Origin of the sequence: Microbulbifer sp. ALW1, from assembly GCF_009903625.1 — a bacterium.
Classification (GTDB): domain Bacteria; phylum Pseudomonadota; class Gammaproteobacteria; order Pseudomonadales; family Cellvibrionaceae; genus Microbulbifer.
Genome location: NZ_CP047569.1, coordinates 4,262,501 through 4,377,843, shown reverse-complemented (window position 1 = coordinate 4,377,843; position 115,343 = coordinate 4,262,501). Strand labels below are relative to the sequence as shown.

Here is a 115,343-nt window from a genome sequence, read left to right as displayed (position 1 = left end):
GCGACCGAGTCCTTCCTGTCTGCGGCCTCCTTCCAGGAGACCACCCGGGTACTGACCGAAGCGGCGGTAACCGGCAAGGAAGACAGCCTGCGCGGCCTGAAGGAAAACGTGGTAGTGGGACGTCTGATCCCGGCCGGTACCGGCCTGGCGTACCACACCGAGCGCAAGCGCAAGCGCAGCCTGCAAATGAGCCAGGGCGGTTACGCCGACGGCCCGTCTGCAGAGGAAGTGGAAGCAGCGCTGACCGAAGCCCTGAAATCTTCCGGGGACTGAGGTCGATAGAACGGAGTGGTCTGATCAGGAGGTTGACTGAAAAGTCGTTCCTCCTGGTTAGTTCCGGATAGCAATCATAAGCCGGAGTTAGTGTTTACTTCGGCAGGTGATTGACTAGGGGTGCCGTCGCTTATAGAATGCGGCCCCCGCTAATGGGGTAAGGCTGTTTTTTGTCCTCGGGCGAAAGGCGGTCATGCACTGACGATAGGCCCTCACTGCTGTAGATGGTGGGGGCGTTTTATTTTGGAGTGATTTTTAATGGCAACGATCAACCAGTTGGTTCGTAAGCCGAGAAAACGCAAAGTTGAAAAAAGCGACGTACCTGCACTGCAAGCCAGCCCGCAGCGTCGTGGAGTTTGCACTCGTGTGTACACCACTACACCGAAGAAACCAAACTCTGCGCTGCGTAAAGTTTGTCGTGTGCGCCTGACCAACGGTTACGAAGTAACTTCGTACATCGGCGGTGAAGGCCACAACCTGCAGGAGCACAGCGTGGTGCTGATTCGCGGCGGTCGTGTAAAAGACCTGCCGGGTGTGCGCTACCACACTGTACGCGGTGCACTTGACTGTGCCGGCGTAAACGATCGCAAGCAGGGCCGTTCTAAGTACGGTGCCAAGCGTCCTAAGGGTTAATCCCTAAGGTCAATTTGCGTTTCGGTTTAACGAATAACCGGAGTAAGGCTGAGCTCGCCGAGTTGTAATTACTATTTGTTAGTTAATACGGCGGCGTCTCGGAGTAACCCTGAAGAGAGGCAATCCCATGCCAAGAAGACGTGTAGTCGCCAAGCGCGAAGTACTGCCCGATCCCAAGTTTGGGAACGTGACCCTGGCCAAGTTCATGAACCATGTCATGATCTCTGGTAAGAAGTCCGTGGCAGAGAGCATCGTTTACGGTGCACTGGATCTGGTTTCAGAAAAGCTGAACAAAGATCCGATTGAAATTTTTGAAGAGTCCCTGGAAAACATCGCCCCGATGGTGGAAGTAAAATCCCGTCGCGTTGGTGGTGCTACTTACCAGGTGCCGGTAGAAGTGCGTCCCGCACGTCGTACCGCGCTGGCAATGCGCTGGCTGGTAGATTTCTCCCGTAAGCGCGGCGAGAAGTCCATGGCCCAGCGTCTGGCCAATGAAATGATCGATGCTTCCCAGAACAAGGGCGGCGCGGTCAAGAAGCGTGAAGACGTGCACCGTATGGCGGAAGCCAACAAAGCGTTCTCTCACTATCGTTTCTAAGATAGTGACGCTTCTAAGTCTGATGATTATTTCCATCGGAAATTAAAACCGAAAGGCAGCAAGGAAGGTAAAACTCCGCGCTGCCTTTTGCCGTTATATCGAGGATACAACTGTGGCACGTAAAACGCCTATCGAACGCTATCGCAATATCGGTATCTGCGCCCACGTAGACGCCGGTAAAACCACTACCACCGAGCGCGTACTCTTCTACACTGGTCTGTCCCACAAAATCGGTGAGGTGCACGAAGGCGCCGCAACCATGGACTGGATGGAGCAGGAGCAGGAGCGTGGTATTACCATTACTTCCGCAGCGACCACCTGTTTCTGGGCTGGTATGCAGCAGCAGTTCCCGCAGCACCGTGTAAACATCATCGACACCCCCGGACACGTTGACTTCACCATTGAAGTAGAACGCTCCCTGCGTGTTCTCGACGGTGCCGTGGTCGTACTGTGTGGTTCTTCCGGCGTACAGCCGCAGACCGAAACCGTATGGCGCCAGGCCAACAAGTACCAGGTTCCGCGCATGGTATTTGTAAACAAAATGGACCGCGCTGGTGCCGACTTCCGCAAGGTTGTAGGCCAGCTGAAAACCCGTCTGAACGCCACTGCAGTACCGCTGCAGATGACCATCGGTTCTGAAGACGAGTTCAAGGGCGTTGTCGACCTGCTGAAAATGAAAGCCATCCTGTGGAACGAAGAAGACATGGGCATGACTTTCGAATACGGCGATATCCCGGCGGAAATGCAGGACGAGTGCGAAGAAATGCGCGAGTTCCTGGTTGAAGCGGCTGCGGAAGCCAACGAAGAGTTGATGGAAAAATACCTGGAAGAAGGTGAGCTGACCGAAGAAGAGATCAAGGCAGCTATCCGTCAGCGTACCCTGGCTAACGAAATCGTACCGGTTCTGGGCGGCTCTGCGTTCAAGAACAAGGGCGTACAGGCCATGCTGGACGCGGTTATCGAATACCTGCCGGCGCCGACCGAAGTTAAGGCGATCGAAGGTACTCTGGAAGACGGCGAAACCGTTGAAACCCGTGAAGCCGACGACAATGCGCCGTTCGCTGCACTGGCGTTCAAAATCGCTACCGACCCCTTCGTTGGTACTCTGACCTTCTTCCGCGTTTACTCCGGTAAGCTGGAGAGCGGCACCGCGGTATACAACTCCGTGAAGATGAAGAAAGAGCGCGTCGGCCGTATGGTGCAGATGCACTCCAACGACCGTAAAGAGATCAAAGAAGTACTGGCAGGCGACATCGCTGCTGCGATCGGCCTGAAAGACGTGACCACTGGTGACACCCTGTGTGCCGAAGACGCCAAGATCGTTCTCGAGCGCATGGAGTTCCCGGAGCCGGTAATCTCCGTAGCGGTAGAGCCTAAGTCCAAGCCGGACCAGGAAAAAATGGGTATCGCACTGGGCAAGCTGGCTCAGGAAGACCCGTCTTTCCGCGTGAAGACCGACGAAGAGACTGGCCAGACCATCATCTCCGGTATGGGTGAGCTGCACCTGGACATCATCGTCGACCGTATGCGTCGCGAGTTCAGCGTAGAAGCCAACATCGGTAAGCCGCAGGTAGCCTACCGTGAAGCTATCCGCAACACCTCTGAGATCGAAGGCAAGTTCGTTCGTCAGTCCGGTGGTCGCGGTCAGTACGGTCACGTATGGGTGAAATTCGAGCCGGCTGAAGACACTTCTGAAGAGAAGCTGGTCTTCGAAAACGCCATCGTTGGTGGTGTGGTACCGAAGGAATACATTCCTGCGGTAGCCAAGGGTATCGAAGAGCAGATGAAAAACGGTGTACTTGCCGGCTACCCACTGCTGGGCCTGAAGGCTACCCTGTACGATGGCTCCTTCCACGATGTGGACTCCAACGAAATGGCGTTCAAGATCGCCGGTTCTATGGCAACCAAGAAGCTGGCCCAGGTCGGCGGCGCGGTACTGCTCGAGCCGGTCATGAAAGTGGAAGTGGTTACTCCGGAAGAGAACATGGGTGACGTGGTTGGTGACCTCAACCGTCGTCGCGGCCTGATCCAGGGTATGGAAGATTCTGCCTCTGGTAAGATTGTGAATGCGGAAGTGCCGCTGGCCGAGATGTTCGGTTACGCCACTGACCTGCGTTCTGCTACCCAGGGCCGTGCGACCTACACCATGGAATTCGAGAAGTACGCGGAAGCGCCGAAAAACGTCGCTGACGAAATCATCGCCAAGAACAAAGCTTAAGCTTTAGTACCTTTAAAACTTTTTAGTTAGAGGATCCTGAAAATGGGAAAAGAAAAGTTTGAACGTTCCAAGCCCCACGTAAACGTGGGCACCATCGGTCACGTTGACCACGGTAAAACCACCCTGACTGCTGCGCTGACCCGCGTATGTTCCGAAGTATGGGGCGGCGCTGCCGTTGCCTTCGACGGTATCGACAATGCACCGGAAGAGCGTGAGCGCGGTATCACCATCGCCACCTCTCACGTTGAATACGAGTCCCCGACCCGCCACTACGCACACGTAGACTGCCCGGGCCACGCCGACTACGTTAAAAACATGATTACCGGTGCTGCTCAGATGGACGGCGCTATCCTGGTATGTGGCGCGACTGACGGCCCTATGCCGCAGACCCGTGAGCACATCCTGCTGTCCCGTCAGGTAGGTGTACCTTACATCGTAGTATTCCTGAACAAAGCTGACCTGCTGGCAGAAGACTGTGGCGGCGCTGGTTCTGAAGAATACGCCGAGATGATGGAACTGGTAGAGATGGAGCTGCGCGAGCTGCTGGATCAATACGAATTCCCGGGTGACGACACTCCGATCATCGCTGGTTCTGCCCTGATGGCACTGAACGGTGAAGATGCAGACGAAATGGGCACCAGCGCTGTTAAGAAGCTGGTAGAAACCCTGGACGCCTACATCCCTGAGCCTGAGCGTGCTATCGATCAGCCGTTCCTGATGCCGATCGAAGACGTGTTCTCCATCTCTGGTCGCGGTACCGTAGTAACCGGCCGTGTAGAGCGTGGTATCGTTCGCACTGGTGACGAAATCCAGATCGTTGGTATCAAAGAAACCACTTCTACTACCTGTACTGGTGTGGAAATGTTCCGCAAGCTGCTCGACGAAGGTCGTGCTGGTGAGAACATCGGCGCCCTGCTGCGCGGCACCAAGCGTGACGAAGTAGAGCGTGGTCAGGTACTGGCGAAGCCGGGTTCCATCACTCCGCACACCAAGTTCGAAGCGGAAGTGTACGTACTGTCTAAGGACGAAGGTGGCCGTCACACCCCGTTCTTCAAGGGCTACCGTCCGCAGTTCTACTTCCGTACCACCGACGTAACTGGTGCGTGTGAACTGCCGGAAGGTACCGAGATGGTAATGCCGGGCGATAACGTTCAAATGACCGTTACCCTGATCGCTCCGATCGCCATGGAAGACGGTCTGCGCTTCGCGATTCGCGAAGGTGGCCGTACCGTTGGTGCTGGCGTTGTAGCCAAGATCATCGAGTAATCTTCGAGCCCCTCACTCCTGTACCTTCTTGTGTGGGGGGGAAGGGGCGAAGTGATTGACCGATAGATCTAATAAAAAACCGCGATGGTGACATCGCGGTTTTTTTTTGCACGCAATTCTGATTCTGGTCAATGGCGGCCTAATAGCAGCTGGATCAACGTGGTATTCTTTTTAGGGTATGGGTGTCCATTTAATTACATCGGGTGGTTTCGAAGTTCATAGATGTCACTTCCCCTAAATTTAAAGTCCAGCAGTTGATTCGGGAGCTATCTCGTGAACAAGATAGTTTCAACTAGATGCTGCGCTGCCGGCTGGGTCCCCGTGTTAGTAATCAAAATAATTATGACAAGGAGTTAAATGTGAGATTTCTTTTATTTTTTATCTTGTTGGTGTCTTTTCAGGTATCGCATGCTGATTTTTGGTCTGGAAGCAGTCGTAATTTTCTCCGGACACAATTGGGGAATAAAGTGGCGATTTCCTGCCATAACTGTTACGCCATAGATAATAAAGTTTTAAGTTTAGAGGAAACGCTTTCATATATTCATAGTGGTCAGGCTGCAGGTGCCGATCTAATAGAAATAGATATGGTGGCGCATAATAACAGCTGGGTAGTAAGGCATGATGGTATCCCTAAGGGTTCCTCTGAAACTGAGGACCCTGAGTACCTAGGCCCGGATTTTGAACTGGTGTTTCAGGATTCTGCTTTCAGAAATGGTTCCCAAGTACCGTTTATAGAGTTGAAGTCGAAACTTGGACCAAACGTAGGTGATCACTATGCCAACCTTCTGATCGGCACACTAAACGATCTTGGCTATCTGGAGTCAGGGAAAATAGTGGTTATTCGATCTTTTCATTTAGATACTTTGAAAGAAATTAAAACTGCCTTGTCCGGATTGACTGCTCAAAAGCAATCGCGAGTCAAGTTAAGTCGAGCTTACCGTACTAATTTTGAGCCAGATGTTGAGCTTTGTGAAAATTCTGAGGCTTGCGGAAAACTTGAAGCTTGGCAGAAAGATATCGCCAGGGTTAAGTCGAATGGATATGAAATGGTGGAGCTCAATTTTCAAACCAAAAATATTGCGAGTCTTATTGAGTACGCTAAGTCGTTAGGTTTGGCGGTAAACCTGTGGACAATAAGAGATTACTCGGAAGTTTTTGCGGCAATCTTTCGGGAGAGTGTAGATGCCTTGACCATAGACCAAAATAAAGGGCAATGGGAGAGAAGTCGGGAAACGAATATCCGAATTGCCAGGTCGGTGATATCCGATCCAACCAATATTCTACATCTGAATATGGCAGGTCAAAATTATACTAATAGCAACTATCTGAATTATGTGGATCAGACTGCGAGCCGGCAGATTTACCGCTTTAGCAACGGGCATCCCAGTTGGGAGTGGCTTGGGGCCATTGGTGAAGATCGGTTTGGCGGTTCATTAATTTTTGATAAGAATAATGCTCACTTTGTGCGACTGCACGATGGAGACAATAATTCAGGTGAGGGTTTTTTAGTGCATGCTGTAGTTAACTTTGATTCGTTTTCGGGAAGTCCCACACAGGCGATCGTCAGCAAAGCCGATACTGGAGGCTTTGCGCTTGAATTAAGTGGCGGCTATTTACGATTTGGTGTGCACGTTAATGGTGCGTATCATTACGTTAAATATCCACAGCAAAATTTTAATGGGACAGATACCTATCAAATAGTTGGCGTCTACGATGGCAGTGGTGGCGTTAGAATGTGGGTGGACGGAAAAGAGGTAGGTACGCCCCCCGTTGTAGATGGAGAGGTTACGAAAAATAATTCGCCTATCGTTATAGGTGCTGATCCACAGGGTTGGTCAAATCAACGATTTTTCTTTTCCGGGAAAATACAGCAGGTAAATGTTCAGCGTTGGGGGCATCACTGAACCGGAGTTGTAATCGGTGAGAATAATAAAGAAGCCCTTTGATGATCGTGCATCCAATGGCTTCTTTTATTATGTTATATATTATGCTGCTCGCTGATTGGTCGAGCTTTTTTGGCGATGGGTGAATTTTATCGTAAGTGTGAGTTCGAGAAGTCAGGTGCTGCAAATCCCCGTGGTAAACCGGTATCCTACGCGGCGTTCTTTCTAGTTGGTCTGCTTCAGTAAGCTGTAGCGGAGTCAATAGTCGCTCGCAATCACGAGTAGTCTGGGAACAGCGTATGCCATGCTGCTCGCCGGTAATTATCGATGAAAGTGTGCTACAAAATAGGAGTTCAAGTGGCTACCGAAGCTTTTCCGTACCACCGACGTAACTGGTGCATGTGAGCTGCCGGAAGGTGCCGAGATGGTAATGCCGGGTGATAACGTTCAAATGACCGTTACCCTGATTGCTCCGATCGTCATGGAAGACGGTCTGCGCTTCGCGATTTGCGAAGGTGGCCGTGCCGTTGGTGCTGGCGTTGTAGCCAAGATCATCGAGTAATTTTCACTCCTGATCTGAAGCAAAAAAGCCGCAGTGGAAACACTGCGGCTTTTTTTATGTTAATTGCATTGAAAGTTGCGGAACCACTTTGGTACGGTTACTGAACAAGCTTCAGGCGCGCTTGTAACTGTAAGTATTTTTCCGAGTTAATTGCCAGAATGGGATTCAGCTTTTTTGAGCTCTCAATAATCAGCTGCGCGCCTTTGAGGCGATCCCCGAGTTGCCAGATTATTTCTCCGTACACTGACTTATTCTGTGCCAGTACTGGTGCATCGTCGGGGAAAATTTCGCCGATTCGTTTAATAAGTTTTTCGGACTTGTTCCGTGCTAATTCAAGGTTACCCAAGGCTATGTCTACGCCGATGTCGACCTCATCCAGTTCAAGTTGTAAGGGATGATTCCGGTCGTAATACTTTTTGTTGATGGCTCTGGCTTTATCAGTGAATTGCTGTGCTTCGTCTAGCCGGCCTTCATGTAGTGCAATTCGCGCATAGCGAAAATAGATGGCCGCAATTCCATAATCATCCTCACCATATTGTTCGGCATTTAAGTGGTGGATTTTTTCTATCAACGCAATGCCTGCATCTCTGTCTCCGGTGCGCGTCATAGTTTCGCCGAGGTTGGCCCTGGCGAGGAAGCTTTTGGACGAACTCTCCGGCAGGAACCCCGATAAAATGGCTACCGACTTATCCAGGTCCTCCCTGGACTTTTCCATTTGGCCCATTTCAAAGTAGGCGTACCCTCGACTGTTAAGCAGCTGGGCTGTGGTCTCTTGATTCTGGGAGTCGGAGTTGATCAGCTCTGTGAGAATCTGGATTGATTGATTGTAATAACCGAGTCGACGCAGCAGGTTTGCGTATTTACGGCCAGTTAACCGGAGAGTAACTTGATCACCGGAGAAGATTTCCTTGCCAACTTTGTAGGCGTGTTCCAATTGCAGTTTCGCATCGCCCCATCGATTGATACGCATATAGCATTGGCCGAGGAATTGGTAACTATCCAGAGTCTTGGGATGTGAGTCACCGTACAGTTCGGCTTTATTTCGTAGAACCTCTTCCTCCAGCTCAGCAGCCGCAGAGAAGTCAGCAAGATCATAGTAGGTGATGGCAAGGTTGTGGCGAATATTAATGCCAAGCTCGGGATTCTGTTCTGGTGATATCTCCCAGAGTGGGATTGCGGTATCGAAGTAATGGAGGGCTTCCTGTGGCTTACCCATTTGTAACAGCGTCAGGCCAGTTCGCATCTTGGTCTGGGCGAGAAGCAGTGGAACTTCCAGGTCGCTAATAAGTTCCGCTGAAGCTGCTAGCGTTTCGAGTGACAACTGCAGTTCATCGGCTTCGCGGTAAAACTCGCCGAGAGCTGACAGGTCTCCTGCGAGAGCCGCTGGATCCTGAGTCTGATCGGATTCAGACAGTGACATGGCCTCTTTCTGGAGTTCTACCGCGTCCAGATACTTCCCTGTATTAAATTTAACCTGCGCAAGCGTTTTCAGAAGTTGCGTGCGAACTTCAGGTGAAGTTTCAAGGGAGTTTCTGGTGTTGGCGACGGCGATCTGGAGAAGTTCATCAACATCAATGGTTCGCCCCTGTGCGTTGGCGGGCGAGGCTGCGCTAAACATGTCGGTAAGTAGCTGTGCTGTTCTTTCGGCAGTTTGCGCCTGCTTTTCAGTTTCCGCCTGCGCAATTAGTAGATTGTCTCGCTCGGCGCGCAGTTTGCTGGCCAGGTACAGGGCTGCGCCGAAGCCCAGGGCAACGGTAATGAATACGGAAAGCGAGAGCGCTGATGCTACTGGATAGCGGGAGATCAACCTTCCGGCGCGGTATAGGAAACTGGGCGGCGTGGCCAGGACTGGTTCCCGGCGCAGGTAGCGTTCAATGTCCCGTTGCAGCTCACTGGCACTGGCATAGCGAAGTTCCGGCTCCTTGCGCAACGCCTTGCTGGATATATTGTCCAGATCTCCGCGGAGTAAGCGGCGCTCGGTGAAGGTGGCTGAATCCGGCAGTGCGCGGCTGGGGGCAGTGGGGGTTGTATGGCAGATTGCCTGGATTGCTTTTTCGGCGCTGTTATCGCCAAAGCGGTGGGGGGATTGCTCGGTCAGGAGGCAATACAGCAGGGCGCCCAGGCCGTAGACATCCGTTGCGGTGGTGGTGCGTTCGCCGCGTATTTGTTCGGGGCTGGCGTAGGCCAGCGTCATGCCTTTCAATGCCGTGGCTTGGGTGCGCTCGCCATCGACCTGCAAGGCCTTGCCAATACCGAAATCGAGTAGCTTGACCTGGCCTTTGTCGGTCACCAGTACATTATCCGGCTTTATGTCCCGGTGAATGATCAGATGGCTGTGGGCGTAGCCGACCGCTTCACAAACGGCAGCGAACAGGCGCAAGCGGGCTCGCAGGCCTAACTTGTTGATCCGACAATACTCGTGGATCGGGTGACCTTCCACGTACTCCATGACGAGGTAGGGGCGGTTGTCATTAGTGCTGCCGCCGTCTAGAAGAGTGGCAATGTTCGGATGTTGCAGTTTCGCCAGAATCTGTCTTTCCTGATGGAAGTGCTTCAGTTCTTCGCTACTGGCAAAACTGGGCGCTATCTTGATTGCTACTTGCTGGTCGTAGTTCCCGTCCGCCCGTTTCGCGCGGAATACGATTCCCATGCCGCCGCGGCCGATTTCCTCTTCGATGGCGTATGCCCCCAGCAGTTGCCCGCTGGGCAGGCTCTGGCTGAGAGTTTTCAGTTGTTGTCCGATGATATTGGTCTGGCTTCCGCTGCTGTCGGCACTGTCGTGACAGGCCAGCAAGCGCTGTACTTCCGCAATTTCTTCCGGGCTGGCATCGCTGGCTTGCAGAATCTGAGAGCGATCGCTCGCGGGTGACTCACAGCAGCGGTCGAACAGGTCTTTGATGACATTCAGTCGGATATTGTTAATCGGCATATATTCTCAGGCGCAGGTCGGGTGGTGCTGCTCTTGCAGGCGGTCGGTGAGGAAGGCGCGAACAAACTTCAGCTCCCGCTCCACGGTAGCCACACTGATTTCCATAATCTCAGCCACTTTGCTCTGGGTAAAACCGGCGAGGTAGTGCAGTTCCGCAATACTTTCCAGGCGATCACTAATTTGCGACATTTCGGTCAGCGTCTGGTCAATGGTCATTAGCCCAAGGTTCACATCAATATCCCCGAGCAGGCTGTCCATCCAGATAGTACGCATATGCTGGCCACTGCGCTTTTGTGCGGATTTGGCCCGGGCGTGATCCACCAGCAGGTGTCGCATGGCCTTGGCCGCGCAGCGGTAGAGGTGGGTGCGGCTTTCAAACTGTGCGGGGGACTCCATTAACCGCAGGCAGGCCTCGTGCACCACATCCGTCGTCTGCAGGGTGAGGCCATCAGGCTGATTGCCGAGGATGCGCCTTGCACATCGGCGCAGTTCCTCATAAAGCTGCCCGGTCAGTTCGGGTAATTGTTCGTGCTGGGACATAGTGGTTGATCAAAAAGCACTCCGGTTTTTTTGTTTCCGGAGCTGTTCTAGTTATTTCAGAGAAAATTTAAAAATATTTCTCTCTACGTGAGGGGAATACTGTTGCCGTTCCGTAATTATCTCCAAGGGCTCGTCGAAAGGTGGCTTGGTAACGCCTCGCAGTGACAAGAGTGGATTCAGGAGCAAACAGTGAGCTAAGCGCTATGTTAAGGCAGTTTCTGGCTGCGGGGGCACTCGGAGGGGCAGTTTTTTTGTTTGTTTTTCTCAGTGCACGCATTGAGTTGGTCGATCGTCTAATTTTTTCTGCGGGGTGGGGCGATACTGAATTTGCGCAGCGTGCATTTACTTCCGGAGATTACCCTGCGACCAACGAAATTGCTGAGTCTTATGGCTATACAGGTGCGCTGGATGCCTTTAAGAGCGGGGCCATCCATCATCAGGCTTTTCCCCATTTGCCATCGGATTACGGGTGTCTTCGTGACTTAGCTGCCTTAAGGTGATTACGGTTGAAAATAATTCTTATCGGTTCACGTTAAAGGCGTTAAATTTGTCACATAAAGTTTTCCCCGCCACATAGCCCTGATATGTGGTATCTCCGCGGGATGGTTACAAAAACTATATATCTAAGATTTTGAGAATACATTGATGAGTGAATTGCTGTTTTATCGCAAGCCGGTTGCCCTGAACCGTGAGAATCACCGCAGCCTGAAGTTTTCCCCGAGTGATAAATTCCGTTTTTCCCGCGAGATCAATTCTGTCCCGCTTACCGGTATCGAGTTCTTTGAAGCCAGCCGGGACCTGCCAATTTTTTTCAGTCGCAGTGAAAGTGGTCAGTACTTTCCCCTGGCCTTGCTGTCCCTGCGCAATAACCAGCACGCCCAGGTTGACGAGGACGGTGTATGGCAGGGCAATTATGTACCGGCCTTTATCCGTCGCTACCCCTTCGCCATGACCGATAACCAGACCGTCTGTTTTGATGAGACGAGTGACCAGTTTTCTGAAGAAGACGGTCAGCCGCTGTTTGATGAGCAGGGGGAAAACAGCGAGACCCTGAACAACGTATTGCAGTTTCTCACCAACTTCGACAAGTCCTACAAGGCTACCCATGAGTTCTGCGCGGCGCTGGCTGAGCAGGAATTGTTCAAACCCTTTGATATCCAGGTAATGGCTGGCGATGGCAAGCCGGTACGTCTTGAAGGATTACACGTGGTGGATGAGGCCAAGCTGTTACAGGTGGAGTCCGAGCAGGTACAGGCCTGGTTTAAAAGTGGTCAATTGGCCTGGGTTTATGCCCATCTCCACTCCCTTGGTGCCTTGCGGCAGCTCTCCAGGCAGCAGCTGAAGGCCAATGCCGTCGAGGAAGCGAAAGAGCGAGCCGAGGCCGGTACGCTGAATTAAAAACGCCGGCGTTTCGGCAATATATACCCGGGGTTTAGTGTCTCCACCCCGGTCGAAAGCAGTCGTGAGCCGTAGTTTCGGCGCGACTGCTTTGCTGTTTTAGCAAGGAAATAAACATGGCCGTTCATTTGGCGGTCATTAAAAAAATTAAAACGACGAAAACACTCCCAGCTGTTTTCAAGGACCATACACATGAAGCCCTTTCGCCACCAACTGCTTGCCCGTGCCATTCGCTATGCCACTCGCACTCAGAGCGCTGAACCAAACTGGAGAAAGCGCACGCATACAGGCAAAACGGTAACTCTGGGTGCGTTGCTTTCGGGGGGGCGGTCAATCTATTTGCGGCGACCCACAATATCGACGCTGTGGATAAGTTTACGGATGTTGAGGATCTGGGGAGCAACGTCCAGAAGGTCACCAGTAAATACAAAAACGGTAGTGTCGGAGTCAACGTTTTCAATGACTTCGTGGTGGGGGATCTGAATACCGTCAACCTGGAGCTGGACAAGGATATCGACCAGCTGGTGAACATCGTACGCAATAGCCGCCCGGAAGTGCATGGTGTACTGAACAGCTACCAGGATGGGACCCTGGGCGGCAATGTGGTATTCGCCAGCTCTTATGGTTTTCTGGTAGGCCCGTCCGGGATTATCAACGTGGGGCAGTTCTCGGTAAAAACCCCTTCCCAGAGTGAAATCGACAGCTGGCTGGATCTGAGTACGCCGGCATTTTCCGATGATGGAATCACTGCGCTCGACGATAATTCCTATGCGGTTTCCTCCAGTGGTCTGGTTACTGTTTCCGGCAAAATCAACACGGCCAGCGGAGTCGATATCCGCGGTAATCAGGTGGTGGTGGATAGCGGAGCGGTACTGACCGCGGGTAACGCTATCCAGGCCATTTATGTCGATGCGGCGAAGGTCAATGTGGGCGATGCCAGCGCACCCACCGAGCTGCAGCAGGATGGTGGCAGTATTTATATTGGTGCCGCGGGTGCCGGCGTTACCACGGACATTTCCCTGGCCGGTGATCTGCTGGCCGACGGTGGTATTACCATCAGTGCCGACACCATTGATGTGGCGAGTGCGGCAACTATCGATACCCGCGACTCGGTAACGGCCAACGACGTCGAGACAGTGGCCACCTTTATTGGTGACAGCATTAATCTTGCCGGTGAAGTGCTGGCGAGCAACGTCAATATTACCGCCGATACACAAGTTACCATTAGCGGCAATATGACGGCGCTGGGTACCGACGATGGCAGTACCGCGACCGCGGGTCTGATTGATATCGACAGTGCCTCCGCCAAAATTGACGGCGGCAGCGGCGCGGTGGTGTTGGCAGAGTCTGCGGGCACCGGTGACCTGGTGATCGTGGGTAATCTCGATACCTACGATCAGCTGGATATCACCGGTGGCAGTATATCGATCGCAGCAGGCAACGTTGTTTCCGGCTCCGATGTCAGTCTGCACGCGAGTGATATCGCGATTAATGGCAGTCTTTCTGCGGATGCCACTGCCGACGGCAGCACCGGCACGGTGCTGCTGGATGGCGACGCCGACTACGATGATCTCGGCAATATCACCGCGGCAATCGTGCGTGTCGATACCGTGAACGATTTCTACATTACCGACAATGCCGCGAGTCTGACCGTCAGTGCCGGCGACATTGTGTGGGAAGAGACTGGTGGTGCGGTTGACCTGGGCTTTGCACTGGAGGTCAATGCCGACGATATCGATGCGGGTATTGATGTAACCGCAGTAGATATCACCCTGACAGCGACCAATGGTGTACAAGCGGATGCCTGGCTCAAGGCTGCAGGTGATGGCACCACTCTCGGTCAGGTCGGCCTGTCCGGTGCCACCCTGGCTTTTGATTTTGCCAAGATTTCTGCCGACGGCCTCTCGCTCACCACGTCCAACAATATGGTATTTGCGAAAAATGCCGCGGATACCGAATACAAAAATGCCGGGGTCGATGACTTTAAGTTAGCGGCCGACGTGGACTTTGATGGTGACCTCAGTCTTACCGCTGCGGGTATTACCGTTACCAAAAATGCATCGGTGACGGCTGCCAACGTCACCCTCGAATCTGGCGATACCATTGTTGAAGGCACGGTAACTGCTGATGCCGGCGACAGCGATGCCTCTACTTTTGGCACCATCAGCCTGGTGAAGGATGCCGACTATGGCATTCTTTCCATGTTGAACTACAGCATGTTGGCCATTAGTACCGACAACGACATAGTGTTGTCTGGCACCGCGGTAACCGGCTATGACTCGGACGATATTGTCTGGAATAGCAGCGGAACGGACTTCAATTTCACCGGCAAAGACATCAGCTTCAATGGCAGCAGTCTCACGGTAACCTCCGGTACCACCCTGGACGCGGACAATATTTCCCTCGACGTCGATAGTTTTTACAACAGCGGTACCTTCAACGCGTCCGAATCGATTCTGCTGACCGCAAATATCGATGACACCCTGGACCTGACCGGCCTCAATGCCAGCGCTCTGACCCTGAACAGTGATTCATCCCTGAGCTGGGCCGAAGATATTCTCTACGGCGGCCTGCTGAAGTTTGTCGCCGACAGTGTCACCATTGAGTCCACGGCCTCGGTTACCGCTGCAGGTATCTCGGTGGAGGCTGACACGATTACTGTCGCGGGCAGCCTCACCAGCACTGCTGGTAGCGGCAGTACCGTCGGTAACATCGACCTGAAAGGTAAAAACATTAGCCTCGCCAGCACCGGTGTTCTGGATACGGTGGATGGCGACAGCAGTACCACCGACGGTGACGTGAACCTGACCGCGAGTGAAACCGATGCGGTGGGCTATGGCAAAGCCAGGGCCGAAACCAGCATCGACCTGTCCGGCACCATCGAAGCCAATAACGTTACGGCTAAAGCCTACAGTTCGTCGACCAGTTCCATCTACGAAGAAATTGGCACTACCCTCGGCCTGAAAACCGTGGCCGCGCTCGCGGGTGTGGATTTCAACTATATGGAGGCCGATTCCGACGCGACCGTCACCGTCAACAGCGGTGCCAATATCACCGCCGCCGGTAACGTCACCCTGTCTGCGGATTCGCACTCGGTGGCCGAGGCCATGGCGCTGGTCATGGGCGCCGACGTGTTGACCGCAGCGCTCGCCGGTATTTACGTCAGCGGTGATGCCACCAGTACCACCACCGTCAAATCCGGTGCGACCATCAGCGCCGGTGGCGACCTGGCGGTGACCGCGCACAACGAAGCCTATGTTTCCTCCAGCGCATTCGTGCTGGAAGCTGACAAATCCAACAAGGTAGTGGCTGCCGTCGCAGTGGGTGAGGCGGATGTCGACGCCAAGGCGGTGATTGAAACCGGCGCTACCCTGGATGCCGACAACCTGCTGCTGGCCGCAGAAAACCTCAACCGCTTTTACACCTCGGCTTCGGTCTACGGACTTTCCAATACGCGCTATGGCATCGCCGTGGCGGTGGGCGACTTCGATTCCAGTGCCACCGCAGAAATGGGCGCGGATCTCGGCAGCAGCGCCGATCAGGTGGGCGACGTCACCGTAGTGGCTCTCGATCGCACCGTGGAGCAGCGGGTGCACTCCGGCGTCGCGGTGGGCGGTAGCATTCTCACGCGCACTATCGGTTCCAAACTGGTGGCCGGCATGGGGAAAGTGCAGGGCGGTGTGTCCAGCCTGCTGACCAAATATCTGCCCGGCGGTGTGGACTCCAGTGCATCCAGTGATTCCTCCGGCAAAGTGGACTGGAAGGGCGGTCTGTCCTTCTCTCTCAACCTTTCGGACAAAGAGGCCTACGCCTACCTCGGCACCAACGCCAGCGGCCAGAGCGATGCCCCGACCATTGATGCCAGCGGCAATGTGCTGGTAGCGGCGGCCACCGATCTCGGTACCGACAACGACGCGGTGATCGGCGGTGATGGCCGCGGCGCCGTGGGTGGCGACCAGGGCGGTTACCGCACCTCAGCAGAAACTGCGGTGACCTCCCCCAAAGACGGCAGTGCCGGCGCGCAGCAGACCAACGCCGCGGAAAAGAGCGCGGCGCTCGCCGTCAACTTCGCGATCCACGAGGGCGATGCGGTCGCAGAAGTGGGTGACTACACCACTATCAAGGCGCAAAACCTGGGTGTGGTTTCCGAACAGAAAATGCCGATCGTTTCTACCTACGATCGCTGGGAGTCCCTGTCCGACGTTATCAGCAAATTCAATGGTACCGGCGGTCTCCAGAATAACATTCTCACCACCTTCGCCAATGCCGGCGCCGCGGCGGATAAGGAAGCCTACGGCGGTTCGGTGAATGTGCAGTGGAACGATATCAATACCAAGGCGTGGATCGGTGACGGCGTTGAGATCACCACCACCGGCACCAGCGACTGGAGTGTTTCCTACAACCTCGACTCCAGTCTCACCAGCCCCGGTATTTTCAGCGATTTCGAACCCTTCAAAGACGTTACCTATAAATACGACTTTGACAGCTCGGTGGCGGTGCGCGCCTACAATCTGATTGAAAGTGCCCATGTGGCCGGCAATATCGGCACCCTGGGTATTCTGCCGAACGGTAATGGCACCAATGACGACGGCAAGTCCATCGGCGGCAGCATTACCTTCGTGCAGCAGGCCACCCAGGCGGTCGCCGGTATCGGCGATGCCAGCATTACGGCCGCAGGCGATGTGAAGGTCACTTCGGAAACCGACGAGCGCCACTTTGTGGTGACACCGTCTTCCGGCATGGGGACCGGCACCGGCTTCAATGGTGTGATCGCGATTCTGAACAGCGAAGCACTGACCCACGCTTCCCTTTCCAATAACGCCTATGTGAGCGCAGATGACCTGATCATTACTGCCGACCACCAGATGGGTAACTGGGCGGCAGCAGGTGCGGTGAACTGGACCGCTGGTGAAAGCGCCGTGGGTGTGGCGATCGCCGCGAATATCACCCAGGGCGATACCAAGGCGTTTATCGGCGACAACTCCAAAGAAGAAGCAAAAGTCGGCTTCAAAAATGGATCCCAGCCGGATCCGTCCGCGCCCACCAATCCTTCCCAGCCGAGCTCGCCCGCGATCATTGCGCGCAATGTGGAAGTGCGGGGTAAATCCAGTGGCTCCACCGGCAGTGTCGCGGTGGCCGGTGCGCTGCTGACGGAAGACACCGGTGAACCCGGTATCGGTGAAAAATTCGAAAGCTGGTACGGTGGCAAGTTTGGTGGCTGGTCCGGAGATCTGGAAAGCAACACGGCCAGCTCCCAGAGTGAAGCCAATTCCGGCTCCAGTAGCAGCTCAGTGGACTCCGCTTCCCAGAGCGGCAGCAACGACAGTTCCAGCTCCGGTGACAATGGTACCGCCTCGGTGGACTCCGACCAGACCAGCCTTGCCGGTGCTGGTAGTGTTACCGTGACCGTATCCAACCTCGATGCGAAAGCCATCGTCGACGGCGCCACCATCAAGGGGCACACGGGCGAGGAGCTGGACCTGGATATCCAGGCCCTGCAGAAAATCATTTCCGTCTCTGCGTCCGGCTCTGCGGCACTGAACCTGTCCAAGTCCGCGTCCACGCCGACCTCCAGCGCCATGGCCGGCGCCATTGCCTACCAGATCAGCTTCAACGATGCGCTGGCGTGGCTGATCGAGTCCGATGTGCGCAACGTCGATGATTTATCCATTCAGGCGCTGCATGGGGGTGAGCTCACCTCCATAGGCCTGGCCCTGGCCATCGATACGCCAAGCGCCGGTGGTAAATCCACCTCCGCCGGCGTGTCCGTTTCCGGTGCCCAGGTGCGCGACGGCACTTCCGCGCGCATGGAAGGCAGCACCGTCAGCGGCAGTGGTGATGGCGACAACGATTTCGAAGTAAGTGCTTACAACAACACCGATATCGGTGTGGGCGGCGGTACCCTGTACGGCGGCGGCAAAACCGGTTTCGGCCTCGCCATCACCTTTGCGGATATCGACGACCCCGCGAACCTGATTGGTGACTCTAACCCGGACGGCAACAATGTGTTGTCTTCCGCTTACGACGAAGACGTGTACAGCGGCAAGTCGGTGGAAGCGGTCGTTACCCACGCGGACGATGCTTTCTTTACTAACAGTGCCATTTACAACTTCGACACCATCGACATCAGCGCTCGTGGCCTGCAGCGCATAGGTATTGGCGCCGCCGGCGTTGGCTACAACAATAACGCTGAAAACTCTTTCGGCTTTATGGGCAGCTTTGCCATCGGCTCCATCAAGGGCGACACCAAGGCGCGTCTTGAGGACGTCACCATTACCGGTGCGGATACGGTAGCGGTCAATGTGGCGGGTACCAAGGTCGGCAGCCTGGACGCGATTCTGGACTCCCTCGGTTCCAGTTCGGTCAACGAAGACTTCGATTTCAGCGGCGCTGCGGCGTTCGATAATTCCGAGATCCACACCAGTGACGACGGCACCGGTTCTGCCTACAGCTACGGCAGTGAAGGCGAACGCATTATCGCCGTAGCCGGCGTGTTGCAGGCGGGCGGTTCCAACCTCGGCCTGTCCTATGCGCACGCGGATGTGCAGACGGAAAAAACCGCGATCATCAAAAACGCCACCATCAACACCAGCACTAGCGCCGCCAGCAGCATCGATGTGTCTGCGCGCGATGAGGCGCTGCTGTATACCGTGGCCGCGGGCCTCGGTGTCGCCACCGGCAAGTACTCGGGCGTCGGCTCGGTGGCGGTGAATAGCCTGAACAATATCGTGCGCGCGGAACTGGGCGACTGGGACGGTTACAAAAATGGCACCGTGTACGCCGACGATGTGTCGGTGATTGCGCAGAACGATATGGACCTGGTCAATGTGGCCGGCTCCGTGGCAATTTCTTCCGGCACCGGCTTTGCCGCCGGTCTTGCGGTCGCGCTCAACCTGATCGGTGACAGTGGCCACGAAACACTGGCGCGCATTGGCAATATCGACCTGGAAGCTTCCGGCGATGTTACCGTCAAAGCATCCAGCGGTTCCGACGGCGACGCCAACCTGCTGGTTGGTAATGCCATCGGTATCGGTGCTTCCACCGGCAGCTCCGGCCTGGCCTTTGCCGGTGCCCTCAGCGTTACCGATCTGGATCAGACGGTGCAGGCGGCGATCAAGAATGTGGGTAGCAACGCACTGGGCTCCGCCAGCAGCACCGGCGGCACCATTCGCGTGCAGTCCGCGGACTACACCGACAGTGTCTCCACCGCCTGGATGGGCGCCGGCTCTGCCAGCGGTTCCGCCGGCGGTATCGCCGCGGCGGTGAACCGTGTCGACAGTGATGTCACCAGTGAAATTCTCGGCGACGATAGTTCTGACTTAAGCACCGTACTCAACGCCAAGCACGTTTATGTGGAAGCGCTGCGTGACAACTGGCTGCTCACCATCGATGCCGGTGTGGCGGCATCCAAGCAGGTTTCCGTTGCGCCCTCTGTCGGCACCGGTGTGGTGGACGGCAATGTCACCGCGCGTATTGCCGACAAGGCGAAAATCAATGCCTACGGCAACGTGGGCGTGGAAGCCCTGGCCAATACCGAAAACCTGGTAGGCAGTGGCGCCGTGGGCGTGGGCCTGAACGGTGGCGCCGGCGCCATCGCCATTTCCACCGCAGTGGAATACGGCAAGACCCAGGCGTATATCGAAGATGCCACCGTCAAGGCCCTGGGTCTCGCGGGCACCTTCAATATTCTCGACGGTGAGCTCTCTGGCATGACGGCGTTGCCGGACCTTTCCGCCACGGATGAGGACAGCGACGGCAATTCCAGCGCGGTGGGTAACGGCGATGTGTCCATGGATGACCTCACCACGGCGTTTGGTTCGCAGAACCTGAAAGAGGGGACGCAGGCCATCACCGGCATTGGTGTCAATGCCACCAGTTTTGTGAAACAGCAGGCGATTACTGTGGGCGGCTCCGGTGGCAAGAACGTGGCGATCACCGCCAACGTGGCCACCAATGTGTTCGAGTCCAGCACCGATGCCTATATCAAGAATGCCACTATCAACAGCGGCGTTTCCAATCAGGACGGCGCCGATGTCACGGTGCGCGGTTCCAGCCACGACTACGGTCTGGGCGTTTCCGCCGGTATCGCAGTATCGCTCGGTGGTTCCGGTGTGGGCGGTTTCACCACCAACCACATGGGCAAGTCCGCCAGTGCGGAGATCGACAATTCCACCGTCAATGCTGACGAACTGACCCTGGAGGCCAACTCCACCCAGCTGGCGCAGGCGGTTTCCGCCGGTGTCGCCGCGGGTGTCGGCGGCGAGGGCGGTATTGGTGGTACCGCGTCGGTCACCATCAACCTGATGAAGGGCGGCACCAAGGCATGGCTGCACGACAGCACCGTCACCGCCGGCGATGTGGTGGTGAATGCAGAGCGTCGCCAGGATGTGAACTCTGCGGCGGGCTCCGCCGGTATTGGCACCAACGTGGGTGTGGGTATTGGCCTCGCGGTGAATATTCTCGGCGGCAACAGCACCGCGTTGATCGGTAACGACCTGGACGATAGCGCCGATGCCGACAGTACCCTGATCAAGGCCGACAATGTGACCGTGGATGCGGACCGCCTGGAGAGCGTCAACAGCTACTCCCTCGGCGCGGGTGTCAGCACCGGTGTCGGTGTGGCGGCGATGATCAACGTCACCGAATTCAAAGGCGAGACCCGAGCGGCGGTACACGGGCTGCTGCACGATAACGGTACCGCCGCCGACAGCACCGACGACTACTTCACTACCCAGATCATCGGGCAGGACGGCAGCAGCGATGCCACCAGCGTCGTGGTCAATGCGCAGGAAATTCTCGATGTCGACCAGGAAACCCTGGGCATCGGTGTCGGCAACAGCGTCGGTGTCGGCGCCGTGGCCAACGTGGTACTGGGCCGCAGCCAGGTGTACTCGGAAGTGGTTGGTTCGGAAATCGACACTGCGCTGCTGGATATGGATGCCACTGCCCAGCGCGAAGCCTGGATGATCTCCATTGCCGGCGGCGCTTCCACCAATGTGGGCGCGGCGGTAAGTATTGGTGTGGCGCTATTCGGCCAGGGCGATACCACCACCGACGACGGCACCAATGCCGAAGACGAATTCGATCCCTCGCGCCAGTCTGCGAACAGCGTGATGGCGGAAGACACCGCGGCCTACAACCCGCATCTCTCCAGCGCGGATATCGCCGCGATTGAGGAAGAGAGCGGTACCACCATCGAGAGCACTTCTGCACCCAGCACCGCCACCAGCACCGAATCCGGCAATTCGCTGAAGCTGAGTGGTGAGAGTGTGGTGGCCGCGCGCATCTCCGGCGGCGCTATCAATGCGGACACCCTGGATGTGGACGCACAGACGCTGCTGCACACTTATCAGGGCCTGGGCGCGGCTTCCCTTGGCAGTATCGCTATCGGCGGTGCGGTGGGTGTCACCCGTCTGTACGACATGACCATCGCCACCGTGGACACCGATCTCTCCGCCAACAACGTCACCGTGGACGCGCAGGTGATGGACGTGTCCGATGACGATGCTGCAGGCGAAATGAAATCCTTCGTCATCAGCGGCGGCGGCACTGGCGTTGCGATCAGCTATAACGATTTGCGCAGTGAACTGCGCACCGTGGCGGGCGTGACGTCGGCGGCCGGTGATGACACCGGCGATCTCTCAGTATCGGCACGCGACACCACCGAACTCAGAGTGGGCGACCTGGATGCCGGTAAGCCGGGCGACCCCACCGATGGCTCGCTCAGTGTCAGTGTTGGTGCTGCGGCGATCGGTGTGTCGATCGGTTTTGCCGAGAAGAACAGCGACGTGGATGCCTGGCTGGGTGCGACCGGCCACAGCATCGACGGTTACAACAATATCGACCTCGATGCCTATAGTGGCGGTCTGGTAAAAACCAGTGCCTTCGCCTTGGCGGGCGGCCTGCTCGCTGGCGTGCAGGGTGTGATTACCGATGCGCGTGACGAGTCCAACGTCAATGCCACGGTATACGGCACCATTTCTGCGGGTAGCGGCGCGGTCAATATTGATGCCCAGGCAGTACCGGAAGTCTTCTCACGAGCCTACGGCGTGACCGTGGCCGTGGGTGGCTCCATGGGGGGCTCTTTCTCCTACGCTATTGCCGATGCCACCGCTGTGGCAGAAGCCGCCGACGGCACCTACTTCACCGGTGAAGGCACCGTGACCATGCGCGCGGAAACCGGCGATGGTTCGGACGATGATTACGTGAGCGCCGACGCCAATGCGTTTGCGGCATCCGGCGGCCTGCTGGCCGGTGTCGCGGGTTCCGAAGCGCTGGCGGAGAACCGCTCGCAGGCAGTGGCCAAAGTTGGCGACGGCGTGCGTATTCCGGATAATGATTTCGGTGTCTACGCGCGCAATACCGCGGTGCAGTACGCGGATGCCGATGGCTATTTCGTGGGCCTGTACGCCGGTGGTTTCAATTTCTCCACCGCCGAGTCGAGCACCTCGGCGCGGGTGGAATACGGCTCCAACCCGATCTCCAACGCCACCCTGCGTCTCGGCGATTTTATTCTCGACGCCTACAACTACGACGAGAACCAGAGCTTCACCACCGCGGGTGGTGGCGGTTACTACGCCGGTTCCGCAGCGGTCTCGAACGCCAACAGCTACAACAATTCCAGCGATAACAAGGCTGCTAGCGTTGAAATTGCGGACTGGGCTTCCGGCTATACTGCCGTGCCGCTCATGGGAGGCGAGGTGCGCCTGTCCGCCGCGCACGAGAGCCAGTTCTTTGCCGGCACCGACTCCACCACCGTCTCGGTGGTCGGCGGCTCCGGCGCCGTGTCCAACTCGGATATCGACAATGACGCCGAAGTAACCCTGGGCCAGAACGTCAGCTTCGAAGCGCTGCAAATCGATATCGAAGCCGACAACACCGCGATGCAAATCCAGAGCCCGGCGGCATCCGGCTTCGAGACCAGCATCAATGCCGGTGCCGGCGGTGCCGCCAACGGTTCCGCGGCCATTTCCAATCAGGATCTCACCGGTATCGACGCCACGGTTTCCATCGGCGAAAACGCCGTGCTGGCCATCAGTGACCTGGCCTGGCTCGACAGCGAGTACGATCACGGCATCTTTATCGACGCCCACTCGCGCTTCAACGTTTACGACGCCTCGGTATTGAAAGTTGGCGGCGCGCTGCAGGGCGCGGGTTCCGAATCCGATATCGACGCCACCACCAGCAACACGGTGAACATCGGTGACAATGCGCTGATCTACAACCCGGTGGGTGAGATCGGTATTGGCACCTATACCACGGGTACCGCCACCGCCCAGGCCGAGACCACGGTGTGGGCGATTGCCGGTGTGGCCGGCGGTGTGTCCGATGTGGATATCACCGTCACCAACAAGGTGGATATCGGGCAAGACGTTATCATCAACGGCTACGGCGATATCGGTATTTATGCCGGGCGCGGCTCCAACTATCTGGCGGAAAACCAGCTGTCCGCCGACGCGCGCACCAATGTGTACAACTGGACCGCGGTACCTATTCCCGCGGGCAATTCGGCCAACGCGGATATCAATCTCACCAACAAGGTGATCCTGGGCGACGATATCGATGTCGGCAGCGATGGCCATGTAAACGTCGAGGCCAACGAGGGCTCGCTATACGCCAATGCCGACGGCGTCGAGCGCAACCCTTATCTCGAGCTCTTCTCTACCGAAACCACTTTCGGCTCCAGCGATACCAACGCCAATTCCACCCTGGTATTCGAGGGTTCCGGCAATATTGTCGCCGGTCAGAACGCCTATCAGTGGGTGGATATCGACGACAGCGGCAATATCACTTCCCAGCTTGCCGGCTACGGTGTGGCGGAGCAGCTGTCGGACAAATACTCCTCCCGCGCCAGCCTGCAGGCCTATATCGACGAGCTGCAGACGCTGGTGGATGAATACGAAAACTGGACCGCTGATACCACCACTACAACCGGTACCGCCACCGATGGCAGCGACGACAGTGGCACTGGCGGCAGCGGCAGTGTCGGTGGCACCAGTACCAGCGGTGACAGCGGTGAAAATCCCTACCTGGATGAAATCAATGCGCTGAAGACCGAGATCGCCAACCTGAACGTGATCCTGAGCGATCTGTCCGAGCAGGAAAACAATGTGATCTCGGTGACCGGTATCGCGGCGTCTGCGGGCAACGTGAGCCTGGTGGCGGATGCCATCGACCTGCAGGGTGGTTTTGGCAATAACCCCATGGTCACCGCGCGCGGCGATGCCTATATCGATATCAACAACCGCGACGACCAGCACCTGTTGGTGGGCAACCTGTATATTGCCAACCAGACTGGCGGCAATGTGTACGTCACCGGCGGTGCCAGCCTCGACAGCAGCTATATCACCGAGGAAAACAGCACCACTACCGGCGTCAGCTCCGGTATTCATATCACCCACAATCCGTCGGGCACGAATTACCTGAATTCCGATGTGATCGTCGACGGCAACATCACCAACCTGCTGTCCACGGTAGATATCACCCTGAAAGAGGGCGACCTGCTACAGCAGTCGGCGGTTTCTGCCAATACCATCAATATCACTGTGGAGAGAGGCTCGCTGGTGGTAAACGCCGGCAATGCGGATGTTTCCTATGGGCGCTCTCCAGCTTCGCTGGTGAACTTCACCGACAAGTGGAAGCCCACCAATGCATATGACTTCGTGCATTACTGGATCAGCGATCGCTACGAAGCGGATATCGATGCCGTGGGCATCAACGAGTTCAACAACTGGTTCTATGCGTGCGCCACCGCTAACGAATGTCATATTGGCGGCACTGCTTACAACAACGAACACAGCTACTTCGACAATCCTTCGGACGACAACGCCGACTACGACTGGATACACGTGTTCTTCAACTGGGGCTTCAGTGACTCCCAGGAATACGGCGGCGGTGACGCGGTGGATTTGAAGTTCAAGTCCGACAGCTCCAGCCGCGGCGGACGCCACTGGAAATTCCAGCCGGTGTACGACAAAACGGGCAATCTGATTCAGAGCGCTAGCTACTCATCGGTGAAAAGCGACCTTGGTGCGCCCGGTGCCACCATTGTTGGCGAGAAGGTGGTGATCAATGCCAGACGGGTGGACATCAATGGCACCATTGAAGTGGGCACCGAAAATAATTGGTCGGTCACGGTGGGCAGTGGTTTCGATGCGGCCATCGCTGAGTACATCCGCTATGCCGGCCTGTCCGACGGTGACCAGATCGCATTGACCCCCGGCGGCCGGCTGCGTGTGAATAACCCGAATTACATCAACTACTTTCAAACGCCGTTCGAAGATCGCTATATCTACATCGATCCGCAGGTCAGCAAGATCAGCGGTGCCGAGGGCATCACCCTGACCTACGATGTGGCCAGCAAGCAGTTGCTGGTGGACGATGTGCCGGTATCCGGTGGCGGCTACCTGTCGATCAACGCGATGGTTTCTTCCACCAGTGAAGACGGCAAGATCCTGGTGCGCGACGGCCTCGGCCAGATCGACATCGATAACTACTCGAATACCCAACTGGTGATCAACAGCCTGGATGCGGGCGACGATGCCGTGGGTATCGTGCGCATTACCGATCACAACTTCCGCAAGAACATGCGTAGTCAAGGCGGCGGTAGTAATGACTACTTCAGCCACTGGTACGTGCACAGCCCTGGCGGCCAGATCCAGGAGTACGAAACCACTTCCTATGCCGCCAGCTGGGAAGACGGCACCTACCTGGGCGCCAGCGGTGGTACCGGTACGACTTCCAGCACCACCTATAACCCGCTCGCCGGCCAGTTGTATTACATGCGCGAAGACGCTTCCGTCAGCCGCTCTTACGTTGACTTCCCGGATGGCTACCTGGCCAAGTACCCCGACACCGTGGGCACCTGGCAGGGCACCGGCGCCGGCGGCGCGCTGGAGTGGAATCTGGGTGCCAGCTATTACACCAGCTGCAGCGCCTTCCGGGGCGCCTGTACCAATGGCTCTGCCACCGACTTTATCCAGCAGGAGCTTTCTGCCACCAGTATCAGCCGCTACCGGTGGGGCATCGGTTACAGCTACTCGGATTACTACGGCTCCAACTGGACCAATACCGACCCGGGCACCTATATCCCCTACGAGCTGGGCATGTCCGCGCACACCTTTGTGAAGGCGGATAACACCATCGGTATTTCGTTTACCGGTGTCGGCACCGGCAGTATCGATATCGATTCCAGCGCCGGCGTGATCATCAACGGCAACATCTACAACCCGCTGGGTACCACCGACATCAACACCAGTGCCAGCCTGACCACCGGCACCGGCGCCTCGTTCAATGCCGATATCCTGCGCCTGTATGCCGGGCAGGGTGACCTGGGCACGCTGGAAGATCCGCTTAACATCACCACCGGAACCGTATCGCTGGATGCCAACGGCGGCTCTCTGTATTTCGATATCACCGGTAAATCCGGTGCGGTGAATCTGGAGCGCTTTGCTGCGCAGTACGACATCGTCGGCTCTGTGGACAAGGGATTGAGCGGCGTCGGCAGCGGCGTTCATATTCAGGGCGATACCCTGAACCTGGTGAGCTATTCCGGCAGCATTGGCAGTGTCGGTACCATCGGCGACAGCGCGACTTACGACTACATCAATGTGGACGTCAACGAAGTCACCCTGGAAGCCGCGGACGATATTGCGATTTATCAGGCCGTGGGCGACCTCGCCGTGAACACCATTTCTGCCAGTGAGGATGTGGTCATCGGCCTCGGTAACGGCAGCCTGTTGAACGGTATCGGCCAGAACGAGAAATCCGATGAGGAACTGGCCTACCTGCAATCCGTATGGGATCGCCTTGGCATTCAGGACGGCAGTGCGGGTGAAGTGGCCGTTACCGGCTACGAGAACCAGTTCACTGGTAACTACCACACCTACTGGTTGATCAAGCAGCGCCTGGATGACGATAGTGAAGCGGGTTTCACCATCAACGCGGCGTTTATGGACAGCTTCAAATCCCGCTACGGTGTTTCCACCGATGCGGAAGCGACTGCGGCGGCGAAGGCGGAATTCTTCGGTCTGGAAGACTGGTTTGCCGATCAGGTCGCGGCACCGGATACCTATGCCGATGCCGCCGATGCCATCGGTTTGGAGCAGAAAGGCACGCTTGAGGGGTACGACTACGGCGACCTGTTCACCAGCAGCTACGACAGCAGTTTTACGTTGGAGATCGACGACACTTCCAGCTGGTATGCCGGTCTCACCGAGGGCTCCCAGTGGAGCCAGAGCCAGTTGGATATCAGCATCAACGCGGCAGCGCTGAATGCGGATGCCCAGGCTACGTTGTCGAGCCGTGAAGCCAATATCGTTGCGCCGAACCTGCATATCGCCGTCAACGGCGGTAGTGTGGGCCAGGATCTCGCGGACCTGGTGTTCTCCATCGATCGCAACAATCCGGTGATTACCGACGCGCAGAAAATCGCGCTGTTGGAAGCGGGCCCCGGCGATATCGAAACAACCGAAAACGGCGATCTGGTGACCTTCAGCGTGTCGCAGGTGGATCCGATCAAGATCGATACCACCGGTGAACTGAATGTCAGCGCGAGCGACGAAATCTATATCGAATCTGCCAGCGGTCTAACTATCGGCAATATCACTTCAAGTACCAGTGATGTGCGCCTGGCAGTGAACGGTTCCATCAGTGCAGCATCATCGGGCTTCAATATTTCCGCGCGGGATTTGTATATCGCCAATACCCAGGGGGATATCGGCGCGGGCAGCAGCAATCTCAAACTGCAGCTTTCCGGCGTGCTGCGCCAGGCTGGCGCTGCCGGCAGCCTCTATGTGACCCAGACAGGCGCCGACCTCGTCGTCGATGCGGTCAGTGCCGGTGATCGCATCTGGATGGTGAGCAGTGACGACATTGTCGGTCTCGATAGCGAGAGCGTAATCTCCGGCAGCCGTCTCGGCCTTTACACAGACCACAATCTTGGCTCTTCCACACAGGCATTGAACCTGCGAATGTCCGGCGGCGGCCAGTTGGCCTTCGGTGCCGGCGATGCCTGGCTGAATATCGCCGACACCTCGGAAGCGGCAATTGCCGGCGGGACCACCGGCGTCATGAGCATCGATGCCAGCGGCGATCTGGTGCTGTTTGGCGACTTGCGCGCAGACGCACTCGACCTGTATGCCGCGGGTGATATTTTCACTTCAGTTACCGGCATCGTTGAGGTCAACGGCCTGGCGAAATTCGAAGCGGACAACATCACTCTCGATACCCACGACATCACCATCGGCAGCGGCGATTTCGACGCGACGGCGGGCGGCATGACTCTGGGTAACGTCACCACCAGTGGTGAACTGGACCTGGTGGCGAGTGGCCATCTGCAATTCAATGGCGACGTGGACGTGGCCTATACCAGCGCGTCCAGTGGTGGTAGCGCCCGCCTGCTGGCGGATGCCCAGAGCATGGCGATGGCTGCGGCAACCGAGCTGCGTTCCGAGGGCGACATGACCCTGACGGCAATCGACAGCCTGGATCTGCAGACGCTGATTGCCGGTGGCGATATCAGTCTTACTGCACTGAACCTGATCGATAACGTCAGTGGCAGCATCAATGCGGCGCAGTTGAACGCAGCCAATGTGTTTGCCGATGCGCAGGCGATGCTGACACTCGGCAGCGTCAATGCGGGGAATATCGACCTGGAAGGTAACGCCATCCTCGTTACCGGTAATCTGTTCGGCAGTGCTGCGGTCTCGCTCGATGCGAACGATGGACTGGAAGTGCAGGGCGATATTGGCAGCGCAGGCGCGCGCGCGGTTTCCATTGCATTGAATGGCGGCAGCGGCAATGTGGCACTGGGGGGCAGCGCCTATAGCAGCGGTGCCTTCCTGGTGAGCAATGGCAATCTGTTTACCCTGGCGGATGCAAGTACGGTCGACGCGGGCTCGATCAATGTGACCGCCACTGGCCTGTTGGCGGATGTAAATAGCCAGCTTATTTCTGCGAATGGTGCTGCTTTTGATCTCGGTATGAGCGGTGCAGAATTCGGTGCACTGAATATTATCGGTACGTTGCAGGTTGACAGTGATGGCGATGTGACATTCCTCGCCGACACCACTGTAGGTAGCGACCTTGCGCTGAATACCGGCGGTGACGTGACGGTAGTAGACGCCGTGCTGCTGGACGTGGCGGGAAGCCTGCGCGGAATTGGCGGCACCCTGGCACAAGCCAACAGCTGGAATATGGGGGTGGGCAGTCACCTGATGGTGGACGGCGACGTCGGAGTGGAAACGCTGGCGGGCCAGGAATTTGCAGAGCTTACGGTCGGCGGTGACATGACGGTGATTGCCGGTGACGACATTGCCTTCAATGACAGTACGGATATCGGTGGCTTCCTGGATATTTCCGGCGCTGCCGATTTGGCATTTAACGGCAGTGTAGGTGTGGGTTCCGCCGCGGCCAATTATCTGTTGATCGATGTCGACGGTGTGGTTTCACAAGCCGCTGGCCAGCAGCTCACCAGCTCCGATGCGATGACGGTTGTGGCTTCCGCCTGGAACGCCGATGCAACCAGCCTGCTGCAGAGCGGTAGCTCGGCAGAATTTACCCTGTCCGATGACAGCAGCTTTGGATTGCTGACCACCGCTGCCGCTCTCACCATAGATGCCGGCGGCGATCTCAATTTCCAGAACACCACCACCGTGGGCTCCGCGGTGAGCGGCGCCGACATGTTGCTGGAAGCCGATGGCGCGGTGATGGTCGCAGACGATGTGCTGTTTGATATTTTCGGCGCGCTGCGTGGTATTGCGGGCACAACGGCAACCCTGGGCAGCTTCAATGCGGGTAGCAGTAGCCTGGTACGTACGCGCGGCAAGCTGCAATTGCAATCTGCCGACAGTATCCGCTTCGCCCAGCTGGTTGCCGGTGACGATGTCACTCTGAGCAGTCTCGGTAATATGACATTCAGCGAGACCGGCAATATTGCCGGGGGCCTGCTGATTACTGATGCCGCAGATGTGTCTTTCGTCGGGGATGTGGCGGTTGGCAACGCGATCTCTGTCGGCGGCGTCGACCTGACTGCCCGCGGCGCGGTCAGTCAGTCTGCGGGCCAGTCTCTCGTAAGTTACGGCAATGTGATCGGCAGTGCCGATAGCTGGAGCATGGGTGCCGGTGCTCGGCTGCAGTCCCTCGCGGGTTCAGTACAGCTCACCACTAGCGGCAACATGACGCTGGACAATATTGATAGTGCGAGCGGGATTGCGCTCAACGCCGGTGGCGATCTGGCGTTTAACAATGCATTGACCACCAACGCTAACCTGTTTGTGGATGCCGCCAGTCTGGTTATGGATGCGGCAGCCAGCCTGCAGGTAGCCGGTGACTTCGAGGCGGCCACCGCGGGCGATCAGCAATTCGCACTACTGGATATCGAGGGCGCTTCGCTGCTGACGGCCGGTGGCGATATTTATTTCAACGATACGGCGGATTTCGGTGGTGCTCTGACAATCACCGACGGCGGCAACCTGTCTCTTATCGGTGATGTTGCTGTGGGAACCCTGAGTTCGGCCGATGCCGACCTGAGTTTGCGCGGTGACATTTCTCAATCTGCGGCGCAAGTCTTTGCCATCAGCGGCGTGCTGGATGCCTCCGCGAACAGCTGGAGAATGAATGACAATGCACTGCTGCAATCCGGTGGTGCTCTGGCGATCACCACGGCAGCCGGTATGGATCTGGCGCAGCTGAATAGCGGCGCCACCGTTGCGCTCGATAGCGGTGCTGGAATTGCTCTGCGTGAATCCTTGATCGCAGCCGATAACATAACCCTGCAGGCAGTCGATGCCATTGCTATGAGTGACGCTGGTCTGTTGCAGGGCGGTGCGAACCTGATTCTCAACGGCAACAGCTTCACCATGGGCAGTGGTGCTCAATTGGATCTGGTCGGCGACTTCACTGCCGAGACCGATGCTGAACAACGCTTTGCGCTGCTGACTGTTGGTGGCAATACCCAGCTGACCGCCGGTGGCGATATCGCATTCAATGAAACCGCAGACCTGACCGGTGCTCTGGCCATCGTCGACGGTGACAACCTGATGCTGGTCGGTGACGTCAATGCGGCAAGCGCTGATTTCACCCTGAGCGGTGACGTCACCCAGTCTGCAGCACAAACCTTCGCGCTCGCTGGCGACCTGCTAGCCTCTTCCAATAGCTGGAGCATGGGCGACGGTGCGTTGCTGCAAACCGGTGGCACTCTTGCGATCACCACGGCAGCTGGTATGGATCTGGCGCAGTTGGATAGCGGTGCTACCGTTGCGCTCAACAGCGGTACCGGTATTGCTCTGCGCGAATCCTTGATCACAGCAGACAGCGTTACCCTGCAGGCAGTCGACGCTATCGCCATGAGTGACGCGGCGCTGCTACAGGGCGGTGCGAACCTGATCCTCAACGGTAACAGCTTCACCATGGGCAGCAGCGCTCAGCTGAATCTGGTCGGCGACTTCACTGTCGGTACTGATGCTGAACAAGACTTCGCGCTGCTGACCGTTGGTGGCAATACCCAGCTCACTGCCGGTGGCGATATCACATTCAATGAAACCGCAGACCTGGCCGGTGCTCTGGCCATCGTCGACGGTGACAGCCTGGTGCTGGTCGGTGACGTTAGTGCGGCAAGCGCTGATCTCGCCCTGCGTGGCGATGTCACCCAGTCTGCGGCACAAACCTTTGCGTTCGATGGCGACCTGCTGGCTTCCGCCAATAGCTGGAGCATGGGTGAAGGTGCTCTGCTGCAAACCGGTGGTTCTACGGCAATCACCACTGTAACGGGAATGGATCTGGCGCAGCTGGCTAGCGGTACTACCGTCATTCTCAACAGCGGTGCCGGTATTGCTCTGCGCGAATCCTTGATCACAGCAGATAGCGTTACCCTGCAGGCAGTCGACGCCATTTTCATGAGTGACGCTGCACTGTTACAGGGCGGTGCGAACCTGATCCTCAACGGTAACAGCTTCACCATGGGCAGTGGTGCTCAGCTGAACCTGGTCGGCAACTTCACAGCCGATACTGATGCTGAACAAAGCTTTGCGCTGCTGACTGTTGGTGGCAATACCCAGCTCACTGCCGGTGGCGATATCGCGTTCAATGAAACCGCAGACCTGACCGGTGCTCTGGCCATCGTCGACGGTGACAGCCTGGTGCTGGTCGGCAACGTTAATGCGGCAAGCGCTGATCTCACCCTGCGTGGCGATGTCATCCAGTCTGCAGCACAAAGTTTTGCGCTCGATGGCGACCTGCTGGCTTCCGGTAACAGCTGGAGCATGGGTGACGGCGCACTGCTGCAAACCGGTGGTGCTCTGGCGATCACCACGGCAGCTGGTATGGATCTGGCGGAGCTGAATAGCGGCGCCACCGTTGCGCTCAACAGCGGTGCCGGTATTGCTCTGCGCGAATCCCTGATCGCCGCAGACAGCGTTAACCTGCAGGCAGTAGACACCATCGCCATGAATGACGCTGCTCTGCTGCAGGGCGGTGCGAACCTGGTGCTTAACGGCAACAGCTTCATCATGGGTAGCAGCGCTCAGCTGAATCTGGTCGGCGACTTCACTGTCGGTACTGATGCAGAACAAGACTTCGCGCTGCTGACCGTTGGTGGCAATGCCCAGCTCACTGCCGGTGGCGATATCGCGTTCAATGAAACCGCAGACCTGACCGGTGCTCTGGCCATCGTCGACGGTGACAGCCTGGTGCTGGTCGGTGACGTCAACGCGGCAAGCGCTGATCTGACTCTGCGCGGTAAGGTATCGCAGACTGCGGCACAAACCTTCGCGCTTGATGGCGACCTGCTGGCTTCCGCGAACAGCTGGAGCATGGGTGAAGGTGCTCTGCTGCAAATCGGTGGTTCTACGGCAATCACCACTGTAACGGGAATGGATCTGGCGCAGCTGGCTAGCGGTACTACCGTCATTCTCAACAGCGGTGCCGGTATTGCTCTGCGCGAATCCCTGATCGCCGCAGACAGCGTTACCCTGCAGGCAGTAGACGCTATCGCCATGAATGACGCTGCTCTGCTGCAGGGCGGTGCGAACCTTGTGCTTAACGGCAACAGCTTCACCATGGGCAGCAGCGCTCAGCTGAATCTGGTCGGTGGCCTCACTGCAGAGACCGATGCTGAACAAGACTTCGCACTGCTGACCGTTGGTGGCAATACCCAGCTCACCGCCGGTGACGATATCGCATTCAATGAAACTGCAGATTTGACTGGTGCCCTGACCATCGTCGATGGCAACAATCTGGTGCTGATCGGTGACGTCAACGCGGCAGGTGCAGATCTGACTTTGCGCGGAGATGTATCGCAGACAGCGGCACAAACCTTCGCGCTTGATGGCAATCTGCAGGCTTCCGCTAACAGCTGGAGCATGGGTGACGGCGCGTTGCTGCAAAGTGGTGGTGCTGTGGCAATCACCACCGTAACGGAAATGGATCTGGCGCAGCTGGCTAGCGGCGCTACCGTCATTCTCAACAGTGGTGCCGGTATTGCTCTGCGCGAATCCTTGATCGCAGTCGATAACATAATCCTGCAGGCAGCCGACGCTATCACCATGAGTGACGCGGCGCTGCTGCAGGGCGGTGCGAATCTGATCCTCAACGGCAACAGCTTCACCATGGGCAACAGCGCTCAGCTGAACCTGGTCGGCGCTTTCACCGCCGAAACTGCTGCCGACCAACAGCTTGCGCTGCTGACTGTTGGTGGCAACACCCAGCTTACTGCCGGTGGCGATATCGCGTTCAATGAAACCGCAGATCTGACTGGTGCCCTGACCATCGTTGATGGCAACAATCTGGCACTGGTCGGTGACGTCAACGCGGCAAGCGCTGATCTCACCCTGCGCGGCGATGTCACCCAGTCTGCGGCACAAACTTTCGCGCTTGATGGCGATCTGCTGGCTTCCGCTAACAGCTGGAGCATGGGTGAAGGTGCTCTGCTGCAAACCGGTGGTGCTCTGGCGATTACCACGGCAGCCGGTATGGATCTGGCGCAGCTGAATAGCGGCACCACCGTTGCGCTCAACAGCGGTGCTGGTGTTGCTCTCCGTGAATCCCTGGTCGCAGTAGATAGCATTACCCTGCAGGCAGTAGACGCTATCGCCATGAGTGACGTGGCGCTGCTGCAGGGCGGTGCGAGCCTGGTACTTAACGGCAACAGCTTCACCATGGGCAGTGGTGCTCAGCTGATTCTGGTCGGCGACTTCACCGCCGAGACCGATGTAGAACAAGACTTCGCACTGCTGACCATTGGCGGTAATGCCCAGCTCACTGCCGGTGGCGACATCGCATTCAATGAAACTGCAGACCTGACCGGTGCTCTGACCATCGTCGACGGTGACAGCCTGATGCTGATCGGTGACGTCAACGCGGCAAGCGCAGATCTGACTTTGCGCGGAGATGTATCGCAGACAGCGGCACAAACCTTCGCGCTTGATGGCGATCTGCTGGCTTCTGCTAACAGCTGGAGTATGGGTGACGGTGCACTGCTGCAAACCGGCGGTGCTCTGGCGATCACCACAGCCGCCGGTATGGATATGGCGCAGCTTTCTAGTAGCGGCACCGTGGCGCTCGACAGCGGTGCCGGCATTGCTCTGCGCGAATCTCTGATCGCTGCAGATACCGTTACCTTGCAGGCTGTCGACGCCATCGCCATGAATGACGCAGCCTTGCTGCAGGGCGGTGCGAGTCTGATCCTTAACGGCAACGGCTTCACCATGGGCAGTGGTGCTCAGCTGAATCTGATCGGCGACTTCACCGCCGAGACCGATGCAACACAAGAATTCGCACTGCTGACCATCGGTGGCAACAGCGAGCTGACTGCCGGTGGCGATATCACCTTTAGCGAAACTGCAGACTTCAGCGGATCGCTAACCATCGTCGATGGCGACAACTTGACGCTGGTCGATGACGTCACCGTTGCAAGTGCTGATTTCACTCTCCGTGGTGATGTGGCGCAGTCGGCACTGACGCAGTTTGTCAGCGCTGGGGATGTTGTTGTGGCGGCGGCCAGCTGGTATGCGGGCGATAACAGTCTGTTGCAGAGCGGTGGTCATTTCGCACTGGAAAGTGATGGTGATATTTCCCTGTATACCCTGGCGGCGAGCGATGCACTTTCATTGCTGAGTGCCAGCGGCGCTATTGCCTTGCGGGATAACGTGACCGCAGCGGGGGATATTCAGCTGAATGCAGAGGGCGCTGTGTCACTTGCGGCCGCACGCACTATGCATACAAACGGTGATTTCACTCTGGACGGGCAGCGCTTTGAGATGGGCGACGAGGCTCTACTGGAAGTGTTGGGCGATACCATCATTCGCACTCGCGATGGACAGGTACTGCACACGCTGGATCTCGCCGGCAGTGCCGATATTGTCAGCGGCGGCAGCTGGACCCTGAACAGCGACCTGTCGCTGGACGGTGATCTGTCACTGGTTGCTGGCGGCGATGTGGCGCTGTTCAGCGATGTGACCATTGGTGGCAATAGTGCAATCAGCGCAGATGGCACTCTGTTGCTGCAGGAAGGTCGCCAACTGAATAATGCCGGCAGCCTTGTTGCGCAGTTAGCCAGTTGGCAAATGGGGGCTGGCAGCCTGTTACAGGTTGGCGGTACCACTGAAATCGACAGTGCTGGCGATATTGTGCTTGCCCAGTTTATCGGCAGTGGTGACGCGAGCCTGGTTAGCGGCGCTGGCGTACAGCTCAATGAGCGGGCAGAGGTCTTTGCCAGCCTGGAAGTGGATGCCGCAGCGGCTCTGGTTCAGGCTGAAGGGCAGCGCCTCGTGGTGCACGGGGATTTTGCTGCGCGGGCAGACAGTTGGCAGATGGCCAGCGACGCTCGCCTGCAAGTGGTTGGCAGTGGCCGTGTAGCACTGGATGGCGACGCGGAGCTGCAGCAGCTCAACCTGGGCGGCGATCTGTTGTTGCAAAGTGGTGGCGATGTTGCACTGCAACGCAACATTTACACCGGTGGTGCTTTGACTCTGAGCGCGGCTGGCGATATCAGTCAGGCCGCGTCCACGCTCGTCAAGGTCGGTGGTGCGGTCGATATCGACACCAACCGCTGGACCATGGGCGCAGGCAGTCGAATGGAGGCTCAGGGTGCGCTTCGGGTTCACAGCCGTGAAGACATGTTGCTGTCCTCACTCAGTAGCAGCTGGAGTGGCGACTACGCCTTCGACCTGAGCACCGAAGGCAGCATACTCGGGCGCAGTGACTCCGACCTGCACTTACAGGGCGTTATCGGTGGCCGCGGCTACTTCAGCGCCGCTACCGGTATCGGTGCCCCTCTGGTGATGGATCTGCCCTGGCTGTCCGCCGTCAGTGATGATGGTGACATCAACCTGATCCTGCTGAATGACGCCCACGCAGAACTGCTGTCTGCGCAAAATGGGGACGTGCGGATTCGCGCGTTTGGCGACGTGGATATCGAGGAATTGATTGGCACGCCGCACCTGTGGATAGATGGCTTCCTGCTGGCTAACCAGCTGACGGTCCCGCAGGGCACCTTTATTGGTGGCGAAGGCGTTCAGCTGAATCAGGTAAACCTGACCACGTCCGGCCCGCTGGAGGTCCGGGGCCCCAGTATTGATATCAACGTGGATAGCCAGGGCAGTGCGGAAACCTTCCTGACGTTAACCGGTATCGATGGTGCAGCGGCGCAGTGGGTCGGGGTGAATGTGGATAACACCAGTCGCCTCACTATTGACCGCCTGTTCACCGACTACGGCGCCATAGCCACCAGTGGTGACCTCCGCCTGGAAAGTGCGGAAGTCTACTCTGCGCTGGATATGACCAGTGGTGAGCTGACGTTGTCCCTGAACAATGTCGACCTTTCGCCCCAGGGCGTCAGCGGTCAGCTGGTAACCCCCTACGGAGAGTTCTGGTTGGATACGCGGGACAATCTGTTGCTCACCAATGCCCAGGTTACCCGTTACCGCGACCCGGTAGTGCTGACTTATCAGGGCAAGGAAGGCGAATATGTTGAGGGTGAGCCCGGCTTCTCTCGTCTGTCTATCGAATACCAGTTGGAAAACTCGATTCAGGGGGAGCGCGCGGAAGGGCGTGACCTGCAGCGTCTCTGGTTCAGTCATCCGCTGGACTTCCTCAACGCTGAGGAATACTTCTGGCAGCCGGTGGACTGGTTGGATCCAGACGAATACAGCGAGCTGGACCCGGAAGTTGAGGAGCCCGGTTACGCCGAGGTTGCCATGGATGGCGCGCTGGCCATGCGCGACTGATCGCCGCTTAATCATTAGAAAAATTCAGTGCCGGCCGTTTGTAGCCGGCCGGGGAGATGTAAAACAACGTGGCAAGGTTTGATTCTAAAGTGCTCACGGTCGTGCTGGCGGGCATATTCGGTGCGCCGGGTGTGTGGGCGCAGACAGATGGCGGTGTGCCGGCGCTTGTTCCGGGGGCGGATGCTGGTGCCCAGGCAACAGAAATTCGCCGTCGCGAACAACTGCTGTTGGAGCGGCCGACACCGCCGATGCCGGCAACGTTAGAAGAGATCGAAGTGTTGGGTGACTCGCGCGATCTTGAAGGCCCGGTATTTGAACTGCGCAGTGTCCGTTTCAGCCCGTCGGAGCTTTTAAGCGAGCAGCAGTTGCGGGACATAGTCACGCCCTACCTGGGTCAGCAGGTCGCGCATAGCCAGTTGATGGAAATAGTAGAGGCGGTCAATCGCAGCTACCGCGAGCAGGGCGTCTATACCGCAGTGGCGGTGCTGCCGCAGCAGGAAGTACAAGAAGGTGTGGTGGTCATTCGCCTGATTGAGGGGAGGCTCGGCGCTATCCGGTTTGAAGGCAACGAATACACCTCGGAAGCCTTCCTGGCCCGCTGGATGGAGGCCCACCGGGGACAGGAAACCGTCGATATGCCGCGCCTGCAGGCGGACATCCTGGAGTTCAATCGGGTCAATGACGAGCGTATTCGCGCCGAATTACGTCGCGGTGAGTCCTTCGGTTTGACCGATATCGTGGTCACAGTCCAGGAGCCCGAACGCGGATTCTTTCAGGCTTTTACCGATAATTACGGCTATGAAAGCTCGGGGCGCGAGGAGCTCGGCTTCATGTACCGGCACCAGCACCTGCTGTCGGATGGTGACCGCTCAATCGCGTATCTTTCCGGCAGCGAAGGCGCCCAGTCCCTGAGTCTCAGTTACAACCGTCCCCTCGGCGGCTCTCGCTGGCGAGTCGGCGGCAGCGGTTCGCTAACCCGTACCGACCTGACCGAGGGTGACTTTGCCACCAGTAATGTGGCCGGGGATTCCTACAGGGTGGGGTTGGAGTCCTCCTGGCTTGCCTGGTCCGGCGAACAGTTGTGGATCAGTGCGCTGGGCGCAGCGGGTTACACGCGGTCGACCACCGAGATCGCCGGTGTTGTTTTCAGTGACGATGCGATAACCCAGGCACAGTTGGGCGTGAGTCTGAACTGGGTAGGGCGCCAGTGGCAGTTGAGTGGTCGTCAGATGGTGTCCCTTACCGATTTTGACGACAAGTCCGACGTCGCCACCGCTCGACAGGCGACCCGGGAAACCCTGTTTAATGGTGGCCTGACTGGCTATTTCCGCTACCGGGATAGCGGTCTCTACGGCCTGTTCCTGTCGCAGTGGCAATATAGTGACGGCCAGCAACTGCCGGGCTCCCTGTCATTTGCGCTTGGCGGCCCAACGAGCATTCGTGGCTACCTGCCAAGTGCGGTCAGTGGAGACCGGGGATGGTATGGCCAGCTGGAAGTGCACTACGATGCTTGGCGCCCATGGGGCGTTGCAGTGGAACCCTATCTGTTCTACGACTATGGCGAAGCCTCTTCCCTGGATCCAGGCGATACTGCCGGCGGTAAGTTACAAACGCCGCTGGCGGCCGCGGGCTTGGGGCTCAGTGTCGCCGGTAGTAACTGGGGAGTAACGCTATCGGCGGCGGAAGCGAAAAAAGAGGCCACACCGAATCAGGACGGGCACGTATTTTACGCGCGGATGAATATCCGTTACTGAGCTGCGAAAAGGCTCTTCCTTATCTTTCCACCTTATACAAGGAAGCCCCGGGCTCCACATAAGTGGCCCGGGGCCAAACACTGACTGATCAATCAATACCAGTCGCGGCTAAGGTCACAGTGTCTGCAGCTCGATAACAGGCGATCGAACTCCTGACCGTCCATGGCGACCAGGGACTCGTGGTCACCGGACTCCAGGTAAACCGTATCGCTGCGGCCAAGGCTACTGTCGACCAGAGTGGGTATGCCGTAGGCTGGCCCCAGCGGCGGTAGTGCGCCCACCTCACAATCGAGGAAGACGCTGCCGAAATCGCTTTCAGGCACCATCTCCAGGTGGTTGCGCCCGGTTTCGTCGTATACCGCCCGCATATCGAGGCTGGCGCTTGCGGGAATGATCACCATCACCATACCCTGTTCATCACGCAGCAAAATCGCCTTGGCAACGCGATCCTCACGGACGTCCGCCTTGTGCGCCGTTTCCCGGCTGGTGGCACTGTGGGGGTGCGGAATTACCCGGTAGGCGGCCGAGCGGTCGTTCAGGTATTGACTGACTGTGGAGGCCATGGTCATAGCGGGCCCTCCTGTATGACGCATGCTATGTGCTTTCCTTTAGTCTAGTTTCGCGCCCGTCGATGCCGAAGGCCCTGAGCCTGATTTGGCGGTCCAGAATGCGGTTGACAGATCAAAACTTCGCCCGTAGACTTCGCGCTCCTTTTCGCCCGCCCTCGGGGCTGTGTAAAAGGACGTTCTTTAGCTTTAATGATTGGAGTTTGATTCCATGCAGGGTCAACGCATTCGAATTCGCCTGAAGGCGTTCGATCACAAACTGATTGATACGTCTACCCAGGAGATCGTAGAGACGGCCAAGCGCACTGGCGCTCAAGTACGCGGTCCCATTCCGCTGCCGACTCGCAAAGAGAAGTACACCGTACTGATTTCTCCGCACGTCAACAAAGATGCGCGTGACCAGTACGAAATTCGTACTCACAAGCGTTTGCTGGACATCGTAGAACCCACCGAAAAAACCGTTGACGCGCTGATGAAGCTCGATCTGGCGGCCGGTGTAGAGGTTCAGATTAGTCTCGGCTGACACTTCAAATTAACTACCGAATCCCGAACGAAAAAGGTTCGGGTAGTGTAACGCTCTGAAATTGGGCGGCCGCAGTGGGTTAAAGCCCCGTGCACTGAGAGGTTGAAAAGATGACTATAGGTATTGTCGGCCGCAAAAGCGGCATGACTCGCATCTTCACTGAAGATGGCGCGTCTATCCCGGTAACTGTTATCGAGGTAGCTCCAAACCGCGTCACTCAGGTGAAAACTCTGGAAACTGATGGCTATTCCGCGGTTCAAGTAACTGTGGGTTCCCGTAAGGCTTCCCGTGTCTCCAAGCCCCAAGCGGGCCACTTCGCCAAAGCCAATACTGAGGCTGGCTCTGCTCTTTTCGAACTGCGTACTGACGGTTCTGAAGAGTCCTTCGAAATCGGTTCTGAAATCACTGTTGCTGGCTTTGAAGCCGGTCAGAAGATCGACGTAACCGGCACTTCCAAAGGTAAAGGTTTCCAGGGCGGCGTTAAGCGCTGGAATTTCCGTACCCAGGACGCTACTCACGGTAACTCTCTGTCTCACCGCGCTCCCGGTTCTATCGGTCAGTGCCAGACTCCTGGCCGCGTGTGGAAAGGCAAGAAAATGGCCGGTCACATGGGTGCCGAGCGTGTTACCACGCAAAACCTGGAAGTGGTTCGTGTGGACGCCGAACGCAATCTGCTGCTGGTAAAAGGTGCCGTTCCTGGCGCGCCCGGCGGTAACGTAATCGTTCGTCCGGCAGTTAAAGCCTAAGTCTGAGGGGAAATAGATATGGAACTGAATATCGCTACTCCTGAAGGCGCTAAGGGCACTGTTGCAGTTTCTGAAGTGGCTTTCGGTCGTGAGTTCAATCAGGACCTGGTGCACCAGGCAGTTGTCGCCTACATGGCTGGCGCTCGTCAGGGTACCAAGGCTCAGAAAAACCGCGCTGCGGTTTCCGGCGGCGGCAAAAAGCCGTGGCGCCAAAAAGGTACTGGCCGCGCACGTGCCGGTACTATCCGCAGCCCGCTGTGGCGTTCTGGTGGCGTAACCTTCGCTGCTGAACCGCGTGATCACAGCGTTAAGCTGAACAAGAAAATGTACCGCGCTGCACTGCGCTGCATTCTCTCCGAGCTGGCTCGTCAGGAGCGTCTGGTTGTAGTTGAGTCCTTCGACGTGGAAGCGCCGAAGACCAAGCAGCTGGTAACCAAGCTGGCACAGTACGATCTTTCTGAAGCGTTGATCGTGACCGAAGAGGTTAACGAAAACCTCTACCTGGCCGCGCGCAATCTGCACAAGATCGATGTTCGCGACGTACAGGCAATCGATCCGGTAAGCCTGATTCGCTTTGACAAGGTCGTGGTTACCGTTTCTGCACTGAAGAAAATTGATGAGGTGCTGGGATGAACCAAGAGCGTATCTACAAAGTATTGCTGGGTCCGGTAATTTCTGAGAAGGCAGCTGTGCTGGCGGACACCGCCAACCAGGTAGTTTTCAAAGTAACCACCGATGCCACCAAAGCCGAAGTTAAGGCTGCGGTTGAGAAACTGTTTAACGTTTCTGTTGAGCAGGTTCGCACCGTGAACGTTAAAGGCAAAACCAAGCGTACCCGCTACGGCATGGGCGTACGCAACGATTGGAAAAAAGCCTACGTTCGTCTGGCCGAAGGCAGCGACATCAACTTCGAAGCTGCTGAGTAAAGGGGAAAGTTGCAATGGCTATTGTAAAAGCAAAACCGACCTCTGCCGGCCGTCGTCACCTGGTTAAGGTTGTTAACTCCGACCTGCACAAGGGTGCGCCTTACGCGCCGCTGGTTGAGAAGAAATCCAAGACTGGTGGTCGTAACAACAACGGTCGCATTACCACCCGTCATATCGGTGGTGGTCACAAGCATCACTACCGCGTAGTGGATTTCAAGCGCAATAAAGATGGCATTCCAGCCACTGTTGAGCGTCTGGAATACGATCCTAACCGCAGTGCCCACATCGCTCTGGTGTGCTACGCCGACGGTGAGCGTCGTTACATCATTGCACCGAAAGGCCTGAAGGCTGGTGCCAAGATCCAGTCTGGCGACGCTGCGCCTATCGCTGTAGGTAACACCCTGCCGCTGCGCAACATCCCGGTTGGTTCCGTGATTCATGGTATCGAGCTGAAGCCTGGTAAAGGTGCTCAGTTGGCCCGCTCTGCCGGTGCTTCTGTACAGCTGGTTGCCCGTGAAGGTCAGTACGCGACTATCCGTCTGCGCTCTGGCGAAATGCGTAAAGTTCTGTCCGAGTGCCGCGCCACCCTGGGTGAAGTGAGCAACTCCGAACACAGCCTGCGCAAGCTGGGTAAAGCTGGTGCCAAACGCTGGCGCGGTGTTCGTCCTACCGTTCGCGGTGTGGCGATGAACCCGGTAGACCACCCGCACGGCGGTGGTGAAGGTCGTACCTCCGGTGGCCGTCACCCTGTGACGCCTTGGGGTGTTCCGACCAAGGGTAAGAAAACGCGTAAGAACAAGCGCACCGACAACATGATTGTACGTCGTCGCGGCAAGTAAGCCGCGCGCGATGTGTGAGCATCTAAAGAGGAATCTAAAGTGCCACGCTCATTAAAGAAAGGTCCCTTTATTGATCTGCATCTGATCAAAAAGGTGGAGGCAGCGATCGAAGCCAATGATCGCCGGCCGATTAAAACCTGGTCTCGCCGTTCCATGATTATGCCGGAAATGGTGGGCCTGACGATTGCTGTTCACAACGGTCGTCAACACGTACCCGTGCTGGTCAACGAAGAAATGGTTGGTCACAAGCTGGGTGAATTCGCTGCTACCCGCACTTACCGTGGCCACGCCGCGGACAAGAAAGCGAAGAAGCGCTAAGCCGAGGTATTAAAGATGGAAGTACAAGCAAAATTACGCGGTGCTCGTCTGTCGGCACAGAAAGCGCGTCTGGTAGCTGATCAGATTCGCGGCAAAGGTGTCGAGGAAGCCCTGGACATCCTGGCTTTCAGCCACAAGAAGGGTGCTGCGATCGTCAAGAAGGTTCTGGAATCTGCAATCGCCAACGCCGAGCACAATGAAGGTGCCGATGTTGACGAGCTGAAGGTTTCCACCATCTTCGTGGATGAGGGTATGACCATGAAACGCATTAAGCCGCGTGCCAAGGGTCGTGCCGATCGTATTCTTAAGCGTACTTGTCACATTACTGTGAAAGTAGCCGAGAAATAAGAGAGCAGGCGAGAAAACCATGGGACAAAAAGTACATCCTACCGGCATTCGTCTGGGTATCGTTAAAAAGCATACCTCTGTTTGGTATGCCGGCAGCGACGAGTACGCAGACAAGCTGTACACGGATCTGAAAGTTCGCGAATTCATTCGCAAAAAACTGGCCCACGCTTCCGTGAGCCGCATCGAGATCGAACGTCCGGCCAATACCGCTCGTGTGACCATTCACACTGCGCGTCCGGGTATCGTGATCGGTAAGAAAGGTGAAGACGTAGAGCGTCTGCGCAACGAGGTGAGCAAGCAGATGGGTGTGCCCGTGCACATCGACATCGAAGAAGTGCGCAAGCCTGATCTGGACGCAACCCTGGTTGCCCAGAACGTTGCCCAGCAGCTGGAGCGTCGCGTTATGTTCCGTCGTGCTATGAAGCGCGCCGTACAGAACGCTATGCGCCAGGGCGCTGAAGGTATCAAGATTCAGGTAAGTGGTCGTCTTGGCGGTGCCGAGATTGCCCGTACCGAATGGTACCGTGAAGGCCGTGTGCCGCTGCACACTCTGCGTGCCAACATCGACTACGGCACTTATGAAGCCAGTACTACCTACGGCATCATCGGTGTGAAAGTTTGGATCTTCAAAGGCGAAGTCATCGGTGACGAAATCCCCGAAGAGAAGCCAGCGAAGACTCGCAAGAAAGCTGCTAAGTAAGGGGTGCGCAGATGCTACAACCGAAGCGTACAAAATTCCGCAAGGTACAGAAGGGTCGCAACCGCGGTCTTTCCCAGCGCGGCTCTAAAGTGAGCTTTGGCGAGTTCGGCCTTAAGGCCATCGGTCGTGGACGCATTACTGCGCGCCAGATCGAAGCGGCTCGTCGCGCAATGACTCGTCACGTTAAGCGTGGCGGTAAAATCTGGATTCGTGTGTTTCCGGACAAGCCCATCACCAACAAGCCTCTCGAGGTTCGGATGGGTAAAGGTAAGGGTGGCGTTGAGTACTGGGTTGCCCAGATTCAGCCAGGCAAGGTCCTCTACGAGATGGAGGGTGTTTCCGAAGAATTGGCCCGTGAAGCTTTCGAGCTCGCCGCGGCCAAGCTGCCTGTAAAGACAACTTTCGTTAAGCGTTCGGTGATGTAATGAAGACTGCAGATCTACGCTCAAAGTCTGTTGAAGAACTGAACCAGGAACTGCTGAGCCAGCTTGAAGCACAATTCAAGCTGCGCATGCAGAAGTCCACCGGTCAGCTGAACCAGACTCATCTGCTGAAGCAGACTCGTCGCGACATTGCTCGCATTAAGACTGTGTTGACCGAGAAGGCAGGTAATTAATCATGGCTGAAGCACAACTGAAGCGGACTCTGACCGGCAAGGTCGTGAGTGACAAGATGGATAAAACCATCACCGTTTTGATCGAGCGCCGTGTTAAGCACCCGATCTACGGCAAAATCGTGAGCAAGTCCACCAAGCTCAAGGCACACGACGAAAACAATGAGTGCGGCATCGGCGATGTCGTAACCATCGAAGAATCTCGTCCGCTGTCCAAGAGCAAGTCCTGGTCCTTGCAGAAAATTGTAGAGCGTGCGGCGAAGGTTTAACCCTGGCCCATTGACTGTGAAGACCTAAACAGGTTTTCGGAGAGGAACAATGATTCAAGCAGAATCCTACTTAGAAGTAGCCGATAACAGTGGGGCTCGCCGTGTCATGTGCATCAAGGTGCTGGGCGGCTCCCACCGTCGCTACGCTGGCGTTGGCGACATCATTAAGGTGACCGTTAAGGAAGCAATTCCTCGCGGTAAGGTAAAGAAGGGTCAGGTAATGAATGCGGTAGTGGTTCGCACCAAGAAAGGTGTGCGCCGCCCGGATGGCTCCCTGATCAAATTTGACGATAACGCAGCGGTGCTGCTGAACCAGAACCATGCTCCGGTCGGCACCCGTATTTTTGGCCCGGTTACCCGCGAGCTGCGTGGTGAGAAGTTCATGAAGATCATCTCACTGGCTCCCGAAGTAATCTAAGCCACGAGCGGAGAAGAGTTATGCGCAAGATCAAGCGTGACGACGAAGTGATCGTTATCGCCGGTCGCGACAAGGGCAAGCGCGGCACCGTACGTAAGGTGCTGAACGACGGTCGCCTGATTGTTGCCGGTGTTCAGATGATCAAAAAACACCAGAAACCGAACCCCCAGCTGGGCGTTGCAGGTGGCATCGTTGAGAAGGAAGCCGCTATCCAGGCTTCCAACGTGGCCATTTTCAATCCGTCAACTAATAAAGCTGACCGGGTAGGCTTCAAAGTACTGGAAGACGGCACTAAGATTCGCGTCTTCAAATCCAGCGGCGATGCCGTTGACGCATAAGTAGGTCAGGTAGATATCATGGCAAGGCTTAAAGAGCTCTATAGCAAAGAACTCGCGCCCAAGCTGAAAGAAGAGCTTGGCCTCGAGAATGTGATGTCCGTGCCGCGCATCACCAAGATCACCGTCAACATGGGTGTCGGCGAAGCTGTTGGTGATAAGAAGGTACTGGAACACGCTGTTACTGATATGACAGCAATCACCGGTCAAAAACCCATCGTGACCAAGGCGCGTAAGTCCATCGCGGGTTTCAAAATCCGTGAAGAATGGCCGATCGGCTGTAAGGTAACTCTGCGCGGCGAGCGCATGTATGAGTTCCTGGAGCGTCTGATCGGTATCGCGATTCCGCGTATCCGCGACTTCCGTGGCATCAGCCCGAAGCAGTTCGACGGTCGTGGAAACTTCTCGATGGGTGTTACAGAACAAATCATCTTCCCGGAGATTGACTACGACAAAGTAGACAAAATCCGCGGTCTGGATATTTGTATTACCACTACAGCAGCTAACGACGATCAAGGTCGTGCACTGCTGAAAGCGTTCAACTTCCCTTTCAAGGGTTAAGAGGATTCCATGGCGAAGAAATCCATGATTGCGCGTGAGAACAAGCGCGCTCGAACCGCAGCTAAGTACGCTGAAAAGCGTCAAGAGCTGAAGGCGATCATCGCCAGTGCCACTGCTTCCGAAGAGGAGCAGTGGGAGGCTCAACTCAAGCTGCAGAAACTGCCGCGCGATGCAAGCCCGGTACGTCAGCAACGTCGCTGTCGTATCACTGGTCGCCCCCACGCTGTCTACCGCAAATTCGGCCTGTGCCGTAACAAGCTGCGTGAAGCAGCCATGCGTGGTGATGTCCCCGGCCTGGTTAAGTCCAGCTGGTAAGGTTGGCTTGAGGAGTCTTAAGTAATGAGTATGCAAGATCCGTTGGCAGATATGCTGACCCGCATCCGCAACGCCCTGGGCCGCGGAAAGGGCAGCGTTTCCATGCCTTCATCCAAATTGAAAGTGGCGGTAGCTGAAGTTCTGAAGAGCGAAGGTTACATCACTGAAGTAAGCGTTAGCGAAGGTGGCAAGCCTGAGCTGACTATTGAACTGAAATACTTTCAGGGCAAACCAGTAATCGCTGAGCTGGATCGGGTTTCCCGTCCGGGTCTGCGTTCTTACGCTGGTAAGAAAGCTCTGCCTACCGTACGCGGTGGCCTGGGTGTCGCGATCGTCTCCACCTCTCAGGGTGTGATGACTGACCGTGCCGCTCGTCAGGCTGGTGTCGGTGGCGAAGTGCTCTGCACCGTATTCTAAGCGGGGGTTGAAATGTCTCGAGTAGCAAATAGTCCAGTAAGCATCCCCGCTGGTGTTTCTGTTGACCTGAAGGGTCAGGATATCGCCGTAAAAGGCGGTAACGGCAATCTGAGCTTCAACATCCACTCCGATGTGGAAGTGAAGCAGGAAGAGAGCCAGCTGACCTTTGCCGCGCGCAATGGCTCCAAGCAGGCGCGTGCACTGGCGGGTACAACCCGTGCACTGGTTAACAATATGGTGGTCGGTGTCAGTCAGGGTTTCGAAAAGAAACTGCAGCTGAACGGTGTTGGTTACCGTGCGAAAGCAGCAGGTAAGACCGTAAACCTGACTCTCGGTTTCTCCCACCCGGTAGATTACGACCTGCCGGAAGGCGTTAGCGCCGAAACCCCGAGCCAGACTGAAATCGTACTGAAGAGCAGCGACAAGCAGCTGTTAGGTCAAGTAGCCGCTGAGATCCGCGCATTCCGTCCGCCGGAGCCCTACAAAGGTAAGGGTGTCCGCTACGCCGACGAACGCGTGTATCGCAAAGAGGCTAAGAAGAAGTAAGGCATAGATATGAACGTTAAAAAGCAATCTCGCTTGCGTCGTGCACGTCGTGCCCGCGCCAAAATGCGTGAGCTGGGCGCCGTTCGCCTGACAGTGAACCGCACACCTCGCCACATTTACGCACAGATCCTGACCGCCGATGGCGACAAGGTATTGGCTTCTGCCTCTACTCTGGATAAGGACCTGCGTGAAAGCAAAACCGGTAACGTCGACGCTGCGACAGCCGTTGGTACCCTGATCGCTGAGCGCGCGAAAGCCGCTGGCGTTGAAACGGTAGCCTTCGATCGTAGCGGTTTCAAATACCACGGCCGTGTTAAGGCCCTGGCAGACGCTGCCCGTGAAGCCGGTCTGAAATTCTAAGGGTTGAGTTATGGCTAGAGATAAAGTCGAAAAAGGCAATGACGAAGGCCTCCAGGAAAAGCTGGTCCAGGTCAACCGTGTTGCCAAAACTGTAAAGGGTGGTCGTATCTTTGCGTTCACCGCACTGACTGTGGTTGGCGATGGCAATGGCCGCGTTGGCTTTGGTCGTGGTAAGGCTCGCGAAGTGCCTGTTGCCATTCAAAAGGCAATGGAAGCTGCGCGTCGCAACATGATCCAGGTAGACCTGAACGGTGACACCATTCAGTACGCTACCAACGGTCGCCACGGTGGTTCCAAGGTTTACATGCAGCCCGCTTCCCAGGGTACCGGTGTTATCGCCGGTGGTGCCATGCGCTCCGTGCTTGAAATGGCTGGCGTTCATAACGTACTGGCCAAGTGCTACGGCTCTACCAATCCGGTAAACGTCGTTCGCGCTACTTTCAGTGCACTGGACCAGATGAGCAGTCCTGAAGACGTTGCCGCGAAGCGTGGCAAGTCTGTGGAAGAAATCCTGAACTGATTCGGTTTGGGCCGCGGCAGTAATACCGCTGCGGCCCGTTCTGAACTTGCTTTGAGTGAATGAGTCATGGCTAAAAAGACCATCAAAGTAACCCAGGTTAAAAGCATCAACGGTCGTCTGAAAAATCATCAGGCATGTGTTGCTGGTCTGGGTCTGCGCCGCATTGGTCACACTGTGGAAGTGGAAGACACTCCCTCTGTGCGCGGCATGATCAACAAAGTGAACTACCTCGTAAAAGTAGAGGAGGCGTAACATGCGTTTGAATGAACTGTCTCCCGCTGAGGGTCACAAGCACAGCGCCAAGCGCGTTGGTCGCGGCATCGGTAGCGGTCTGGGTAAAACCGGTGGCCGTGGTCACAAGGGTCAAAAGGCCCGTTCCGGTGGTAGCGTTCGTCCGGGCTTCGAAGGCGGTCAGATGCCTTTGCAGAAGCGTCTGCCGAAGTACGGTTTCACCTCTCGCGTTGGCCGCTTTGTTGCGGAAGTGCGTCTGGCGGAGCTGGCGAAGGTAGAAGGTGACACTATTGATTTGGCAGCGCTGAAAAATGCCGATATCATCGGCGGCCACATTAAACGCGCCAAAGTGTTCCTGTCTGGTGAGCTGACCAAAGCGGTTACCGTGAAAGGTCTGGGCGTCACCAAGGGTGCTAAAGCAGCCATCGAAGCTGCTGGCGGAAAAGTAGAAGACTAAATCGAGGCCCCAATGGCACGACCAGGATCTGGTGTTAACTCCCTGGGTAACGGCAAGGGATTAGGCGAGCTTTGGGCTCGCCTTCGTTTTCTGTTTCTCGCGATTCTTGTTTATCGCATAGGGACCCACATTCCAGTGCCCGGTATTGATCCGGAAAAACTGGCGAACCTGTTTAATCAGAACCAGGGAACCATCCTTGGCCTGTTCAACATGTTCTCCGGTGGCGCACTGGAGCGGATGAGTATTCTGGCCCTCGGCATCATGCCTTACATCTCCGCGTCCATCATCATGCAGTTGATGACCGCGGTAACGCCTTCTCTGGAGGCGTTGAAGAAAGAAGGTGATGCAGGACGGCGTAAGATCAATCAGTACACCCGTTACCTGACTGTAGTGCTTGCACTCATCCAGGGTATCGGGATGACGTTTGGTCTGGCCGGTCAAAACCTGGCTTATTCCGCTGAGCCGGCGTTCGGATTTTACTTCGTGGCCGTAGTGTCACTGGTAACCGGCGCTGTGTTCATGATGTGGCTGGGCGAGCAGATTACCGAGCGCGGTGTTGGCAATGGTATTTCCATGCTGATCTTCGCCGGTATTGTTGCGGGACTGCCCAGTGCCATTGGTCAGGCTTTTGAGCAGGCGCGCCAGGGTGAGCTGCATATTCTGATGCTGCTTGCGATTGGTTTTGTAGCGATTGCTGTCGTGTACTTCGTCGTGGTTATGGAGCGCGGTCAACGCCGCATCACCATCAATCACGCGCGTCGTCAGGCCGGTCGTTACTCCCAGGCGCCGGCTGCGCAGTCCAGCCACTTGCCACTGAAGGTGAATATGGCCGGTGTTATCCCGGTGATCTTCGCCAGCAGTATCCTGCTGTTCCCTGCGACTCTAGCGCAGTGGTTCGGCCAGGGTGGTGAAGGCATCGGCGCGCAGATTCTGCAGTGGATGGCACTGCAGTTGGGCCCGGGCCAGCCGCTGAACATTATCCTGTTCGCGCTGCTGATCGGCTTCTTCTGCTTCTTCTATACGGCGTTGATGTTCAACCCCAATGAAGTTGCAGACAACCTGAAAAAATCCGGTGCCTATGTGCCCGGTATTCGCCCCGGCGAACAGACCGCACGTTATATCGACAGCGTTCTGACTCGTCTGACCCTGGTGGGTGCCGTATACATCGCATTGGTATCCCTGCTGCCGCAGTTCCTGGTAGTTGGGCTGAACATTCCCTTTTACTTGGGGGGTACTTCTCTGCTGATCGTAGTGGTCGTAGTGATGGACTTCATGGCGCAGGTGCAGTCGCATTTGCTGTCCCACCAGTACGAAGGGTTGATGAAAAAGGCGAATCTGCAAGGCTACGGCCGCCGTTAACCGGTAGCCGCCGCAGCAGGAATGAATTGAGGTAAGGTCATGAAAGTACGCGCTTCTGTTAAAAAGATCTGCCGTAACTGCAAAATCGTACGTCGCAAAGGCGTTCTGCGGGTAATCTGCAGCGCCGAGCCGCGTCACAAGCAGCGGCAGGGCTAATCAGCAGTCATTGCTGATTCCCGGGACTTACCATGGATGGTGAGTCAGGTGCTCTCTCCGGGATGAGGTTGGCACCAATTGTTCATTAAAGAATTTGCCTCTTGGCACAGCCCCGTGTTAAAAGGCAGCACCGCAAACCATGAGGTAGGCGGTGGAGGTCGGGAGTTAAACTCCTGGCTTCAAAAAGGGGGCGTTGACTGTCGTCTGCCATCCCCGGGTTTAGGCCCTGGGACGGTGGGCTATTGCAATTTGGTGTTTGAAAAGCTATTCTTGCGCGCCTTTTTGGTGGCGCCGATGGCTTTTTAATCGCTGTCAGCGCCGTATCGAGAATTGAGCCGCGCCTATTACCAAGATGAGCCGGTTCACAATACGTGGAGTATGCCTCTATGGCACGTATTGCTGGTGTAAACGTACCAGACCACAAGCACGCCGTGATCTCCCTGACCCACATTTTCGGGATCGGTCGCACCACGGCTAAGTCTATTCTGGCAGCGACTGGTATCGCTGAATCCACCAAGATCCGCGATCTTTCCGAAGACCAACTGGAATCGGTGCGTGGCGAAGTCGCCAAGTTCACCGTTGAAGGTGATCTTCGTCGTGAAGTATCCATGAACATCAAGCGTTTGATGGACCTGGGTTGCTTCCGCGGTCTGCGCCATCGTCGCAGTCTGCCGCTTCGCGGTCAGCGCACCAAGACTAACGCCCGTACCCGTAAGGGTCCGCGTAAGCCGATTCGCAAGTAAGAGTCGAGCAAGTCTTTACACGCTCCCTTAACAGGAGCTTGGTTACAGGATTTAGGATACAGGTATGGCTAAGCCAAAAACTACTGTTCGCAAAAAGGTCAAAAAGACCGTTGTCGACGGTATTGCCCACATCCACGCATCGTTCAACAACACGATCGTGACGATCACTGATCGCCAGGGTAATACTCTGAGCTGGGCTACCGCTGGTGGCTCCGGTTTCCGCGGTTCTCGTAAGAGTACCCCTTTCGCAGCCCAGGTTGCCGCTGAGCGCGCAGGTACTGCTGCTCAGGAATATGGCCTGAAAAACCTTGATGTCGAAGTGAAGGGCCCTGGCCCCGGTCGCGAATCTGCTGTTCGCGCACTGAACAACTGCGGCTACAAGATCACCAACATCACCGACGTGACGCCGATCCCGCATAATGGTTGTCGTCCGCCCAAGAAACGTCGCGTGTAAGAGGGGGTTGACGAAATGGCACGTTATATTGGACCAAAATGTAAGCTTTCCCGTCGGGAAGGTACCGATCTTCAGCTGAAAAGTGGCGTTCGCCCGCACGAGTCAAAGTGCCGCGCGGAAACCAAGCCTGGCGTTCATGGCGCCGGTCGCGGTCGCCTGTCCGACTACGGCGTTCAGCTGCGTGAAAAACAAAAAGTACGTCGTATCTACGGCGTGCTGGAAAAGCAGTTCCGTAACTACTATAAGGAAGCAGCGCGCCTGAAAGGTGCAACTGGTGAAAACCTGCTGCAACTGCTGGAAAAGCGTCTCGACAACGTGGTTTACCGCATGGGCTTCGGCTCTACTCGTGCAGAAGCGCGTCAGCTGGTATCTCACAAGGCGATTCTGGTTAACGGTAGCGCTGTGAATATCCCTTCTTTCCAGGTGAAAGAAGGCGACGTCATCGCTATCCGCGAGAAAGCCAAAAAGCAGATGCGTATCCAGAACTCCGTTTCCCTCGCTGCACAGCGCGGTGACGTTGAGTGGGTAGACGTGAATGCGAGCAAGCTCGAAGGTACCTTCAAGCGTGTTCCGGATCGCGTGGATCTGCCGGCAGAGATCAATGAAAACCTTATCGTGGAACTCTACTCCAAGTAAGGCTCTGTTCCATTTAAGGAATAAAACTGTAATACAGGTATGGCTATGCAGACTGCTGTCAACGAGTTTTTGACACCTCGTCGTATTGACGTCACCGAGTACAACCAGAACCACGCCAAAGTGGTTCTGGAACCGCTGGAGCGTGGCTTTGGCCACACTCTCGGCAACGCACTGCGCCGCATCCTGCTGTCCTCTATGCCGGGCTGCGCCGTCACTGAAGTCGAGATTGACGGTGTTGAGCACGAGTACAGCGCAATCGAAGGTGTGCAGGAAGACGTAATTGAAATCCTGCTCAACCTGAAGGAAATTGCGGTGGTGATGCACGGCAAGGACCAGGCAGTACTGAGCCTGAGCAAGAAAGGCCCGGGTGCGGTTACCGCTGGGGACATCCAGGTGGATCACGACATCGAAATCGTGAACCCTGAGCACGTGATCGCCAACATTACTGGCGATGTGGAACTCAACCTGCGTCTGACCGTTGCGCGCGGCCGTGGCTACCAGCCCGCCGACGCCCGTCGCGAAGACGAAGAAGAGACCCGCGCCATTGGCCGCCTGCAGCTGGACGCCTCTTTCGGCCCGGTTCGTCGCGTTTCTTACAGCGTCGAAGCGGCTCGTGTAGAGCAGCGCACCGACCTGGACAAGCTGGTTCTGGACCTGGAGACCAACGGTACCCTGGATCCGGAAGAAGCCATCCGTCGCGCCGCCACCATCCTGCAGCAGCAGCTGGCAGTGTTTGTGGACCTGGAAGGCGAGAAGGATGCAGCGCCAGAAGCCAAGGAAGAGGAAGTGGATCCGGTGCTGTTGCGCCCGGTTGACGACCTCGAACTGACCGTGCGTTCGGCTAACTGTCTGAAAGCAGAAAACATCTACTACATCGGCGACCTGATTCAGCGTACCGAAGTAGAGCTGCTGAAGACTCCGAACCTGGGTAAGAAGTCCCTGACCGAAATCAAGGACGTTCTGGCTTCCCGTGGCTTGTCCCTGGGTATGCGTCTTGAGAACTGGCCGCCGGCCAGCCTCAAGGGCGACAGCAAGCTGAGCTCCCTGTAAAGCGTTTGTGGCGCGGGCGTGTTTGCCCGCCCGCGTGAAGAAAACCGAGTGGTGTGCGCCTGCGGCAAGTGCCACTCCCAGACGACTTGCTGTGAAAGCAATTGAAGTCGTGAGGAATTGAGTTATGCGTCATCGTTATAGTGGCCGTAAATTCAGTCGTACCAGCGCCCATCGCAAATCCATGTTCAAAAACATGACTGCGTCCTTGGTCGAGCACGAACTGATCAAAACCACACTGCCGAAAGCCAAGGAGCTGCGTCGCGTCGCCGAGCCGCTGATCACCCTGGCCAAGAAAGACAGTGTTGCCAATCGCCGTCTGGCTTTCGCCCGTATCCGTGACAAGGATGCCGTGCGCAAGCTGTTCGACGAGCTGGGTCCCCGTTACGAAGCCCGTCCGGGCGGTTACATCCGCATTCTGAAATGTGGTTTCCGCGCAGGCGACAAGGCTCCTATGGCTTATGTTGAGCTGGTAGACCGTCCGGTAGCGGACGAGACTGCTGAAGCTGCAGAAGCCTGAGGCGTCCCGCTTTAGGGTTTTCGGTACTTTTTTTGTGCCGAGCGAAGAAAAGCCGGTCATTGACCGGCTTTTCTTTTTTCTGATCTGCAATTTTTGATGGGTGTGTGATGTTCCAGTCCCTGGATGATTTGCTGAAGATATTGAATCCCCAGATCGTGGGTAGCCTCAAGCGCGCAATCGAGCTGGGTAAATGGCCCAATGGTATTGCCTTGACCGAGCAGCAAAAGTCCCTGTGTGGGGAAGCTGTGGCCTATTGGGAGCAGCGTCATATGGAACCCACATCTCGTGTGGGCTATGTGCCGCCAAAGGCTACCCCTTGTGGTGACAAGCACGAACATCAAGACGAGACCGTCACCTGGGTACACTCCTGAGGTTTCGGGTTTCGGGTTTCGGGTTTCGGATTTCGGATTTCGGATTTCGGATTTCGGATTTCGGGTTTCAAGATTCGGGTTTTTTGGCGCAGCGCCAATGCCGGTTTGGTCTGGGCAGCTTGCGTAAGCCCACCGGGCACTACCGCTGTTTCCAAACAGCGCAATCCGGGGTTTTTGTAAAAAAGAGGCCAGTAACGTCCGGCCTCTTTTCACTGCGCAAATCTCGGGGATTACTGATTGCGATCGACGTTTACGTCAAAGAAGTGCTCCACACAACGCACGTAGTCACCCTCGATGAATGCGGAGAAACGTGTCTGGTAACCCACCAGCTTGCAAGCGTAGCTCTGTCCATTTGGATACTGGGGATCCCAGCTCCAGTCCTGTTCCCAGTAAATTTCCATGGCGCCCGCGCCACCCACGGCAAACCGGCTCATGCTGGCGCAACCGAGAATTTCATCTGCGGGTATCTCCACCGATAAGTAGTCGGCGAAGTTGCGATAGTAATCGATGCGATTTTGCGACTGCGCGTGTTCGCTGCTGCCACCACACTCGATGCCGCCATTGATGATCATGGTGGTCACACCAAATCCGGGTAGCAGTCCGCTACCTAGGTCCTGACCGTTGGGCTGCCAGGTGCCGTCGATGACATGCAACATGCTGGGCTTAGGCGGTTGCGGGTACACGAAGAAAAATACCGCGCTGGCGAGGTTTAGCCAGGTATCCGCCACCAGATTTGGTTGTTCCAGCAGTACGCCCACATCACCAAACATGGCCGCAGAAAACGGGCCGTAGTTGTAGTTGTAACTCAACTGTTTGGCGCCGCGACCGAAATAACTTTTGAAACTGCCATCGGCAAAGGTCGAGCAGGGCCACTGCTGTGCCTGCCAAGTCGATGGGTCGCAAATACCGTAGCCATTGGGGGTACTTTCACTCCACCCCTGTTCGCGGATGAAATACAGCCCCTGGCGCCACTCGGGCTCGGCCCAGTGCGGGGTGTGGCCACCAGTTTCCTGGGTGAAGTGGGCGAACATGGTGGCAAGGGATTTCCTGCAGATCGCCTCGGCGTTGCGGCCGTCACTATAGTCGCCACAGAATGCCGGGAATTTGGCAACAGCACGCAGGAAGTTGGTATATGAATACTCCGCCGCGCGCACCGGGAACAGGAAGTTCCAGTCCGCGTTGTCGATGATGGACTCTACCCGCTGTACGTTTTCCGGGATTTCACTGCGACCGGGAGTGACTGCTTCTACTGCGGCATTTTCCCGTGTGACGATCGATGCTTTCACCTGGGTAAACAGCGGGCTCGAGGTCAGCTCGGCTTCCCGTGCCTCCAGGGTACTGAGCGGAATACGGTAACCGCTGTCGCCACACTGCTGTTGAACGGAAACGTTTTCGCTAACAAACAGTTCCCCATTGGTGGCTTGCAGTTCGAAGGCGTAGACCGAATCAGTCCCCGCATCGGGCAAATTCACCGCGGTGGTTTCGCTGTTGGGCGTGAGGATTTCGGCCGCGGGTCCACTTATCTGCCTCCAGGTCAGAACGTAGGTCTCACCGTCGGGATAGGAGGAGTTTTCCGCGCTGAGGGTAATAGTGCCCGGGCAGGCACTGGTGCTCGTGGGGGCGCTAATCACAATCGTCGGCAGCGGCGGTAGGTATGGATCTGCCCACTGCATTACCTGCACGGTGGTGTAATCCGTCCGCTGGGCATCCGATACGCTGAGCCGGAACTCGTACTGGGTATCGGTCTCTACGGGCGGCAGGTCTACCTGGGTGCCGCTGGCATTTGGCGCCTGAATGGCCGCTACCGGTGAGGCTGGAGAAATCTGAGTCCACTGGAATGCGAGGGCATCGCCATCCGGGTCCGATGACAGGCTGCCGTCGAGTGCGATGCTGCCCGCGCCGCTAATTTCCGCGGGGCTTGCAGAGGCAATGGCCACCGGTGCCTGATTGCCATTGCCGAAGGTGCAGGAGCCCGGGCCATCCAGGACCCAGGGGCTGTCCCAGCTGTTGCTGGCGGTATAGGCCGCTTCCGGGGAATCGTTGGGGCCGGCCCACCACTGGGCCCGGAACAGATCTTCCTGATAGCAGACCAGGCTGCCGCCAGCGTAGCTCTGTCCGGCCTCATAAGTCTCTGCGGGCAGAACGGCGTGTGCAGGAAGGCACATGGTAGTTGCGAGGGCAAAAGCCGTCAGCGGGCCGCGCAGGGGTTTTGAGAGGGGGTTCCGGAATGGGGTGATTGGCAGTAGGTGTACCTTGGCGGCCGCTGAGGGCCTGGACTGAGTGGACATGTCTTCTCCATTTATTGTTATTTCAGTTAGCGCAGTCGAAACGCTTGACAGCGTTGTCATTTGCGCAGGAAAAGTTAGCGAAAGCCTTGGGGCTCGGGAAGGGGATCCCGCGCCAATTCCCGGAAGAGCTGTCAGGTTTTTAGAAATTGCCAGGAATCTGGGGATCTAGGGCTAGACCGTCGGGGTTCGTGTGCAGATACCGGCCTGACCGCCGTTGCCAGTCTGCGGGTTACAGCCGGAAAACAAGTTCCGCCAGCAGTCGCGACTTGTCCCGGAGGATTTGATGGGCGGTGTCGAGGTCGACGGCTTCAAAATCCAGGCGCGCACCGGGCGCCAACTGTCCCAGCCGGTGCAGGTCTGCGCTGATGACATGGGCGATGCGGGGGTAGCCGCCGATGGTCTGTCCCTCGACAAAACTGACAATGGGCTGTCCATTGGGGGGTACCTGTACCGTGCCGGGGCACAGGCCGGAGGAAATCTGCTGGGGCATGTTCTGCTGGGGGAGTGGACTCCCCTGCAGGCGTATACCCATGCGGTTGCTCTGCGGTGAAACGGTAAAACCGCCCTGGTAAAACTGCGCCAGTGCGTCGCTGGAAAAATACCGGGCCTCAAGGCCCGGGAGCACACGCAGTAGGGGCCGGGCGCGGTAATCCAGGCGGTATTCCCCAGGTAGTGCCCGGATTGGCGCTATGCGACTGTGGCGCAGGGGCAGTAGATCGCCCGCCTGAAGTGCGCGCCCGCGCATTCCGCCGAAGCCCGCGATCACATGTGTTGAAAGGCTGTTGAACGCGGGGGCAAGGTCCATATCTGCGGCGAGTGCGATATAGGCCCGGACCCCCGATCGCAGCGCGCCGAAGCGGAGCCGGTCGCCACTGCGCATTGCCAGTACCTGGTCGTTCTCGGCCGCCTTGTCGTTATGGAACAGGTCAAAGCGCGCGCCGGTCACCGCGATGGTGACATCCTCGCTGAATTCGATATCCGGGCCTGTCACCGCCACCTCTAGGCAGGGGTGTGAGGTCGGATTTCCGAGCAGCAGGTTGCCCAGGTGCATCGCAAAGGTATCCGCAGCGCCCCCGCAGGCGAGTCCCCAGCGCAGGTTTCCCGGTCGCCCGCCGTCCTGAACCGTGGTCTGCAGACCCGGCTTGATGATATGCAGGCTCACCGCGCACCTTCCGAATCCGCGGTATTCACCAGCGGTACAGACTCTGGAGTGGCCAGCGGATCCATCTCCGCAAACTGTTCTGCCGTAATCGCCACAAACTGAACCCGGTCGAGGGGACGGGCGATAAACGGCGTTTCCTGTTGTGGGCGGAACAGCGAAAGCGGCGTGCGGCCGATCACCTGCCAGCCACCGGGGGTGGCCTGTGGATAAATACCGGTCTGGGCACCACCGATGCCCACGGACCCTGCGGCCACCTTGAGTTCGGGGCGCGCCTTGCGCGGGCAGTGCAGTTGCGGGTCCAGGCCCCCCAGGTAGAGAAACCCCGGGGTAAACCCGAGCATATGCACCAGGTAACGCGGCGTAGTGTGGCGGGTAATCACCTCGCTTTTACTGAGCCCGGACTGGGCGCAGACGGCGGGCATATCAGGCGCAAAGTCACTGTCGTAGCACACGGGTATCCGGATCAGTGTACGGGGGCCCTGCGCCGGTTGTGCGCGGCTCAGGGTTTCCTCGGTCAGCGCTTGCAACATCGCTATCAGGGTATCGGTGCCAGAGGACGCGGGACGGTCAGCGGAATCCGCGGGCAGCAGTCGCTGCGGGTCGAAGCACACCGTAAGGCACTGATAGGCGGGCACCAGTTCGGTAACCGCGGGGAGGGATGCCGATTCGATTGCCTGGGCGAGGGCAATTATCCGTTCGCTCAGGGGCTCGCCGGGTGCTTCCGCAAAGCGGATGTCCACTGCGGCATCACCGTTGGGTTGCAATTCAAAGGCGCTGGTTATTGGCATAGCCGGATTCCGGCGCGCAGCAGTTCCTGTTGCAGATCCTGCGCAATCGATTCTGCCCGCGGGTTGTCGCCGTGCAGGCAAATACTGTCGACGGAAAACTGCAGTGATTTTTCCTCGATCGATAAGAAGGGGTGGCCGGTGGTTAGGGCCAGGGCCTGTGCCAGGCATTCGTCGAACGATGACATCACCGATCCGGGCATACTGCGGGGGGCAAGCTGGTGATCGTTCAGGTAGCGCCGGTCCATAAAGCCTTCACGCAGTACCGGGTGCCGGTATTTCTTTGCGGCCCGCTCCATTGCGGCGTTGGCCAGTGCGAGAATCTGAAGGTTGCTGAAGTCCCGGGCAATCAATTGCACCAGGTCTTCGGCGAGCCCCTCATCCGCTTCGGCGTCGTTATAGAGGGCCCCGTGCAATTTGATGTGGCTGAGTGTTACCCGCTTATGTTCCGCAATGTTCTGCAGGGCGAGTATCTGCTCACGCACGGAGGAAAGCAGATCCTCGCGAGGCATGGACAGGGAGCGGCGGCCGAAATTTTCCTTGTCGGGATAGCCCGGGTGGGCACCGGCGGCGATGCCAGTTGCGCGTGCATTTTCCAGCGACAGCGCCATGGTGGTGGTATTACCGGCATGGCCGCCGCAGGCAATATTGCAGCGGGAAATAAACGGCATGATGCGCGCATCGCGCGCGCAGTCTTCCGCGTTTTCACCTTCCCCCAGGTCACAATTGATATCGACGCTGGTCATTGCCTGCCCTCCGTGCCGGCTAGCCACAGTGGGCTGGTTTCCCCTTGGGGCTGAGTTTTCCTGTGGACAAGTTACCGGCTTTTCAGCATCGGTTTCAGGAAGCGCCCGGTGTGCGAACCCTTCACCTTGGCCACCTGCTCCGGTGTACCGGTGGCAATAATCTCGCCGCCGCCGGAACCGCCCTCGGGGCCCAGGTCCACAATCCAGTCTGCGGTCTTGATGACGTCCAGATTGTGCTCGATCACCACAATGGTATTGCCGTGGTCGCGCAGTCGGTGCAGTACATCCAGCAGCAACTGGATGTCGGCAAAGTGCAGCCCGGTGGTGGGCTCGTCGAGGATATACAGGGTCTGGCCGGTATCGCGCTTGGACAGCTCGCGGGAAAGTTTTACCCGCTGGGCTTCACCACCGGACAGTGTGGTCGCGGCCTGCCCAAGCTTGATGTAGGAAAGGCCCACGTCCATCAGTGTCTGCAGTTTTTTCGCAATGGAAGGCACCGGGTCAAAAAATTCCCTCGCGTCTTCCACGGTCATTTCCAGCACCTCGTGGATGCTCTTGCCCTTGTACTGCACTTCCAGGGTTTCTCGGTTGTAGCGCTTGCCCTTGCAGGTATCACAGGGCACGTAGATGTCCGGCAGAAAGTGCATTTCCACCTTGATCACACCGTCGCCTTGGCAGGCTTCACAGCGGCCGCCTTTTACGTTGAAGCTGAAGCGGCCGGGCTTGTAGCCGCGGGAGCGCGCCTCCTGGGTGCCGGAAAACAGTTCGCGAATGGGCGTAAAGATTCCGGTATAGGTGGCGGGATTGGAGCGCGGGGTGCGGCCGATGGGGCTCTGGTCGATATCCACGCATTTGTCGAAGTGATCCAGCCCCTCGATCGCCTTGTGCGGCGATGCCTTGAGGGTGGTGGCCTTGTTCAGTGCGGTGGCCGCGAGCGGGTACAGGGTGGTGTTGATCAGGGTGGATTTACCGGAACCGGAAACACCGGTAACACAGGTAAACAGCCCCACCGGGATTTCCAGGTCGACATTTTTCAGGTTGTTGCCGGTGGCGCCGGCGATCTTCAACACCTCTCCGGAGGCGGCAATACGCTTTTCCGGAATCTTGATCTGTTTCTTGCCGGACAGGTACTGGCCGGTAAGTGAGCGCTCGCAACTGGCCACCTGTTCATGGGTGCCGGCGGCGACCACTTCGCCACCGTGTACACCGGCGCCTGGGCCGATATCGATCAGGAAGTCCGCCGCGCGGATCGCGTCCTCGTCGTGTTCGACCACGATCACGGTGTTGCCGATGTCCCGCAGGTGGGTGAGGGTGTTCAGCAGGCGCTCGTTGTCCCGCTGGTGCAGGCCGATGGAGGGCTCATCGAGAATGTACATCACACCCACCAGACCGGCGCCGATCTGGCTGGCCAGGCGGATGCGCTGGGCTTCACCACCGGACAGGGTTTCGGCACTGCGGTTTAGTGTCAGGTAGTTGAGGCCCACATCCACCAGGAAGCGGAAGCGGTCGCGCAGCTCCTTGAGAATCTTGTCGGCAATCTCCTTCTGCGCGCCCTTGAACTGCAGCTGGTTGGCGAAGTACTCAAAGGCATCGCCCACCGGCAGCTCGGTGATCTGCGCCAGGGTGCGGTTGTCCACAAACACATTGCGCGCTTCCCGGCGCAGGCGGGTACCGGAGCAGTCCGGGCACTTCTGGGTGCTCAGGTATTTCGCCAGCTCCTCGCGCACCGACTGGGATTCGGTGTCCCGGTAGCGGCGCTGGAAGTTGGGGATGATGCCTTCGAAGGTGTGGCGGCGGATGGTGACGTCGCCGCGGTCGTTGACATAGCTGAAGTCCACCGGGGTATCGCCGCTGCCGTGCAGAATGACCTCACGATCGCGTTTGCGCAGTTTCTGCCACGGCTTGTCGATATCGAAATCGAAGTGCTCCGCCAGGGAGGTGAGCATGTGGTAGTAGTAGATATTGCGTCTGTCCCAGCCGCGGATGGCACCTTCGGAAATACTGCTCCCCGGGTCCAGGATCACCTTGTCTTCATCGAAGAACTGCTTCACGCCCAGGCCGTCACAGGCAGGGCAGGCACCGGCGGGGTTGTTGAACGAGAAGAGGCGCGGCTCCAGTTCGTCCAGTGAGTAATCACATACCGGGCAGGCGTGGCGGGCGGAGAAAAGGTGGTCATCTTTCCCGCCATCCATGTAACTGATCGATGCGATGCCATCGGTGAGGTTCAGTGCCGTCTCAAAAGACTCCGCGAGGCGCAACTGCAGATCGTCGCGCACCTTGAAGCGGTCGACCACCACCTCGATGGTATGTTTCTTGCGTTTATCCAGTTTGGGGGTGTCGTCCAGGTCGCACACGGTGCCGTCGATACGCGCGCGTACAAAGCCGTCCCGGCGCAGCTGCTCGAACACGTGCAGGTGTTCACCCTTGCGGTCGCGCACCACCGGCGCCAGCAGCATGATTTTGGTGCCTTCCGGCAGCGCCAGCACCTGGTCCACCATCTGGCTGACCGTCTGCGCCTGCAGCGGCTCGTGGTGTTCCGGGCAGCGCGGCTCGCCGACGCGGGCGAACAGCAGGCGCAGGTAGTCGTAAATCTCGGTGATGGTACCCACGGTGGAGCGAGGGTTGTGGGAGGTGGATTTCTGCTCGATGGAAATGGCCGGTGACAGGCCCTCCACGGTGTCCACGTCGGGCTTTTCCATCATCGACAGGAACTGGCGCGCATAGGTGGAGAGAGACTCCACGTAGCGGCGCTGGCCCTCGGCGTACAGGGTGTCGAACGCGAGTGAGGACTTACCAGAGCCGGAGAGTCCGGTGATCACGATAAGTTTGTCGCGGGGAATATCCAGGTCGATATTCTTCAGGTTGTGGGTGCGGGCACCCCGTACGTAAATCGTATCCACAAGTTGTCCTGTGTTTTAGACGGGCGTCGCCGCCGGCGAACCGGGCGGGAGAAAACGGTCAAGTATAATCCGGTGCGGGAGTGTGCCAAAATTCCCCCTGCTTTGAATACGAATAACCTGAATTGAATAACCCAGTCTGGACCCGGAAATCATGATCCCTGTCATTCTCTGTGGTGGCACCGGCTCGCGCCTGTGGCCACTGTCCCGCGAAGCCTATCCGAAACAATTCCTGTCCCTTGCCGGTAACCAGACCATGCTGCAGGCCACGGCGCTGCGCCTGAGTGGCTTGCCCGCGGTGCAGGCGCCGATTCTGGTGTGCAACGAGAATCATCGCTTCGCTGCTGCCGAACAGTTGCAGGAAATTGACCGCGCGGCCCAGTCGATCCTGCTGGAACCCTGTGCGCGCAATACCGCCCCCGCCATTGCCCTGGCGGCGCTGGCTGCGGTGGAGAAGGGTGAGGATCCCCTGTTGCTGGTATTGCCGGCAGATCATGTAGTGGCCGATACCACCGCCTTCCAGCAGGCCGTGATCGCCGCCACTGAACTGGCCGAGAACGGTCATCTGGTCACTTTCGGAATAGTGCCCACCAGTGCCGAGACCGGCTACGGCTACATCCGCAGTGGCGATGCCCTGGCCTCCGGCTGGAAGGTGGCGGAGTTTGTGGAAAAGCCGGATCAGGCAACCGCGGAAGGCTATCTGGCCAGTGGCCAGTACAACTGGAACAGCGGCATGTTCCTGTTCCGCGCCAGTCGCTATCTGGAAGAGTTGGCACTGCATCACCCGGAAATACTCAGCGCCTGTCGCGAAGCCTATAGCGGGGCCGCGCGGGATCTGGACTTCACCCGCATCGACGCCGAGGCCTTCGGGCAGTGTCCGTCGGATTCTGTTGACTACGCGGTAATGGAAAAAACCGAAGCCGCCGCAGTTATTCCCATGCAGGCGGGCTGGAGCGATGTCGGTTCCTGGTCGGCCCTGTGGGAACTGGCGGAGCGGGATGAAAACGACAACCTGTTGCGCGGCGATGTGCTGGCCGAAGATGCCAGCGGCTGTCTGGTGCACGGCGGTGACCGCCTCGTCGGAATCCTCGGGGTACAGGACCTGGTGGTGGTGGACACCGACGACGCCCTGATGGTGGCGGACAAGAGCCGGGTGCAGGAGGTCAAGAAACTGGTGCAGCGCCTGAAGCAGAGCGCGCGCAGCGAAGCGGAAAACCACCGCAAGGTGTTCCGTCCCTGGGGATACTACGATTCTATCGACGCCGGGCCGCGCTTCCAGGTCAAACGCATTGTGGTCAAACCCGGCTGCCAGCTGTCCCTGCAGATGCACCACCACCGCGCCGAGCACTGGATAGTGGTGCGCGGTACCGCCATGGTGACCCGCGGTGACGATCAGCTGCTGCTGACCGAGAACGAGTCCACGTTTATCCCGCTGGGGGTAGTACACCGCCTCGAAAACCCGGGCGCTATTCCTCTGGAGCTGATCGAAGTGCAATCCGGCAGCTATCTTGGAGAGGACGATATCGTGCGCTTCGAGGACCAGTACGGGCGCAATTGACGGCTGCTGTTGACCGTCGTATCACCATAGCCTGGCGCTATCTGGCCCTTAGGTGGCGGGGGATCAACCTCCGCTGCCGCGGCTGCTACAATGCGCTCCGTTTTTCGCTGTGTCCGGAACCTCCGCATGAACTCCACTGAACGCCGCGCCCTTGCCGGCCTCGCCTCCCTTTATGTTTTCCGCATGCTGGGCCTGTTTATGGTGCTGCCGGTGCTGTCGCTCTATGGCGCCGACTATCAGGGCAGTACGCCGGCACTGCTGGGCCTGGCGCTGGGGGCTTACGGGCTCAGCCAGGCACTGCTGCAGATTCCGCTGGGGGTGCTGAGCGATCGCTGGGGGCGCAAGCCGGTCATCTTTGTGGGGTTGCTGGTATTTGCCTTCGGCAGTGTGGTGGCCGCGCTCACCGATTCGGTTTACGGATTGATCGCCGGGCGGATTCTCCAGGGCGCCGGCGCCATTGCCGCGGCCACCATGGCCCTGGCGGCGGATCTGACCCGGGATGAGAACCGTGGCAAAGCCATGGCGGTGATCGGTGCCTCCATCGGTGTTGCCTTTGTGCTCGCCGTGGTACTGGGGCCTCTGGTCGCCGGTTTTGGCGGTCTCTCGGCCATTTTCTGGCTGACTGCACTGCTGGCGCTGCTGGGTATATTGCTGGTGTGGCGACTGGTGCCGAACCCGCAGGTGGCTGAGCGCCGCGGGCCGCAGCGGGGCGACTTTTCCCGCCTGCTGGCCCAGGGCGATGTGTGGCGGCTGGTGTGCGGTGTCTTCTTCCTGCACCTGCTGTTGACCATGATGTTCGTACCCCTGCCGCTGCTACTGGTAGATCAGTTGCACCTGCCCAGTGACCAGCACTGGAAGCTCTACGGTCCGCTGATGCTGGGCGCTTTCATTTTTATGGTGCCGCTGATGCGAATGGCGGAGAAGCGCCATAAGGTGCCGGCTGCCATGCGTCTGGCCCTGCTGGGGCTGATTTTTGGCGGCGTGGCGCTGATGCCGCAGGTACACGGAGCCTGGGTCATCGTCTGTCTGGGAGTGTTCTTCCTCGCCTTCAACTTGCTGGAAGCGCTGCTGCCGGCCCAGCTGACCCGAGTGGCACCGGCGGAGTGCCGCGGCGCAGCGACCGGTCTCTACGCCACCCTGCAGTTCCTGGGCGCATTTGCCGGCGGAAGCCTCGGTGGAGTGGTTTACGGGAGCGGCGGCGCGGGCGCTGTAGCGACCCTGGCACTGGGCGTTTTGGTGCTCTGGTCACTGGCCTGGTGGCAGATGCGTGGCACCCGGGTACCGCTTGCCAGCGTCTGATACACCGGCGGTGACGGCCCCCGGGCGAGTGTTGTATGCTGCTGGATAAAAATACACTGTAAGCGGTGCGGGCAGCCTGCTCGGCGGTATTCCTGAGTGACTCAGGGGACGTCCGAGGCAAGCCTCCGCGCCGCTTTCCGATTCTGAATTTCAGTAAAACTTTCATTAAATCCAAACATTGAGCAGGTCCGTATGCGTATACCGCATATCGAGGACCGACCGAGAGGAGAGGCATATGGCCAGGGGCGTAAACAAAGTAATTCTGATTGGTAACCTGGGCGGCGACCCGGAAACCCGCTACCTCCCCAGTGGCGGTGCAGTCACCAATGTAACCCTGGCGACTTCTGAAACCTGGAAAGACAAGCAGACGGGCCAGAACCAAGAGCGCACCGAATGGCACCGCGTGGTGTTCTTCAACCGTCTGGCTGAAATCGCCGGTGAATACCTGCGCAAAGGCAGCAAGGTATACCTGGAAGGCTCACTGCGTACCCGCAAGTGGCAGGACAAGCAGTCCGGACAGGACCGCTACACCACCGAAATCGTCGCCAGCGAAATGCAGATGCTGGATGGCCGCGGTGAACAGGGTGGCGGCGGCTACCAGCAGGGCGGCCAGGGTGGCTACTCCCAGCAAGGCCAGCAAGGTCAGCAGGGTGGTGGTTTTAACCAGGGCGGCGGCTACCAGGACGAGTTTTCCCAGGGCCGTTCCACACCATCTCCGATGGCGCCGTCCCAGCAGCCGGCCAACAAGCCAGCGGGCAATCAGCCGCCGGCCGGTGGTTTCGATAACAGCTTCGACGACGATATTCCGTTCTAAGACGAGTTTTCACTTCCATGCATCACACAGGCTACCAGCCGGATACGGTCGCCCTGATCGGCGCCGGCAACGCCATCGACAGTGCCCTGCAAAAGGGCCTGCAGCGCGTGGGCTTCCGGGTTCAGTTACTGGGTCCGGAGCAGGTGTCGCAGGTGCGCGCCGGGGCGCTGGTGATCAACGCGGCCAGCTGTGCCGGCAGTGCCCGCAAGGAGCTGGCCCGCGGTGTCTGTGACGCTTTGGCGCAGGTCTCGTACACTGCGCTGTTGCATCTGTCTTCCTACGCCGTATTTGGCGGCGGTGTGCGCAAGAAAATCCATGAGGACGAAGAGCCAAGCCCCGACACAGAGAGCGGCCGTGAGTGGCTCTACTGTGAGCAGCGCCTGGGTGCACTGGAAAATACCAGTATCCTGCGCCTCGGCTGGAAAGTGGACCGCAGCGAGCGGGCCCTGTTGGGGCGGATTGTCTCCGGCCTGCTACAGAGCAAGCCGATCGTGCTGGACGACGTCACTCGGGGTAATCCGGTGACGGTTTCCGATTTGGTGCGGGTTGTGGTGGCGGTGACCCAGCAGCTTGCCAGTGGTGCCCCCCGCTCCGGTGTTTACCATTTTGGTTCTGCGGATACCTGTACCGCGATGGACTTCGGTCGTGAGGTGGTGGATCGGGTGCAGTCTTTGTATGGCGAAGATTTCGCCGCTGAGTTACTGGCCTTGTCGCCGGCAGCGGCAGACCACTCATCGGTACTGGCCTGCGAAAAACTGCGGGATGTGTTCGGTATACAGCAGCGTAGTTGGCGTCAGGGGCTGACGCGCCAGGTGGAATTGTGGCTGGAGCGATTGCAGAAAGCGGAAGGCTGAAACGCAATTTGTACCCAATAAAAAAGGCGAACTGCATGCAGTTCGCCTTTTTTATTGGGGTGACCTGAGTCTTTTCGACCTTAAACCTTGTCGAAGATCAGGCTGGCGTTGGTGCCACCGAAGCCGAAGCTGTTGGACAGTGCACGGCGCACTTCGGTCTCACGCAGCTCGGTCACCAGGTCGAGGCCTTCGGCCGCTTCGTCCACGGTTTCCACGTTGGCAGAGGCGGCGATAAAGCCATTCTGCATCATCAGCAGGCTGTAAATCGCTTCCTGTACGCCGGCGGCGCCCAGGGAGTGACCGGTGAGGGACTTGGTGGAGGCGAATGCCGGCACTTTGTCGCCGAACACTTCTTTCATTGCACGCAGTTCAGCGACGTCACCTACCGGGGTGGAGGTGCCGTGGGTGTTGATGTAGTCCACACCGCCTTCGAGGCCCTTGCCGTCCATACCTGCCAACGCCTGCTGCATACAGCGTGCCGCGCCTTCACCGCTGGGGGCCACCATGTCATAACCGTCAGAGGTGGCACCGTAGCCCACCAGTTCGGCGATGATGTTGGCTCCACGGGCTTTGGCGTGCTCGTACTCTTCCAGAACCACACAGCCGCCGCCGCCGGCAATCACGAAACCGTCGCGATTGGCGTCATAGGGACGGGAAGCGGTGGTCGGGGCATCGTTGTACTTGGAGGAGAGGGCACCCATGGCGTCAAACAGGTGGGTCAGACTCCAGGCCAGTTCCTCACCGCCGCCGGCAAATACGATGTCCTGTTTACCCATCTGGATCAGCTCGGCACCGTTGCCGATGCAGTGCGCCGAGGTGGCACAGGCCGAGGAGATGGAGTAGTTCACGCCCTTGATCTTGAACGGGGTGGCGAGACAGGCGGAAACCGTGCTGCCCATCACCTGGGGCACGCGATAGGCGCCGACACGACGCACACCCTTGGTTTTGAGGATGTTCGCAGATTCAATGATCGCCGCGGTGGAGGTGCCGCCAGAGCCCATGACCAGACCGGTGCGTGGGTTGGAGATTTCTGACTCTTCGAGGCCGGCCATTTTGATGGCTTCGGCCATGGAAACGTAGGCGTAAGCGGCGGAATCGCCCATGAAGCGCAGGTGCTTGCGGTCGATGTGTTCCTTGAAATCGATATCGACGACACCGGCGATCTGGCTGCGTAGACCCAGTTCGGCGTACTCATCCATGTAACGGATGCCGCTGCGGCCGGCTTTCAGGGAGGCCAGCACTTCCTCGGTATTGTTGCCGATGCAGGAAGTGATGCCCATTCCGGTAATGACTACCCGGCGCATAGTGATCTCCAATAAAACGTATAGAGTGAATTGTTATTTTTTTATATGACAGTGTCTTGTGTGACCGACAGACGGATTAAAAGTTGTCTGTACGGGTAAACAAGCCGACGCGCAGATCCTTGGCAGTGTAAATCTCGCGACCGTCAACAGATACAGAGCCATTGCCAATACCCATCACCAGCTTGCGCTCTACCAGGCGGCTCATCTGGATATGGTAAGTGACTTTCTTGTTGGTCGGTAGAATCTGGCCGGTGAACTTCACCTCGCCACAACCGAGGGCGCGACCGCGGCCGGGGTTGCCTTTCCACGCCAGGAAGTAACCCAGCAGCTGCCACATGGCGTCGAGGCCAAGGCAGCCGGGCATGACCGGATCGCCGGGGAAGTGGCAGTCGAAGAACCACAGGTCCGGGGTGATATCCAGTTCGGCAATCAGTTCCCCTTTGCCGAACTCGCCGCCGTCTTTGGCAATATGGGTGATGCGATCCAGCATCAGCATGTTGGGGGCGGGCAGCTGGGCATTACCCGGGCCGAACATTTCACCGCGGCCACAGGCCAGAAGTTCTTCGCGGGTGTAGCTGCTTTTTTGAACGAAATTACTCATTGGGTCCCCGATTTTGGGCATTCTTTACACGAGCCGGCATTCTAAGGGCTAAGGATAGCTTGTCCAGTCGGTCATAAGCCTTTTTGTGACTGGAATTGTCTCAATTAACCCTTGACCCTCTGTGTATAGCGCGAAACGTCGGGCTTTGGGCGGCTCTGGCCGCCGGTCTTTAGGCTGGACTGATTCTTGCCTCATTTTTGTGATAAGTTGCTGAAATTCGGCGCCGGAGAGCGCCGATTCAGTATTTTAATGAGGGGGAGCAATGCTCAAAAAATGTCTTTTTCCGGTGGCCGGGTACGGAACCCGCTTCCTGCCGGCAACCAAGGCAATGCCCAAAGAAATGTTGCCTCTGGTGAACAAGCCGTTGGTGCAATATGGGGTAGAGGAGGCCATCGAGGCCGGCCTTACCGAGATCGGCTTCGTCACCGGGCGCGGCAAACGCGCTATTGAAGACCATTTTGATACCAACTTTGAGCTGGAGCACCAGATCGCCGGTACCGGCAAGGAACGCTACCTCGACTCTGTGCGTGAGGTGATCGATACCGCCAGTTTCTCCTACACCCGCCAGGGCGAGATGCGCGGGCTTGGCGATGCCATCCTGCAGGGGCAGCGCCTTATCGGCGATGAGGCGTTTGCGGTAGTGCTCGCGGACGACCTGTGCCTGAACGAAGAGCTGGGCGTTCTCGGACAGATGGTACAACTCTACAAGCAGTTCCGTTGCAGTATTGTGGCGGTAGAAGAAGTGCCCGAGGACCAGATCCACAAATTTGGTGTAATTGCCGGCAATGAAATCAAGCCGGGCCTTTACCAAGTCACGGACATGGTGGAAAAGCCCAAGGCGGAAGAGGCGCCGAGCAATATGGCGATCATTGGTCGCTATATTCTCACGCCGGATATATTCGACCTGATCCGCGAAACCCCGCCAGGAAAAAATGGCGAGGTGCAGATTACCGATGCGCTGCTGACGCAGGCTCAACGCGGTTGTGTTCTTGCGTATAAATTCAAGGGCCGCCGTTTTGACTGCGGTTCCGTCGACGGCTTTATCGAAGCCACCAACCATGTTTACCAAAATGTTTATTTGCCCGGAGAAAAAGGCTGATATGTCTGAATTAACCTGTTTTAAAGCCTACGATCTTCGCGGCCGTGTGCCCGACGAACTGAATGTTGATGTGGCCTATCGTGTCGGCCGCGCGTTTGCCCAGTTTCTGGATGCCCGCCGCGTTGTGGTGGGTCATGATATCCGCCTCACCAGCAGTGAATTGACCGATGCCCTGGCCAATGGCCTGCGCGACGCCGGTGCCGATGTTTTCCATATTGGCGAGTGCGGCACCGAGGAGATTTACTTCTCCACATTCCACGGCGACTTCGATGGCGGCATTTGTGTGACCGCGAGTCACAACCCCATGGATTACAACGGCATGAAGTTTGTGCGCACCGGTTCCCGTCCCATCAGTGGCGATACCGGCCTGCTCGACATCAAGCGCCTGGCAGAAGAAAACAACTTCCCGGCCGTGGAAAAGCGTGGCGAACTGCACACCTTTGCCCACCGCGATGATTTTGTGAAACACCTGCTGGGCTATGTCGATGTCTCCGCACTGAAACCGCTCAAGCTGGTCGTCAACGCCGGTAACGGTGGCGCCGGTTCTGTAGTGGATGCGCTGGCGCCGAGCCTGCCGTTCGAATTTGTGCGCGTACACCACGAGCCAGATGGCAACTTCCCCAACGGTATCCCCAACCCGATCCTGCCGGAAAACCGCGAGTCTACTGCCGTTGCCGTGCGCGAGAGCGGTGCGGACTTCGGTATCGCCTGGGATGGCGACTTCGACCGCTGTTTCTTTTTTGACGAAAGCGGCGAGTTCATCGAGGGTTATTACGTGGTTGGCCTGCTGGCGGAAGCCTTCCTGGCGAAGCACCCGGGTGCCAATGTGGTGCACGATCCACGCCTGACCTGGAACACCGAAGATATCGTCAAGGCCGCGGGCGGCGCGCCGGTACAGAGCAAAACCGGCCATGCCTTCATTAAGGAGCGCATGCGCAAGGAAGACGCTATCTACGGTGGCGAGATGAGCGCGCACCACTATTTCCGCGATTTCGCCTACTGTGACAGTGGCATGATTCCCTGGTTGCTAGTGGCGGAGCTGGTAAGTCGCAGTGGCAAGTCTCTGTCACAGCTGGTGGGTGAGCGTATGGCCGCTTTCCCGTGCAGTGGCGAGATCAACTCCAAAGTAGAAGACCCGAAAGCACTGCTGGCCGCGGCAGAAGAAAAATATGCAGCTGGTGCCAACAGCGTCGAGCACGTAGACGGCCTGAGCATTGCCTTCGACGACTGGCGGTTTAACCTGCGCATGTCCAACACCGAGCCGGTTGTGCGCCTGAATGTCGAATCCCGTGGGGATGAGGCGTTGATGAAGGCCAAGACCGATGAGTTACTCGGCCTGATTCGCGGTTAAGATGGTTTGGGGCGGACTCGCCTCACCTGGCCGGCGTCAGCGTCCCAAAATCAAAAAGCCCCGCAATTGCGGGGCTTTTTTACGTGGTCCGTTTTAGGTGGTCCGTTTTTAGGTGGTCCGCTGAATCGAAAATTCCGCTAACTGCTGCAATGCAGTCTTGTGCTCACCATCCGGTAAAAATTCCAGTTTTTCCAGGGCGAGTTCCACTTCTTTTCTGGCGCGATCGAAGGTGTAGTCCAGCGCACCGCACTCCTCAATTGCTGCAACAATTTCGGTGAGTTTCTCCGCGCTTTTCTGTTCAATCGCTTCACGTACCAGTGTGGCCTGTTCGGCAGTGCCGTTGGCCATCGCATAAATCAGTGGCAGGGTAGGCTTGCCTTCGGCCAGGTCGTCGCCCACATTCTTGCCCAGTTCCTCGGAATTGCCGCGGTAGTCGAGGGCATCGTCTACCAGTTGAAAGGCGGAGCCCAGGTGGCGGCCGTAGAGCTTGAGGGACTGGCGCTGTTCTTCCGTGCAGTCGGCCAGCACGGCGGCCGTCTCGCAGGCGGCTTCAAACAGGGCGCCGGTCTTCTTGTGGATAACCGCAAGGTAGTTGGCTTCCGTGACTGCTGGATCGCCTGCGTTCACCAGTTGCTGTACCTCGCCCTCGGCGATGGTGTTGGTGGTGTCGGAGAGGATGGACATGATGTCCATATCCTTCAGGGCAACCATCATCTGGAAGGCTCGGGAATAGAGGAAGTCGCCCACCAGTACCGCCGGCGCGTTGCCCCACTGGGCGTTGGCGGTGATGCGGCCGCGGCGCATATCCGAGGTGTCTACCACGTCGTCGTGCAGCAGGGTGGCGGTGTGGATGAACTCGATGATGGTGGCCAGGTCTATGTGGTTCTCGCCCCGGTAGCCGGCGGCGCGGGCGCAGAGCAGCACCAGCAGCGGGCGCAGGCGCTTGCCTCCAGCCTCGACCAGGTAGTGTCCGATGTTCTCCACCAGCGGAACGTCGGAATGCAGTTGATCGATGATACGTTGATTGACGGCCGCAAAATCGTCGGCGGCTACCTGGTGGAAAGGCAACATTCAGGGTTCCTTATACTGCGCTTGTTTTCTCTCAGGGCGGCAAGCCTAGCGGTTTTGGCCCCGGGCGGAAAGGCGTGAAGTGGGACAGCCTGCCCGAAAAACGCACTATTGTATCAATCGTGCGAATTGATTAGAATCTGCGCCCCGCTCGAACCGGGCCTATCCCTCATGGGAGCCGCCGGAGTCGGGAAAACAGTGTTAATCAACACGGCGCAAGCTCCCAAAATGCTGGCTAACCGGTCATTAGTTTGGCCTGCCGCTGCTTCGTGTCGTCCATTTTGTTGGAGCATAGAAATATGTACGCAGTTATTGAAAGCGGTGGCAAACAGCACCGTGTAGAAGAAGGCGAAGTTCTGCGCCTGGAAAAAATCGAAGTAGCAACCGGTGAATCTATCGATTTCGATAAGGTCCTGATGGTTGTGAACGGCGACGCTATCAACATCGGTGCGCCGGTTGTTGAAGGTGCCAAAGTGACTGCAGAAGTGCTGAGCCACGGCCGCGGCGAGAAGGTGAAAATCATCAAGTTCCGTCGTCGTAAGCACTCCATGAAGCGTCAGGGCCACCGTCAGTGGTACACCGAAGTTAAAATCACTGGCATCAAAGGCTAATCACCAGGTAACAGAAGAGGAGTAACTACTCATGGCACATAAGAAAGCTGGCGGTAGTACGCGCAACGGGCGCGATTCTGAAAGTAAACGCCTGGGCGTTAAGCGCTTTGGCGGTCAAGCTGTCTCTGCAGGCAGCATCATCGTTCGTCAGCGTGGCACCAAGTTCCACGCTGGTGTAAACGTTGGTATGGGCAAAGACCACACTCTGTTCGCTACTGCCGATGGCGTAGTGAAGTTTGAGGTCAAGGGTGCCAATAACCGCAAGTTTGTTTCCATCGAAACAGCCTAAGCGGTCATAGCGTCCGATAAAAAGCCCCGCAATTGCGGGGCTTTTTTGTATCTTGCCCCCTTTTTTTGTATTGATCCTGGGCAAATTACACTGAAGACCGGTCAACCCGGTAAGTAGAGCCATGAAATTTGTAGATGAGGCGCCGATTTCGGTGCAGGCCGGCAACGGCGGTAAGGGATGTTTGAGCTTTCGTCGCGAGAAATTTGTCGCCAAGGGTGGTCCCGATGGCGGTGACGGCGGCGATGGCGGCTCCGTGTATCTGGTGGCTGATGAGTCACTGAATACCCTGGTGGATTACCGCTACCAGCCGAATTACCGCGCGCAAAGTGGTGAACCCGGCCGCGGGCGCAACTGTACCGGTGCCAAAGGTGAAGAGCTCGAGCTGAAGGTGCCTGTGGGTACCACCGCCATTGATGTGGATACCGGGGAGACCCTGGGGGATCTGCTGGTGGCAGGTGAGCGTTTGCTGGTAGCTCAGGGCGGCTGGCACGGGCTGGGCAATACCCGCTTCAAGTCCAGTACCAATCGCGCGCCGCGCCAGACCACGCCCGGCAGTGAGGGTGAAAGCCGCAACCTCAAGCTGGAACTGAAAGTGCTGGCCGACGTGGGCATGCTGGGGCTGCCCAATGCGGGCAAATCCACGTTTATTCGCGCCGTGTCTGCGGCCAAACCGAAAGTGGCGAATTACCCCTTTACCACCCTGGTACCGAACCTGGGTGTGGTGCAGGTACAGAAGTATCGCAGCTTTGTCATTGCGGACATCCCTGGTCTGATCGAAGGGGCGGCGGAAGGTGCCGGCCTGGGTATCCGCTTCCTCAAGCACCTTACCCGCTGTCGGGTACTGCTGCACCTGGTGGATCTGGCGCCGTTTGACGGTTCTGATCCGGTGCAGAATGCGCTGGCGATCGAGCGTGAGCTGGAAGCGTTCAGTCCCACCCTGGCCGGGCGTGAGCGCTGGCTGGTGCTGAACAAGACTGACCTGGTACCGGCAGATGAGCTGGAAGAGCGCTGTCAGTCCATTGTGAATGCCCTTGGTTGGCAGGGGCCGGTGTTCCGGGTGGCAGCAATTCGCGGTGAGGGTACCGATGTGCTTAGTGGGCAGCTGATGGATTACCTGGAAGAGGTCAAGCATCAGGAAGAGCTGGATGGTGAGCTGTTCGAGGCCGAGCAAGAAGCTCAGCGGCAGATGCAGCGCGAGGCGCGGGAGCGCATCGAAGCGCAGCGCCAGGTGCAGCGTGCCAAGCGCAAAGCGGCGAAAGAATCTGACGAGGATGATGAAGATTGGGACGACGATGACTACGACGTGGATGTAGAATATCGCCCCTGAATCAGGCGCCTCTTTAGTTGATTGTTTTGCCGAGGCGCGTTTTTACAAGAGGAAGAAATGGATTCCATCTCGTCGCGCCAGCAACTCTCTTCCAGCAAGCGCTGGGTTATCAAAATTGGCAGCGCACTGCTGACCGATAATGGCCGCGGGGTCAACCGCGCGGCCATCCAGAACTGGGCGGGTCAGATCAGTGCCCTGCGTCGGCAGGGCATCGAGGTGCTGCTGGTATCCTCTGGCGCCGTCGCTGCGGGTATGGATCGTCTCGGCTGGCGCAAGCGGCCGGAGTCGATCCACCAGCTGCAGGCGGCCGCCGCTATCGGCCAGAGTCATCTCGTGCAGGTGTACGAGCATGCCTTTGGGCAGTACGACTGCCGCACCGCTCAGATCCTGCTGGATCACGACGACCTCTCCAACCGCACCCGCTACCTGAATGCCCGCAGTACCCTCAAGACCCTGCTGTCTCTGGGGGCGGTGCCCATCATCAATGAAAATGACACGGTGGTCACCGACGAAATCCGCTTTGGCGACAACGACACCCTGGGTGCCCTGGTGGCCAATCTGGTGGAGGCGGATGTTCTGTTGATTCTCACCGATGCCGATGGCTTGTTCACCGAAGATCCCCGCGACAATCCTGCGGCGGAGCTGGTGCGCGAGGCAACGGCGACGGATCCCCGGCTGGTGGCGATGGCGGGCGGTTCCCGCAGTGGTCTCGGCCGCGGCGGTATGGCGACCAAAGTGCGCGCGGCCCAGCTGGCGGCGCGCTCCGGGGCGCGCACGGTCATTGTCGGCGGCAGCGCGGACCTGGTTATCGAGCGGGTTGTGGCCGGTGAGGGGCTGGGGACCCTGCTGCTGCCGGAGGCGGATCCGCTGACAGCGCGCAAGCGCTGGCTTGCGGGCCAGCTGCAGGTGCGCGGCCAGCTGCACCTGGACGCCGGTGCCGAGCGGGCGCTGCGCAATCAGGGGAAAAGCCTGTTGCCGGTCGGGGTGGTGAAAATGGATGGGCGCTTTCACCGCGGTGAGCTGGTGAGTTGTATCAATGCGGCGGGCGAGGAAATTGCCCGGGGGTTGGTGAATTACGACAGTTCCGAGGCGCTGAAAATCTGCGGTCAACCTTCAGATCGAATTGTCGATTTGCTGGGTTACCGGGATGACGATGAGCTGATTCACCGGGATAATCTGATACTGCTGTCCTGAGGTTGCCCGCAGGGCGTCAGGCATCACCGGGCGCCAGCTGGCAGGCACGAATCAGCAGGCACAAAAAAGCCCCGCCATGGCGGGGCTTTTTCATGCTCAGAAAAAGCAGCGGCTTAGGCAGCCAGCTTTTTGATCTGGGCGTTCAGGCGGCTCTTATGGCGAGCAGCCTTGTTTTTGTGAATGATGCCTTTGTCAGCCATGCGGTCGATAACCGGCACTGCCGCGGTGTAGGCGGTCTTGGCTTTTTCTGCATCACCTGCATCGATGGCCGCAACTACCTTTTTGATGTAGGTGCGCACCATGGAGCGCAGGCTGGCGTTGTGGTTGCGGCGCTTTTCGTTTTGGCGCGCGCGTTTCTTCGCTTGAGGTGAATTGGCCACCGGTTGCTCCTGTCTGGAATCAATAAAACTCGAACTTCGGGCCGGGGGCCCGTTTGGGACGCGACATTATCCCCAGCGTTGGTTGTTTGTCAACCGCTGGCGCCAGCAGTTTGTGACCGCTGCGGACACGGACGTTGCTAGCAATGTAGCGCCGGGGCGCTAGCGGGGAAGCGTCAGGGTAAACGTCACTCCCTGGCGGTCTTCCCGGTTGGCAGCGCTCAGCTGGCCACCGTGAAAATCCGCTATCAATCGCGCGATATGCAGTCCCAATCCCAGGTGGCCGGCCTTGCCGCCGTCATCGCGGACAGAGACCAGGGAGTCGAACAGTTTCTGGCCGAACCCTTCGGGCAGCAGGGGGCCGTCATTGCTGACGGAAACCCGGTATTCCCGCTTGCTCTCGCTGGCGCTGACGGTGATCTGGCTGCCGTCGGGGGCAAAGCTCACTGCGTTGTCGATCAGCTTGTCCAGCAACTGTGCCAGCAGCTCCGGGGCACCGTGGTAGTGAAGTTGCGCCGGCGGCGCTGGTGTCTGCTGCAGCTCAAACCTGTGGTGGGGGTGGGCGTCGGCGTAGCTCTGGGTCAGGAGCTGCAGCAGGTCGGCGAGGTCGAAGTCCTCCCGTTCTGCCTGGCTGATGCTGGCCTCCAGGTGCGTTGCCGCCGACAGGGCGTTGAGGATGGAAGAAAGGCGCGCGCCGCCGTCGGCCGCGCGCTCGGCGTAGCGTCGGCTGTCGCTGTCCAGTTCGCCGGCGCTCAGGTTGTCTAGGGATGAGCGCACCACCGCCAGCGGAGTGCGCAGTTCGTGGGACAGTTTGCCCGCCAGGCTGCGCAGATACTGGTGGTAGTGGTCCAGCTCCGCCAGCAGGCTGGCGAAGGCCCGGTTCAGGGCGCCCAGCTCGTCGTTTACAAAAGGTTGCGGAAAGTCCCCCCGCAGGCGGCCGCTGGTATCCACCGCGTTTCGGGCGGCCCGGTGCAGGCGCCGGATGCGCCAGGACAGCCAGCTGGCGTAACCGAGCAGCAGTAACAGCACCAGCCCGGCGGCACCGGCTGTAGTTAGCCACAAGCGCCGGGCGGCGGATTCGGTGAGGGATTGCAGGGCGCTGGCAGACTGCGCCGCAATCACCCGCCCCAGCAACGGCCGCTCGATAATGTCGTCGGCGCGGGTGACTACCGGCACGCTGACGGCACCGATGCGTTCATCGCCAGCGTTGGCTTCGTCTGCTGCCCGGAACCACTGGCCGGCGGTATCCCGGTTTTGCGTCAGGGACTCCGGGTACTGGCGCGGAAGCGGCGGTAACTGGTCGGTGGTGAGGATCTGGCGGTAGAGCCAGTCCAGTAGCCAGTGGCGCTCTCCGGAAGAATCTGACGTTTGCCGCTCATCGGCAAAGTCAGTGCCGGTGCTGGCCAGCACAAACCCCTCTTTGTCGACGACTGTCAGCTGCAGCTCCGGGCGCGCAAAATGATTCAGTTCCTGCTGCAGGTCGCGCAGGGGCTCCACCAGCGCCCCGGGGCGCCCGTCTGCGGGCAAGGTGCTGGTGTGGCGCGGGGCGTCTCCGCCGTCGCTGCGGGTGCGATCTTCCACCGCGATCGCCAGTTCGCCATCGGTGAGGCCGAAGGGCATGGAGAGCTCCAACTGGTAGCCTCGCGGGGAGGCGGTCCAGCGCCCGCGAATGCGCAGTTCGCGCTCGTACTCGCCACGGCGGGGGTTGTACCAGAGGGCGCGCACCGGGCCCTGGCTGGCGACGGGCAGGGTGTACTGCTGGCGGGCGGTGTACAGCTGTACGGTGTCGCCACTGGAAATGCCACTGCTGCGGGGGTCGTGGTAGCTGGGACTGCGATCTTTGGCGGTCAGCAGCATGTATATCTGGTTGTCGTTTCTCCCCAGGGTGACCTGGGCCAGGGGCTTGCCGTCCTGATCAAGGAGTTGTCGAGGCGGTAGCGCCAGTCCCCGCCACTCTTCTCCGTAGCCGTCCAGTACCGGCGCCTGGGGTAGGGGGTTCAGGTACAGCTGGGCGCCCGGCGGGCGGCCGTTTCGCCTGGGGTCCGGAGCGATCAGTTCGGGGGCGCTGGCGAGGCGTGCGGCAATGGCGTTACCGGTGGCTTCCAGGGTCTGCATCTGGCCCTGGCTCAGGGCTTTGTCCACCTGGCGCAAATACTGGCAACCCGCCCAGGGTAGGGCCAGGGTGCAGAGGCTGAGCAGTATGAGTTGGCGGCGCAGTTTCACAGGGAAGGCTTCAGTGGGTGAGTTTCAGTGGTTGCAGTTGTGTTTAGACCTGCCAGCGATAGCCCATGCCATAGGCCGTGCTGATGGCGTCAAAATTACCGTCGATGGTCTGGAACTTGCGCCTTATGCGCTTCACATGGGAGGTAATGGTGTTGTCATCCAGTACCACCCGTGCGGCTTCCATCAGCTGGCTGCGGGATTTGACGTGCCCGGGGCGCTTGGCCAGTGCGTGCACAATCCAGAATTCCGTCACCGTCAGGTCGACGGCTTCCCCCAGCCAGTGGCAGTGCAGTCGCGATACGTCGAGGGTCAGGTCGCCCTGGGTGAGGGTTTCGCTTTCATCCCCCTGGGATTGCATCACGCTTACCCGTCGCAGCAGGGCGCTGATGCGGGCCTGCATATGGGGCAGGGAAATGTCTTTGGTCAGGTAGTCGTCGGCACCCAGGCGCAGGCCGGAGATGATGTCGAGTTCGGAGTCCCGCGCTGTGAGGAACAGGATCGGCAGGGTGGGCGCCATGGCACGCAGTTCCCGACACAGGTCGAAGCCGCCCTCGATTTCTGCACCCAGTCCCACATCGATGACCGCCAGGTCCGGCAGACGCTGGCGGAAGGCCTCCAGGGCCTGGGGGCGCGTGTGGTACAGGTTTACCTGGTAGCCGGTGCGGCGCAGGGCGTCGCGGTAGTTTTCGGCGATGGCAATTTCGTCTTCGACAATGGCGATGGTAGGGCTGGTCATGGGGTTTCCGGCACCGTTCTTGGCATTATATCTGGCGGAAAATCATGCCCGAAGCGGAGCTGACTGGCAAAGAGTGTCTAGTAGCCGATGCCTGGGGAATTTTAAAAAGCGCGCGGCAGGTTGGGTGCGGCGCGCAAGGCTAAGTGATGCAGGGCTGGAGAGCTGTCCTGGAGAACAGGGCCGGACAAGAGAGCTTGTCGGGTTTCATTCGAGACCGGTTACCGCTTTTGCAGAGCGGCAACCGGTCTTGTGTATGGACGGTGGCTTGAGGGGGCTTTAGAAGGAGCCAGCCACGGATTCCGGGGTGCCGAAGTGGATGTCCACGCGGCGCTCCAGGGCATAGGCGTCCGCGTCGCCCTTGGGGGCTTTGGATTGGCTGGCACCCAGGGCGCGGCGCTCGATACGTTCGGGGGCCACACCGTAAGCTTCCAGGGCGCGCTGTACACTCAGGGCGCGCTGGTCGGAGAGTACATTGTTGTAGCCGTCACTGCCGCGGGGGTCCGAGTGGCCCTCCAGGTAAACCTGCAATTGCGGGTGGCGGTTGAGGAAGTCTGCCATGGCGGCGACATGACGTTCCTGCGCTTCCTGAAGCTGGTCGTCACCGGTGGTGAACAGCATCTGGAACTCAAGGCTATCCAGCGCCAGCTCCTGAGCATCGTTGGCGGACAGTCGCGCCGCGTCCAGTTGTTGTGCTAGGTTGCCCATTTCTGCGCGGCTTTCCGTCAATTGAGTTGCGAGCATGTCAGCCTCTTCTGCTTGCTTGATCTGTTCGCCCAGCCAGGCTCCACCGAGGGCCCCGGCGATAAAGCCAATCGGGCCACCTACGGCGGCACCCGCAACTGCGGCGCCGGTGAATACAGTGGCCTGTTTGGCCGGGGTCAGGGCTGAGCCCTGGAATTCTTTGTCGGTGTCAGTGGCGGCCGTGGCAACGTTGCTCAGGGTCAGGGTGTTCAGGGCCAGGCTGCTCAGGGTTACTGCCAATACCATCTTTTTCATGATCGTGTTCCTTGCGATTTGAGGTTTGAAATGACTGCTCTTTGGTTCCGGCCGGGTTGCGTTCCCGCCTCGGTTGATAGTCATTTAACCCCCGCAAGGAGGCACTGGCGTGGCGCCAGTGGGGCAAATTCCGCAGCAATTATGGCGAATTGTGGCGGTGTGCCCTGTGATTTAGTTCAGCCTACGGCAATTTTTACCGCCGGGCTGGTTGTGAATCCGATTCTCTTAGCCCCTTTTTATGTCGCTTAGTTCCGCTAGTTTCTGTCGCTTAGTTCCGCTGGCGGCGATAGCGGCGGTCCCGGGGTTGGTCGATTCGCACCCTGACCCGCTGTGGACGTGGGCCCAGGGCAACCACGGCGTACAGCAGCACCGCCAGAATCAGTGCAATAATCAATGCGTTGATGGTCATTCCGTTCCTCCTCTATGGCCGCCACTCCCTGCAGCGCTCGTCAACTGCTTAACCTCAGTATAGTTCCACCTTGCGCCAACCGTAGCGTGCTGTTTCGGTGGGCCGCGGCTCGGTGCAGATGGCGGTGGCGGCGGATTGCGGTAGACTTGCCGGCCATCATCACCCCTCGATTTATTCTTCCGTCAGTTATCAGGAACCAGGGACGTGGCAGAACCACCTTCGGAGCAGGATCAGGCCGGGGCACCGTCACCGGCGGCGCCGGCAACACCCGCAGCACAAGTTACGAAAGATAGCCCCCAGCGCGGGTTATTGCGCGGTACATCCGTGGTCGGTGGTGCCACTTTGTTGTCCCGGGTCATGGGGTTGGCGAGGGACATGGTATTTGCCCGGCTGACCGGTGCCAGTGACGCCGCCGACGCCTTTTTTGTAGCCTTTAAGATCCCCAATTTTTTCCGCCGCCTGTTTGCTGAGGGCGCTTTCTCCCAGGCGTTCGTGCCGGTGCTGGCAGAGTACCGCCAGAAGGGTGGCATGGCGGCGGTGAAAGAGCTGAACGACCGGGTGGCCGGTGCCCTCGGTGGCGCGCTACTGATGGTTACCCTGTTCGGCGTACTCTGCGCACCCCTGGTGGCAGGTATTTTTACCCCCGGTTGGTGGTGGGGGGCAGCGAGCCGCAAAAGTTCGCCATGGCCACGGATATGCTGCGCATCACCTTTCCGTATCTGATGCTGATATCCCTCACCGGCTTTGCCGGGGCCATCTTCAACAGCTTCGACCGCTTTGCGATACCCGCTCTGACGCCGGTGTTGCTGAACCTGGTGCTGATCGGGGCGGCCACCATTGCCGCCAACTGGTTTGAGCCTCAGGTCATGGCCCTGGCGTGGGGGGTACTGGCGGCAGGGGTGGTGCAGCTGTTGTTCCAGATACCCTTTCTCATTAGTCAGGGGCTTTTGCCTAGGCCGCGCTGGGACTGGCAGTACCCGGGCGTGCGCAAGATTCTGCGCCTGATGGCGCCGGCCATTTTTGGCGTGTCGGTCACCCAGATCAGCCTGGTGTTGGACACGGTGCTGGCTTCCTTCCTGCCCACCGGGTCGGTAACCTGGCTCTACTTCTCCGATCGCTTGGTGGAGTTGCCTCTCGGGGTGTTCGGAGTGGCCGTCGCCACGGTGATCCTGCCCAACCTGTCCAGGTTGCACGCCGGCGGCGATCCGCAGCGCTTTCGTCACACCATTGACTGGGCCCTGCGCAGTGTCACCCTGATTGCCCTACCGGCGGCGGTAGCGCTGTTTGTACTGGCTGAACCGCTGCTCACGGTGCTCTTCCAGTACGGCAATATGACACCGCGGGACATGGAAATGGCGTCCTGGTCACTGCGGGCCTATACCTTCGGCCTGTTGTTTTTCATGCTGATCAAGGTACTGGCGCCGGGCTATTTTGCGCGCCAGGACACGACGACACCGGTACGCTTCGGCCTGATTGCCATTGGTTCCAAGATGATCCTGAGCCTGGCGCTGGTCATACCGCTACACATTTACTTCCAGCTCGGCCATATGGGGCTCGCCGCAGCCACTGCCGGGCAGGCGGCGATCAACGCCTGGTTGCTCTATCGCGGGCTGTGCCAGGGCGGCGTTTACGCCCCGGAGCCCGGTTGGAAGGCCTACCTGATGCGCCTGCTGCTGGCGAATCTGGCGATGGCCGCGGTATTGCTGGCGACATTGCACTACTGGCCGGCGTGGCACGAATGGCCCTGGTGGCAGCGCGCCTGGCGCATGGGGGCGCTGGTGGCAGCCGGTGGCGCCACCTACGGCTTGATCCTGCTGGCCAGTGGCTTGCGGCCAAGGCATTTTCGGGCCACATCGTGAAGCCAAAATCCGTTATACTGCGTCGCTTGATTTTGCAAGACCGACAAAGGGTGAGTGAAGCACTGTGACCGAGCAACGGGAGCTGATTCGCGGGTTGCACAACCTGCGGCCGGGCCACCGGGAATGTGTGGCGACCATCGGGTCTTTCGATGGCGTGCATCTGGGGCATCAGGCGATTATCAGCCAGTTGCGCGCGCGCGCTGCAGAGCGCAAGCTGCCGTCGGTAGCGATCATTTTTGAGCCGCAGCCCCACGAGTATTTCTCCGGCGAAAAGGCCCCCGCACGGCTGATGCGCTTCAAGGAAAAAGTACTGGCACTGTTCGACGCCGGCGTTGATCGTGTTCTGTGTCTGCAGTTCAACGAGCGCCTGCGCAGTCTGGGTGCCGAGGCATTCATCCAGCAGGTACTGGTGGACGGACTGGGCGTGCGCCACCTTGTAGTAGGTGACGACTTCCGCTTCGGCTGCGACCGCAGCGGAGATTACCGCCTGCTGCAAAAAGCCGGCGCTGATGCGGGCTTTACCGTGGAAGATACCGCTACCCTGGAGATTGCCGGCGAACGGGTGAGCAGTACGCGTATCCGTGAGGCACTGCAAAATGCGGACTTTGCTCTGGCGGAGCAGTTGCTGGGCAAACCATACCGGATTACCGGCCTGGTGGCCCGCGGCCGTGCACTTGGTCGCCAGCTGGGGGCGCCTACCGCCAATGTGCGCCTGCACCGCTATCGCTCGCCGCTGGTGGGTGTGTATACGGTGACGGCGAAACGCACCGACGGCAGCCCGATGTCTGGCAGCTGTATGGAAGTGGCGGGTGTGGCCAATGTGGGTTTTCGTCCCACGGTTGAGGGCGAAGGTGCAAAGCCGCTATTGGAAGTGCACCTGTTCGATTTCAGTGGCGACCTTTATGGCCGCGAAATCGCAGTAACTTTCTGCCACAAGCTGCGCGATGAAGAGAAGTTTGAGTCTTTGGAAATACTCAAACAGAAAATCGCGGAAGACATCGAAAATGCGAAGGCTTGGTTTGCTCATCGCAATCCAGATTGAGCAAAAACAAATTACCCCTTCGTATCTGACGTAGTACAGCTCGCAGATGCGAAGGCAGAGCATCGGGTACGGACTTTCAGGAGCGTCGGCGACAGGGACGTCGCCGCCGCAGCGCCCAGGGATGGGTTCACAGCGGTCCTGAAAGTCCGTACCCGGTGCTCTGCCGCCACGGAACCAGCTCCAACGGAGCCCGGAGCTTAACAGCAGAGCTCTGATATGAGTTCAGTGGCGCCGGAGCACTGGGTATCAGGTTTCAAAAACGCTGCAAGTACATCCCTGTAAGCTCCGTCGGCGACGTCCCTGTCGCCGACGGTTTTGAAACCTGATCCCCAGCACTCCCGCTTAAATTTCCAGTTTTGGGCTCCGTAAGCCTTTCGAGGTTTGAGTGCAAAGCGCAATCAACAATTTAAAACCCCGAGCTACAACTGAAGTAGATAGCCAATGACCGATTACAAAGCGACCCTGAATCTGCCCGAAACCGACTTCCCCATGCGCGGCAATCTGCCCCAGCGGGAGCCGGCGATTCTGAAGAAATGGCAAGAAGGTAAGCTCTACGAAAAAATTCGTGAAGCCCGTGCGGGCCGCGAACAGTTTATCCTGCACGATGGCCCTCCCTACGCCAACGGCGATATTCATATCGGTCATTCGGTTAACAAAATTCTGAAAGACATCATCGTCAAATCGAAAACCCTCAGTGGCTTCGATGCCCCCTACGTGCCCGGTTGGGACTGCCACGGCCTGCCCATCGAGCACAAAGTGGAACAGAAAGTCGGCAAGGCCGGCGTCAAAGTCGATCACAAAACCTTCCGCCAGAAGTGTCGTGAGTACGCGGCCAAGCAGGTAGATGGCCAGAAGAAAGATTTTATCCGTCTGGGTGTGTTCGGTGAGTGGGACAACCCCTATCGCACCATGGACTACCAGTTTGAAGGCGACATCATTCGTGCCCTCGGGCGCGTGGTGAAAAACGGCCACCTGTCACGTGGATTCAAGCCGGTTTACTGGAGCGTCGTGGGCGGCTCAGCGCTGGCAGAAGCGGAAGTGGAGTATCAGGACAAAACCTCCTTCTCCATCTACGTAAAATACCCGGTTACCGATGAAACCGCGCTGGCCATCGCCGATGCCGCCGGTGGCCATGCCGGTGATGGCCAGCTGTCTGTCGTTATCTGGACCACTACCCCCTGGACCCTGCCGTCTTCCCAGGCAGTTTCCGTACATGCGGACCTGGAGTACGTCGTAGTGCAGGTGGGCGAAGAGCGCCTGCTGGTTGCGGCAGAATTAAAAGATGCGGTGTTGGAAGCTGCAGGTGTGAGTGGTGAAGTGGTCGGTCGCATACACGGCGCCGCGCTGGAGCACCTGAAGGTAAAGCACCCCTTCTACGAAAAACAGCTACCCCTGATCCTGGCAGACCACGTCACCACCGATGCGGGTACCGGCTGTGTGCACACAGCGCCGGACCACGGCCCCGACGACTTCAATGTGGGCAAGCGCTACGGCATTGAAACCCTGAATTATGTGGACGACAACGGTGTTTACCGCGACACAGTGCCGCTGTTTGCGGGCGAGCATGTGTACAAGGTGGACGGCAAGATTGTCGAGCTGCTGGAAGAACAGGGTGTGTTGCTGCACCAGGACAAACTGGTCCACAGCTACCCACATTGCTGGCGTACTAAAACCCCGCTGATCTATCGCGCTACGCCGCAGTGGTTTATCAGCATGCAGCAGAACGATCTGCTGGATCATGCCCAGAAGGCGGCGGATGAAGTCGAGTGGATCCCCGGCTGGGGCAAGGCGCGTATCGATTCCATGCTGGATGCCAGCCCGGATTGGTGTATCTCACGCCAGCGCACCTGGGGTGTTCCCATCGCGCTGTTCGTGCATAAAGAAACCCACGAAATCCACCCGGAAACTCCGGCGCTGATGGACAAGGTCGCCGAACTGGTGGACCAGGGCGGCATGGATGTGTGGTTCGACCTGGATGCCAAAGCGCTGCTGGGTGACGACGCCGACAACTACCAGAAAGTCACCGATACCCTGGATGTGTGGTTCGATTCCGGTGTGACCCACTACGCGGTGCTGGAGCGTCGCGACGGTCTGCGTTTCCCGGCGGACCTGTATCTGGAAGGCTCCGACCAGCACCGCGGCTGGTTCCAGTCCTCCCTGAAAACTTCCATCGCCATTAATGATTGTGCGCCCTACAAGCAGGTATTGACTCACGGTTTCACCGTGGACGCTCAGGGCCGCAAAATGTCCAAGTCCATCGGTAATACGGTGGCGCCTCAGGATGTGATCAACAAGCTGGGCGCGGACGTTCTGCGTCTGTGGGTATCCGCCACCGATTTCAGTGGCGAGATGGCGGTGTCCGACGAAATCCTTAAGCGTACCGCGGATTCCTATCGTCGCCTGCGCAATACCGCGCGCTTCTTCCTGTCGAACCTCGCGGGCTTCGAACCGGAGAAAGATCTGTTGCCGGTGGAAGACATGCTGGCACTGGATCGTTGGGCGTTGGATCAGGCGGCCAGGCTGCAACAGGAAATCATTAGCGCTTACGATCGTTACCAGTTCCACCAGATCTACCAGAAGCTACATAATTTCTGCGTGGTGGAAATGGGTGGCTTCTATCTGGATATCATCAAGGATCGTCAGTACACCACCCAGGCTGATAGTGTCGCCCGCCGCTCCGCGCAGACTGCGCTGTATCACATTGTACAAGCCTTTGTGCGCTGGGTAGCCCCGATCCTGAGCTTCACTGCCGAAGAACTGTGGCAGTTCGTACCGGGCGCCAAGAGTGAAAGCGTGCTGCTGGAAGAGTGGTACCAGTTCCCTGCGCTGCCGGCGGAATCCCTGATGGATGCGGAATACTGGGATGCCATCGCGGATGTGAAAACCGCAGTGAACAAGGTGCTGGAAGAGCAGCGTGGCGCGGGCAACATCGGTGGCTCTCTGCAAGCTTCAGTCACCCTGTACGCCGATCCCGGGTTGCAGGAAAAACTGGATGCGCTGAAAGATGAGCTGCGTTTTGTACTGATCTGTTCTTCCACTTCCGTGCAGCCGCTTTCCGATGCCGCCGGTGCGGAAGAAACTGAACTGGCCGGCCTGCGGGTTGCCGTGCACAAAGTGGATGCGCCCAAATGTGGTCGCTGCTGGCACTACCGCGAAGATGTGGGTAGCAACAGTGAGCACCCGGAACTCTGCGGCCGCTGTGTAGACAATGTCAGTGGTGAAGGCGAGGTGCGTCACTATGCCTAACACCTTGGGGCATAAAGTCCTGGGCGCCCCCGGGCGCTGGTATCTGCTGGCGCTGCTGGTCATTCTGGCCGATATCGCCACCAAGGTATGGGCGGTCGACAAGTTTATGTACGGCCCGGCATTACAGATCATTCCCGGGTTTCTGCAGTTTACCTATGCGGAAAACTACGGTGCAGCCTTCAGTTTTCTCGCCGACGCCGGCGGCTGGCAGCGCTGGTTTTTTGGCGTTATCGCGCTCGTGTTCAGTGCGGTGGTGATTGTGTGGATATGGCGCCTGCCCGCGATGAAGCGCTGGGAACCGATGGCACTGGCATTCATTCTTGGCGGGGCCCTGGGTAACCTGTGGGATCGTATTTTGCTGGGCTATGTGCGGGATTTTATTTCCGTTTATTACGGAAGCTGGCACTTCCCGGTATTCAATATTGCCGATGTTGCCATCTCCGTAGGCGCGGCCATGCTGGTCATCGAATTGTTGTTTTTCAAGGATCGCAGCGACGATTCTCCTGAGAAAAGTGCAGAAGTTTAAAGGCAGTACCCATGAGCAATAATGTAATCGGCGAACACAGCCGCGTAACCCTGCACTTCAGCCTCAAGCTGGACGACGGTTCTGAAATTGACTCCAATTTTGATGGTGATCCGGCCACCTTTATTGTGGGCGATGGCAATTTGCTGCCGGGTTTTGAGCAGGCGCTTTTTGGCCTTACGGCCGGTGATGAAGCGGAAATTGAAGTGCCGCCGGAGGCTGGTTTTGGTCAGCGCAACCCCTCCAATATCCAGAAGGTAAAACGCGGTCACTTCTCTCCGGATATCGAACTGGAAGAAGGTCTGGTGATCTCTTTTGATAACGGCAGTGGCGAATTGCCCGGTGTGATTCGTGAAATCGGTGACGACGAAGTGGAAGTCGACTTCAATCACCCCCTGGCCGGCCAGACGGTGTTCTTCCACGTAAAAATTCTCGAAGTGGCCTCGGTCAACTGATTTCAGCTTAGACAGGTCAAGGACTGAGTAGTATGCAGATTCGCCTCGCCAATCCCCGCGGTTTCTGTGCCGGTGTCGATCGCGCGATCGACATCGTCAACCGAGCCCTGGATGTCTTCGGTGCGCCTATCTATGTGCGCCACGAAGTCGTGCACAACAAATTCGTGGTCGACAGCCTGCGTGAGCGCGGCGCGGTGTTTGTGGATGAGCTGGACGAAGTCCCGGATGATGTAATCGTCATCTTCAGCGCCCACGGCGTATCCAAAGCCGTGCAGCAGGAAGCGGCTGATCGCGGTCTCAAGGTATTCGATGCAACCTGTCCGCTTGTGACCAAAGTGCACATGGAAGTGAGCAAGTTCAGTAGCGACGGCAGCGAGTGCATTCTGATCGGTCACGAAGGTCACCCGGAAGTAGAGGGCACCATGGGCCAGTATGACACCAGCGGCGGTGGTGCCATCTATCTGGTGGAGGATGAGCAGGACGTTTCCGAGCTGCAGGTCAAAGACCCGGACAACCTGACCTTCGTCACCCAAACCACCCTCTCCGTGGATGACACCTCCCGCGTGATCGACGCCCTGCGAGCCAAGTTCCCTAATATCCGCGGCCCGCGCAAAGACGATATCTGCTATGCCACCCAGAATCGCCAGGACGCCGTGCGGCAATTGGCGCTGGAATGCGACCTGGTCCTGGTCGTGGGTAGCCCCAACAGTTCAAATTCGAACCGACTGCGGGAACTGGCGGAGCGCTGTGGTACCGATGCCTATCTGATTGATGGTCCAGATTGTGTAGATTCCGGCTGGCTGAGCGGAAAGAAAGCCGTGGGCATTACTGCCGGGGCTTCGGCACCGGAAGTGCTGGTGGAGCGTGTGATTCAGAAGTTGCGGGATCTGGGAGCCGATATTCCCAATGAAGTTGCCGGCATCCCGGAAAATATCAGCTTCAGCCTGCCCAAAGAACTCCGCTGATCTTTTTTTGAGCGTCAACCCTGTGGCGGGCACCTGTGAGGAGCCCGCTTGTCGGCTTCCGATTACCGCTTGTCGGCCTTGTTGAATAAGGTCGATTCCTTCACTTCCAATCTTTTCTTCAACTGATATAACACTGCGGTACACCAGCGTACTGGGGTGGGCATCAGTTTGTCTGTGATTCAGGGTAATAGTAAAAATGAATAATTCCGTAAGCCAGAAGGGCTTTACGCTCGTAGAGCTGATGGTCGTAATAACCGTACTTGGCATTATCGCGGCAGTGGGGGTGCCTTCCTTCCGTTCCATGATTCAGGACTACCGCATTGTTACCAAGACTGATGACATCAATGCCGTACTTCAGTTTGCTCGGGCGGAAGCTGTGCGTTCAGGTGGAGGAGTCGGCGTCAGTGCCATGGGAGATGATGTGGCCAATGGCCTTCGGGTGTATGTGGATGCAAACGATAATGACAGTTTCGACAATGGCGAATTGGTGTTACGTGTTTTCGATATTGAAAATGCCAGCCTTGCGGTGAGTGCAGATGTTGGCGGTACAGATACCGCAAATCTGCAATTTACGTTTAACGCGCGGGGTGAGTCCAATCTCGCCGACAAGCTCACCCTCGGGGTCTGTGATGACCGGACGGGCAACCATGGGCGGCAGCTAGAGATGCTGGTGTCGGGGGCGGTTCGCCTGCTGACCAATACTGCCTGTAGTAATTAAAGGGCGGGATTAATGATGAAAGTGAGAAAGGGAATGGTAAAGCAACGGGGCGCAACCTTAATTGAGGTGCTGATTTCCGTACTGGTTCTTGCGGTAGGTTTATTGGGGGTTGCAGCCACCCAGACCATGAGCCTGAAAAATGGAAACGGCGCAAATCAGCGTTATATGGCTGCACTGGCTGCGCAGGACATTGTCGAGCGCATGCGGGCCAATCCCAGTGGTTTAGAGCAGGGTAGTTATGACGGCACCGTTGATGGCAGCGAGACTTTGGGGAACGACTGTACATCCGCTTGCAGCGTGAATGCTCTGGCGAGCCTGGATCTGTATGAATGGGGGCAAGTGATTAAAACCAACTTACCTTCTGCGTCCGGCACTATCGGCCGCAATGGCGATCAGGTAACCATCACTCTCGCCTGGAAGCAGCAGCATACTGGTGAAAATTATGGCGGTGCCGATGGCGGTACGGAAGATGCCAGTTTTGTTATGACAGTGGAGCTTTGAGATGCACTTGATCACCCGGCAACGAGGTTTGTCACTGGTTGAACTGATGGTAGGCATAGTGTTGAGCTCACTGCTGCTACTCGGGGTTTTGCAGGTGTTCCAGAGCAATACCAGCACCTCCCGCACCCAGACGGCATTTTCGCGTATCCAGGAGAGTGGCCGTTTTGCGCTGGATTTACTGAGCAAGGAGGTCCGTTCAGCGGATTATTGGGGCTGCGCTCCCGATCAGGACAGCATTGTGAACAACCTGAGCTCCCCCAGCGGTTTTTTTGCTTCACTCGGCGCTGATGGGGTTCAGGGTATCAATGATGCCGGTGCGGGCCAGAAAGTTGGCACTATGGACGTGATTGAAGGTAGCGATATCCTGATTATCGGAAGCACAGTAGATGCCTGTGCTGGTGCTGGGCGTTTGCTCAACAGCGGTAACCAGGTGAGTGCAAATTGCCCGATAGCCACTGGCGATGTTGTATTGATCGCCAATTGCCGACTCGGCGATGTGGTGTCTATCACAGGGGTTACTGGTGACGTAGGTGCCGGTAATCGCACCTTCACCCATGGCGCAACACTTCAGGAAGTCTACGGTTCAGATGCCAAGATCCTGAAGCCCTATCAGCGCACGTATTTTATTGCCCAAAGTACCGCCGGAGATAACTCGTTATTTGTTCGGGATGAAAATGGCAATACTCAGGAGTTGGTACCCGGCATTGAAGATATGCAGGTGACTTATGGCCGGGATACCTCTGGTGATGGCGTGGTAGATGTGTGGCAGGGCGCGGACAGTAACCTGGACAATATGGCCGAAGTAACCTCAGTAAAATTACAACTACTGGTGACCAGCGAAAATGCAGCCGGAGTCGATTCGCAAACAGTAACCGAGCTGGACGGTACCGAAACCACCTATACCGACGGCCGCTTGAGAAAACTCTATGTTGCCACCGTTAAAGTGCGTAATCGGGGGAGTATGTAATGCAAAAGCTACATAGCCAACAGGGTGCAGTATTAATTGTAAGTCTGATCATATTGCTGGTGCTGACGTTAATCGGTGTCTCTGGTGCGCAGAGCGTCATCATGGGCGAGCGTATGACCTTTGCCTCCCGCGATGCCAAGGTTGCCCTTGAAGTAGCGGAGTCCATGGCGCGACAGGGAGAGGCCGTCATCGACGGGCTCGCGGATACCAGTGGTTTCGGAGCCAACGGCTGGATGCGTACTGCAGGAAATGGCCCCGATGACCTTTTCGCCAGTAATACCTGGACAGACACCAATACCACAGAAAGATCCGTTGGCATGACTGGCCCCGACGGGACGGCACTGACCGGGCGTATGTATATCGAAATGTCTGGCTTGGCTTCCGACGACTCCAATGCCTCTGATGTGGATCGGAGTACCGGAAATACAGGCCAGGAATATGACGACATTCAGGTATTCAAAATCGTGACCCGGGGTGTTGGTATCGGCGGCACCGAGCGGATTATCGTAACCCTCTACGGGCGAGCCATGTAAGGCAACCAGCTGACAAAGTATTCGAATAGAGACCGAACAATGAAATGGAATAACAGAATAAACATGCGCTTGTCTTTCCGCCCCCTTTCTTCCGCCTTTCTGCTGACATTGGCGACCAGTGCCTCTGCCGCGCCAGGGGATTTGTCAGAAGTTCCTTTGTATACCCGTGGCTCGGCGGAGCCGAATATTATGTTTGTGCTCGACTCTTCGGGATCTATGTATCAAGTGGTATTGCCTCCTGAAGATTATGATTCGGAGGCGGACGATCCTTGCAGTGGCACAGCTTTGGATAATACATACCGCTATCAACAAGGCGGGAACTGGAGAACCGATTATTTCGTTGTTAACTACCGGGTGAACAAAAGTACGGGTGCAGTTCAGTTCAAACGGATCGCTCCGAGAGACGACGATGAGAGTGACAATAACTGGATGACCTGGAACTCAACTAGTAACTGTTTCGCAGAAAATTCTGAGTATGAAGTCCGGTTTTATGCGGATGGAAATGATGGCTCGTATTGGGAAACCGGCAATCATCAGGATTACAGTTACCTGAATTTACATGATGATAGTTCGACCGGAAGTAGTCCTCGTCAGACAGGCCATTTTTTAAACTGGTTTTTTTCTGATAATAGCACTGGTACCTATTTGGCCGACTACTTTTTGGAGGAAGACGGCACTACAGTTCGGAGGGCCAAGCTCGGCGTTGATCGACGCACAGAAATTATGAAGGATTCGGCAACAGATCTCCTGTCCGATCTTTCGGATGTACGTGTTGGTCTGATGCAATTTGATGCTTCTGGCAATGCAAATGGTGGCCAGATGCTGGCAGGGTTGACGAGCATTAGTGAGGAAAATTTACCAACATTGCTTAGTTCCATTTCCGGAATTGGGGTCAGCGGCGGCACCCCGTTAGGGGAAACTTTTGAAGATGTTGGGCGATACTTTATTACCGGCTACGAAGATAAGAATATTTCTATTACTCTGGAAGATGCAGATGGAGTCGTTTCATCGCAAACAAAAAAAGGTGAGGAAGTATTTGAAAGTGAGCCAATTTGGGGGAGCGTGACAGAGCCAACTGCCACTGAAACTGGCGGCGCAATTCAGTTTTATTGCCAGAAGAGTTTTATGGTTGCATTGACCGATGGCGATCCAACTAGTGATGGCGGTGTTGGCGATGAACTGGACGATTACGATTACAATTGCGACGGTGTCAAGGGGTGCACTACCGGCAGTAATGACTCCATGGATGATGTCATTAAGGCATTGTATGACATCGATTTACGTCCTGATTTAACTGAGCCAGATGGGACTGCGGTTAAGCACAATATAACGAGCTATATGATCGGATTTGCCAATAGCAATCTGTCAAATAGTAATGTGCTCACGAACTCGGGTTATTTTGGGTCGGGGTATCACAGTGGTGATAGCACATGTAGTGGAGATGATTGCTCCTATGTATACAGTGCTGACAATGCGTCTGAGTTAAAAACGACATTCAGCCAGATTATTAGGAAAGTGCATGCCATTGTAGGCAGCTCCAGTTCTGTCGCCTTTAACTCCACCTCTCTGGAGGAAAACTCGACGCTTTATGCGGCCAAGTTCGATAGCGGAGACTGGAGTGGCGAGCTATCCGCACTTTCTATTGGTAGTGACGGTAGTATTTCGTCTACCGCCTCTTGGGAGGCGGGTAACATACTGGATCAGGCCGATATCTCTCAGCGCGTAATTCTTACCCATGATGGTAGCAGTGGTGTTCCTTATACCGAGGCTGGTCTTGACTTTACTGACAGTGATAGCAATGTTGAACTGGATCTGAACATCAATACCTCTACTGGTGTAGCGGTTCAGGACGGACGAGCGGCTGATCGAATTGCCTACCAGCGTGGTGATCGCACTAACGAAGGGAATAGTACTAGTGAATTTCGCCAGCGGGGTAGCCGACTGGGGGATATCGTCAACTCCACTCCGGTATACCTGGGTGCTCCTACATCGAGCTGGGAAAATGAGAATTTTCCCGAGGCTAGCAGCTACGCGGCGTTTAAAAGCGGCAAAGCAAGCCGGACACCAATGGTATATGTGGGGGCCAATGATGGCTTCCTGCACGGTTTCAATGCGGCGATTTCCGGTACAAATGCCGGTAAAGAGCTGATTGCCTATGCCCCTTCTGCGCTTGTCAGTAGCGTAACCGACGAAGGTGTTCACTTCCTGAGTTCACAGAACTATAGCCACAAATATTATGTGGATGGTACGCCGACCGTAGGTGATGCCTATATCGGTACGGGCTGGAAAACCGTACTGGTGGGTGGTCTAGGTGGCGGCGGCAAAGGCTATTTTGCGCTGGATGTGTCCGACCCCGGTAACTTCACTGAGGCCAATGCGGCTTCGTTGGTGCTCTGGGAGTTTACTGATAACACGAATAGCAATCTCGGTTATTCTTTCAGTCGTCCCCAGATCGGTCGCATGTCCAATGGCAAGTGGGCAGCCATTTTTGGCAACGGTTATAACAGCTACACCGGCGATGCCGGGCTGTTTATCGTTTATCTGGATGGCAGTGGGTATGTGTATCTGACTACTGCGACTGGTAGCCAAGGGAATAAAAATGGCCTGTCTACCCCAGCCATTGTGGACTCCGATCTCGATGGCACTATTGATCGTATATATGCAGGTGACCTCCGCGGCAATATGTGGGCGTTTGATGTAGAGAGTACTGGGCAGTGGGCTGTTGAAAGCAATGGCGGGACAGCCACGCCGCTGTTTACGGCGAGCGGTGAGCCGATTACCGCGGCGCCACTGGTTGCGCGCAATACTGCCTACGAAAGTGGCGCTGGCCCTAACCTGCTAGTTACCTTCGGTACAGGTCAGTATTTGACGGCTACCGATACGGCCGATACCTCTGCTGGTGGTTTCTATGCAGTTTCGGATAATGGGACTTATGGGTTGGATGCAGATGATCTCGTTTCCCGGACTATCGGCGAGGAAGATGTAGCTCAGGATGATGGCGGAGTCATAACTCTTCGTACTTTGAGCGGTAGTGAGCTGAATTGGACCAGTGATTCTGGCTGGTATATTCCCCTGGATGCGGGAACTTACCCTGATGGGGGCGAGAGGGTTACCACTAGGCCGGACTTGCTGCGCAATGTGCTGTTCTTCAACACGCTGATTCCCACCGGGCAGGTTTGCTCTGCTGGCGGATACGGTTGGCTGATGTCTGTGGATGTCCGCACCGGTTTGCCTCCAGCAAAATTTGCGGTTTTCGACGCAAATGGCGACGGAGTGATTGATAGCGCTGATATGAACTATGTCGGTGAGCTGGTCGATGAAGGTATTCCCAATAAGCCGGGCTTTTTGGGTGCGAAAAGGCAGTATACCTCGACCAGTGCGGGCACGATTAATGAACGCGACGTGAACGTGGGTGGTGGTGAGCGTGAAGGTCGCCTGTCCTGGGAAGAAATTACACCCGAGTGACAGCGCGTCCGTAGCCATTTAAGCCTTTGATTAAATAAATGTTGAGAGCAAATATGAATAAGCAACGCGGCTTTTCGCTTATCGAATTGATGATTGTGGTGGCGATCATTGCCATTATTGCCGGCATCGCTATGCCTTCTTATCAGGAATATGTAAAAGGCTCCCGTCGTGCGGATGCACAGGGCGCTCTGATGGGGCTGGCTCAGGCAATGGAGCAGCACTTCACGCAAAATGGTAGTTACACCGGGTCAGAAGCGAACGGTGTGCCGGTTATCTTTGCCACTGAAGCGCCACTGGACGGAGGCACAAAGTATTACGATTTGAGAATCACCTTGGGTAATGGTGGTGGTAGCTACGAGCTGCAAGCACAGGCCAAAGGTGTTCAAGCCGATGATGGCAATCTGTTACTGCGTTCCAGCGGTGAAAAGGGCTGGGACCGGGGTGATGATGGTTTTGGCACTGGTGATATGTGCTGGGACAAAACCTGTAGCTAAGCGGGTCAGTGCCTGAATTTTAGGTCAGGCCTGACAGCTCAGGTTTCTCCCGCTGCCCGTTTCTTTGATGCCGTCGCCGTCCTTGTCTTTACCCAGATAGGGGCGGCCAATGGTATTCAAAATAATAATCCAGCCATCTCTGGCATCTCCGCTCGGAGGGCAATAGGAAAAGTTACCGCTCTGGGCCGGTGTTGTGCCGTTCGGGCGAAAAATAATATAGCCGGTATTGTTAAACGCATTCCAGTTTAGTGAGCCGCCGCTTTCCGCTCCTGAAAATATTTTCTCCAGAGGCTCACCCGAGTCCCTTTCTCCATCGCCATCCAAGTCGGCAAAAAGGATTGCACCGGAAGACCAGTTATTACCGCAGCTGGCATCGTCGTCACTGGGGCAGAGCGTAAATTTTTTCTGCTTGTTATAGGCCTGGCTTCGCATCAGCACCAGCAAGTTGAATAGCTCCCGTGCTTTCATGTGGGTGCGGTAGCGATCCAGTAGATCGCCCATGGCGGGCACTGCAATAGACGCGATGACGGATAGAATGGCCAGGCCGATAATCAGCTCTAGCAGTGTGGTACCGTAATTGGGTCGCATGATCGTTCTCCTCATCCTTGAGTAGTTCTGCAGAATACCAAGGCGGAGGGAAAAGCCAATCACAGGCCATTACAGTACGGAAGTGCTAAATTTGGTTAATCTTCGAGGTTTAGTTTTTTCAAACGATACCGCAACGACCGAAAACTGATCCCCAACTTCTCCGCCGCGGCAGTCCTGTTCCAGCGAGTTTCATTAAGTGCACTTTCTATGGCTTCGCGCTCGATGGTTTGCAGGAAGTCATCCAACGTTTCGTAGTCCGAGGCGGAAAACTGTTCGGGGTAGGTAGTGGTCGTCGCTAAGGTCCCAATTTGAGTGGTCGGTTGTTCGTGGCTTCTGGGCGGTACATATGCCAGGTCGGCCACCGGGTAGCTGCTGGTATCACCGGACTCGGGGATGGGGATGGGGCTCTCTGCGTGCAGTAGTAGATCACTGGCTCTGAGGGTGTTGCTTTCGCAGAGCGTGAGGGCCCGCTCGAGGATGTTTTCCAGCTCACGGAGGTTGCCAGGGAAGTCGTACGCCTGCAGCGCACTGACCGCATCCTGGGCTGCTTTCGGGGGCGCCCCCTTGCTATCTGCCGTCAGGCGGCGCAGGAGGTTACGTGTCAGTAGCGGGAGGTCTTCAAGCCGATGGCGCAGTGCGGGAACGGCTACTTCTATGACGTTGATACGGTAAAACAGGTCGCTGCGAAAGCGGCCGCTGCGCACTTCACTGACCAGGTGTTTGTGCGAGGCACTCAGGATGCGGATATCGAGCTCGCTGAACTCGCTACTACCGACCGGAGCAAAACGCTTTTCCTGTATTGCCGCGAGCAGCTTGACCTGAAGCTCAAGCGGCAATTCAGTAATTTCATCCAGGAACAGCGTGCCACCGTTGGCAGTGTGCAAAACGCCTTCGGTTTTTTCCGTCGCTTTGTCTATTCCGAATAATGCTCTTTCAAGTTGCTCTGCCGGAGTGGCGGCGCAATGCAGTATTGCGAATGCATTGTCGGCCCTTGGCCCCTGGAGATGAATACTGCGAGCAGTCAGTTCTTTACCGGAACCGGGTTCGCCCTGGATATGTACCGGGGCGTCACTGCGGGCTATTTTTTCTATCTGTGAACGCAGTTGCTGAATGGCTGGGGATTGCCCCTGCAGCAGCGGCGGAAACTCCTGCCGCTGGATATCGCGGTCTTCATTTAGTCGCAGGGCCAGTTGTACCAGCGCGCGCAATCGCTCCAGGTCGACGGGTTTGCTGACAAAGTCAAAGGCTCCGAGCTTGAGTGCGCTAATGGCGGTATCCATATTGCCATGGGCGGTAATGACGGCGACAGGGAGAGATTGATCCTGAGGGCGATCCTGAATCTGCTCTACGAGTTGCAGGCCATCGCCATCGGGCAGGCGCATATCCGTAAGACAGAAATCGTAATGTTTTTCACTGAGGCGACGATTAGCTTCGGCGACAGACATCGCGATATCCGCGCGCACGTTCATGCGTCGCAGAGTCATTGAGATCAAGTCGCAGATGTCGGGCTCGTCATCTACAACCAGGGCAATCGGTTGTCGCTCGGCCATGGTAGATAGCAGTGAAATTTATTTTTGTTGCGCGTTCAGAAAACCTGTTCCGCGTGGGCAAATTCTACTCTGAAGCAGCTGTGATTGTCTTGGTTGCGACAATAATAAAGATTTGCCCGGGTAGATTCACAGAGTTCGCGGGCAATATAAAGCCCTAATCCGGCACCAGAAGTCTGGGTGGTGAAAAAAGGTTCAAATATCTGATCTTTGTGTTCATCCGCAACCCCCGGGCCAAAATCCTGAACCTCCAGGCGGGCACATTCTCGGGACCCTACAAAACTGACAGTTACGACTACCTCCGCCCGGCCGGTGGCGATGTGTGAGTGCCGCACGGCATTGTTGCAGAGGTTGGTGACGACCTGGGTCATTTGGTGCGGGTCGAAGCGCGCATAGACCGGATGTGATGGTGTCTCCAGTGTAATGCGGGTTTCCGCCGGCATTCCCGCGCGGTAATCCGTCAGGAATTGTTCAATCCAAACACACAAGTCCTGCAGCTGAGGTTCAGCCATTTGGCGGCGAGAAAGCTGCATGACATCCTCGACGATTCGGTTGACTCGTTGGCTGTGACGAAAAATGATCCCGGTCAGCTGCCGGTCTTCGTCGCTAATGGAATCGGATTCCGCGAGTAGTTGCGCGGCGTGGCTGATGGCACCCAGGGGATTGCGCACTTCGTGGGCAATGGAGCCGGTCAGGCGACCGAGTGAGGCGAGTTTCAGTTGCTGGGCCTGTTGTGACAATTTGCGGTTGTCTTCGAGAAAAACCAGGGTGCTTTTTCTGGATTCGTTGGAGAGGCTGGTGACGCTAGCCCGGAGCTGGCTGTGCCCGGCCCCTTCGACAATGCCACTGTGGGCTCCCGATTGTTTGCGCAAACTGTCCAGCGCACGATTAAACTCCGGGCTGAGACTACCCCCGGCTATGCGGTTGATGCCGAGTAATTGCTGTGCGGAGCGGTTGATCAGCTCGGTATTTCCCTGCCCATCGAGTACCAGAACACCGGTGTGCATCTGCGCCACGATCTGTTGGGTAAGTCGCTGTAAATGCGCGGCTTGCCGACGTTCCTGTTCGGCTTTCTGGTTGGCGAGGCGGATGTGGGTCGAGAGATACTGGAGTGCGGTTACACAGGTAAACAGTAATATCCCGAGGCTGCCTGCGGAAACGATATCCTGGGTTTCCGCCTGGCCGATCAGTATCCCGAACAACTGTTGCGCAATGACCGCGATACTGGTGATGGCGGCGAGGAAGGCCCCCATGCGTTTGTCCAGCAGTAGAGAGCCCACCGCGCAGGTGGTGAGCAGCAGGTAGCCGACACCGGAATCCAGGCCACCACTGGCCTGGATCAACAACAGAAATGCGATGATATCGCAGCTGAGGATACTGCCGATGCGCAGTGGCGTGGTCAGGAAGCGGCCAGGGTAGAGAAAAAGCAGCCAGGCGATATTGAGCACCGCATAGGTAATGGCGGTGTTCAGGTACAGGGCCGGGTACAGGGTGCCGACGGTGCCGCGGCTGATACCGGATGCAAACAGTCCTAGCAGGATGAGCGCAATTGCTACCCGGTACCAGGCGTATATTTTGAGCAGGTCCCGCTGTCGCAGGCGAGGGCGGATCAACTCCGCGGGCGCTGGGGTATTTTGTTGCGGCGGGGTTATGTCCCTGTGCAGGGAGTCACCTGATGCGGTCTGGCTGCTCACTTTTTATTCTCATTCTGGGGGCGCGTCCGGCGAATGCCGCGCAGATGTTGTGCACCCAGTGGGCATGGCTACAATAGCGGCCTCAATCCAACGGGGTAAAAAGATGTCTACTTTGCAGCTAGTGCTGGCGCAAATCAATCTGCTGGTGGGAGATATCCCCGGGAATACCGACCAGATAGTCGAAGTCGCCCGCAGGGCCCACCGCGAGCACGGCGCTGACCTGGTGCTGTTCCCTGAGCTGACGCTCTGTGGCTATCCACCGGAAGACCTGCTATTGCGCCCCAGTATGCAAAAGCGCATAGATGATGCTCTGGCCAAGCTGCTGCAGGCGGATCTGCCCTGCGCGGTTCTGGTGGGCTACCCGCGGCTGGTAGCGGGCACGGTGTTGAACATGGCCGGCTTGATCCAGAACGGTGAGCTGGTGGCGGAATACGCGAAGCAGAAGCTGCCCAATTACCAGGTGTTCGACGAGCTGCGCTATTTCGTACCCGGCGATCAGGCCTGTGTGGTGGACATCAAAGGAATTCCCACCGCCATCACCATCTGCGAAGACATCTGGCACCCGGAACCCGTGGTGCAGGCGGAGCGGGCGGGTGCCAAATTAATGCTCAATATCAACGCTTCACCCTTCCACCGGGGTAAGGCCCAGGAACGGCTGGCCCTGCTGGGGCGCCAGGCGCAAGCGGGCAAGATGCCCATCGTGTACGTCAACTCCGTCGGCGGCCAGGATGAGCTGGTGTTTGACGGCGGCTCCTTTGCGGTCGACAAAGACGGCGAGCTGCGCGCGCGCGCCCCTGAATTTGTGGAGAGCCTGCTGCCGGTCACGGTGAATGTCGACGGTGAAGGCGATGGTGATGGCAATGGAGTGTCTCTGGCACCAGGTAACGACGCCAAACCCCTGCCTGATCTGGCATCGGTGTATCAGGCGCTGGTGCTTGGCGTGCGCGATTACGTCAACAAAAATGGCTTCAAGGGCGTGGTTCTGGGGCTGTCCGGGGGCATCGACTCGGCGCTGACCCTGGCGATTGCGGTGGACGCGCTGGGGCCGGATCGGGTGGAAGCGGTGATGATGCCGTTCCGCTATACCTCCGACCTGTCGAAGAATGATGCCGCGGATCAGGCCAGGCGCCTGGGTATCCACTACCGGGTCATTGGCATCGAAGGAATTTTCGATGCCAGTATGAAGGCGCTGGAAGGTGAATTTGCCGGCAGTGAACGGGATACCACGGAAGAGAACCTGCAGGCCCGTGCCCGCGGTATGTTGCTGATGGCTATTTCCAACAAAAAGGGCTTTATGGTGCTCACCACCGGCAACAAAAGTGAAATGTCTGTGGGGTACGCGACCCTCTACGGGGATATGGTTGGCGGCTACAACGCCCTGAAGGATGTGCCAAAAATCCTTGTGTATGAGTTGTCCCGCTACCGCAACAGTGTCTCCGAAGTGATTCCGGAAACCGTCATTACCCGCGAGCCCAGTGCCGAGCTGGCACCGGACCAGGTGGATTCTGACAGCTTGCCCCCCTACGAGGTGCTGGATGAAATACTGCGCCTGTACATCGATCGGGATATGAGTGCCACGGCGATTATTGCCAAGGGATTCGATGAGGAAGTGGTGATGCGGGTGGTGCGTTTGGTGGACCGCAACGAATACAAGCGCCGCCAGGCGGCGGTGGGAGTGCGGATCTCCGAGCGCGGCTTCGGGCGCGACCGCCGCTACCCAATTACCAATGGCTGGAAGGCCGGAGAGTAACACCCGCCGCTAAAATTTCGCCATTAAAAAAAGGCCCCCGCAGTCTCGCTGCGGGGGCCTTTTTGATTGCGTTGAGCGATAGGCTTTTACAGCTCCGGCGGAAGAGGTGCGTCTTCGGCGCGGTACTCCGCGTTGTACAGCTCGCGGCTGTCAAATCCGCGCGGGTCGGACTTTTCGAACAGACCGAGGGTAATGCGGTGGATAAAGCTGCGGCCGCTGGCGCCGGCGTAGTATTTGTAGTTGAAGGTGCCATCATCGCGGAACGCCGGGTGATGGGGATAGTTGGTGCGCAGTACGTTCAGCGAGGTGGCTTCCAGCTGCGGCATTTCCAGCAGGTGGTAGGACTGCACCATGACCGCCAGGGCATCCGGCACTGCCGGTGTCTGCTGGAAGTTCTCCACTACGTAGCGACCGCGGTTGGCGGCGGCCAGGTAAGCGTTGCGCTTGAAGTAGTAGTTGGCCACGTGGATTTCATAGCGCGCCAGCAGGTTGCGCAGGTGGATCATGCGCTTCTGGGCGTCCGGTGCATAGCGACTTTCCGGATAGCGGGCCATCAATTGCGCGAAATAGGCGAAGGACTCACGGGCGGACCCCGGGTCGCGGCGCGTCATGTCCGTGGGCAAAAAGCGCTCAAACAGGCCGCTGCCTTCGGTAAACGACGCCAGGCCTTTCATGTAGTAGGCGTAATCCACATTGCGATGCTGCGGGTGCAGGCGTATAAAACGGTCCGCCGCGGAAATGGCGGCATCGTTCTGGTAATCGCGGTAATAGGCGTAAATCAGTTCCAGCTGGGCCTGTTCGGCGTAGTTGCCGAAGGGGAAGTTGTCTTCCAGGGCCCGCAGATTCTTGATCGCCAGCTCCCACTGGCTGGATTTCAGCTGTCGCTGGGCGGCTTCATAGAAGGCCTGCTCGGTGCGATTGCCGGAGGGAAGCCCCTCTTCCTCTTCGTCGGTACTGGCGCACGAGGCCACAAAAACGGCCAGCAGAACCAACCACAGGGTTTTCCAGGCCTGATTATTCCAAGACCACATTGCCCCACGCTCTATCATTATTTGTCTCAACCTTATTAAACTAGCCGCCCTAAAATTCACCGGGGGCTGAAGGGCAGCTATTTAACCACAGCGCCCCGCCAGCCCAAAGTATTAGACCCTCTCGGATGAGCAATCAAATACATATCGATATCGAAGTGCCCGCGGAGTGCGCGGGCCAGAGGTTTGACCAGATCGCAGCGGATTTGATCCCTGATTATTCCCGCGCGCGCCTGCAGGCCTGGATAAAAGGCGGCCAACTCACTGTAGATGGCCGTATCGGCAAGCCCAAAGACAAGCTGTTCGGCGGAGAAAGCCTGCAGTTGCGGGCCGAACTCGAGCCCCAGGGCGAGTGGCTGCCACAGGACATGGACCTGAATATCGTCTTTGAAGACGACAGCCTGCTGGTGATCAATAAACCGGCAGGCCTGGTAGTGCACCCCGCGGCGGGCAACCCGGATGGCACCCTGTTGAACGGCTTGTTAGCCCACTGCCCCGGCCAGCACCAGATCCCCCGTGCCGGCATAGTGCACCGCCTGGACAAGGACACCAGTGGCCTGATGGTAGTGGCCAAGACGTTGCCGGCCCAAACCGCCCTGGTGGACCAGCTCAAGGCGCGCACGGTCAGCCGCCAGTACGATGCCATAGTGCAGGGCAACATGCGGGTCGGCGGTACCGTGGATGCCCCTATGGGACGCCACCGGCAGAATCGTCTCAAAATGGCGGTGCTGGACTTTGGCGGTAAGGAAGCAATTACTCACTACCGTGTGCAAGAGCGGTTCCGCGCCCACACCCTGGTACGCTGCCAGTTGGAAACCGGCCGCACCCACCAAATTCGGGTGCATATGGCGCATATTCGCCACTCGTTGATTGGCGATCCCTTGTACGGCGGTCGCAGCAAGCTGCCGCCGGGTGCCGCTCCGGAATTGATCGCAGCCCTGCAGCAGTTTCCCCGCCAGGCCCTGCACGCCGCCGAGTTGGCTCTGATTCATCCGCAAACCGGTGAATCCATGCACTGGTCGACGCCCATGCCTGAGGATATGCTGCAGCTTCTTGAGTACCTGCGGGACGATAAAGACTGACCCCGGCACTCTAACTTCTCAATCACACACTGCGTGACTTTCGACGGAACCACCTTAGTCGGAACCACCCTAGTAGGAACCACCATGTCTGCTGAACACTACCTGACCCCGGATTGGCCCGCGCCCGCCAATGTGCGCGCCTTTTCTACGTTGCGTGGCGATGGTCATAGTCAGGGGGATTACCGTGCGTTCAATCTGGCGGATCACGTAGGGGATGCTGCGGAGACGGTGGCTGCCAACCGGGATAAGCTGCGTCGGGAGCTTGCGCTACCGGGCGACCCCCAGTGGTTGGAACAGATTCACAGCGACAAGGCGGTCGAGGCGCAGGGCGATGGCAAAGTGCGCACCGCGGACGCCAGTTTTACTGCCGAAAAGAATACCGTGTGTGCGGTACTGACGGCGGACTGCCTGCCGCTTCTGGTATGCAGCCGCGATGGCAGCGAAGTGGCGGCTATCCACGCCGGTTGGCGTGGACTTACGGGTGGAGTCATTCGCGAAACCATCAGGGCAATGGCGACGGCACCAAAAGACCTGCTGGTGTGGCTCGGTCCGGCCATAGGTCCACAAGCCTTCGAATGTGGGGTGGATGTGTTAGAAGCGGCGTTTGAGTCTTCCATGAGTGAATCCCACGGATCCGCGATTGCCAAGTGTTTTGTGCCGCATGCCAAAAAGCCACTGCATTTTCTTGCGGACATTTACGGACTGGGGCGCGCGGAGTTGGCCGAACTGGGTGTTACCGAGATTTATGGTGGCGACCGCTGCACGGTTTCTGAGGAGCAAGACTTCTTTTCCTACCGCCGCGATGGCAATACCGGGCGCATGGCGTCACTTATCTGGTTTGAATAGCTTGTTGAATGGCTATTTTGAATAGCTTCGAGCTGGTCTGAATAAGCTCGTTGCCCTTTCTTCTGCGCTCCTGTCCTGTCCAGTTGCCTTGTCGCTGGACAGGTGGCGACGATACGCAAAACTTGAAAACCCCTCATCTGCCCGCAAATTACTGATCAGCACTAGACTGTATTCGTCATTGCGTTTCCACGCGCCGTAGTTCTGGCTTCCCGGCGTGTTATTGATCAGGAGAGGGAAAAGTACAATGCGCATCGACCGGATGACAAACCCGCTGCAAGCGGCCATTGCCGACGCTCAATCCATTGCCGTCGGTCGCGATCATAATCAGATTTACCCCGAACACCTGCTGCAGGCACTGCTGGACCAGTCCAATGGCAGTACCACCGCCTTCCTCAATCAGGCCGGCTTTAATATCAATGGCCTGCGCAATGACCTCGCAAAGCGCCTCGATAGTCTGCCCACTGTGGGTACGCCCACCGGTGATGTGGGTATGTCCCAGGAATTGATGCGCCTGTTCAACCTGGCGGATAAAAAAGCCCAGAAAAATGGCGATAGCTTTATCGCCAGTGAAACCGTTTTGCTGGCGGCATTTGATGCCGCCGCCGGAGAAGTTTCAAAAATTCTCAATGCCCATGGTGATTTAAAGCATCTACAGGATGCCATCAGCAAAGTGCGCGGCGATGAAAAGGTGAATGATCCCCAGGCGGAAGAAGCGCGCCAGGCGCTGGACAAATACACCATGGACCTGACCGCCCGCGCGGAGGCGGGCAAGCTGGATCCGGTGATTGGCCGAGACGATGAAATTCGCCGCACTATTCAGGTGCTGCAGCGCCGCACCAAAAACAATCCGGTACTGATCGGCGAACCCGGGGTCGGCAAAACCGCCATCGTCGAAGGATTGGCCCAGCGTATCGTCAACGGTGAAGTACCCGAGGGTCTCAAGGACAAGCGCCTGCTGTCCCTCGATCTCGGTTCCCTACTGGCCGGTGCCAAATTCCGAGGCGAATTCGAAGAGCGCCTCAAGGCGGTGTTGAATGAGCTTTCGAAACAGGAAGGACGCGTCATCCTGTTCATCGACGAACTGCACACCATGGTGGGCGCCGGCAAAGCCGAAGGCGCCATGGATGCAGGCAATATGCTGAAACCGGCGCTGGCGCGCGGTGAGCTGCACTGCGTAGGCGCCACGACGCTGAATGAATACCGCCAGTACATTGAAAAAGATGCGGCACTGGAGCGGCGCTTCCAGAAAGTGTTAGTGGATGAGCCTACCGAGGAAGACACCATCGCCATTCTTCGGGGGCTGAAAGAGCGCTACGAAGTGCATCACGGGGTGGATATTACCGACTCCGCCATTATTGCCGCCACCAAACTCTCCCAGCGCTATATCACCGATCGCCAGCTGCCGGACAAAGCCATCGACCTGATTGACGAAGCGGCCAGCCGTATCCGAATGGAAATTGATTCCAAGCCGGAAGAGATGGATAAGCTGGAGCGACGCCTGATCCAGCTCAAGATCGAGCGCGAAGCAGTCAAGAAAGACAAGGACGATGAAGGCGCGAAAAAGCGCCTGCAAAAGCTCGAAGAAGATATCGACAGTATCGAGAAAGAGTACGCAGATCTGGAAGAAATCTGGAAAGCGGAAAAAGCCAAGCTGGCCGGCAGTGCAGACATCAAGAACAAGTTGGAGCAGGCCAAGCTGGATATGGACGCGGCGCGCCGTGCCGGTGACCTTACCCGTATGTCGGAAATTCAATACGGTGTTATTCCCCAGCTGGAACAGCAGTTGAAACTGGCTTCCGACAATAGTGACACCAGTGATAACCAGCTGTTGCGAAACCGGGTCACCGATGAAGAGGTTGCGGAAGTGGTTTCCCGCTGGACCGGAATTCCCGTTTCCAAAATGCTCGAGGGTGAGCGTGAAAAACTGTTGCGGATGGAGGCCAACCTGCACGACCGGGTGATCGGCCAGGATGAAGCCGTTGAGGCGGTATCCAATGCCGTGCGTCGCTCCCGTGCGGGGCTTGCTGATCCCAATCGTCCCAATGGTTCATTTCTGTTCCTGGGGCCCACCGGTGTGGGTAAAACCGAATTGTGTAAAGCCCTGGCCGAATTCCTGTTCGATACCGAAGACGCCATGGTACGCATCGATATGTCGGAATTTATGGAGAAGCACTCCGTGGCCCGGTTGATCGGAGCGCCCCCAGGCTATGTGGGTTACGAGGAGGGTGGTTATCTCACCGAAGCGGTGCGCCGCAAACCCTATTCGGTGTTGTTACTGGACGAGGTGGAAAAGGCGCACCCGGATGTATTCAACATCCTGCTGCAGGTGCTGGAAGATGGTCGCCTTACCGATGGCCAGGGTCGCACCGTCGACTTCCGCAATACCGTGGTGGTAATGACGTCTAACCTTGGTTCGGACCTGATCCAGAAATACGCCAGTGCCCGCGATGATGATGAAATCGACAGCGAAATCCACTACCGCCAGATGAAGGCGGCGGTGATGGAAGTCGTCGGCCAGCATTTCCGCCCGGAACTTATAAACCGCATCGATGAAGTGGTGGTGTTCCACCCGCTCAATCGTGCCGAAGTGCGCTCTATTGCCGAAATTCAATTGCACAACCTGCGCAAGCGCCTGGCGGATCGCGATCTGAAACTGGAGATGTCCGACGAGCTTCTCGGCAAACTTGCGGATGTAGGGTTTGACCCGGTTTACGGCGCGCGGCCCTTGAAACGGGCGATCCAGATGTGGCTGGAAAACCCACTGGCACAGGATGTGCTCTCCGGAAAATTTGTTCCCGGCGATACCATCCACGCGACCCTGGAAGGCGATAAGGCGGTCTTCAACAAATAACACTTTCTCTCGTCTTTTTGCTGCCTGCTCCTGTGCTGGGGGCAGGCGACGATCTGAGGTGAGCATCAATGGATCTGATGTATGGCACTGGCGAGGCAGATATTTAACCGGCGCATGCTGTGGATGCTGCTGGGTTGCCTGTTGGTGTTTGGCGGTGTCTTCGGATTTAAATTCTTTGGCAAGTACATGATGAACCAGTTTATGGACAACATGTCATTGCCGCCCGCCACCGTGACCACCGCGCGCGTGGATCAGCAGCGTTGGCAGACTCGCCTGCAGGCGGTTGGCAGTCTGCGAGCCATCAATGGCGTCAATGTCACGACCCAGGCCCAGGGCGAGGTCAAAGCCATTTATTTCGAGTCTGGTCAGTCGGTGGAAAAGGGCACCTTGCTTGCCGAGTTGACTGCAGACCCGGAAACCGCCCAGATCCAGGTACTGGAGGCCGAACGACGCCTGGCCGAGCGGGATTTCAAACGCATTTCTGAGCTGTACAAGAAAGGCGTTGCGACATTGCGCGAGCTGGATCAGGCCCAGGCAACGATAGACCAGGTACTTGCCAACCTGGCAGTGCAGCGCGCCACCATCAATGAGCGGACGATTACCGCTCCATTCTCCGGTCAATTGGGTATTCGACAGATCGACCTGGGGGAGAATGTGGCGCCCGGTGATACCGTCGTTTCTCTGCAGCAGCTGAACCCTATCTATGTGGACTTTTCCCTGTCGGAGCAGGATTTTTCCCGGGTGGCCGAAGGGCAGGGCATAGAACTGACGGCCGCGGCCGTTCCCGGGAAAGCGTTTCAGGGGCGGGTTTCGGCCATAGATCCGGCGATAGATCCCCGTAACCGTACCTTCCTATTGCAGGCGACATTGGAAAATCGCGAACGAACGTTGCGCCCGGGGATGTTTGCCGATGTTGCCGTCAAGGTGGAAAAGTTTCGCAACGTACTCGTGGTTCCCCGTACCGCAATCAGTTTTGCTCCCTACGGCAATGCGGTGTTTGTTATCCGTAAACCAAAAGCAAGTGACTCGAAAGCTACAACCAATTCCGCTACCAATGCCCCGAAGGATACCCCGAAGAATGCTCCCGAGTGGGTTGCCGTCAAACGTTTCATTAAAACCGGTGAGGAGCGCGGCGATTTGATCGAAATCACCGAAGGCGTGGAAGCAGGGGAGCAGGTAGCCACCAGTGGTCTGTTAAAGCTGCGCAACGAAGGTGCGGTCATTATCAACAATGACAATCCGCCACCGGATCAATTGAACCCCAAGCCGGATAACAGTTAGCAGACGCGGGATTCAAAATGTTGCCTAGCGTAGGCAAGGATGCCGAGTGAATTTTACCGATATCTTTATTCGCAAACCGGTACTGGCCTGTGTAGTCAGCCTGTTCATTTTTCTTCTCGGTTTGCGTTCTGCGTCCGAGCTTAATGTCCGCCAGTATCCGGAACTGGAAAATGCGGTGATCACCATTACCACCGTGTATGTGGGGGCAGACGCGGATCTGGTTCAGGGGTTTATTACCACCCCGCTTGAGCAGGAAATTGCCAGTGCGGATGGGTTGGACTACATCGTCTCCACCAGCATCCAGGGTGCTTCGGTGATTCAGGCGTATGTGCGTCTGGATTACGATCCCAACGAAGTGCTTACCCAGGTAGTGGCCAAGGTCAACAAGCTACGCAATGAGCTGCCGTTGGAGTCAGAAGACCCCACGGTAGATCTGGCGGTAGGAGAAACCATTGCCGCCATGTACCTGTCGTTTTCCTCCGAGATCCTGGATAACAACCAGATAACCGATTACATCACCCGTGTCGTCCAGCCAAAGCTCTCGACCATTGCCGGGGTACAGCGGGCAGCCCTGCTCGGCAATCGTACCTTTGCCATGCGTATCTGGCTCAAACCTGCCGAGATGGCCGCACAAGGAGTAACCCCCGGCGATATTAGCGAGGCACTGCGGCGAAACAACGTCCTGGCATCGGTAGGCAGCACCAAGGGTAGCCGGGTGGCGATGGATATCCGCGCGGCCACCGACATTGCCTCCGAATATGCATTTCGCAAACTGGTGGTGCGTGCCGACGATGATCAATTGGTGCGCCTGGGGGATGTGGCGGAAGTGGAGCTGGGTTCAGAGTCTTACGAGACCTCGGTGACCTTTAATGACCGATCGGCGACTTTCGTGGCGGTGGAAGTCGCGCCCGACGCCAATGCTCTCGACGTGATTGCCGATGTGCGGGACAAGCTGCATGGCGAAATTTTCCCTCAGTTGCCGGAAGGTATGCTGGGAGAAATTCCCTACGACAGCACCGAGTATATCCAGGACTCCATCAACGAAGTTATCAAGACCATTGCTGAGGCGGTGCTGATTGTCATTGTGGTGATCTACCTGTTCCTGGGGTCGCTGCGCAGTGTGATCATTCCCGCTGTCGCCGTGCCCTTGTCCATGGTGGGAGCGCTGTTTCTGATGTTGTTGATGGGGTTTTCCATCAATCTGCTCACCCTGCTGGCAATGGTTCTGGCGATTGGCATTGTGGTGGACGATGCGATTATCGTGCTGGAAAACGTGCACCGTCATATTGAAGAGGGATTGTCGCCGCAGGAAGCGGCCTTTAAAGGCGCGCGGGAGCTGGCCTGGCCCATCGTTGCCATGACCACTACCCTGATCGCGGTGTATCTCCCTATTGGCTTTCTCGGTGGTTTGACCGGGACCCTGTTTGTGGAATTTGCGTTTTCGCTCGCCGGGGCTGTGCTGCTTTCAGGGGTGGTAGCGCTGACCCTGTCGCCAATGATGGCGGCGAAGGTTTTGCGGGCTGAGGATGGTGAACGCGGCAATCGTTTTGAGGCCTGGCTGGAGCGTGGCCTGGGGCGGTTGGAGTCCAGCTATCGTCGGCGCTTGCACGGCGCGCTGGATGTTCGGCTGGTGATTCTTGTCTTTGGCTTGATCGTTCTGGTCAGCTGCTACTTCCTGTTTGTCACATCACCCAGTGAGTTGGAACCGAAAGAAGATCGCGGCTTCGTGTTGGGGATTGCCCGCGGTGACTCTTTTGCCACCCTGGATTATATGGAGCAGTACACCAATGAAATTAACGGTGTGCGCGATCGCCACCCGGAAGTGGAAAACCTGTTTCTCTTAAATGGCGTTGGTGGCGCGGGCAATAGTGCCAATAGCGCCATTGCCGGTTTTGTACTGTCTTCCTGGAACAAGCGGGATAAAAACACCCAGGAAATGCAGGAAGTCATCAATGCGGAGGTCTCCCAGATTGCGGGGCTGAAAGTAGCCACCTTCGTGCCACCGAGCTTGCCCACGGCAGGCGGTACCTTGCCGGTGGAGTTTGTGATTGGCACCACGGAACCCATTGCCAGTCTTGCGAGCTTCGCCGACGACATTATGGGGCGCGCACTTGCGACGAAAAAATTTATCTTCCTCGATGCGGACCTGAAGCTCGATAAGCCGCGTTTGACGGTGGTGGTTGATCGTGACAAGGCCGCGTCGATCGGCATCACTATGGCCGATGTGGCGCGGGAGTTGGGCGCCATGATGTCTGGTGCCTATACCAATCGATTTTCACTGGAGAACCGCAGCTACAAGGTTATTCCCCAGGTGGTGCGTGCGGATCGCCTGACCGGTGAACAGTTGCTGCAGTATTACATCCGTGCCGGCGACGGTACTCTGGTGCCCATGTCTACGCTGGTACAGTTGAAGGAGACTGTTGAACCCCAGCAGTTGAAGCGATTCCAGCAGTTGAACGCAGTGACCATTTCAGGAGTGCCGCGGCCGGGGATTCCCCTGGGTGAAGCACTTGGGGTTTTGGAGTCGGCCGCACAGGAGGTTTTGCCGCGGGAGTATTCCACGGATTACTCCGGGCAGTCGCGCCAGTTCAAAAGCGAAGGTTCTGATCTTTTGCTGACCTTCTTCTTTGCCCTGATTGTTATATACCTGGTGCTGGCGGCCCAGTTTGAGTCCTGGCGCGATCCTCTGATCATGCTGGTGACAGTGCCCATGAGCGTGTGTGGTGCCATGATCTTCGTGAGCCTGGGGCTCACCACCTTGAATATTTATACCCAGGTGGGGTTGGTGACGCTGATCGGGGTTATCTCCAAGCACGGTATATTGATTGTGGAGTTTGCCAACCAGTTACAGCAACAGGGTCGCAGTAAACGTGAGGCCATTGAAGAGGCTTCGGCGATTCGGCTTCGACCAATTCTGATGACAACGGCGTCTCTGGTGCTTGCTATGGTGCCCCTGCTAATTGCTGCGGGCCCCGGTGGTGGGGCACGCTTTGCGATGGGGTTGGTGGTGGCTTCGGGAATGACGATTGGAACCGTATTTACCCTGTTCGTGCTGCCGGCCATGTATATGTATTTGGGACGGGATTATCGTCACGGGCACAACGGGTGACGCTGTCAGGGCAGGACGGTTAAATGTCCCACCCTGACCTGAAGGGAAACCTATGGGAAGGGTGTCTGGCGCGCGGGTTCAGTTAACAGTTGGTTTGTGCCGTCTCGCGGGCTTGCTGGATTCGCTGCTGTCTCTCTTGTTCTGGCAGAACCCGGTAGTTTCCGCTGGCGTCTACTTCTCGCACCCTGGCGTGTGACTGCAGCTCCTGCAACCGTTGCTGGGCATTGCGACAGCGCAGAGCACGCGCCGCCTTTTCGGCCTGGCTGACGGCTGCCTGGGTATTCTGCTGCTCGGGCTGGGGCGCTGGCTCGGAGTCGCCAGCGGCCTTTTCGCTCATCGGTTTGCTGGCGGTTGCCATTTTACGCTGGGCGATCAGGGCGTCCTGCTCTTGCTGCCACTGTTTGAATCGCTCGGATTTGGGTGCCTTCACGACTTCTACCTGCTTCTGCTTCGGGGGCTGGGAGCCAAAGTGCACTACCCCGTTGTCGTCGACCCACTTGAAGATGCCGTCGGCCTGCACGCTTGCGGCCAGGCCAAGCCCGAGAGTCAGGGTCGCGATGAAAGTGCGCATGAAGAGTTGCCTTGTGTCGTTGTTGTGCTTGGTCGCCGCATTGGGTGCGGTTGTGACTGGGTAAAGTCACCAGACTGCCGCTGATTGTAACGGGGGGAGCGGGGTATCTCGCAACCCAGTTAACAATTTTGCGCAAGGCCGATACCAGAGTTGCCCCGTTATGGGGCTCAATCGTGTTTCTTCTATTGACACCCAGTGCTCAAGCTGGAGAATTTACCCCTTGCTCGGCAAAGACGATGGCACCGCAACACCCTGCGGCTCTCATTCTCTTTCCGGCGGGTTAAGCGCCCGCCATCTCCTGTCGAGGAGGCCCTCCCCATCTGGAGGCCTTGGGGCCCGCACCCCGGTTCCGCTACCGGTCGGGTTCCGCGCAATTTGGCGTCACCGTGAAGTTATCCTAAAAAACGGGCTAAATCTGCGTTTAAGGCTGATATTTATCACGCTTTTCCTTTAGAATCGCCGTCTGGCTTTCGCGCCGTCCGGCTTTTCTGTGGTTTGTGGATGATGCGGATCCTAAAAATGGGAAATTTTGAGGGGGCTCAAGTGGAATTACTCTCCGGCGGCGATATGTTGGTTCGCGCGCTGCAGGATGAAGGGGTTGACCTGATATTCGGTTACCCCGGAGGTTCGGCACTTCATATATACGATGCCATCTTTCGGCAGAAGGGCATCAAGCACGTACTGGTGCGCCACGAACAGGGCGCAACCCACGCTGCGGACGGTTACGCCCGCGCCACGGGTAAAACCGGCGTGGTACTAGTGACTTCCGGTCCAGGTGCAACCAATGCCATTACTGGTATCGCGACGGCTTACATGGACTCCATCCCAATGGTGGTCATCTCCGGCCAGGTACCTTCTGACAAAATCGGTGAAGACGCCTTCCAGGAAACCGATATGGTCGGTTGCTCACGCCCGATCGTGAAGCACAGCTTCCTGGTAAAGAACGCGGAAGAAATTCCCGAGGTTGTCAAAAAAGCCTTCTTTATCGCCTCTACTGGCCGTCCTGGCCCGGTGGTGATTGATATCCCCAAAGACATCACCAATCCGGTGGACCGTTTTCCGTATAATTATCCGGAAAAACTGCGCATGCGCTCCTACACGCCGGCGGGCAAAGGTCACACCGGCCAGATCCGCAAGGCGGTGGCATTGCTGTTGTCCGCCAAGCGGCCGGTGATCTATGCCGGTGGTGGTGTGGTTCAGGGCGACGGCGCCGAGTTGCTGACAGAGCTGGCCCAACGCCTGAACTACCCGGTAACCAATACTCTGATGGGATTGGGTGCTTACCCGGGTACCGACAAGCGCTTCCTGGGCATGCTTGGCATGCACGGTACTTTCGAAGCGAATACGGCAATGCATCACGCCGATGTGATTTTTGCAGTGGGCGCGCGCTTTGATGACCGGGTAACCAATACCCCGAACAAGTTCTGCCCCGGTGCCAAGGTCATTCACATTGACGTGGATCCTGCGTCCATTTCCAAAACCATCACTGCAGACGTGCCGATTGTGGGTACGGTGCAGTCGGTGTTGGCCGAAATGCTGGAAATGCTCAAGGCCTCGAAGGAGATGCCGGACCAGTCGGCGATTGTGGATTGGTGGCGCCAGATCGACGATTGGCGTGAGCGCCACGGTCTCTACACGGCGCCGCGCTACCGCACCGATGGCGACATGATCATGCCGCAGGAAGTGATCAGCGCGGTGCACCAGATCACCAATGGCGACGCCTACGTGACCTCTGATGTTGGACAACACCAGATGTTTGCCGCGCAGTACTATCTGTTCGACAAACCTCGTCGCTGGATCAATTCCGGTGGCCTCGGCACCATGGGCTTCGGCCTGCCGGCGGCACTGGGGGTGAAAATGGCATTCCCGGATTCCGAAGTGGTCTGTGTGACCGGTGAAGGCAGTATCCAGATGTGTATTCAGGAGCTGTCTACGGCAACCCAGTACCATCTGCCGGTGAAAATCCTGTGTCTGAATAACCAGGCCCTGGGCATGGTTAAGCAGTGGCAGGAAATGCAGTACGAAGGCCGCCTGTCCAACAGTGTGTATGAAGAGTCCCTGCCGGACTTCATCAAGCTGGCGGAAGCCTACGGGCATCTGGGCATGAAGATCGAGCACCGCGATGAGCTGCACGGTAAGCTGGCCGAAGCCTTCGCAATCAAGGATCGCACCGTGTTTATCGACGTATACGTCGATCCGTCTGAGCACGTTTATCCCATGCAGGTGATGCCGAGTGGCTCCATGCGGGATATGTGGCTCAGCAAGACGGAACGGACGTAAAGGGAGGTAAGCAAAATGCGCAGAATTATTTCAGTTCTGATGGAGAACGAGCCCGGTGCTTTGTCGCGCGTGGTTGGCCTGTTTTCTCAGCGAGGCTACAACATCGAGAGTCTCACTGTGGCGCCGACCGAAGATGCGACGCTGTCGCGTCTTACGCTGACTACCATAGGGGATGACCACAAGATCGAACAGATCACCAAGAATCTGAACAAGTTGATCGACGTGGTTAAGCTGGTGGATCTAACCGAGGGCTCACATATTGAGCGCGAACTGCTGCTGGTGAAGGTGCGCGCGACCGGTGCACAGCGTGATGAAGTCAAACGCAGTGTGGATATTTTCCGCGGTCAGATTGTTGATGTCACCAGCAACATGTACACGGTACAGGTATCCGGTACCAGTGAAAAACTCGACGCTTTCTTACAGGCGCTGGGCGAGCACACCATCATGGAAGTTGTTCGCTCCGGAGTAAGCGGGATTGCCCGTGGTGAGAAAATTCTCAGTATTTGAGCGTCAAACATCGAAGTAGGAATTTCCGGGTTTCAGCCCGGACTGAAATTCAAAGCACATTAAGTAGGAAGTAAGTTATGCACGTTTATTACGATAAAGATTGTGACCTCTCTTTGATCAAAGGCAAAACCGTTGCCATCATCGGTTACGGTTCCCAGGGCCACGCCCACGCCAACAACCTGAAAGATTCCGGTGTGAGCAACGTCGTGGTTGGTCTGCGCAAGGGCTCCGCTTCCTGGGCCAAGGCGGAAAAGGCCGGTCTGCGTGTTGCCGAAGTGGCCGATGCTGTTAAAGATGCTGATGTGGTGATGATTCTGACTCCGGATGAGTATCAGGCCGGGGTATATCGTGAGCAGGTGGCTCCGAACCTGAAAGCCGGCGCTGCTCTGGCATTCGCCCACGGCTTCAACGTGCATTTTGAGCTGATCGAGCCGCCGAAAGATGTTGATGTGATCATGATTGCGCCGAAAGGCCCGGGTCACACTGTGCGCTCTACTTACCTGGAAGGTGGCGGTGTCCCGACCTTGATCGCCATCTATCAAAATGCCTCCGGCAGCGCCAAAGAGCTGGCCCTGTCTTACGCATCTGCGAACGGTGGTGGCCGCTCCGGAATCATCGAAACCAACTTCCGTGAGGAAACTGAAACCGACCTGTTCGGCGAGCAGGCGGTACTGTGTGGTGGTGTTTCTGCGCTGGTACAGGCGGGCTTCGAAACCCTGACCGAAGCTGGTTATGCACCGGAAATGGCGTACTTTGAATGTCTGCATGAGCTGAAGCTGATCGTCGACCTGATGTATCAGGGCGGTATCGCGGATATGCGCTACTCTATCTCCAATACGGCAGAGTACGGCGACTACGTTACCGGCCCGCGCATTGTTACCG

Annotated in this window: 90 protein-coding genes and 2 pseudogenes (2 of these 92 running past the window's edge); 71 read left to right on the top strand and 21 right to left on the bottom strand. The window is 57.4% G+C overall.

The genetic code is table 11. The features are described from left to right. From rpoC to tuf (GRX76_RS18045), 7 genes and pseudogenes are all read left to right on the top strand, one after another. On the top strand, positions 1 to 273 hold the 3' portion of the coding sequence (rpoC, locus tag GRX76_RS18075; RefSeq protein WP_160154562.1) for a DNA-directed RNA polymerase subunit beta'. 3,960 nt of this gene lie to the left of the window's left edge; 273 of the gene's 4,233 nt are visible here — the last part of the coding sequence; its start codon lies beyond the left edge, outside the window; its stop codon occupies positions 271 to 273. A 258-nt stretch (positions 274 to 531) separates the two neighbouring features. Further along, entirely contained in the window at positions 532 to 906 is a 375-nt protein-coding gene (gene rpsL / locus GRX76_RS18070) for a 30S ribosomal protein S12 (RefSeq protein ID WP_067150990.1), read from the top strand. Between the two features lie 127 nt (positions 907 to 1,033). Next, positions 1,034 to 1,504 (top strand): 30S ribosomal protein S7, encoded by a 471-nt coding sequence (rpsG, locus tag GRX76_RS18065; protein WP_010130334.1) that lies wholly within the window; start codon positions 1,034 to 1,036, stop codon positions 1,502 to 1,504. Between the two features lie 112 nt (positions 1,505 to 1,616). Next, positions 1,617 to 3,722 carry an elongation factor G gene (fusA, locus tag GRX76_RS18060; protein WP_160154561.1) on the top strand — a complete coding sequence of 702 codons (2,106 nt, stop codon included), beginning with the start codon at positions 1,617 to 1,619 and terminating at the stop codon, positions 3,720 to 3,722. Positions 3,723 to 3,764: 42 nt separating this feature from the next. Continuing rightward, positions 3,765 to 4,988, top strand: coding sequence for an elongation factor Tu (gene tuf / locus GRX76_RS18055; RefSeq protein ID WP_160154560.1), 1,224 nt, complete (start codon positions 3,765 to 3,767; stop codon positions 4,986 to 4,988). A gap of 359 nt (positions 4,989 to 5,347) precedes the next feature. Further along, positions 5,348 to 6,892 carry a LamG-like jellyroll fold domain-containing protein gene (locus GRX76_RS18050; RefSeq protein ID WP_160154559.1) on the top strand — a complete coding sequence of 515 codons (1,545 nt, stop codon included), beginning with the start codon at positions 5,348 to 5,350 and terminating at the stop codon, positions 6,890 to 6,892. A 352-nt stretch (positions 6,893 to 7,244) separates the two neighbouring features. Then, positions 7,245 to 7,433, top strand: a pseudogene (gene tuf / locus GRX76_RS18045) (elongation factor Tu); the annotation flags it as partial. A gap of 97 nt (positions 7,434 to 7,530) precedes the next feature. On the opposite strand, the gene GRX76_RS18040 reads toward tuf (GRX76_RS18045), so the two are convergent. Then, on the bottom strand, positions 7,531 to 10,362 hold the full coding sequence (locus GRX76_RS18040; RefSeq protein WP_160154558.1) for a serine/threonine-protein kinase: 2,832 nt from the start codon (positions 10,360 to 10,362) through the stop codon (positions 7,531 to 7,533). A gap of 6 nt (positions 10,363 to 10,368) precedes the next feature. Further along, entirely contained in the window at positions 10,369 to 10,902 is a 534-nt protein-coding gene (locus GRX76_RS18035; protein WP_160154557.1) for an ECF-type sigma factor, read from the bottom strand. Between the two features lie 251 nt (positions 10,903 to 11,153). Between GRX76_RS18035 and GRX76_RS18030 the strand changes: the two genes are divergently transcribed. The 4 genes from GRX76_RS18030 to GRX76_RS18015 all read left to right on the top strand — a co-directional run bounded on the left by GRX76_RS18030 (position 11,154) and on the right by GRX76_RS18015 (position 39,277). Beyond that, on the top strand, positions 11,154 to 11,402 hold the full coding sequence (locus GRX76_RS18030; RefSeq protein ID WP_236250459.1) for a hypothetical protein: 249 nt from the start codon (positions 11,154 to 11,156) through the stop codon (positions 11,400 to 11,402). 145 nt (positions 11,403 to 11,547) lie between these two features. Continuing rightward, positions 11,548 to 12,300 carry a SapC family protein gene (locus GRX76_RS18025; RefSeq protein WP_160154555.1) on the top strand — a complete coding sequence of 251 codons (753 nt, stop codon included), beginning with the start codon at positions 11,548 to 11,550 and terminating at the stop codon, positions 12,298 to 12,300. 365 nt (positions 12,301 to 12,665) lie between these two features. Continuing rightward, entirely contained in the window at positions 12,666 to 37,523 is a 24,858-nt protein-coding gene (locus tag GRX76_RS18020; RefSeq protein WP_160154554.1) for a leukotoxin LktA family filamentous adhesin, read from the top strand. A 68-nt stretch (positions 37,524 to 37,591) separates the two neighbouring features. Beyond that, positions 37,592 to 39,277, top strand: coding sequence for a ShlB/FhaC/HecB family hemolysin secretion/activation protein (locus GRX76_RS18015; RefSeq protein WP_160154553.1), 1,686 nt, complete (start codon positions 37,592 to 37,594; stop codon positions 39,275 to 39,277). Positions 39,278 to 39,369: 92 nt separating this feature from the next. On the opposite strand, the gene GRX76_RS18010 is transcribed toward GRX76_RS18015, so the two are convergent. Then, complete coding sequence (locus GRX76_RS18010; protein WP_160154552.1) at positions 39,370 to 39,846, bottom strand: aminoacyl-tRNA deacylase; 477 nt, start codon at positions 39,844 to 39,846, stop codon at positions 39,370 to 39,372. A 208-nt stretch (positions 39,847 to 40,054) separates the two neighbouring features. Between GRX76_RS18010 and rpsJ the strand changes: the two genes are divergently transcribed. From rpsJ to GRX76_RS17865, 29 genes are all read left to right on the top strand, one after another. Next, positions 40,055 to 40,366, top strand: a complete 312-nt coding sequence (gene rpsJ / locus GRX76_RS18005; protein ID WP_066967210.1) for a 30S ribosomal protein S10 — start codon at positions 40,055 to 40,057, stop codon at positions 40,364 to 40,366. Between the two features lie 110 nt (positions 40,367 to 40,476). Continuing rightward, complete coding sequence (gene rplC / locus GRX76_RS18000) at positions 40,477 to 41,112, top strand: 50S ribosomal protein L3 (protein ID WP_160154551.1); 636 nt, start codon at positions 40,477 to 40,479, stop codon at positions 41,110 to 41,112. 18 nt (positions 41,113 to 41,130) lie between these two features. Continuing rightward, positions 41,131 to 41,745, top strand: a complete 615-nt coding sequence (gene rplD / locus GRX76_RS17995) for a 50S ribosomal protein L4 (RefSeq protein WP_066967204.1) — start codon at positions 41,131 to 41,133, stop codon at positions 41,743 to 41,745. Then, positions 41,742 to 42,038, top strand: a complete 297-nt coding sequence (gene rplW, locus GRX76_RS17990) for a 50S ribosomal protein L23 (RefSeq protein WP_160154550.1) — start codon at positions 41,742 to 41,744, stop codon at positions 42,036 to 42,038. Before rplD ends, rplW begins: the two co-directional genes overlap by 4 nt. Positions 42,039 to 42,052: 14 nt before the next feature. After that, positions 42,053 to 42,877, top strand: a complete 825-nt coding sequence (rplB, locus tag GRX76_RS17985; protein WP_043320798.1) for a 50S ribosomal protein L2 — start codon at positions 42,053 to 42,055, stop codon at positions 42,875 to 42,877. A gap of 39 nt (positions 42,878 to 42,916) precedes the next feature. Then, on the top strand, positions 42,917 to 43,195 hold the full coding sequence (gene rpsS, locus GRX76_RS17980) for a 30S ribosomal protein S19 (protein WP_020411388.1): 279 nt from the start codon (positions 42,917 to 42,919) through the stop codon (positions 43,193 to 43,195). A gap of 15 nt (positions 43,196 to 43,210) precedes the next feature. Next, positions 43,211 to 43,543, top strand: coding sequence for a 50S ribosomal protein L22 (gene rplV / locus GRX76_RS17975; protein WP_043320801.1), 333 nt, complete (start codon positions 43,211 to 43,213; stop codon positions 43,541 to 43,543). Between the two features lie 19 nt (positions 43,544 to 43,562). Continuing rightward, complete coding sequence (rpsC, locus tag GRX76_RS17970) at positions 43,563 to 44,243, top strand: 30S ribosomal protein S3 (protein WP_160154549.1); 681 nt, start codon at positions 43,563 to 43,565, stop codon at positions 44,241 to 44,243. Between the two features lie 11 nt (positions 44,244 to 44,254). Beyond that, complete coding sequence (gene rplP / locus GRX76_RS17965; RefSeq protein WP_010133841.1) at positions 44,255 to 44,668, top strand: 50S ribosomal protein L16; 414 nt, start codon at positions 44,255 to 44,257, stop codon at positions 44,666 to 44,668. After that, positions 44,668 to 44,859: a 50S ribosomal protein L29 gene (gene rpmC, locus GRX76_RS17960; RefSeq protein WP_160154548.1), complete on the top strand. Its 192-nt coding sequence runs from the start codon at positions 44,668 to 44,670 to the stop codon at positions 44,857 to 44,859. Before rplP ends, rpmC begins: the two co-directional genes overlap by 1 nt. A gap of 2 nt (positions 44,860 to 44,861) precedes the next feature. Next, positions 44,862 to 45,125 carry a 30S ribosomal protein S17 gene (gene rpsQ, locus GRX76_RS17955; protein WP_160154547.1) on the top strand — a complete coding sequence of 88 codons (264 nt, stop codon included), beginning with the start codon at positions 44,862 to 44,864 and terminating at the stop codon, positions 45,123 to 45,125. Positions 45,126 to 45,174: 49 nt separating this feature from the next. Next, positions 45,175 to 45,543, top strand: coding sequence for a 50S ribosomal protein L14 (gene rplN / locus GRX76_RS17950; RefSeq protein ID WP_043320805.1), 369 nt, complete (start codon positions 45,175 to 45,177; stop codon positions 45,541 to 45,543). Between the two features lie 20 nt (positions 45,544 to 45,563). Beyond that, a complete protein-coding gene (gene rplX / locus GRX76_RS17945; protein ID WP_160154546.1) occupies positions 45,564 to 45,881 on the top strand; it encodes a 50S ribosomal protein L24 in 318 nt (105 codons plus the stop codon). An 18-nt stretch (positions 45,882 to 45,899) separates the two neighbouring features. Beyond that, a complete protein-coding gene (gene rplE / locus GRX76_RS17940) occupies positions 45,900 to 46,439 on the top strand; it encodes a 50S ribosomal protein L5 (protein ID WP_160154545.1) in 540 nt (179 codons plus the stop codon). 9 nt (positions 46,440 to 46,448) lie between these two features. Beyond that, entirely contained in the window at positions 46,449 to 46,754 is a 306-nt protein-coding gene (rpsN, locus tag GRX76_RS17935; protein ID WP_160154544.1) for a 30S ribosomal protein S14, read from the top strand. Positions 46,755 to 46,778: 24 nt separating this feature from the next. Further along, a complete protein-coding gene (gene rpsH / locus GRX76_RS17930) occupies positions 46,779 to 47,171 on the top strand; it encodes a 30S ribosomal protein S8 (RefSeq protein ID WP_160154543.1) in 393 nt (130 codons plus the stop codon). A gap of 12 nt (positions 47,172 to 47,183) precedes the next feature. Beyond that, positions 47,184 to 47,717 carry a 50S ribosomal protein L6 gene (rplF, locus tag GRX76_RS17925; RefSeq protein ID WP_160154542.1) on the top strand — a complete coding sequence of 178 codons (534 nt, stop codon included), beginning with the start codon at positions 47,184 to 47,186 and terminating at the stop codon, positions 47,715 to 47,717. A gap of 9 nt (positions 47,718 to 47,726) precedes the next feature. Next, the gene (gene rplR / locus GRX76_RS17920) at positions 47,727 to 48,077 is read left to right on the top strand and encodes a 50S ribosomal protein L18 (protein ID WP_160154541.1); all 351 of its coding nucleotides are present in this window, start codon (positions 47,727 to 47,729) and stop codon (positions 48,075 to 48,077) included. Positions 48,078 to 48,087: 10 nt separating this feature from the next. Further along, positions 48,088 to 48,597: a 30S ribosomal protein S5 gene (gene rpsE, locus GRX76_RS17915; protein ID WP_160154540.1), complete on the top strand. Its 510-nt coding sequence runs from the start codon at positions 48,088 to 48,090 to the stop codon at positions 48,595 to 48,597. Positions 48,598 to 48,663: 66 nt separating this feature from the next. After that, positions 48,664 to 48,849, top strand: coding sequence for a 50S ribosomal protein L30 (rpmD, locus tag GRX76_RS17910; RefSeq protein WP_010133829.1), 186 nt, complete (start codon positions 48,664 to 48,666; stop codon positions 48,847 to 48,849). 1 nt (position 48,850) lies between these two features. After that, complete coding sequence (rplO, locus tag GRX76_RS17905) at positions 48,851 to 49,285, top strand: 50S ribosomal protein L15 (protein ID WP_160154539.1); 435 nt, start codon at positions 48,851 to 48,853, stop codon at positions 49,283 to 49,285. A 12-nt stretch (positions 49,286 to 49,297) separates the two neighbouring features. After that, positions 49,298 to 50,644, top strand: coding sequence for a preprotein translocase subunit SecY (gene secY, locus GRX76_RS17900; RefSeq protein WP_160154538.1), 1,347 nt, complete (start codon positions 49,298 to 49,300; stop codon positions 50,642 to 50,644). Positions 50,645 to 50,683: 39 nt separating this feature from the next. Next, entirely contained in the window at positions 50,684 to 50,800 is a 117-nt protein-coding gene (gene rpmJ / locus GRX76_RS17895) for a 50S ribosomal protein L36 (RefSeq protein ID WP_010133825.1), read from the top strand. A 386-nt stretch (positions 50,801 to 51,186) separates the two neighbouring features. Further along, positions 51,187 to 51,543 (top strand): 30S ribosomal protein S13, encoded by a 357-nt coding sequence (rpsM, locus tag GRX76_RS17890; protein WP_160154537.1) that lies wholly within the window; start codon positions 51,187 to 51,189, stop codon positions 51,541 to 51,543. Between the two features lie 64 nt (positions 51,544 to 51,607). Then, the gene (rpsK, locus tag GRX76_RS17885) at positions 51,608 to 51,997 is read left to right on the top strand and encodes a 30S ribosomal protein S11 (RefSeq protein ID WP_020411406.1); all 390 of its coding nucleotides are present in this window, start codon (positions 51,608 to 51,610) and stop codon (positions 51,995 to 51,997) included. A gap of 15 nt (positions 51,998 to 52,012) precedes the next feature. After that, positions 52,013 to 52,633 (top strand): 30S ribosomal protein S4, encoded by a 621-nt coding sequence (rpsD, locus tag GRX76_RS17880; RefSeq protein WP_160154536.1) that lies wholly within the window; start codon positions 52,013 to 52,015, stop codon positions 52,631 to 52,633. Between the two features lie 45 nt (positions 52,634 to 52,678). Beyond that, positions 52,679 to 53,683: a DNA-directed RNA polymerase subunit alpha gene (gene rpoA / locus GRX76_RS17875; protein ID WP_160154535.1), complete on the top strand. Its 1,005-nt coding sequence runs from the start codon at positions 52,679 to 52,681 to the stop codon at positions 53,681 to 53,683. Positions 53,684 to 53,807: 124 nt separating this feature from the next. Then, entirely contained in the window at positions 53,808 to 54,200 is a 393-nt protein-coding gene (rplQ, locus tag GRX76_RS17870; protein ID WP_160154534.1) for a 50S ribosomal protein L17, read from the top strand. Positions 54,201 to 54,307: 107 nt separating this feature from the next. Then, positions 54,308 to 54,571: a DUF1315 family protein gene (locus GRX76_RS17865; protein ID WP_160154533.1), complete on the top strand. Its 264-nt coding sequence runs from the start codon at positions 54,308 to 54,310 to the stop codon at positions 54,569 to 54,571. Between the two features lie 230 nt (positions 54,572 to 54,801). Here GRX76_RS17865 and GRX76_RS17860 read toward each other — a convergent pair whose 3' ends face one another. From GRX76_RS17860 to uvrA, 5 genes are all read right to left on the bottom strand, one after another. Continuing rightward, on the bottom strand, positions 54,802 to 56,859 hold the full coding sequence (locus tag GRX76_RS17860; protein ID WP_201276858.1) for a chitinase: 2,058 nt from the start codon (positions 56,857 to 56,859) through the stop codon (positions 54,802 to 54,804). 229 nt (positions 56,860 to 57,088) lie between these two features. Next, positions 57,089 to 58,021 carry a biotin-dependent carboxyltransferase family protein gene (locus tag GRX76_RS17855; RefSeq protein WP_160154532.1) on the bottom strand — a complete coding sequence of 311 codons (933 nt, stop codon included), beginning with the start codon at positions 58,019 to 58,021 and terminating at the stop codon, positions 57,089 to 57,091. Continuing rightward, positions 58,018 to 58,809, bottom strand: a complete 792-nt coding sequence (pxpB, locus tag GRX76_RS17850) for a 5-oxoprolinase subunit PxpB (RefSeq protein ID WP_160154531.1) — start codon at positions 58,807 to 58,809, stop codon at positions 58,018 to 58,020. The genes GRX76_RS17855 and pxpB overlap by 4 nt, the downstream gene beginning before the upstream one ends. Continuing rightward, positions 58,800 to 59,552 (bottom strand): 5-oxoprolinase subunit PxpA, encoded by a 753-nt coding sequence (gene pxpA, locus GRX76_RS17845; RefSeq protein WP_160154530.1) that lies wholly within the window; start codon positions 59,550 to 59,552, stop codon positions 58,800 to 58,802. The genes pxpB and pxpA overlap by 10 nt, the downstream gene beginning before the upstream one ends. Positions 59,553 to 59,623: 71 nt before the next feature. Next, positions 59,624 to 62,452, bottom strand: a complete 2,829-nt coding sequence (gene uvrA / locus GRX76_RS17840) for an excinuclease ABC subunit UvrA (protein WP_160154529.1) — start codon at positions 62,450 to 62,452, stop codon at positions 59,624 to 59,626. A 151-nt stretch (positions 62,453 to 62,603) separates the two neighbouring features. On the opposite strand from uvrA, the gene GRX76_RS17835 reads away from it, so the two are divergent. The 4 genes from GRX76_RS17835 (at position 62,604) to GRX76_RS17820 (ending at position 66,974) form a co-directional block, all read left to right on the top strand. Beyond that, on the top strand, positions 62,604 to 64,007 hold the full coding sequence (locus tag GRX76_RS17835) for a mannose-1-phosphate guanylyltransferase/mannose-6-phosphate isomerase (protein ID WP_201276857.1): 1,404 nt from the start codon (positions 62,604 to 62,606) through the stop codon (positions 64,005 to 64,007). 126 nt (positions 64,008 to 64,133) lie between these two features. After that, positions 64,134 to 65,306 (top strand): MFS transporter, encoded by a 1,173-nt coding sequence (locus tag GRX76_RS17830; protein WP_160154528.1) that lies wholly within the window; start codon positions 64,134 to 64,136, stop codon positions 65,304 to 65,306. A 235-nt stretch (positions 65,307 to 65,541) separates the two neighbouring features. Then, positions 65,542 to 66,120, top strand: a complete 579-nt coding sequence (gene ssb, locus GRX76_RS17825; protein ID WP_160154527.1) for a single-stranded DNA-binding protein — start codon at positions 65,542 to 65,544, stop codon at positions 66,118 to 66,120. Between the two features lie 17 nt (positions 66,121 to 66,137). Next, positions 66,138 to 66,974, top strand: a complete 837-nt coding sequence (locus GRX76_RS17820; RefSeq protein ID WP_160154526.1) for a sugar nucleotide-binding protein — start codon at positions 66,138 to 66,140, stop codon at positions 66,972 to 66,974. Between the two features lie 80 nt (positions 66,975 to 67,054). On the opposite strand, the gene fabB is transcribed toward GRX76_RS17820, so the two are convergent. Further along, a complete protein-coding gene (gene fabB, locus GRX76_RS17815; RefSeq protein ID WP_160154525.1) occupies positions 67,055 to 68,278 on the bottom strand; it encodes a beta-ketoacyl-ACP synthase I in 1,224 nt (407 codons plus the stop codon). 76 nt (positions 68,279 to 68,354) lie between these two features. Next, positions 68,355 to 68,879: a 3-hydroxyacyl-[acyl-carrier-protein] dehydratase FabA gene (gene fabA / locus GRX76_RS17810; RefSeq protein WP_105103213.1), complete on the bottom strand. Its 525-nt coding sequence runs from the start codon at positions 68,877 to 68,879 to the stop codon at positions 68,355 to 68,357. A 262-nt stretch (positions 68,880 to 69,141) separates the two neighbouring features. On the opposite strand from fabA, the gene galU reads away from it, so the two are divergent. Continuing rightward, on the top strand, positions 69,142 to 69,978 hold the full coding sequence (gene galU, locus GRX76_RS17805; protein ID WP_160154524.1) for a UTP--glucose-1-phosphate uridylyltransferase GalU: 837 nt from the start codon (positions 69,142 to 69,144) through the stop codon (positions 69,976 to 69,978). Between the two features lies 1 nt (position 69,979). Further along, entirely contained in the window at positions 69,980 to 71,329 is a 1,350-nt protein-coding gene (locus tag GRX76_RS17800) for a phosphomannomutase (RefSeq protein ID WP_160154523.1), read from the top strand. A gap of 108 nt (positions 71,330 to 71,437) precedes the next feature. On the opposite strand, the gene ispB is transcribed toward GRX76_RS17800, so the two are convergent. Then, complete coding sequence (ispB, locus tag GRX76_RS17795) at positions 71,438 to 72,400, bottom strand: octaprenyl diphosphate synthase (protein ID WP_160154522.1); 963 nt, start codon at positions 72,398 to 72,400, stop codon at positions 71,438 to 71,440. A 296-nt stretch (positions 72,401 to 72,696) separates the two neighbouring features. Between ispB and rplU the strand changes: the two genes are divergently transcribed. The 4 genes from rplU (at position 72,697) to proB (ending at position 75,818) form a co-directional block, all read left to right on the top strand. After that, positions 72,697 to 73,008, top strand: a complete 312-nt coding sequence (gene rplU / locus GRX76_RS17790; protein WP_160154521.1) for a 50S ribosomal protein L21 — start codon at positions 72,697 to 72,699, stop codon at positions 73,006 to 73,008. 31 nt (positions 73,009 to 73,039) lie between these two features. Then, positions 73,040 to 73,297, top strand: a complete 258-nt coding sequence (rpmA, locus tag GRX76_RS17785; protein WP_010132157.1) for a 50S ribosomal protein L27 — start codon at positions 73,040 to 73,042, stop codon at positions 73,295 to 73,297. Between the two features lie 121 nt (positions 73,298 to 73,418). Continuing rightward, a complete protein-coding gene (gene cgtA, locus GRX76_RS17780) occupies positions 73,419 to 74,624 on the top strand; it encodes an Obg family GTPase CgtA (RefSeq protein WP_160154520.1) in 1,206 nt (401 codons plus the stop codon). Between the two features lie 57 nt (positions 74,625 to 74,681). Continuing rightward, a complete protein-coding gene (gene proB, locus GRX76_RS17775) occupies positions 74,682 to 75,818 on the top strand; it encodes a glutamate 5-kinase (protein ID WP_160154519.1) in 1,137 nt (378 codons plus the stop codon). A gap of 113 nt (positions 75,819 to 75,931) precedes the next feature. Here the strand turns inward: proB and rpsT are convergent, their stop codons facing one another. The 5 genes from rpsT to GRX76_RS17750 form a co-directional block, all read right to left on the bottom strand. After that, on the bottom strand, positions 75,932 to 76,198 hold the full coding sequence (rpsT, locus tag GRX76_RS17770; RefSeq protein WP_160154518.1) for a 30S ribosomal protein S20: 267 nt from the start codon (positions 76,196 to 76,198) through the stop codon (positions 75,932 to 75,934). A gap of 159 nt (positions 76,199 to 76,357) precedes the next feature. Continuing rightward, on the bottom strand, positions 76,358 to 78,418 hold the full coding sequence (locus GRX76_RS17765) for an ATP-binding protein (protein ID WP_160154517.1): 2,061 nt from the start codon (positions 78,416 to 78,418) through the stop codon (positions 76,358 to 76,360). A gap of 43 nt (positions 78,419 to 78,461) precedes the next feature. Further along, positions 78,462 to 79,154: a proteobacterial dedicated sortase system response regulator gene (pdsR, locus tag GRX76_RS17760; RefSeq protein WP_160154516.1), complete on the bottom strand. Its 693-nt coding sequence runs from the start codon at positions 79,152 to 79,154 to the stop codon at positions 78,462 to 78,464. A 276-nt stretch (positions 79,155 to 79,430) separates the two neighbouring features. Continuing rightward, complete coding sequence (locus tag GRX76_RS17755) at positions 79,431 to 80,150, bottom strand: OmpA family protein (protein ID WP_160154515.1); 720 nt, start codon at positions 80,148 to 80,150, stop codon at positions 79,431 to 79,433. A 268-nt stretch (positions 80,151 to 80,418) separates the two neighbouring features. Beyond that, a complete protein-coding gene (locus tag GRX76_RS17750) occupies positions 80,419 to 80,559 on the bottom strand; it encodes a hypothetical protein (RefSeq protein ID WP_160154514.1) in 141 nt (46 codons plus the stop codon). A 357-nt stretch (positions 80,560 to 80,916) separates the two neighbouring features. Between GRX76_RS17750 and murJ the strand changes: the two are divergent. The 12 genes and pseudogenes from murJ (at position 80,917) to GRX76_RS17690 (ending at position 95,327) form a co-directional block, all read left to right on the top strand. Beyond that, a pseudogene (gene murJ, locus GRX76_RS17745) lies at positions 80,917 to 82,418 on the top strand (murein biosynthesis integral membrane protein MurJ). Between the two features lie 64 nt (positions 82,419 to 82,482). Beyond that, entirely contained in the window at positions 82,483 to 83,460 is a 978-nt protein-coding gene (gene ribF / locus GRX76_RS17740; RefSeq protein ID WP_160154513.1) for a bifunctional riboflavin kinase/FAD synthetase, read from the top strand. A 441-nt stretch (positions 83,461 to 83,901) separates the two neighbouring features. Next, positions 83,902 to 86,706, top strand: a complete 2,805-nt coding sequence (gene ileS, locus GRX76_RS17735) for an isoleucine--tRNA ligase (protein WP_160154512.1) — start codon at positions 83,902 to 83,904, stop codon at positions 86,704 to 86,706. Further along, complete coding sequence (gene lspA, locus GRX76_RS17730; protein ID WP_160154511.1) at positions 86,699 to 87,232, top strand: signal peptidase II; 534 nt, start codon at positions 86,699 to 86,701, stop codon at positions 87,230 to 87,232. The genes ileS and lspA overlap by 8 nt, the downstream gene beginning before the upstream one ends. 11 nt (positions 87,233 to 87,243) lie before the next feature. Continuing rightward, positions 87,244 to 87,684, top strand: coding sequence for a peptidylprolyl isomerase (locus tag GRX76_RS17725; protein ID WP_160154510.1), 441 nt, complete (start codon positions 87,244 to 87,246; stop codon positions 87,682 to 87,684). Between the two features lie 32 nt (positions 87,685 to 87,716). Further along, positions 87,717 to 88,649, top strand: a complete 933-nt coding sequence (gene ispH, locus GRX76_RS17720; RefSeq protein WP_160154509.1) for a 4-hydroxy-3-methylbut-2-enyl diphosphate reductase — start codon at positions 87,717 to 87,719, stop codon at positions 88,647 to 88,649. A gap of 196 nt (positions 88,650 to 88,845) precedes the next feature. Continuing rightward, entirely contained in the window at positions 88,846 to 89,367 is a 522-nt protein-coding gene (locus GRX76_RS19315) for a GspH/FimT family pseudopilin (protein ID WP_305075871.1), read from the top strand. Positions 89,368 to 89,379: 12 nt separating this feature from the next. After that, entirely contained in the window at positions 89,380 to 89,868 is a 489-nt protein-coding gene (gene pilV / locus GRX76_RS17710; protein ID WP_236250458.1) for a type IV pilus modification protein PilV, read from the top strand. Position 89,869: 1 nt separating this feature from the next. Then, the gene (locus tag GRX76_RS17705; RefSeq protein WP_160155054.1) at positions 89,870 to 90,835 is read left to right on the top strand and encodes a PilW family protein; all 966 of its coding nucleotides are present in this window, start codon (positions 89,870 to 89,872) and stop codon (positions 90,833 to 90,835) included. Then, positions 90,835 to 91,368, top strand: a complete 534-nt coding sequence (locus tag GRX76_RS17700) for a PilX N-terminal domain-containing pilus assembly protein (RefSeq protein ID WP_160154507.1) — start codon at positions 90,835 to 90,837, stop codon at positions 91,366 to 91,368. The genes GRX76_RS17705 and GRX76_RS17700 overlap by 1 nt, the downstream gene beginning before the upstream one ends. 39 nt (positions 91,369 to 91,407) lie before the next feature. Continuing rightward, complete coding sequence (locus tag GRX76_RS17695) at positions 91,408 to 94,833, top strand: pilus assembly protein (RefSeq protein WP_160154506.1); 3,426 nt, start codon at positions 91,408 to 91,410, stop codon at positions 94,831 to 94,833. 53 nt (positions 94,834 to 94,886) lie between these two features. Continuing rightward, entirely contained in the window at positions 94,887 to 95,327 is a 441-nt protein-coding gene (locus tag GRX76_RS17690) for a type IV pilin protein (RefSeq protein WP_160154505.1), read from the top strand. Positions 95,328 to 95,351: 24 nt separating this feature from the next. Here GRX76_RS17690 and GRX76_RS17685 read toward each other — a convergent pair whose 3' ends face one another. The 3 genes from GRX76_RS17685 to GRX76_RS17675 all read right to left on the bottom strand — a co-directional run bounded on the left by GRX76_RS17685 (position 95,352) and on the right by GRX76_RS17675 (position 99,156). After that, positions 95,352 to 95,915 carry a GspH/FimT family pseudopilin gene (locus tag GRX76_RS17685; RefSeq protein ID WP_160154504.1) on the bottom strand — a complete coding sequence of 188 codons (564 nt, stop codon included), beginning with the start codon at positions 95,913 to 95,915 and terminating at the stop codon, positions 95,352 to 95,354. A gap of 95 nt (positions 95,916 to 96,010) precedes the next feature. Next, the gene (locus GRX76_RS17680; protein ID WP_160154503.1) at positions 96,011 to 97,465 is read right to left on the bottom strand and encodes a sigma-54 dependent transcriptional regulator; all 1,455 of its coding nucleotides are present in this window, start codon (positions 97,463 to 97,465) and stop codon (positions 96,011 to 96,013) included. Between the two features lie 35 nt (positions 97,466 to 97,500). Then, positions 97,501 to 99,156, bottom strand: a complete 1,656-nt coding sequence (locus tag GRX76_RS17675) for an ATP-binding protein (RefSeq protein WP_160154502.1) — start codon at positions 99,154 to 99,156, stop codon at positions 97,501 to 97,503. Positions 99,157 to 99,259: 103 nt separating this feature from the next. On the opposite strand from GRX76_RS17675, the gene GRX76_RS17670 reads away from it, so the two are divergent. After that, positions 99,260 to 100,906, top strand: a complete 1,647-nt coding sequence (locus GRX76_RS17670; protein WP_160154501.1) for an NAD+ synthase — start codon at positions 99,260 to 99,262, stop codon at positions 100,904 to 100,906. An 86-nt stretch (positions 100,907 to 100,992) separates the two neighbouring features. Here GRX76_RS17670 and GRX76_RS17665 read toward each other — a convergent pair whose 3' ends face one another. Then, complete coding sequence (locus GRX76_RS17665) at positions 100,993 to 101,937, bottom strand: outer membrane protein assembly factor BamD (protein ID WP_160154500.1); 945 nt, start codon at positions 101,935 to 101,937, stop codon at positions 100,993 to 100,995. A 125-nt stretch (positions 101,938 to 102,062) separates the two neighbouring features. On the opposite strand from GRX76_RS17665, the gene rluD reads away from it, so the two are divergent. From rluD to GRX76_RS17640, 5 genes are all read left to right on the top strand, one after another. Beyond that, on the top strand, positions 102,063 to 103,016 hold the full coding sequence (rluD, locus tag GRX76_RS17660; protein ID WP_160154499.1) for a 23S rRNA pseudouridine(1911/1915/1917) synthase RluD: 954 nt from the start codon (positions 102,063 to 102,065) through the stop codon (positions 103,014 to 103,016). Between the two features lie 84 nt (positions 103,017 to 103,100). Next, positions 103,101 to 103,862 carry a peptidoglycan editing factor PgeF gene (pgeF, locus tag GRX76_RS17655; RefSeq protein WP_160154498.1) on the top strand — a complete coding sequence of 254 codons (762 nt, stop codon included), beginning with the start codon at positions 103,101 to 103,103 and terminating at the stop codon, positions 103,860 to 103,862. 244 nt (positions 103,863 to 104,106) lie between these two features. Beyond that, on the top strand, positions 104,107 to 106,713 hold the full coding sequence (clpB, locus tag GRX76_RS17650; protein WP_160154497.1) for an ATP-dependent chaperone ClpB: 2,607 nt from the start codon (positions 104,107 to 104,109) through the stop codon (positions 106,711 to 106,713). Positions 106,714 to 106,794: 81 nt separating this feature from the next. After that, on the top strand, positions 106,795 to 107,994 hold the full coding sequence (locus GRX76_RS17645; RefSeq protein WP_160154496.1) for an efflux RND transporter periplasmic adaptor subunit: 1,200 nt from the start codon (positions 106,795 to 106,797) through the stop codon (positions 107,992 to 107,994). Between the two features lie 46 nt (positions 107,995 to 108,040). After that, on the top strand, positions 108,041 to 111,103 hold the full coding sequence (locus tag GRX76_RS17640) for an efflux RND transporter permease subunit (protein WP_160154495.1): 3,063 nt from the start codon (positions 108,041 to 108,043) through the stop codon (positions 111,101 to 111,103). 82 nt (positions 111,104 to 111,185) lie between these two features. On the opposite strand, the gene GRX76_RS17635 is transcribed toward GRX76_RS17640, so the two are convergent. Beyond that, complete coding sequence (locus GRX76_RS17635) at positions 111,186 to 111,674, bottom strand: DUF4124 domain-containing protein (RefSeq protein ID WP_160154494.1); 489 nt, start codon at positions 111,672 to 111,674, stop codon at positions 111,186 to 111,188. 543 nt (positions 111,675 to 112,217) lie between these two features. Here GRX76_RS17635 and GRX76_RS17630 point away from each other — a divergent pair. The 3 genes from GRX76_RS17630 to ilvC all read left to right on the top strand — a co-directional run. Further along, on the top strand, positions 112,218 to 113,954 hold the full coding sequence (locus tag GRX76_RS17630) for an acetolactate synthase 3 large subunit (RefSeq protein WP_160154493.1): 1,737 nt from the start codon (positions 112,218 to 112,220) through the stop codon (positions 113,952 to 113,954). A 15-nt stretch (positions 113,955 to 113,969) separates the two neighbouring features. Further along, entirely contained in the window at positions 113,970 to 114,461 is a 492-nt protein-coding gene (gene ilvN / locus GRX76_RS17625; RefSeq protein WP_043320882.1) for an acetolactate synthase small subunit, read from the top strand. Between the two features lie 77 nt (positions 114,462 to 114,538). Further along, positions 114,539 to 115,343 carry the 5' portion of a ketol-acid reductoisomerase gene (gene ilvC / locus GRX76_RS17620; RefSeq protein WP_160154492.1) on the top strand. It continues 221 nt past the right edge of the window, so 805 of the gene's 1,026 nt are visible here — the first part of the coding sequence; it begins with the start codon at positions 114,539 to 114,541; its stop codon lies beyond the right edge, outside the window.

Coding starts and splice junctions, on each gene's coding strand:
- rluD (WP_160154499.1), top strand. CDS start 102,063: ATGAGCAATCAAATACATATCGATATCGAAGTGCCCGCGGAGTGCGCG.
- GRX76_RS17665 (WP_160154500.1), bottom strand. CDS start 101,937: ATGTGGTCTTGGAATAATCAGGCCTGGAAAACCCTGTGGTTGGTTCTG.
- rplE (WP_160154545.1), top strand. CDS start 45,900: ATGGCAAGGCTTAAAGAGCTCTATAGCAAAGAACTCGCGCCCAAGCTG.
- GRX76_RS17685 (WP_160154504.1), bottom strand. CDS start 95,915: ATGCGACCCAATTACGGTACCACACTGCTAGAGCTGATTATCGGCCTG.
- pgeF (WP_160154498.1), top strand. CDS start 103,101: ATGTCTGCTGAACACTACCTGACCCCGGATTGGCCCGCGCCCGCCAAT.
- tuf (WP_160154560.1), top strand. CDS start 3,765: ATGGGAAAAGAAAAGTTTGAACGTTCCAAGCCCCACGTAAACGTGGGC.
- GRX76_RS17725 (WP_160154510.1), top strand. CDS start 87,244: ATGAGCAATAATGTAATCGGCGAACACAGCCGCGTAACCCTGCACTTC.
- pxpA (WP_160154530.1), bottom strand. CDS start 59,552: ATGACCAGCGTCGATATCAATTGTGACCTGGGGGAAGGTGAAAACGCG.
- rplU (WP_160154521.1), top strand. CDS start 72,697: ATGTACGCAGTTATTGAAAGCGGTGGCAAACAGCACCGTGTAGAAGAA.
- GRX76_RS18025 (WP_160154555.1), top strand. CDS start 11,548: ATGAGTGAATTGCTGTTTTATCGCAAGCCGGTTGCCCTGAACCGTGAG.
- fabA (WP_105103213.1), bottom strand. CDS start 68,879: ATGAGTAATTTCGTTCAAAAAAGCAGCTACACCCGCGAAGAACTTCTG.
- ispH (WP_160154509.1), top strand. CDS start 87,717: ATGCAGATTCGCCTCGCCAATCCCCGCGGTTTCTGTGCCGGTGTCGAT.
- GRX76_RS17755 (WP_160154515.1), bottom strand. CDS start 80,150: ATGAAAAAGATGGTATTGGCAGTAACCCTGAGCAGCCTGGCCCTGAAC.
- rpsC (WP_160154549.1), top strand. CDS start 43,563: ATGGGACAAAAAGTACATCCTACCGGCATTCGTCTGGGTATCGTTAAA.
- pxpB (WP_160154531.1), bottom strand. CDS start 58,809: ATGCCAATAACCAGCGCCTTTGAATTGCAACCCAACGGTGATGCCGCA.
- GRX76_RS19315 (WP_305075871.1), top strand. CDS start 88,846: ATGAATAATTCCGTAAGCCAGAAGGGCTTTACGCTCGTAGAGCTGATG.
- pilV (WP_236250458.1), top strand. CDS start 89,380: ATGATGAAAGTGAGAAAGGGAATGGTAAAGCAACGGGGCGCAACCTTA.
- GRX76_RS17705 (WP_160155054.1), top strand. CDS start 89,870: ATGCACTTGATCACCCGGCAACGAGGTTTGTCACTGGTTGAACTGATG.
- rpsH (WP_160154543.1), top strand. CDS start 46,779: ATGAGTATGCAAGATCCGTTGGCAGATATGCTGACCCGCATCCGCAAC.
- rplP (WP_010133841.1), top strand. CDS start 44,255: ATGCTACAACCGAAGCGTACAAAATTCCGCAAGGTACAGAAGGGTCGC.
- rpsL (WP_067150990.1), top strand. CDS start 532: ATGGCAACGATCAACCAGTTGGTTCGTAAGCCGAGAAAACGCAAAGTT.
- GRX76_RS17860 (WP_201276858.1), bottom strand. CDS start 56,859: ATGTCCACTCAGTCCAGGCCCTCAGCGGCCGCCAAGGTACACCTACTG.
- GRX76_RS17750 (WP_160154514.1), bottom strand. CDS start 80,559: ATGACCATCAACGCATTGATTATTGCACTGATTCTGGCGGTGCTGCTG.
- GRX76_RS17700 (WP_160154507.1), top strand. CDS start 90,835: ATGCAAAAGCTACATAGCCAACAGGGTGCAGTATTAATTGTAAGTCTG.
- GRX76_RS17670 (WP_160154501.1), top strand. CDS start 99,260: ATGTCTACTTTGCAGCTAGTGCTGGCGCAAATCAATCTGCTGGTGGGA.
- GRX76_RS17690 (WP_160154505.1), top strand. CDS start 94,887: ATGAATAAGCAACGCGGCTTTTCGCTTATCGAATTGATGATTGTGGTG.
- rplO (WP_160154539.1), top strand. CDS start 48,851: ATGCGTTTGAATGAACTGTCTCCCGCTGAGGGTCACAAGCACAGCGCC.
- GRX76_RS18040 (WP_160154558.1), bottom strand. CDS start 10,362: ATGCCGATTAACAATATCCGACTGAATGTCATCAAAGACCTGTTCGAC.
- GRX76_RS17820 (WP_160154526.1), top strand. CDS start 66,138: ATGCATCACACAGGCTACCAGCCGGATACGGTCGCCCTGATCGGCGCC.
- rpsM (WP_160154537.1), top strand. CDS start 51,187: ATGGCACGTATTGCTGGTGTAAACGTACCAGACCACAAGCACGCCGTG.
- GRX76_RS17680 (WP_160154503.1), bottom strand. CDS start 97,465: ATGGCCGAGCGACAACCGATTGCCCTGGTTGTAGATGACGAGCCCGAC.
- fabB (WP_160154525.1), bottom strand. CDS start 68,278: ATGCGCCGGGTAGTCATTACCGGAATGGGCATCACTTCCTGCATCGGC.
- rpsQ (WP_160154547.1), top strand. CDS start 44,862: ATGGCTGAAGCACAACTGAAGCGGACTCTGACCGGCAAGGTCGTGAGT.
- rplC (WP_160154551.1), top strand. CDS start 40,477: ATGACTATAGGTATTGTCGGCCGCAAAAGCGGCATGACTCGCATCTTC.
- cgtA (WP_160154520.1), top strand. CDS start 73,419: ATGAAATTTGTAGATGAGGCGCCGATTTCGGTGCAGGCCGGCAACGGC.
- rplB (WP_043320798.1), top strand. CDS start 42,053: ATGGCTATTGTAAAAGCAAAACCGACCTCTGCCGGCCGTCGTCACCTG.
- clpB (WP_160154497.1), top strand. CDS start 104,107: ATGCGCATCGACCGGATGACAAACCCGCTGCAAGCGGCCATTGCCGAC.
- rpsJ (WP_066967210.1), top strand. CDS start 40,055: ATGCAGGGTCAACGCATTCGAATTCGCCTGAAGGCGTTCGATCACAAA.
- GRX76_RS17645 (WP_160154496.1), top strand. CDS start 106,795: ATGGCACTGGCGAGGCAGATATTTAACCGGCGCATGCTGTGGATGCTG.
- lspA (WP_160154511.1), top strand. CDS start 86,699: ATGCCTAACACCTTGGGGCATAAAGTCCTGGGCGCCCCCGGGCGCTGG.
- rpsG (WP_010130334.1), top strand. CDS start 1,034: ATGCCAAGAAGACGTGTAGTCGCCAAGCGCGAAGTACTGCCCGATCCC.
- pdsR (WP_160154516.1), bottom strand. CDS start 79,154: ATGACCAGCCCTACCATCGCCATTGTCGAAGACGAAATTGCCATCGCC.
- rpmJ (WP_010133825.1), top strand. CDS start 50,684: ATGAAAGTACGCGCTTCTGTTAAAAAGATCTGCCGTAACTGCAAAATC.
- rplF (WP_160154542.1), top strand. CDS start 47,184: ATGTCTCGAGTAGCAAATAGTCCAGTAAGCATCCCCGCTGGTGTTTCT.
- rpsD (WP_160154536.1), top strand. CDS start 52,013: ATGGCACGTTATATTGGACCAAAATGTAAGCTTTCCCGTCGGGAAGGT.
- rplQ (WP_160154534.1), top strand. CDS start 53,808: ATGCGTCATCGTTATAGTGGCCGTAAATTCAGTCGTACCAGCGCCCAT.
- GRX76_RS17800 (WP_160154523.1), top strand. CDS start 69,980: ATGTCTGAATTAACCTGTTTTAAAGCCTACGATCTTCGCGGCCGTGTG.
- GRX76_RS18010 (WP_160154552.1), bottom strand. CDS start 39,846: ATGACCATGGCCTCCACAGTCAGTCAATACCTGAACGACCGCTCGGCC.
- GRX76_RS17835 (WP_201276857.1), top strand. CDS start 62,604: ATGATCCCTGTCATTCTCTGTGGTGGCACCGGCTCGCGCCTGTGGCCA.
- GRX76_RS17635 (WP_160154494.1), bottom strand. CDS start 111,674: ATGCGCACTTTCATCGCGACCCTGACTCTCGGGCTTGGCCTGGCCGCA.
- proB (WP_160154519.1), top strand. CDS start 74,682: ATGGATTCCATCTCGTCGCGCCAGCAACTCTCTTCCAGCAAGCGCTGG.
- rpmC (WP_160154548.1), top strand. CDS start 44,668: ATGAAGACTGCAGATCTACGCTCAAAGTCTGTTGAAGAACTGAACCAG.
- rpsK (WP_020411406.1), top strand. CDS start 51,608: ATGGCTAAGCCAAAAACTACTGTTCGCAAAAAGGTCAAAAAGACCGTT.
- ileS (WP_160154512.1), top strand. CDS start 83,902: ATGACCGATTACAAAGCGACCCTGAATCTGCCCGAAACCGACTTCCCC.
- galU (WP_160154524.1), top strand. CDS start 69,142: ATGCTCAAAAAATGTCTTTTTCCGGTGGCCGGGTACGGAACCCGCTTC.
- rpmA (WP_010132157.1), top strand. CDS start 73,040: ATGGCACATAAGAAAGCTGGCGGTAGTACGCGCAACGGGCGCGATTCT.
- rplD (WP_066967204.1), top strand. CDS start 41,131: ATGGAACTGAATATCGCTACTCCTGAAGGCGCTAAGGGCACTGTTGCA.
- rpoA (WP_160154535.1), top strand. CDS start 52,679: ATGCAGACTGCTGTCAACGAGTTTTTGACACCTCGTCGTATTGACGTC.
- GRX76_RS18035 (WP_160154557.1), bottom strand. CDS start 10,902: ATGTCCCAGCACGAACAATTACCCGAACTGACCGGGCAGCTTTATGAG.
- rpsN (WP_160154544.1), top strand. CDS start 46,449: ATGGCGAAGAAATCCATGATTGCGCGTGAGAACAAGCGCGCTCGAACC.
- rplX (WP_160154546.1), top strand. CDS start 45,564: ATGCGCAAGATCAAGCGTGACGACGAAGTGATCGTTATCGCCGGTCGC.
- rpmD (WP_010133829.1), top strand. CDS start 48,664: ATGGCTAAAAAGACCATCAAAGTAACCCAGGTTAAAAGCATCAACGGT.
- ispB (WP_160154522.1), bottom strand. CDS start 72,400: ATGTTGCCTTTCCACCAGGTAGCCGCCGACGATTTTGCGGCCGTCAAT.
- rplR (WP_160154541.1), top strand. CDS start 47,727: ATGAACGTTAAAAAGCAATCTCGCTTGCGTCGTGCACGTCGTGCCCGC.
- secY (WP_160154538.1), top strand. CDS start 49,298: ATGGCACGACCAGGATCTGGTGTTAACTCCCTGGGTAACGGCAAGGGA.
- rpsE (WP_160154540.1), top strand. CDS start 48,088: ATGGCTAGAGATAAAGTCGAAAAAGGCAATGACGAAGGCCTCCAGGAA.
- GRX76_RS17865 (WP_160154533.1), top strand. CDS start 54,308: ATGTTCCAGTCCCTGGATGATTTGCTGAAGATATTGAATCCCCAGATC.
- ssb (WP_160154527.1), top strand. CDS start 65,542: ATGGCCAGGGGCGTAAACAAAGTAATTCTGATTGGTAACCTGGGCGGC.
- rplV (WP_043320801.1), top strand. CDS start 43,211: ATGGAAGTACAAGCAAAATTACGCGGTGCTCGTCTGTCGGCACAGAAA.
- ilvN (WP_043320882.1), top strand. CDS start 113,970: ATGCGCAGAATTATTTCAGTTCTGATGGAGAACGAGCCCGGTGCTTTG.
- GRX76_RS17695 (WP_160154506.1), top strand. CDS start 91,408: ATGAAATGGAATAACAGAATAAACATGCGCTTGTCTTTCCGCCCCCTT.
- rplW (WP_160154550.1), top strand. CDS start 41,742: ATGAACCAAGAGCGTATCTACAAAGTATTGCTGGGTCCGGTAATTTCT.
- rplN (WP_043320805.1), top strand. CDS start 45,175: ATGATTCAAGCAGAATCCTACTTAGAAGTAGCCGATAACAGTGGGGCT.
- GRX76_RS17830 (WP_160154528.1), top strand. CDS start 64,134: ATGAACTCCACTGAACGCCGCGCCCTTGCCGGCCTCGCCTCCCTTTAT.